This window comes from Mycobacteriales bacterium (assembly GCA_035995165.1).
Lineage (GTDB): Bacteria > Actinomycetota > Actinomycetes > Mycobacteriales > CADCTP01 > CADCTP01.
Map to the genome: position 1 here is coordinate 57,672 of DASYKU010000124.1, position 90,422 is coordinate 148,093.

83 protein-coding genes, 1 tRNA gene and 1 pseudogene (1 of these 85 only partly in view) are annotated in these 90,422 nt (G+C 73.0%); 50 read left to right on the plus strand and 35 right to left on the minus strand.

Features of this window, described 5'->3' with window-relative positions:
- From VGP36_21090 to VGP36_21105, 4 genes and pseudogenes are all read left to right on the plus strand, one after another.
- A protein-coding gene (locus VGP36_21090) for a sugar transferase (protein HEV7657205.1) crosses the window boundary here: on the plus strand, positions 1-1,370 show its 3' portion. The gene continues 94 nt to the left of window position 1, outside the view; the window shows 1,370 of its 1,464 coding nt (coding positions 95-1,464); the start codon falls outside the window, past its left edge; its stop codon occupies positions 1,368-1,370.
- Positions 1,371-1,490: 120 nt separating this feature from the next.
- Positions 1,491-2,237 carry a 3'(2'),5'-bisphosphate nucleotidase CysQ gene (locus VGP36_21095; protein HEV7657206.1) on the plus strand — a complete coding sequence of 249 codons (747 nt, stop codon included), beginning with the start codon at positions 1,491-1,493 and terminating at the stop codon, positions 2,235-2,237.
- Entirely contained in the window at positions 2,234-3,145 is a 912-nt protein-coding gene (cysD, locus tag VGP36_21100) for a sulfate adenylyltransferase subunit CysD (GenBank protein HEV7657207.1), read from the plus strand. The genes VGP36_21095 and cysD overlap by 4 nt, the downstream gene beginning before the upstream one ends.
- A pseudogene (locus tag VGP36_21105) lies at positions 3,146-4,381 on the plus strand (GTP-binding protein). It abuts the gene before it with no gap.
- Positions 4,382-4,466: 85 nt separating this feature from the next.
- Here the strand turns inward: VGP36_21105 and VGP36_21110 are convergent.
- Positions 4,467-5,261 carry a sulfotransferase gene (locus VGP36_21110; protein HEV7657208.1) on the minus strand — a complete coding sequence of 265 codons (795 nt, stop codon included), beginning with the start codon at positions 5,259-5,261 and terminating at the stop codon, positions 4,467-4,469.
- A gap of 563 nt (positions 5,262-5,824) precedes the next feature.
- Here VGP36_21110 and VGP36_21115 point away from each other — a divergent pair.
- Positions 5,825-7,315: a DNRLRE domain-containing protein gene (locus VGP36_21115; GenBank protein ID HEV7657209.1), complete on the plus strand. Its 1,491-nt coding sequence runs from the start codon at positions 5,825-5,827 to the stop codon at positions 7,313-7,315.
- Between the two features lie 57 nt (positions 7,316-7,372).
- On the opposite strand, the gene VGP36_21120 is transcribed toward VGP36_21115, so the two are convergent.
- The 4 genes from VGP36_21120 to VGP36_21135 all read right to left on the minus strand — a co-directional run bounded on the left by VGP36_21120 (position 7,373) and on the right by VGP36_21135 (position 11,477).
- The gene (locus VGP36_21120; protein ID HEV7657210.1) at positions 7,373-8,314 is read right to left on the minus strand and encodes a glycosyltransferase family A protein; all 942 of its coding nucleotides are present in this window, start codon (positions 8,312-8,314) and stop codon (positions 7,373-7,375) included.
- Positions 8,311-9,771 carry a sulfotransferase gene (locus VGP36_21125; protein HEV7657211.1) on the minus strand — a complete coding sequence of 487 codons (1,461 nt, stop codon included), beginning with the start codon at positions 9,769-9,771 and terminating at the stop codon, positions 8,311-8,313. The genes VGP36_21120 and VGP36_21125 overlap by 4 nt, the downstream gene beginning before the upstream one ends.
- The gene (locus VGP36_21130) at positions 9,768-10,211 is read right to left on the minus strand and encodes a UDP-N-acetylglucosamine--LPS N-acetylglucosamine transferase (GenBank protein HEV7657212.1); all 444 of its coding nucleotides are present in this window, start codon (positions 10,209-10,211) and stop codon (positions 9,768-9,770) included. The genes VGP36_21125 and VGP36_21130 overlap by 4 nt, the downstream gene beginning before the upstream one ends.
- A gap of 198 nt (positions 10,212-10,409) precedes the next feature.
- Positions 10,410-11,477, minus strand: coding sequence for a hypothetical protein (locus VGP36_21135; GenBank protein ID HEV7657213.1), 1,068 nt, complete (start codon positions 11,475-11,477; stop codon positions 10,410-10,412).
- A gap of 189 nt (positions 11,478-11,666) precedes the next feature.
- Between VGP36_21135 and VGP36_21140 the strand changes: the two genes are divergently transcribed.
- Complete coding sequence (locus tag VGP36_21140) at positions 11,667-12,617, plus strand: sulfotransferase (protein HEV7657214.1); 951 nt, start codon at positions 11,667-11,669, stop codon at positions 12,615-12,617.
- Positions 12,618-12,683: 66 nt separating this feature from the next.
- On the opposite strand, the gene VGP36_21145 is transcribed toward VGP36_21140, so the two are convergent.
- Positions 12,684-14,573 carry a polysaccharide biosynthesis C-terminal domain-containing protein gene (locus tag VGP36_21145; protein ID HEV7657215.1) on the minus strand — a complete coding sequence of 630 codons (1,890 nt, stop codon included), beginning with the start codon at positions 14,571-14,573 and terminating at the stop codon, positions 12,684-12,686.
- 219 nt (positions 14,574-14,792) lie between these two features.
- Here VGP36_21145 and VGP36_21150 point away from each other — a divergent pair, with 219 nt between their 5' ends.
- Positions 14,793-17,720 (plus strand): PKD domain-containing protein, encoded by a 2,928-nt coding sequence (locus VGP36_21150; GenBank protein HEV7657216.1) that lies wholly within the window; start codon positions 14,793-14,795, stop codon positions 17,718-17,720.
- A gap of 113 nt (positions 17,721-17,833) precedes the next feature.
- Here VGP36_21150 and VGP36_21155 read toward each other — a convergent pair whose 3' ends face one another.
- The 5 genes from VGP36_21155 to VGP36_21175 are packed head-to-tail and all read right to left on the minus strand — an operon-like array spanning position 17,834 to position 24,305.
- Positions 17,834-18,721, minus strand: coding sequence for a sulfotransferase domain-containing protein (locus VGP36_21155; protein HEV7657217.1), 888 nt, complete (start codon positions 18,719-18,721; stop codon positions 17,834-17,836).
- 23 nt (positions 18,722-18,744) lie between these two features.
- On the minus strand, positions 18,745-19,971 hold the full coding sequence (locus VGP36_21160; GenBank protein ID HEV7657218.1) for a hypothetical protein: 1,227 nt from the start codon (positions 19,969-19,971) through the stop codon (positions 18,745-18,747).
- Positions 19,968-21,383, minus strand: a complete 1,416-nt coding sequence (locus tag VGP36_21165) for a hypothetical protein (protein ID HEV7657219.1) — start codon at positions 21,381-21,383, stop codon at positions 19,968-19,970. The genes VGP36_21160 and VGP36_21165 overlap by 4 nt, the downstream gene beginning before the upstream one ends.
- Positions 21,380-22,345 carry a DUF3048 domain-containing protein gene (locus VGP36_21170; protein ID HEV7657220.1) on the minus strand — a complete coding sequence of 322 codons (966 nt, stop codon included), beginning with the start codon at positions 22,343-22,345 and terminating at the stop codon, positions 21,380-21,382. The genes VGP36_21165 and VGP36_21170 overlap by 4 nt, the downstream gene beginning before the upstream one ends.
- Positions 22,346-22,349: 4 nt before the next feature.
- Entirely contained in the window at positions 22,350-24,305 is a 1,956-nt protein-coding gene (locus VGP36_21175) for a Wzz/FepE/Etk N-terminal domain-containing protein (GenBank protein ID HEV7657221.1), read from the minus strand.
- Between the two features lie 259 nt (positions 24,306-24,564).
- Between VGP36_21175 and VGP36_21180 the strand changes: the two genes are divergently transcribed.
- The 3 genes from VGP36_21180 (at position 24,565) to VGP36_21190 (ending at position 30,482) form a co-directional block, all read left to right on the plus strand.
- Positions 24,565-25,491, plus strand: coding sequence for a hypothetical protein (locus VGP36_21180; GenBank protein ID HEV7657222.1), 927 nt, complete (start codon positions 24,565-24,567; stop codon positions 25,489-25,491).
- A gap of 171 nt (positions 25,492-25,662) precedes the next feature.
- On the plus strand, positions 25,663-29,046 hold the full coding sequence (locus tag VGP36_21185) for a PKD domain-containing protein (GenBank protein ID HEV7657223.1): 3,384 nt from the start codon (positions 25,663-25,665) through the stop codon (positions 29,044-29,046).
- Between the two features lie 197 nt (positions 29,047-29,243).
- Complete coding sequence (locus VGP36_21190) at positions 29,244-30,482, plus strand: hypothetical protein (protein HEV7657224.1); 1,239 nt, start codon at positions 29,244-29,246, stop codon at positions 30,480-30,482.
- Between the two features lie 291 nt (positions 30,483-30,773).
- Here the strand turns inward: VGP36_21190 and cysC are convergent, their stop codons facing one another.
- Positions 30,774-32,126 (minus strand): adenylyl-sulfate kinase, encoded by a 1,353-nt coding sequence (gene cysC / locus VGP36_21195; protein HEV7657225.1) that lies wholly within the window; start codon positions 32,124-32,126, stop codon positions 30,774-30,776.
- A gap of 124 nt (positions 32,127-32,250) precedes the next feature.
- Here cysC and VGP36_21200 point away from each other — a divergent pair, with 124 nt between their 5' ends.
- From VGP36_21200 to VGP36_21210, 3 genes are all read left to right on the plus strand, one after another.
- A complete protein-coding gene (locus tag VGP36_21200; GenBank protein HEV7657226.1) occupies positions 32,251-33,201 on the plus strand; it encodes a sulfite exporter TauE/SafE family protein in 951 nt (316 codons plus the stop codon).
- Positions 33,202-33,280: 79 nt separating this feature from the next.
- Positions 33,281-34,057, plus strand: a complete 777-nt coding sequence (locus tag VGP36_21205; protein ID HEV7657227.1) for a hypothetical protein — start codon at positions 33,281-33,283, stop codon at positions 34,055-34,057.
- Positions 34,058-34,290: 233 nt separating this feature from the next.
- A complete protein-coding gene (locus tag VGP36_21210) occupies positions 34,291-34,746 on the plus strand; it encodes an Rrf2 family transcriptional regulator (GenBank protein ID HEV7657228.1) in 456 nt (151 codons plus the stop codon).
- Here the strand turns inward: VGP36_21210 and VGP36_21215 are convergent.
- Positions 34,743-35,411 (minus strand): SIS domain-containing protein, encoded by a 669-nt coding sequence (locus VGP36_21215; GenBank protein ID HEV7657229.1) that lies wholly within the window; start codon positions 35,409-35,411, stop codon positions 34,743-34,745. The two genes, VGP36_21210 and VGP36_21215, sit on opposite strands and share 4 nt — an antisense overlap.
- Positions 35,408-35,956 carry a proprotein convertase P-domain-containing protein gene (locus tag VGP36_21220; protein ID HEV7657230.1) on the minus strand — a complete coding sequence of 183 codons (549 nt, stop codon included), beginning with the start codon at positions 35,954-35,956 and terminating at the stop codon, positions 35,408-35,410. Before VGP36_21220 ends, VGP36_21215 begins: the two co-directional genes overlap by 4 nt.
- 75 nt (positions 35,957-36,031) lie before the next feature.
- Here VGP36_21220 and VGP36_21225 point away from each other — a divergent pair, with 75 nt between their 5' ends.
- The 6 genes from VGP36_21225 to VGP36_21250 all read left to right on the plus strand — a co-directional run bounded on the left by VGP36_21225 (position 36,032) and on the right by VGP36_21250 (position 43,272).
- On the plus strand, positions 36,032-36,226 hold the full coding sequence (locus tag VGP36_21225) for a hypothetical protein (protein ID HEV7657231.1): 195 nt from the start codon (positions 36,032-36,034) through the stop codon (positions 36,224-36,226).
- A 48-nt stretch (positions 36,227-36,274) separates the two neighbouring features.
- Complete coding sequence (locus VGP36_21230; GenBank protein ID HEV7657232.1) at positions 36,275-36,598, plus strand: hypothetical protein; 324 nt, start codon at positions 36,275-36,277, stop codon at positions 36,596-36,598.
- Complete coding sequence (locus VGP36_21235; protein HEV7657233.1) at positions 36,595-37,374, plus strand: class I SAM-dependent methyltransferase; 780 nt, start codon at positions 36,595-36,597, stop codon at positions 37,372-37,374. The genes VGP36_21230 and VGP36_21235 overlap by 4 nt, the downstream gene beginning before the upstream one ends.
- An 84-nt stretch (positions 37,375-37,458) precedes the next feature.
- A complete protein-coding gene (gene mfd / locus VGP36_21240) occupies positions 37,459-41,010 on the plus strand; it encodes a transcription-repair coupling factor (protein HEV7657234.1) in 3,552 nt (1,183 codons plus the stop codon).
- 66 nt (positions 41,011-41,076) lie between these two features.
- Entirely contained in the window at positions 41,077-42,264 is a 1,188-nt protein-coding gene (locus VGP36_21245; GenBank protein HEV7657235.1) for a hypothetical protein, read from the plus strand.
- Between the two features lie 51 nt (positions 42,265-42,315).
- The gene (locus VGP36_21250) at positions 42,316-43,272 is read left to right on the plus strand and encodes a MazG family protein (protein HEV7657236.1); all 957 of its coding nucleotides are present in this window, start codon (positions 42,316-42,318) and stop codon (positions 43,270-43,272) included.
- Positions 43,273-43,283: 11 nt separating this feature from the next.
- Here VGP36_21250 and VGP36_21255 read toward each other — a convergent pair whose 3' ends face one another.
- The gene (locus VGP36_21255) at positions 43,284-44,189 is read right to left on the minus strand and encodes a DUF3592 domain-containing protein (GenBank protein HEV7657237.1); all 906 of its coding nucleotides are present in this window, start codon (positions 44,187-44,189) and stop codon (positions 43,284-43,286) included.
- A 192-nt stretch (positions 44,190-44,381) separates the two neighbouring features.
- Between VGP36_21255 and eno the strand changes: the two genes are divergently transcribed.
- The 5 genes from eno to VGP36_21280 all read left to right on the plus strand — a co-directional run bounded on the left by eno (position 44,382) and on the right by VGP36_21280 (position 48,768).
- Entirely contained in the window at positions 44,382-45,671 is a 1,290-nt protein-coding gene (gene eno / locus VGP36_21260; GenBank protein HEV7657238.1) for a phosphopyruvate hydratase, read from the plus strand.
- A 167-nt stretch (positions 45,672-45,838) separates the two neighbouring features.
- The gene (locus tag VGP36_21265; GenBank protein HEV7657239.1) at positions 45,839-46,234 is read left to right on the plus strand and encodes a septum formation initiator family protein; all 396 of its coding nucleotides are present in this window, start codon (positions 45,839-45,841) and stop codon (positions 46,232-46,234) included.
- The gene (locus tag VGP36_21270; protein HEV7657240.1) at positions 46,231-46,779 is read left to right on the plus strand and encodes a DUF501 domain-containing protein; all 549 of its coding nucleotides are present in this window, start codon (positions 46,231-46,233) and stop codon (positions 46,777-46,779) included. The genes VGP36_21265 and VGP36_21270 overlap by 4 nt, the downstream gene beginning before the upstream one ends.
- Positions 46,776-47,702, plus strand: a complete 927-nt coding sequence (locus VGP36_21275; protein HEV7657241.1) for a Ppx/GppA phosphatase family protein — start codon at positions 46,776-46,778, stop codon at positions 47,700-47,702. The genes VGP36_21270 and VGP36_21275 overlap by 4 nt, the downstream gene beginning before the upstream one ends.
- A gap of 1 nt (position 47,703) precedes the next feature.
- Positions 47,704-48,768 carry a M24 family metallopeptidase gene (locus VGP36_21280; GenBank protein ID HEV7657242.1) on the plus strand — a complete coding sequence of 355 codons (1,065 nt, stop codon included), beginning with the start codon at positions 47,704-47,706 and terminating at the stop codon, positions 48,766-48,768.
- A gap of 79 nt (positions 48,769-48,847) precedes the next feature.
- Here the strand turns inward: VGP36_21280 and VGP36_21285 are convergent, their stop codons facing one another.
- On the minus strand, positions 48,848-49,144 hold the full coding sequence (locus VGP36_21285) for a DUF4235 domain-containing protein (GenBank protein HEV7657243.1): 297 nt from the start codon (positions 49,142-49,144) through the stop codon (positions 48,848-48,850).
- Between the two features lie 248 nt (positions 49,145-49,392).
- On the opposite strand from VGP36_21285, the gene VGP36_21290 reads away from it, so the two are divergent.
- Positions 49,393-49,893 (plus strand): AAA family ATPase, encoded by a 501-nt coding sequence (locus VGP36_21290; GenBank protein HEV7657244.1) that lies wholly within the window; start codon positions 49,393-49,395, stop codon positions 49,891-49,893.
- On the opposite strand, the gene VGP36_21295 is transcribed toward VGP36_21290, so the two are convergent.
- Positions 49,883-50,395: an isochorismatase family protein gene (locus tag VGP36_21295; protein ID HEV7657245.1), complete on the minus strand. Its 513-nt coding sequence runs from the start codon at positions 50,393-50,395 to the stop codon at positions 49,883-49,885. The genes VGP36_21290 and VGP36_21295 overlap by 11 nt on opposite strands.
- A gap of 22 nt (positions 50,396-50,417) precedes the next feature.
- On the opposite strand from VGP36_21295, the gene VGP36_21300 reads away from it, so the two are divergent.
- Complete coding sequence (locus tag VGP36_21300; GenBank protein HEV7657246.1) at positions 50,418-50,987, plus strand: histidine phosphatase family protein; 570 nt, start codon at positions 50,418-50,420, stop codon at positions 50,985-50,987.
- Here the strand turns inward: VGP36_21300 and VGP36_21305 are convergent.
- Complete coding sequence (locus VGP36_21305; GenBank protein HEV7657247.1) at positions 50,938-51,720, minus strand: class I SAM-dependent methyltransferase; 783 nt, start codon at positions 51,718-51,720, stop codon at positions 50,938-50,940. The two genes, VGP36_21300 and VGP36_21305, sit on opposite strands and share 50 nt — an antisense overlap.
- A gap of 119 nt (positions 51,721-51,839) precedes the next feature.
- On the opposite strand from VGP36_21305, the gene VGP36_21310 reads away from it, so the two are divergent.
- A complete protein-coding gene (locus tag VGP36_21310; protein HEV7657248.1) occupies positions 51,840-52,526 on the plus strand; it encodes an alpha/beta fold hydrolase in 687 nt (228 codons plus the stop codon).
- On the opposite strand, the gene VGP36_21315 is transcribed toward VGP36_21310, so the two are convergent.
- Positions 52,523-53,293: a LuxR C-terminal-related transcriptional regulator gene (locus VGP36_21315; GenBank protein HEV7657249.1), complete on the minus strand. Its 771-nt coding sequence runs from the start codon at positions 53,291-53,293 to the stop codon at positions 52,523-52,525. The two genes, VGP36_21310 and VGP36_21315, sit on opposite strands and share 4 nt — an antisense overlap.
- Before the next feature lie 70 nt (positions 53,294-53,363).
- On the opposite strand from VGP36_21315, the gene VGP36_21320 reads away from it, so the two are divergent.
- The 7 genes from VGP36_21320 to VGP36_21350 all read left to right on the plus strand — a co-directional run bounded on the left by VGP36_21320 (position 53,364) and on the right by VGP36_21350 (position 59,697).
- Complete coding sequence (locus VGP36_21320) at positions 53,364-54,176, plus strand: uracil-DNA glycosylase (protein ID HEV7657250.1); 813 nt, start codon at positions 53,364-53,366, stop codon at positions 54,174-54,176.
- A 4-nt stretch (positions 54,177-54,180) separates the two neighbouring features.
- Entirely contained in the window at positions 54,181-54,903 is a 723-nt protein-coding gene (locus VGP36_21325; GenBank protein HEV7657251.1) for a DUF4129 domain-containing protein, read from the plus strand.
- Positions 54,900-55,379 carry a hypothetical protein gene (locus tag VGP36_21330; GenBank protein HEV7657252.1) on the plus strand — a complete coding sequence of 160 codons (480 nt, stop codon included), beginning with the start codon at positions 54,900-54,902 and terminating at the stop codon, positions 55,377-55,379. Before VGP36_21325 ends, VGP36_21330 begins: the two co-directional genes overlap by 4 nt.
- A 5-nt stretch (positions 55,380-55,384) precedes the next feature.
- A complete protein-coding gene (locus tag VGP36_21335) occupies positions 55,385-56,359 on the plus strand; it encodes a MoxR family ATPase (protein ID HEV7657253.1) in 975 nt (324 codons plus the stop codon).
- 234 nt (positions 56,360-56,593) lie between these two features.
- Positions 56,594-57,811, plus strand: coding sequence for a DUF58 domain-containing protein (locus VGP36_21340; protein ID HEV7657254.1), 1,218 nt, complete (start codon positions 56,594-56,596; stop codon positions 57,809-57,811).
- The gene (locus VGP36_21345; GenBank protein ID HEV7657255.1) at positions 57,808-58,347 is read left to right on the plus strand and encodes a hypothetical protein; all 540 of its coding nucleotides are present in this window, start codon (positions 57,808-57,810) and stop codon (positions 58,345-58,347) included. The genes VGP36_21340 and VGP36_21345 overlap by 4 nt, the downstream gene beginning before the upstream one ends.
- 9 nt (positions 58,348-58,356) lie before the next feature.
- A complete protein-coding gene (locus tag VGP36_21350; GenBank protein ID HEV7657256.1) occupies positions 58,357-59,697 on the plus strand; it encodes an NAD(P)/FAD-dependent oxidoreductase in 1,341 nt (446 codons plus the stop codon).
- An 832-nt stretch (positions 59,698-60,529) separates the two neighbouring features.
- Here VGP36_21350 and VGP36_21355 read toward each other — a convergent pair.
- Positions 60,530-61,618 carry a polysaccharide deacetylase gene (locus tag VGP36_21355; protein ID HEV7657257.1) on the minus strand — a complete coding sequence of 363 codons (1,089 nt, stop codon included), beginning with the start codon at positions 61,616-61,618 and terminating at the stop codon, positions 60,530-60,532.
- 122 nt (positions 61,619-61,740) lie between these two features.
- Between VGP36_21355 and VGP36_21360 the strand changes: the two genes are divergently transcribed.
- The 4 genes from VGP36_21360 (at position 61,741) to VGP36_21375 (ending at position 66,337) form a co-directional block, all read left to right on the plus strand.
- A complete protein-coding gene (locus tag VGP36_21360; GenBank protein ID HEV7657258.1) occupies positions 61,741-62,961 on the plus strand; it encodes an aldehyde dehydrogenase family protein in 1,221 nt (406 codons plus the stop codon).
- A gap of 26 nt (positions 62,962-62,987) precedes the next feature.
- Positions 62,988-63,063, plus strand: a tRNA-Leu gene (locus VGP36_21365).
- A 52-nt stretch (positions 63,064-63,115) separates the two neighbouring features.
- The gene (locus tag VGP36_21370) at positions 63,116-63,460 is read left to right on the plus strand and encodes a hypothetical protein (GenBank protein HEV7657259.1); all 345 of its coding nucleotides are present in this window, start codon (positions 63,116-63,118) and stop codon (positions 63,458-63,460) included.
- 1,194 nt (positions 63,461-64,654) lie between these two features.
- Positions 64,655-66,337, plus strand: coding sequence for a hypothetical protein (locus tag VGP36_21375; GenBank protein ID HEV7657260.1), 1,683 nt, complete (start codon positions 64,655-64,657; stop codon positions 66,335-66,337).
- Positions 66,338-66,529: 192 nt separating this feature from the next.
- Here VGP36_21375 and VGP36_21380 read toward each other — a convergent pair whose 3' ends face one another.
- The 5 genes from VGP36_21380 to VGP36_21400 all read right to left on the minus strand — a co-directional run bounded on the left by VGP36_21380 (position 66,530) and on the right by VGP36_21400 (position 69,896).
- Positions 66,530-67,075: a carboxymuconolactone decarboxylase family protein gene (locus VGP36_21380; GenBank protein HEV7657261.1), complete on the minus strand. Its 546-nt coding sequence runs from the start codon at positions 67,073-67,075 to the stop codon at positions 66,530-66,532.
- 34 nt (positions 67,076-67,109) lie between these two features.
- Positions 67,110-67,526, minus strand: a complete 417-nt coding sequence (locus VGP36_21385; GenBank protein HEV7657262.1) for a DUF6187 family protein — start codon at positions 67,524-67,526, stop codon at positions 67,110-67,112.
- Entirely contained in the window at positions 67,519-68,805 is a 1,287-nt protein-coding gene (locus VGP36_21390; GenBank protein HEV7657263.1) for an FAD-dependent oxidoreductase, read from the minus strand. Before VGP36_21390 ends, VGP36_21385 begins: the two co-directional genes overlap by 8 nt.
- Positions 68,802-69,419: a DUF6423 family protein gene (locus tag VGP36_21395; protein HEV7657264.1), complete on the minus strand. Its 618-nt coding sequence runs from the start codon at positions 69,417-69,419 to the stop codon at positions 68,802-68,804. The genes VGP36_21390 and VGP36_21395 overlap by 4 nt, the downstream gene beginning before the upstream one ends.
- Positions 69,420-69,545: 126 nt before the next feature.
- Positions 69,546-69,896, minus strand: a complete 351-nt coding sequence (locus VGP36_21400; protein ID HEV7657265.1) for a DUF6235 family protein — start codon at positions 69,894-69,896, stop codon at positions 69,546-69,548.
- A gap of 176 nt (positions 69,897-70,072) precedes the next feature.
- Here VGP36_21400 and VGP36_21405 point away from each other — a divergent pair, with 176 nt between their 5' ends.
- The 3 genes from VGP36_21405 (at position 70,073) to VGP36_21415 (ending at position 71,617) form a co-directional block, all read left to right on the plus strand.
- The gene (locus VGP36_21405) at positions 70,073-70,309 is read left to right on the plus strand and encodes an NIPSNAP family protein (GenBank protein HEV7657266.1); all 237 of its coding nucleotides are present in this window, start codon (positions 70,073-70,075) and stop codon (positions 70,307-70,309) included.
- Positions 70,310-70,313: 4 nt separating this feature from the next.
- A complete protein-coding gene (locus VGP36_21410; protein ID HEV7657267.1) occupies positions 70,314-70,769 on the plus strand; it encodes an SRPBCC family protein in 456 nt (151 codons plus the stop codon).
- Positions 70,770-71,203: 434 nt separating this feature from the next.
- Entirely contained in the window at positions 71,204-71,617 is a 414-nt protein-coding gene (locus VGP36_21415) for a VOC family protein (GenBank protein HEV7657268.1), read from the plus strand.
- A gap of 26 nt (positions 71,618-71,643) precedes the next feature.
- On the opposite strand, the gene VGP36_21420 is transcribed toward VGP36_21415, so the two are convergent.
- From VGP36_21420 to VGP36_21430, 3 genes are all read right to left on the minus strand, one after another.
- Positions 71,644-72,297, minus strand: coding sequence for a class I SAM-dependent methyltransferase (locus VGP36_21420; protein ID HEV7657269.1), 654 nt, complete (start codon positions 72,295-72,297; stop codon positions 71,644-71,646).
- A gap of 236 nt (positions 72,298-72,533) precedes the next feature.
- Positions 72,534-72,938 (minus strand): nuclear transport factor 2 family protein, encoded by a 405-nt coding sequence (locus VGP36_21425; protein HEV7657270.1) that lies wholly within the window; start codon positions 72,936-72,938, stop codon positions 72,534-72,536.
- 13 nt (positions 72,939-72,951) lie between these two features.
- On the minus strand, positions 72,952-73,302 hold the full coding sequence (locus VGP36_21430; protein ID HEV7657271.1) for a YciI family protein: 351 nt from the start codon (positions 73,300-73,302) through the stop codon (positions 72,952-72,954).
- A 97-nt stretch (positions 73,303-73,399) separates the two neighbouring features.
- Here VGP36_21430 and VGP36_21435 point away from each other — a divergent pair, with 97 nt between their 5' ends.
- From VGP36_21435 to VGP36_21445, 3 genes are read left to right on the plus strand one after another with little or no spacing between them, the layout of a single operon-like run.
- On the plus strand, positions 73,400-74,026 hold the full coding sequence (locus VGP36_21435; GenBank protein ID HEV7657272.1) for a sigma-70 family RNA polymerase sigma factor: 627 nt from the start codon (positions 73,400-73,402) through the stop codon (positions 74,024-74,026).
- Positions 74,027-74,263, plus strand: a complete 237-nt coding sequence (locus VGP36_21440; GenBank protein HEV7657273.1) for a zf-HC2 domain-containing protein — start codon at positions 74,027-74,029, stop codon at positions 74,261-74,263.
- A gap of 30 nt (positions 74,264-74,293) precedes the next feature.
- Complete coding sequence (locus VGP36_21445) at positions 74,294-75,586, plus strand: MFS transporter (protein HEV7657274.1); 1,293 nt, start codon at positions 74,294-74,296, stop codon at positions 75,584-75,586.
- 5 nt (positions 75,587-75,591) lie between these two features.
- Here VGP36_21445 and VGP36_21450 read toward each other — a convergent pair whose 3' ends face one another.
- Positions 75,592-76,377, minus strand: coding sequence for a TIGR03084 family metal-binding protein (locus VGP36_21450; GenBank protein ID HEV7657275.1), 786 nt, complete (start codon positions 76,375-76,377; stop codon positions 75,592-75,594).
- 41 nt (positions 76,378-76,418) lie between these two features.
- Between VGP36_21450 and VGP36_21455 the strand changes: the two genes are divergently transcribed.
- Positions 76,419-77,594 carry an SLC13 family permease gene (locus VGP36_21455; GenBank protein HEV7657276.1) on the plus strand — a complete coding sequence of 392 codons (1,176 nt, stop codon included), beginning with the start codon at positions 76,419-76,421 and terminating at the stop codon, positions 77,592-77,594.
- On the opposite strand, the gene VGP36_21460 is transcribed toward VGP36_21455, so the two are convergent.
- Complete coding sequence (locus VGP36_21460; GenBank protein ID HEV7657277.1) at positions 77,591-78,013, minus strand: cupin domain-containing protein; 423 nt, start codon at positions 78,011-78,013, stop codon at positions 77,591-77,593. The genes VGP36_21455 and VGP36_21460 overlap by 4 nt on opposite strands.
- Before the next feature lie 75 nt (positions 78,014-78,088).
- Between VGP36_21460 and VGP36_21465 the strand changes: the two genes are divergently transcribed.
- From VGP36_21465 to VGP36_21475, 3 genes are read left to right on the plus strand one after another with little or no spacing between them, the layout of a single operon-like run.
- The gene (locus tag VGP36_21465) at positions 78,089-79,234 is read left to right on the plus strand and encodes a hypothetical protein (GenBank protein HEV7657278.1); all 1,146 of its coding nucleotides are present in this window, start codon (positions 78,089-78,091) and stop codon (positions 79,232-79,234) included.
- Between the two features lie 18 nt (positions 79,235-79,252).
- A complete protein-coding gene (locus VGP36_21470) occupies positions 79,253-79,921 on the plus strand; it encodes a DUF1345 domain-containing protein (GenBank protein HEV7657279.1) in 669 nt (222 codons plus the stop codon).
- A gap of 59 nt (positions 79,922-79,980) precedes the next feature.
- The gene (locus VGP36_21475; GenBank protein ID HEV7657280.1) at positions 79,981-80,970 is read left to right on the plus strand and encodes a LacI family DNA-binding transcriptional regulator; all 990 of its coding nucleotides are present in this window, start codon (positions 79,981-79,983) and stop codon (positions 80,968-80,970) included.
- Between the two features lie 59 nt (positions 80,971-81,029).
- Here the strand turns inward: VGP36_21475 and VGP36_21480 are convergent, their stop codons facing one another.
- The 4 genes from VGP36_21480 to VGP36_21495 all read right to left on the minus strand — a co-directional run bounded on the left by VGP36_21480 (position 81,030) and on the right by VGP36_21495 (position 86,126).
- Entirely contained in the window at positions 81,030-82,676 is a 1,647-nt protein-coding gene (locus tag VGP36_21480) for a glycoside hydrolase family 13 protein (GenBank protein ID HEV7657281.1), read from the minus strand.
- A gap of 71 nt (positions 82,677-82,747) precedes the next feature.
- On the minus strand, positions 82,748-83,692 hold the full coding sequence (locus VGP36_21485; GenBank protein HEV7657282.1) for a carbohydrate ABC transporter permease: 945 nt from the start codon (positions 83,690-83,692) through the stop codon (positions 82,748-82,750).
- A gap of 16 nt (positions 83,693-83,708) precedes the next feature.
- Positions 83,709-84,659, minus strand: a complete 951-nt coding sequence (locus VGP36_21490) for a sugar ABC transporter permease (GenBank protein ID HEV7657283.1) — start codon at positions 84,657-84,659, stop codon at positions 83,709-83,711.
- A gap of 93 nt (positions 84,660-84,752) precedes the next feature.
- A complete protein-coding gene (locus tag VGP36_21495; GenBank protein ID HEV7657284.1) occupies positions 84,753-86,126 on the minus strand; it encodes an extracellular solute-binding protein in 1,374 nt (457 codons plus the stop codon).
- Between the two features lie 433 nt (positions 86,127-86,559).
- Here VGP36_21495 and VGP36_21500 point away from each other — a divergent pair, with 433 nt between their 5' ends.
- The gene (locus VGP36_21500; GenBank protein HEV7657285.1) at positions 86,560-89,268 is read left to right on the plus strand and encodes a discoidin domain-containing protein; all 2,709 of its coding nucleotides are present in this window, start codon (positions 86,560-86,562) and stop codon (positions 89,266-89,268) included.
- A 51-nt stretch (positions 89,269-89,319) separates the two neighbouring features.
- On the opposite strand, the gene VGP36_21505 is transcribed toward VGP36_21500, so the two are convergent.
- Positions 89,320-89,898 (minus strand): DsbA family protein, encoded by a 579-nt coding sequence (locus tag VGP36_21505; protein HEV7657286.1) that lies wholly within the window; start codon positions 89,896-89,898, stop codon positions 89,320-89,322.
- 98 nt (positions 89,899-89,996) lie between these two features.
- Here VGP36_21505 and VGP36_21510 point away from each other — a divergent pair, with 98 nt between their 5' ends.
- Complete coding sequence (locus VGP36_21510; GenBank protein ID HEV7657287.1) at positions 89,997-90,215, plus strand: EF-hand domain-containing protein; 219 nt, start codon at positions 89,997-89,999, stop codon at positions 90,213-90,215.
- Positions 90,216-90,422 lie beyond the last annotated feature (207 nt).

Genomic DNA, 90,422 nt, shown 5'->3' on the forward strand with positions numbered 1-90,422 from the left:
TGCTGGTCGGCGTGGATGCGCTGGTCGGGATCGCGGCTGCCGCGGCGGCCTACGAGGTCCGGTTCCAGGACTCGTTCTCCTGGGCGTACGCGTACGCGGCGGCCAGCCTGGCCGCGCCGGTCCTCTGGGTCTGCGCGATCGCCCTGGCCGGCGGGTACGAGGCCCGGATCCTCGGGCTCGGCTCCGAGGAGTTCCAGCGGATCTTCCGCGCGTTCGTCGGTCTGACCGCGACCGTCGGCTTCGTGTCGTACGCGTTGCACGCCGACGTGGCCCGCGGGTACATCGTGCTCGCGCTGCCGATGGCGATGGTGCTGTCCTTCTTCGGGCACTACGCGCTGCGCAAGCGTCTGCACCACGGCCGCTCCAGCGGCCGGTACACGTACCGGGTGATCGCGGTCGGCGGCGAGGAGTCGGTCGCCGACCTCACCGCCCAGCTGCGCCAGGAGCGCTACTGCGGCATGCAGGTCGTCGGGGCCTGCCTGTCCGCCGGCGACGGCGCCCGGCTGGTCGGGCTCGGCGTCCCGCTGCTCGGCGGGCTGGACGACGTCGCCGACGCGGTGCGGGCCTCCGGGGCCGACACCGTCGCGGTGGCCGCCGGCGCCAGCGTCGGCCCGGCCCGGCTGCGCCGGCTGTCCTGGCAGCTGGAGGGCACCGACACCGACCTGGTGGTGGCGCCCGGCCTGATGGAGGTGGCCGGTCCCCGGCTGCACATCCGGCCGATGACCGGTCTGCCGCTGCTGCACGTCGAGGAGCCGGAGTTCGCCGGCGCCCGCCGGGTGGCCAAGGCGATCGTGGACCGCTCGCTGGCCGCGCTCTGCGTGCTGATGTTCCTGCCGCTGATGATCGGCCTCTGGCTGGCGGTGCGGCTGTCCAGCCCCGGCCCGGCGGTGTTCCGCCAGGTCCGGACGGGTCAGGACGGCCGCGAGTTCACCCTGCTCAAGTTCCGCTCCATGTACCTGGACGCGGACAAGCGCAAGGCCGAGCTCGAGCACCGCAACGAGCGGGCCGAGGGGCTGCTGTTCAAGATCCGCGACGACCCCCGGGTCACCCCGGTGGGCCGGTTCCTGCGGCGTTACTCGCTGGACGAGCTGCCCCAGCTGATCAACGTCATGCAGGGCAGGATGTCGCTGGTCGGGCCCCGGCCGCCGCTGCCCGAAGAGGTCGCGCTCTACCAGGACGACGTGCGCCGCCGCCTGCTGGTCAAGCCCGGGCTCACCGGGCTCTGGCAGATCAGCGGGCGCAGCGACCTCGACTGGGACGAGTCGGTCCGCCTCGACCTGCGGTACGTGGAGAACTGGTCGTTCACGCTCGACCTGATGATCCTGTGGAAGACGATGTCGACCGTGGTCCGGGGGCGCGGGGCGTACTGACCCCGTCGTCCCGGCCGGGACGAGGATGTATGTGGTGCGCGAATGCCGGGCGTCCCCGTGGCCGCCCGGCATCGCTGTCGTCGGGGGAAGAAATCCGTACCGGGAGAGGTAGACGTTCACGTGGATGATGCCCAGCTGGCCGAGGAACTGGCCGAGCGGGCCGGTGCCCTGCTGCTGGAACTGCGGGCAGGCGGTGCGGACGGCAAGACCGGGGACAAGGAGTCCGACCGGTTCCTGCTCGCCGAACTGGCCGCCCGCCGGCCCGGTGACGCCGTGCTCTCCGAGGAGAGCCCTGACCCCGCGGCCCGGCACACCGCCGAGCGGGTCTGGATCGTCGACCCGCTGGACGGCACCCGCGAGTTCGGCGAGGCCGGCCGGCCGGACTGGGCCGTGCACGTGGCGCTCTGGGTCTCGGGCGAGCTCGCCTGCGGTGCGGTCGCGCTGCCCGCGATCGGCGCGCTCCGCTCGTCCCGCACCCCGGTCGCCCCGCCCGCGCGCGACGCCGTCCGGCGGATCGCGGTGAGCCGGACCCGCCCGCCGGCCTGGGCGTACCCGGTGGCCGAGGAGCTCGGGGCCGAGCTGGTCGGGATGGGCTCGGCCGGGGCCAAGGTGGACGCCGTGCTGCGCGGCGAGGTCGACGCCTACTTCCACGACGGCGGCCAGTACGAGTGGGACTCGGCCGCGCCGGTCGCGGTCGCGCACGCGGCCGGGCTGCACGCCAGCCACGTCGACGGGTTGCCATTGCGTTATAACCAGCCCGATCCGTGGTCGCCCGATCTGCTCGTCTGCGACGCTGGGGTGGCCGGCCGGGTCATCGGGCTCATCGGGCGGCACCGGGAGACGACCGAGAGAGCAGGAACGCGATGACGGACCCCCAGCGGTATCAGCTGAGCCAGCTGCAGACCCTGGAAGCGGAAGCGATCTTCATCATCCGCGAGGTGGTGGCCGAGTTCGAGCGGCCGGTCCTGCTGTTCTCCGGTGGCAAGGACTCGATCGTCATGCTCCGGCTGGCGGAGAAGGCCTTCTACCCGGCGCGCGTCCCGTTCCCGGTGATGCACGTGGACACCGGGCACAACTTCGACGAGGTGCTGGCGTTCCGGGACCGGCGGGCCGAGGAGCTCGGCGTGCAGCTGCTGGTGGCCAGCGTGCAGGAGGCCATCGACAACGGCTCGGTGACCGAGCCGCCGGACGGCACCCGCAACCGGATCCAGACGCCGGTCCTGCTCGACGCGCTGGAGAAGCACCGCTTCACCGCGATCTTCGGCGGCGCCCGGCGGGACGAGGACAAGGCCCGGGCCAAGGAGCGGATCTTCTCCTTCCGCGACGACTTCGGCCAGTGGGACCCGAAGAACCAGCGCCCCGAGCTGTGGAGCCTCTACAACGGCCGCATCCACGAGGGCGAGAGCATCCGGGTCTTCCCGCTGTCGAACTGGACCGAGCTCGACATCTGGCAGTACGTCCAGCAGGAGAGCATCGAGCTGCCCTCCATCTACTACGCGCACGACCGCGAGGTCTTCGAGCGGCGCGGCATGCTCTTCGGCGTCCACCCGGTCTGCCAGCCCCGGGACGGCGAGGAGGTCGAGGTCCGGCGGGTGCGCTACCGCACCGTCGGCGACGCCAGCCTCACCGCGGCCGTGGAGTCCGACGCGGACACCGTGGAAAAGGTGATCGACGAGGTCGCCACCACCCGGATCACCGAGCGCGGCGCGACCCGGGGCGACGACAAGTTCAGCGAGGCCGCCATGGAAGACCGCAAGCGTGAGGGCTACTTCTAAATGGACATCCTGAGGTTCGCGACGGCGGGGTCCGTCGACGACGGCAAGAGCACGCTCATCGGGCGGCTCCTGTACGACACGAAGACCGTCTTCGCCGACCAGATCGAGGCGGTCGAGCGCGTCTCCAAGGAGCGCGGCGAGGAGCACGTCAACCTGGCGCTGCTCACCGACGGCCTGCGGGCCGAGCGGGAGCAGGGCATCACGATCGACGTCGCGTACCGCTACTTCGCCACGCCCAAGCGCAAGTTCATCATCGCCGACACCCCGGGGCACATCCAGTACACCCGCAACATGGTGACGGGGGCCTCGACCGCGGATCTGGCACTGGTGCTGGTCGACGCCCGCAACGGGATCGTCGAGCAGAGCCGGCGGCACGCGTTCCTGGCCACCCTGCTCGAGGTGCCGCACCTTGTCCTCTGCGTGAACAAGATGGACCTCGTCGGCTATGACCAGGCGGTCTACGACCGGATCCACGACGAGTTCACCGCGTTCGCGACCAAGCTGCACGTGCCGGACCTGACCGTGATCCCGGTGTCCGCCCTCAACGGCGACAACGTGGTCACCCGTTCGGAGAACATGCCCTGGTACGACGGGCCGAGCCTGCTGCACCACCTGGAGAACCTGCACGTCGCCAGCGACCGCAACCTGATCGACGTCCGGTTCCCGGTGCAGTACGTGATCCGGCCGCAGTCCGACGCCTGGCACGACTACCGGGGCTACGCCGGCCAGGTCGCCAGCGGCGTGCTCAAGCCCGGCGACGACGTCATGGTGCTGCCCAGCGGGCTGCGCACCCGGATCGCCGCGATCGACACGATGGACGGCCCGGTCGAGGAGGCGTACGCGCCGATGTCGGTCACGGTGCGGCTGGAGGACAACCTCGACGTCTCCCGCGGCGACCTGATCTGCCGGCCGAACAACGCGCCGATGGTCACCCAGGACATCGAGGCGATGGTCTGCTGGATGACCGACAAGCCGCTGCGGCCGGGCGCCAAGCTGGCGATCAAGCACACCACCCGGTCGGCCCGGGCCGTCGTGCGGGACCTGCGCTACCGGCTGGACGTCAACACGCTGCACCGGGACGAGGACGCGACCGAGCTCGGGCTCAACGACATCGGCCGGGTGCGGCTGCGCACGACCCAGCCGCTGTTCGCCGACGAATATCGCCGGAACCGGACCACGGGCGGGTTCATCCTCGTCGACGAGGCGACCAACGCCACGGCCGGCGCGGGCACCATCCTCGAGGGCTGACCTCCCGGCGCTGCCCGCCCGTCCCGACCCCGTTCCGGCTCACCGCCGGGCGGGGTCGGTGCCGTCCAGGCCCTCAGCGGTGCTCGGGGACCGGGAACGGCTCGGCGAGCGAGAGGTCGCGCATGCTGTAGCCGTAGCGCCGGGCGCGTTCCTCGTAGGCGCGGACGAGCCGGTGGTAGCGCAGGAACGGCAGCGGGGCCCGGGACGAGGCCCACTGGCCCCATTGGGCCGCGTACGAGCTGCTGCGGTGGCCCTGCAGGGTCTCCGGCGGGATCGGGCCGTCCAGGCCCAGGAACCGGCCGATGCCGTCCAGGGTCCGCTCCGGCTGCCCGACCAGGTCCTCGTACTTGACCACGTGCAGGCGCCGGATCGCCGGCGCGTCCGCGGCGAACAGGTCGTGGGCCCGGAACCAGTGCGCGGCCAGCCGCTTCATGGTCATCTTGCGGGCCCACTTGCGGGTGGACAGCGTGACGATCACCGGGTGCCGGACGACCATGACGAAATAGGCGTCCGGAAACAGCTCCTGCAGGAACCGGGTCATGATCAGGTTCGGCGGGCTCTTCTCCACCAGCACCGGCCGGCTCAGGTCCCAGTACGGCTTCCACTGCTCCAGCAGCGTCGCCGCCGACTCCTTGCCGACGTACGGCGAGGTCTCGGTCAGGTGCGCCGCGGGGCTGAAGGCGAAGTGGCCGGCGCCGCCGTAGTCGCGGACCCGGGGGTAGACGGTCTGCAGGTGCTGACCCTCGTCCTCCCGGGCGCCGGTCTCGACGAAGCCACTGACCTGGGGATGTGTCGCCAGGGTCCGCGCCAGCGGGGTCGTCCCGCTGCGGTGCAGCCCGCCCACGAACACGAGGCGGTGATCGTCCACGCCCAGTTCCCCCACCCCGCCGTACGTACTGACGGGCAGACTTTAGTGGACCCGACCGGTGACGGAAGGCGTCCGGGGATTCCCCTCGACCGGCGAGTCGATCACTGCGTGTGCGCCTCCGGTGGGGCCTGTGGTGAGTCCGAACGTTGTGTCTGTGCCGACTGTGCGCCATTAGCCCAGTCGTGTGTACCTGCCGTAACTCGTCCACCACTGAGGCGGGTGCGCCTTGTGACTGCCCGTGTAAGGAGCTATGGTCCCGCAAGCCCTTCGGGAGGAGATCCAACCGGGCGGCTGACCGCGGGTGATGTCCCGGGTTCGGTGCCCTGGCTCACCGGCGGTCCTGGAGCTAGCTGTCGCAAGGATGCGGCCTTGCTCGATCGAGGCTCACACCAGCAGGCGAAGGCACGCCGGGAGAGGACAGAATGGGTCACGGCTCGCGCCACAGACGTTCCGACGCAGGTCGGAACAGGCACGAACGTCGGCCGGGTGGTCAGCAGGTCGCGCTGACCACCGGCCCCCAGCGCAGGAACGGCTCACGGGCCGCGAAGATCATCGGTTCGGGCGTGGCGGTGTCCCTTGCCGTCGGCGTCACCGCTGTGATGGCCGGGGCGGCGGACAAGACCGCGGCCCCGAGCTCGCTCACGGTGGCCGCGAACGCGGACACTTACGTGTACCAGGAGTACCCGAACGAGAACCGGGGTTCGTCCCCGAAGCTCACCGCGAGTAACCAGAAGAACCTGCACACACGGACGTACTTCAAGTTCTCCGTACAGGGAGTGCCCGCTGGCCTGACCCCCAAGGCGCACCTGCTGCTCTCCTCGGATCGCAACCAGCCCGGGACGGTCGAGCTCCACTCGGTCGGCTCGACGAGCTGGAACGCGATGACGATGACGATGCGCAACGCCCCCGCGGTCGGCGCCGTGGTCGCCACGGTCCAGCCCGCCGCCCGGCAGAAGTCGCTCGACTTCGACCTCTCCGGCGTCGTGACCAAGGACGGGACCTACTCCTTCGCCCTCGTCTCCCCGCTCGCCGAATCCGTCTCCGCGGTGTTCGCCAGCGAGCACGGGTCCGACGGCCCCCAGCTCTCCCTCACCTGGAACGGTGACGCGGGCGCCCCGGCTCCGGCGCCCCCCTCGGCCGGTCCGACCTCCCCGGGCGCGGGACTGCCCTCGCTGTCCCCGCTGCCGCCGGTCCCGGCCCCGAGCAAGCCGACCTCCTCGGCCAGCACGTCCTCCTCGGCCCCGGCCCCGCCGAGCAAGCCGATCGGCAGCACCCTGTTCGGCACCAGCCTCTGGACCGGGGACGGTTCCAACGCCTCCTCGGCCCTGGCCCGCGAGACGGCGGCCTTCGGCCGGCCCGACGTGGTCCGGACGTACTACACCGGCATGCCGGCGGCGTGGCCCGGCTCGGCCGGCGTCAGCGGCGGCCCGGTCGTGGTCTCGTTCAAGGCGGCACCGAAGGACGTCGCGGCCGGCCGGCTGGACAGCCAGTTCACGAACTGGTTCGCCACCGCGCCGAAGGACCGCCCGATCTTCTGGTCCTACTTCCACGAGCCCGAGAACGACGTGGAGGCCGGCTCGTTCACGACCGCCGACTACCGGGCGGCCTGGGCGCACCTCGCCGGGCTGGCCGACAAGGCGAACAACCCCCAGCTGCACTCGAACCTGATCCTCATGTGCTGGACGCTCAACCCGGGTTCGCACCGCAACTGGAAGGACTACTTCGCCGGCGCCGGCGTCGTCGACACCATCGGGTGGGACTGCTACAACAAGTCCTTCACCAAGGGTTCGTACGGTGACCCGGCCTCGATGCTCGGCACCGCCGTCGCCACCTCCAAGGCGGCCGGTGTGAACTGGGCCGTCGCCGAGCTCGGCAGCAAGATGGCCTCCGGCGACAGCGGCGCCGGCCGGGCCGCCTGGCTGACGAAGATCGGCAGCTATGCCCGGGCCAACGGGGCCGCCTACATCACGTACTTCGACTCGACCGTCGGCGGCGACTTCCGTCTCCTCGACGCGGCGAGCAAGAACGCGTGGCGTCAGGTGATCGGCGGCTAGGACGCACAGCAGACGAGGCCCCCGGGGATCACCCCGGGGGCCTCGTGCTGCCGTCGGCTAGATCCCGCGGCCGCGGGAGTTCAGCTCGCGGACCACCCGCTCGCCGGTGACCGCCTTGGACGCCACCGCCAGCGCCAGCACCGCCCGCGGCTCGGTCGGCTTGAGCCGGGCCGTCTTCGCCGCCCAGCGCAGCGCCTGCCGCCGGTTGCCCAGCGCGGCCTCCGCGAACGCGATCTGCCCGGTCAGCCGGGCCGCCCCGGCGCGCTCGCCGTAGAAGTCGGGGTACGTGACCAGCAGCCGCTGCAGCGCGGCCGAGACCGTCGCCCAGCGCCCGGTGAAGTACGACTTCTGGTGCCAGAGCACCTCGACGTGCACGCTTGGCAGCGACCGGATCGGCGCGACCCGGGCCGCCCGCAGCAGCAGCTCGTAGTCCTCGGCGTAGCTGCCCGGCAGCTCCTCGTCGACCAGCCCGATCTCGTCCAGCAGCGCGCGCCGGATCAGGAACGTGGACGGGTGCAGCTCGGTCAGCCGGTCCCGCAGCAGGTCGGTGAACGTGACCCGGTCCGCGGACAGGGTGCGCTCGACCAGCCGGTCGCCGTACCGGACCTGGATCCCGCAGCAGACGAACGACGCCTCCGGGTCGGACCGCAGCACCGCGACCTGTGCGGACAGCTTGTCCGGCAGCCAGCGGTCGTCGTCGTCGCAGAAGGCGACCAGCTCGGTCTCGACCAGCGCGATGCCGGAGTTGCGGGCGCCGGCCAGGCCGGGGGAGCGGACGTTGCGGGTGACCGCGACCCGGTCCTCTTCCAGCTCGGTGTCCGGCTCGCTGCTGTCGTGCACGACGATGCAGCGGACCTCGCCCGGGTAGTCCTGGGCCAGCACCGCGGCCACGGCCTTGCGGACCAGCTGCGGCCGGTCCCGGGTCGGGATCACCACGGTCACCGCCGGGTACGTCCCGGCGCCGGTCGTGTCCTGCTCCGCGGCCGGCGAACCGGTCACTTGTCCCCCCGCAGCTGGTAGCCGTAGCCGGTCATCGGCCACGCGGTCAGCGCCGACACGCCGAGCCGGGTCCGCGGCGGCATCTCCCGCCGCCAGGCGTCGTCGGCCCGCAGCGTCAGCCGGCCGGTGGAGAACCGCATCGGGTTGCCGCCGATCGTGTGGCTGCGGCCGAGCTCCGCGCTGTCGGAGTGCAGGAACCGCAGCGACTCCTCGTCGGCCGGCAGCCCCAGGTAGGCCAGCACCTCGCTGAGCACGCCCACCGGCTCGGCCACCAGGTCCTCGTACCGGATCCGGTGGACCGCGGTGCCGAGCCGGCCGAGCAGGTCGAACAGCGCGTTGTTGGCCGTCCAGAGCACGGCCGCGCGGGCCGGCGTGTAGGTCGGCATGTCCTCGGCGTCCCGCTCCGGCCGGCTCACCCGCTTCGACCACGAGTACGCCACGCCGCGGCTGTCGCGGACCATGTGCAGCACCCGCAGGTCCAGGTCGGCGGCCCGGCGCAGCGCGAAGGCCAGCGAGGCGTGCTTGCTCGCGTCGACCAGCACCGCGTCGCCGGTGACCTCGGCGACGCCCCGGTAGAGCCGCCGGTAGAGGTCGCAGTATTCGTCGACCATGCGGGCCTGCTTGGCCGAGGCGGCCGGGGCGGCCAGCAGCGGCACGTACCGGGTCCGGTCGACCGCGGCCTTCAGGGCCAGCACCTGCTCGACGTCGAGCCGGTCCCAGCCGCCGAACGCGGCGGCGCCGACCGCCCGCCAGTGCGGACAGCGGGAGAACGGCTCGCCGCAGCCGCAACGCTCGTCGTCGCGCAGCGCCCGTTCCCACAGGTGCACGGACTCGCCGATCGCGGTCACCCCGGGCACCTCGGCCAGCATCCGCTCCAGCAGCGTCGACCCGGACCGGCCGAAGCCGCCGAGGAACGCGATCCGAGGCCGGTCCACGGCCGCGGGCGGCGGCGTCTCGACCCGCAGCAGCCCGTCGACCAGCCGGCCCAGCCGCCGGGTGGTGCTCACGATCTCCTCCGGCGTCCCGACCGCGGCACCGCGGCCGGCGACGGCCGCCGCGTCCAGCGCGTCGCGCAACGCCGCCTCGTCCTCGGCCACCGTGACCAGGCCGCTGGAGCCGAGCCGGCGGGAGAACAACTGCTGGTGGTCGTCGACGTGCTCGTCGCGCGCCGGGTCGCGCGGCACCACGATCGGGCGGTGGCCGGCCTTGCGGGCCTCGGAGATCGTCGCCGGGCCGCCGTGGCTGACCACCACGTCGACGGCGGCGATCTCGGACTGCACCTTGGCCCAGTCCAGGTAAGGCTGGCCGGCCGCGAACTCCGGCGGGCGGGAGGTGCCGTGCTGGACCAGCACGTCGGCGCCGCGGTCGGCGGCCCACCGGTCCACCCAGGCGACCAGCCGGTCGAAGCGGTGGTGATCCGTCCCGACCAGCACCAGCACCCGCGGAGCCGCGCTCACAGCAGCGGCCCCACGACGACGGAGCCCGGGTAGAACCGGCGCTGCTCCTCCCACTGCACCAGGAACAGTCGGGTGAACGGGCGGCACAGCCGGCCGGTGAGCGTGGGGGAGTCGATGCGGTCGTACACCTCGAGATAGACCGTGGGAATTCCGCGCAGCCAGCCGAGGACGAAGAAAGGAACCGCGACGCCGGCACCGGTGGACACGATCACGGCCGGTTTCACCTTACGCAAGAGCCTGAATGCGAGACCCATGTTGCGGAGGAGGTTCGGAATGTTACGGGTGGTGGGATAATGCGCCCAGGCGACCTTCTCGCCCGGCAGCTGCGATTTGGCGTCCGGGGTCGGAAAGGTGACCCAGGCCCGCGGCCGGTCCCCCCACCAGGACCGCAGCGCGAGCAGTTGGGCGAGGTGCCCGCCGCTGGAACCCACCAGCAGCACCGGTCCTTGTCCCCCGGGCATTCGCGACCTCTCCGCCGCCGCGAAGGCAGCCGTCATCGTCTCCACCCCCAGCGCGGCGACCGGTCCGGCCCGCCGCGCAGTCGACCCGCCGAGAAATGCGGCTCCGTATCGCGAATCTACCGGCGTCGGCGACCGGACGGGGCCGTACGGGCGAACGAATGGTGAACCGCACCCTACTCAGCGCCGGACGGGCAGCCGTCTGGGGTTGAAGTACGGCTCGGCCAGCAACTGTCCGAACTGCTCCACCGCGTCGCCCTGCAGCGCCAGCTGCGCCCGTGGACCCTTGGTCTTGTCGTTCGAGTCGAAGTAGACCAGCGCCTTGATCGACGGGTTGTCCTCGGTGACCTGCTCGGCCTGGTCCAGCCACGCGGTCTGGCCGCCGGGGAACTGGTCCGAGGTGGCCCACTCGCCGATCATGATCGGCTTGGACGGGTGGCCCTTGGCCCAGTCCAGGAACGGTGCGGTCGCGGTGCCGAAGCTGTCCAGCTGCTGGCCGGTGTAGACGTCCGCGCAGACCCAGTCCACGTCGGAGTCGCCGGGGTAGTACGGCGCGGCCCGGTCGGCGGCGAAGCCGGCCGCGAGCGGGCACCAGACCCAGGAGACGTTGGTCGCCTTCTCCTCGGTGAAGATCATCCGGATGTGCCGCCAGGCCGCGATGAAGTCCTGCGGGGTCCAGATGCTCGCCTGCAGGTTGGGCCGGTCCATCTCCCAGCGCCAGCGCAGGAAGATCGGCTTGCCCAGGTCCCGGACCGCGCGGGCCCGCTGCCGGATCATGTCGTCGTACCGGCCGCTCTGGATGACCCGGGTGTCGGTGCCGGCCCAGGACAGCAGCAGCATCCGGTTGTTGTCGGCGGCCCACTTGTCGGCCGCGTCCGGGAACTCGTCGTCCCACGGGTGATAGGTCTGCACGATGTCCATCTGCCGGCCGGTCTTCTGCTCGAAGTCGGTGACGGCGTCGATGCGGCCCTGCGGGGTGTAGTCGCTGTCGGGCTGCACGTACGCGCCGACGTACGCGCCCTTGGCCGGGGGCTTGGGGCCGTCGCTGGGCAGGCTGCTCGGCAGCGGCGGCGGGAGGCTGCTCGCCGGCCCGGCCAGGCCCGGGGTGGCGTTGTCGTCGTGGTTGACCACGGTCAGGACCGCGCCGGCCACGGCCACGATCGCCACCACCACGCCGGCGATCACCACCAGCCGCCAGCGTCGTCTGCCCCGGCCGACATCGTCGTTCAGCCGATGTCCTTCACCCACTGCCCAGACCCCTTAGCTGCATTCCTCCACCCCCGTGCGGCCGTTCGGCCCCGTGCCGCACGCGTGGAGCCTTCCACATGTGCAAGCCGACTGTGCGGGGTCCCGGGCCTGCGCCCCGTTCAGGGGACGCTGCTCGCGTACGGCCACTACAGTTCACCCGGGGTTTGCTCAGCGTGAGGGGGAACGAGGATGACTACGCCGGTGCCGGTCGCGTTCGTGGGGGGTCACGGGCGCAGCGGCAGCACACTGCTGTCGCGGGTGCTCGGCGCGGTGCCGGGGTTCGTCACTGTCGGTGAGCTCTGCTACCTCTGGGACCAGGGCGTCGTCATGGACCGGATGTGCGGCTGCGGGAAGTCGTTCTCCGAGTGCGAGTTCTGGACCGCGGTCGGCAAGGAGGCGTTCGGCGGCTGGGACCAGGTCGACGCCAAGCGGCTGCTGACCCTGCGCAAGGCGGTCGAGCGGGTCCGGTACACGCCGCTGCTGTCCGCGCCCGCGCTCGCCCCCGACTACAACCGCAAGCTGCACGAGTACGCGGCGGCCATGTCGAGTGTGTACGCGTCGGTCCGGACCGTCAGCGGGGCGGAGGTCGTCGTCGACACCTCGAAGTACCCGTCCTCGGCGTACCTGCTGCGGCACGTGCCGGACGTCGAGCTCAAGCTCGTGCACCTGATCCGCTCGGTCTACGGCGTCTGCTACTCCTGGTCGAAGACCGTCGCCCGGCCGGACCGGGACGGCAAGCCGATGCCGACGTACCCGCCGGCCCGGACCGCGGCCGAGTGGGTGGCGTTCAATTTCCTGCTCGACGCGCTGCGGCTGCGGGGCGTGCCGGCCGAGCTGGTGCACTACGAGGACTTCGTGGCCAAGCCGCGGGAGACGCTGGCCGGCATCGTCCGGTTCCTGCTCGGCCGGGACGCCTCCGAGGCCGACCTGGCGTTCGTGGGGGAGTCCAGCGTGGAGTTGCCGCGCGACCACAGCGTGGCCGGCAACCCGATGCGGTTCCGGTCCGGTCCCGAGCAGCTCACGCTCGACGAGGCCTGGCGGACGAAGCTGGACCCGAAGGCCCGCCGGGTGATCAGCTTGGTCAGCGGGCCGGCCATCCTCCGCTACGGGTACGGCTCGGACCTGCGCAAGTCCGCCTGACGCCGGGCCGCGCTCAGGCGCGGGGGCCGCGCGGGGCCGCGCTCAGGCGCAGGGCGCGCTCGGCGCTCAGGCGCGGTGGCGGCCGCGGCCGGTCGGGGCCGGCTTGCGCGGGGTGGTCAGGCGGGGCGGCGCGGCGACCTTGGTCCCGTTCCTTCCTCCGTCGACCGCGGTCCCGTTCCGGGCCGGCGCGGCGCCGTTCGCGCCCGCACCGGCAGGGGCCGGGCCGACCGGAGCCGGACCCGGGCCCGGGCCGCCGGATCCCGGACCGCCGGGCCCGCCGGGACCGCCCCGGGGACCGCGCCGCCGGCCGCCGATGAACGCGTCGAGCACGAGGGCGCGGCGGAACTTCCACAGCGCCCCGGCCCACAGCAGCGCCGCCACCACCGAGGCCGCCAGCGCCGGCACCAGCCGGTCGCCGAAGGCCACCCGGGCGATCACCGCCGGCGGCAGCACCGTGGCCGTGCACAGCACGACCGCCGTGACGCTGGACCGGCCGACCGGGTGCAGCCCGGTCGCGACGAGCAGCTGCGCCAGCGGCACCAGGTTCGCGACCAGGATCGAGACGGCCCAGCCGATGGCCGCGCCGAGGATCCCGATCTGGGGGATGAGGATCAGGTCGACGCCGACCTGGACGACCAGTGCCAGGACGGCCTTGGCCAGGTTCCAGGTGCTCTTGCCGGCCATCATCAGCACGGTGTCGACCTGGCCGCTGGCGGTGGCGACCAGCATCGCGCCGCAGAGCACGACCACGACGTCGGTGGCGCTGGCGTACCGGTGGCCGAAGATGCTGAGCAGGCCGGCCGGGAACGCGCCGACGAGCAGGTAGAGCGGCCAGGTGGTGAGCACCAGCCAGCTGGTCGTGGTGCGGTAGAGCATCCCGGCCTCGTCCAGGTCCTTGCGGGCCAGCGCGGCCGACAGCCGCGGCTGCAGCGCCACCGAGATGGCCTGGTTGCCCAGCTGCCCGACGACCAGGAACCGGGTCGCGGCCGAGTAGAGCGCGGCCGGCACCGGGCCCAGGATCGAGATGATCAGCAGCACGTCGGCCCGCTGCAGGCCGACCTGGGTCAGCGAGATCAGGGCCCGGGGACCGGTGAAGCGCCAGTACTCCCGGCGGTCGAAGCCGGACGGCGCCGCGTCGGAGCGGCGGGCCCGGTTCAGCGCCGCCATCCGCCGGGCCGGCAGCCAGGACAGCAGCGTCGCGGGCAGGTAGGGCACGGTCCAGGCCAGCACGAGCAGCAGCACGCTGTGCGTCGGCACGACCAGCACGACCAGCACGACCAGCACCAGCTGGGCCAGCGGCCGGGCGATCCGCTCGATCAGCACCGTGGTCCGCATCCGGCCGAAGCCGCGGGTGATCGACTGCAGCACGTCGCCCAGCGCGGCGAACGGCAGCGCCAGCCCGCACAGCCGCAGCACCAGCACCACGCCGCTGCTGGTGTTGCCGAGCACATGCTCGGCGATCTGCGGCGCGAGCAGCAGCATCCCCAGGCCCAGGACCGAGGAGACGGCCAGCGTCGAGCGCACCGAGAGCCGCAGGCACTCGGCGACCTCCTGCGGCGAGCCGAGCAGCCGCAGCCGGGGCAGGAAGTAGATCGCGCCGCCGCCGGTGCCGACCCGGCCGATCGTGGACAGCAGCAGGATCAGCGAGGTGATGGAGAAGAAGATGCCGGCGTTGGCCTGGCTCATCGCCCGGGCCACCACGACCGACAGCAGCAGGTTCGCGACCGTCGTGATGCCGGCACCGAAGAGGTTCACGCCGCCGCCGCGGGCCACTGCCTCAACACTGCTACGCCGGTCGGCCCCGTCCGCGTCCGGGGCGGGGGCGACCTCGACCGCCCGTTCCTCCGCGAACTCGATCGCCGCCGGGGCCGTCGGCGGCAGCGCCAGCCGGACCGTCGCCTCGGGGTCCAGCTGCACGGTCGCCTCCGGATCGAAGGCGGGCGGCGGGCTGGTCACGCCCCAGCCTGTCACACGGCCCATGATTGCCGGGCCCGTTCGCCGCATCGGCGGGTGCAGGTCACACCGGCTGCATTCCGTGATTTATTTACTGCGCTGCGTAAGCGGGAGATTTGTCAAGACCCACATATGAACCTAGGTACTCCTCTACGTTGTGAATACCTGCTCGGGTGCCCCTCACCAATCGACGCCCGGGCCTTTCCTGGGGGAACAACAATCGTGTTGCGTAAGCGCGTGCTGGCCGCGGTCGTCGCGGCGGCTCTCTCCGCGACCGGCGCCACCGTGGTGTCGCTGTCGCTGTTCGCCGACCAGGCCGGTGCGGTGAGCACACCGCAGTCGACGCTGGTCAGCGACGTGCCTATGGCGGGCACGCCGAACGTCACCGACGGCTCCGTGCAGACCTTCGTCCAGATGGGCAGCAAGGTCTTCGCCGGCGGCACGTTCACCTCCCTGACCCTGCCGGGCTCGACGACCGCGGTCTCGCGGACGTACCTGCTCGCGGTCGACGCGACCACCGGCGCGCTGGACACCACCTTCGCGCCCGTCCTCGACGGCAATGTGAACGCGCTGCTGCCGGGTCCGACGCCGGGCACCGTCTACATCGGCGGTGCCTTCAACACGGTGAACGGCACGAAGTCGAAAAGCATCGCGCTGCTCGACGCCACCACCGGCGCGCTGATCCCGACCTTCAAGTTCCCGCCGATGAACGGCGTCGTGAACGACCTGGCGATGACCGGGGGCCGGCTGTTGGTGGCCGGCACGTTCACCACGCTCGGTCCGAACCCGCGGCCGGGTCTCGGCTCGCTCAACCCGAGCACCGGCGCGGTCGACACCTACCTGACGATCCCGGTGGCCGGTCACCACAACTACCCGCACTTGGACCGGTTCGGTAACCCCGTCGGCGCCCAGGCCCCGGTCGGCGTCTCCAAGATCGACGTCACGCCGGACGGCACCCGCATGGTGATGATCGGCAACTTCCTCACCGCCGGCGGCCTGGACCGCGACCAGATCGCGATGGTCAACCTGACCAGCACGACCGCGGCGGTCGACCCGAACTGGCGGACCGCCCGGTTCACCGACGACTGCATCTTCAACGCGTACGACAGCTACATCCGGGACGTGGACTTCTCCACCGACGGGGCGTACTTCGTGGTGGTGGCGACCGGCGGCCCGGCCACCGGCTCGCTCTGCGACAGCGCCACCCGCTGGGAGACCAACGGCAGCGGCACCGCCGTCCAGCCGACCTGGATCGACTACACCGGCGGCGACACGCTGCTGTCCGTCGCGATCACCGGCACGGCCGTGTACGTCGGCGGCCACCAGCGTTGGCTGAACAACTCCAACGGCCGTGACTCCGCGGGCGCCGGCTCCGTGCCGCGCCCGGGCGTCGCCGCCCTGGACCCGGTCAACGGCGTGCCGTTCTCCTGGAACCCCGGTCGCAACCCGCGCGGCGCCGGTGCGTACGCGGTGTACGCGACGCCCACCGGCCTCTGGGTCGGCAGCGACACGGACTGGATCGGCAACTTCGCGTTGAAGCGCGGCAAGATGGCGTTCTTCCCGCTGGACGGCGGCACCGCGGTCGGCGCGAACAGCACCGGCCGGCTGCCCGGCAACGTGATCATCGGCTCGCCCACCGCGGCGCCGACCACCGCGGTCTCCCGGGCCTACGACGGGACGACGGTCGCCTCCACCTCGACGCTGCCCAGCAGCGGCCTGGACTGGAGCACCACCCGCGGCGCGGTCATGGTCGACGGCAAGGTCTTCTACGGCTCGGCCACCGACAGCAACTTCTACTGGCGGACGTTCGACGGCAGCGTGTTCGGCCCGGCGAACCTGATCGACCCGTACGGCGACCCGGCGTGGTCCACTGTGGACACCGGCTCCGGGCAGACGTACCTCGGCAGGAAGTCCGGGTTCTACGCGGAGATCCCGAGCGTGACCTCGGAGTTCTACAGCGGCGGGCGGCTCTACTACACGCTGTCCGGGCAGACGCCGATGTTCTACCGGTACTTCACCCCGCAGAGCGGCATCCTCGGCGCCGACCGCTTCCAGGTCGCCGGCACGACGAACTGGAGCGACACCGGCGGCGCGTTCCTGGACGGGACGAACCTCTACCTGACGTCCCGCACCGCCGGGAACCTGCGCCGGATCACCTTCTCCGGCGGGGTCTTCGGGACCACGTCCACCACCGTCAGCGGCCCGGCCGTGGACGGCAAGGACTGGCGGGGCAAGTCGGTGTTCCTGTCCACGATCGGCGCGAACGTGTTGCCGACCGCGGCCTTCACCACCAACTGCGGCGGGCTGAGCTGCACCGTGGACGGCACGTCCTCCTCCGACCCGGACGGCGCGATCGCCTCGTACGCCTGGGACTTCGGGGACGGGACGACCGGGACCGGGGCGACGCTGACCCACGCGTACGCGGCGGCCGGGTCGTACACGATCACGCTGACGGTGACCGACAGCCGGGGCGGGACCAACACGACCACGCGGCCGGTCACGGTCGCGGCACCGACCACGGTGATCGCCTTCCGGGGCGCGGCCAACGCCAACGTCAACGCGGCCACGGTCACCGTCGCCGTGCCGGCGGCGGTGCAGGCCGGGGACGCGCTGGTGGCGACCGCGACGGTCAACGCCGACACCGTGACGGTCGGCGACCCGGCCGGCTGGACCCGGATCGACACGGCGACCACCACCGGCATCCAGACCATCGTCTGGACCAAGGTGGCGACCGCGACGGACGCCGCCGCGGCCGTGACCGTCCCGCTGAGCGGCACGGTGAAGACCAGCCTGACCGTCGCGGCCTGGTCCGGGACCTCGGCGACCAGCCCGGTCGCGGTGTTCGCGCACAAGGTGGACACCGTGGCGACCGCGTCGCACACGACGCCGGCCGTGACCGTGGCGACGCCGGGCAGCTGGGTCGTCTCGTACTGGGCGGACAAGTCCTCGGCCACGACGGCCTGGACGGCCCCGGCCGGTCAGACCGTCCGCAACGTCTCCATCGGCACGGCGAGCGGGCGGGTCACCTCGCTGCTCACCGACGGCGGGACGACGGCGACGCCGGGCGCGGCGGGATCGCTCACCGCGACCACCGACGCGGCCGGGACCAAGGCGACCACCCTCACCCTGGTGCTCGCGCCCGCGAGCTGAGCTGACAAGCCCGGAAGGGCCCGGTGCGCATCGGCACCGGGGCCCTTCTGTCTGTCCGGAACAGGCGAAGGCCCGGTACGCGGGAGGCGTACCGGGCCTTCGAGCGGGTGGGATCAGGCGCGCCAGCTGGGGGGCGCGCCGAGCCAGGACTCGAGCTCCGCGTCGGAGTCGGCGAGCCGGCCCTCCAGCGAGGTCCGCAGGGAGTCCGGCATCGGCGCGCGCGGCCGGGCGTTGTGCTTGTCGAACACGACGCCGCCGGCACGGCCGATGCCGAGGAAGTCGACGACCTCGTCGAAGACCGGCTCCGGGTCGGTGAAGAACCGCTGGCTGTCCACGACGTGCATCCGGTCCCGGCCGAACAGCCCCGCCAGCCGTGCCAGCTGCGCCGCGTACCGCCCGCGGGTCACGTACGCGTGGTGCTGGTGCGAGTGGGACTGGTACGTCGGGTCGGCGATCAGCTTGGCCTCCTCGCCCGCCAGCCGGACCGGCTCCAGCTCCAGCGCCTTGGAGAACGGCTCGGTCTCGAAGCCCCGGGCCGTCTCGTGGGTGTGGGCCGAGTACGCCCGCTCGACCGGGTCGCGCAGCAGCACCAGCAGCTTCACGCCCGGCAGGTCGTTCTCGATCCGCTTCCCGGCCAGCGGGTGGAACAGGTAGTACGGGCTGGACTCGCCGGTGATCGGCAGCCGGTCCGGCGCCGGCGCGGCCCGGCGGGCGCTGGCCAGGAGCGGGAAGTGACCGCGGTACCAGGCGGGCCCGTGCCCGTAGCCGGTGTCGAAGTAGTGCGCGCCCTTGTGCAGCACGGCCGGCAGCACCATCGGGTGCTGGGACAGCGTCTTGTACATCGACGTCGTCCCGCAGCGCTGCGCCCCGACGATGAGGAACGACGGCGTCATCCGGGCCGAGGCGGTGAACCGCCCGGTCGTCCGCGCCGTCGCCCGGGCCAGCTCCTGCAGCCGCGGCTGCTCCTTGAGCGTGGACTTGAGCGTGCCTACCCCCACCACGAACCGAACCCCTCCCCTTGATCTCAGCGCGCGACGACCGGTGCGGCCGCCCGAGCGGCGGCCAGCACCCCCTCGGTCATGCTGCGCCAGCTCCCCCACCTTGTCTGACCGTCGCCGACGTACCGGGTCAGGATCTCGACCAGGTAGAGCGCGGCGACGACCGCCGCGGACTCGGCCGGTACCCCCACCGGCGCGAGCAGCCCGGGCGCCCGCCGGACCGAGTCGGCCGCGGCCCGGCCGGCCTGCTCGACGTGCGCGAGCGCCCGCGGCTGCAGGTCGTAGTGCAGCGCGTCGAAGCCGACCGGCACGCCGCCGCCGAACCGCTCCCAGTCCCAGGCCAGCACCGTGTCCGCGACGACCGCCGTGTTCCACGGGGTCCAGTCGCCGTGCCAGGAGCCGATCCGCAGGTCGGTGGTCGCGCCGGCGAGCGAGTCCAGGGCGGCGATGAGCCCGTCGCGGGCCTCGCCCGGCGGCAGGTCCGCGACCCGCTTGCGCAGCCCCCGCACGTACGGGCCGTCGACCGGCTCGGTCGAGATGCCGCCCACGGCCGCGACCTCGGCGGTGGCGGCGGCGAGCCGCTCGTCGGAGGGGCGGCGGGGGCGGCGGACCGGCAGCGGGGACTGGACCAGGATCTCCAGCCCGCGCCAGGACCCGCCGGACAGCGCCTTTGGCGGGGTCACCTGCCGCAACCCGGCCTTGGCCAGCATCCGCAGCGTCGCGGTCTCGGCCGCGACCAGCCGGCCGGTGAGCACGGTGGTGGCGACCTTCGCGTACCCGACCGTACGGCCGTCGCCGTCGAGCAGCTGCAGGACGGGCTTGCGGTTCGCCCGGGCCGGCCCGAGGTGCAGGCTCATCAGCACCGGCCGGCCGAGCTCGCGGGAGAGGTGGTCCTCGATCGTGTCGCCGGCCCCGATCTCCAGCCGGTCCGGGACCAGCCGGTCGCCGGCCCCGGTCCGCAGCGCGGCGGCGGCCAGCCGGACCGCGAGCCGGCGGGCGGTCGAGGACTGCTCGCCGTAGCCGCGGACCGCGCCGCCGGCGGCCCGCGTCGTCCGCCGCGGCACCAGCAGCCGCGGGTGGGCCAGGCTGGGCAGGATCAGGTACGAGCGCCGGGCGCCCGCGTGCCGGGCCCGGCCCAGCGTCGCGGTGGCCGGCGCCGGCCAGAGCAGCGGGACCAGCTCGCGCAGGTACGCGACCCGGTCGTCGATCCCCTCGGCCGCGCGGGCCGGCGTCCCCCCGTGGTCCCCGGTCACGCCGCCTCCGCCTCCTCGTCCTTCAGGCGCCAGAGGATTCCGACGGCGATCATCTGGATGGCCAGCGGCCAGCCGACGGCGGAGTAGACGAACATGAACCACATCGACATCAGGATCGTCATCTGCGCCCCGATGCCGACGGCTGATCGCACTCCTCGGTAGTGCCAGAGGATCGCGAGGAAGAACGCCAGGTAGAGCCCCATCCCGACGAAGCCCTGGGCGAAGATCGTCAGCCAGAAGTGGCCGGTGCTGCCGATGTCGGCGTTGCCGCAGCGGGCACAGTTCGAGGACGTGCCGACCGCGATCGACTGGTAGCTGCCGCGGACCTCACGGGTCGTGCCCCAGCCGACGACCGGTGACTCGACCGCGCCCTGGAACGCCGCGTGCGCCAGGTTGGACCGGATGTCGTTGCTGTGCCCGTGGTCGAGCCGTTCCTGGACGACCGTGGCCAGCGGCGAGGCGGCGAAGACCACCGCCAGCGTGCCGACCGCCGCGGCCAGCCCGATGACCGTGGCCAGCCGGCCGCTCATCACCATCCGGGCGGCGAGCAGCAGCACCCCGAGCCCGAGACCGATCCAGAGCCCGCGGTTGAGCGAGTTGACGATCGGGATGAGCGCGACCAGCAGCACGCCGACCGCGAACAGCCGGAGCCGGGCCCGGGCCATCAGGCCCCAGACGATGAACCAGACGACCAGCAGCCCGGTGACGTTGCCCCAGGTGTTGGTGTACTCGAACGGCGCCTTCGGCCGGGGCGCGGTGAAGCCCAGCACGTCCTGGTTCTGCGCGGCCGACGGGTGCACCAGCACCTTGACGTACCCGTTGGAGGTCAGCGCGTGCGGCAGCACGAGCTCCACCGGCGAGGAGAAGTTGAAGCCGGGCGCGGCCAGGCCGAGCAGGCCGCCGGCGATCGCGACCACGAACAGCGTGGCCAGACAGTTGAGGATCGTCCGGACGGTCAGCCCGCGGGTCCGCATGTTGCCGACGTAGAGCATGACGATCGCGGAGGCGACGTAGTTGAACAGCCGCAACGAGTACGCGATGAGCTGGCTCGGCGCCCCGTGCGGCAGCGTGTCCGGCGCGGTCTTGCCCAGCATCAGCACGCTGACCAGCACGGCCAGCAGGAAACAGAGCCAGAGCGCGAACCCGCGCGGCACCCGCAGCGGCTTGATCCGGCGCAGCTGCCGGGCCATCGGGATGCTGAAGATGATGATCGAGAAGCTGCCGAGGCCGAGCGCCCACCAGAGCGGGAAGAACCCGACCAGCGCGACGAAGGGCCAGTACTGCGGCAGGCGCAGCCCGTGCGAGCGCAGCGCCCGGGTCAGCCACGGTCCGGTGCGGTGCGCGCTGTGCGCGGCGGTGTCGCCCGGGCCGCGGTCGCTGGGCCGGAACGGCCGGTCGACGGTGCTCGTCACGTGGCCACCTGCTGGGAACCGGGGGGCATGAGCACGACCCAGGTCGAGCCGGCCGCGAACCGCAGCGGCACCGACGCGTGGTCGACATAGCTGGTCACGCCCGGGACGGACCGCTTGATCCAGGTGCAGGGCGTGTACGTCGTCCCGGAGAACGCGTAGCAGCTGCCGGTACCGAGCACGCGGGCACTCTGCGCGTCCCGGTCCGGGTCGCGCAACCGCACCGCCTTGTACTCGACGGTCTGCACGATGAGGTTGCTCACCGCGACCCCCGGCGTCCCGGCCCGGGTCCACCGTTTCGCCGCGGCCGAGTACGTCCAGGTCTCGGCCGCCCCGCCCGGCGCGGTCAGGGTCACCGCGGAGGCGCTGCGCTTCAGGCTGGTGGTGAACGCGTCCCCGGTCGAGGCGTACGACAGCACCTGGGTCGGCGGCAGGGAGCCGGCCGGAGCGGCGGCCAGCACGGTGCTGGTCGAGGTCGTCGAGCCCGAGCTGACCTGGGCGATCCTGGCCTTGGCCAGCAGCTCCTCGACGCCGCTGGCGCCGCCGGTGTTGGCGTAGACCGGGCGCAGCATCGGCAGCAGCTGCGGGTCCAGCGGCCGGACGCTGCCGACCGGGCCGATGTCGGTGGCGTCCCGGGACTGGAAGACCGCGACCACGCGCGGCCCCCTCGGCGTCTCGTACTCCTGGTAGACGAGGTCGGCCTTGTCCAGGCCGACGGCACCGGACAGCGGCAGCGACACCACGACCGCCGGCCGCTTCGCCACCGCGGCCGAGACCGGGGTCGCGGTCAGCGGGGCGAGCGGCGTGTCCGCGGCGGTGCTGGGCGCCGCGGCCGTGGTCGCCGCGGCGGTCGTCGGGACCGGCGAGGCCGGCGAGGCCGGTTGCAGGCTGACCGTCGGGCTGCCCCCGCAGGCCGCCACCAGCAGGACCGCGCCGAGCGGCAGGAGGGTCTTCGCTCGGGACACCGGCTCAGTCCGCCGCCGGGCGGGTGATCCGCCGGGTCGGCTCGTCGATGGCCGCCTCGACCGCCGGGTCGTCCGCGCCGGCCGGCAGGTGGCCGTTGCCGGTCACGCTCCCGTTGGCCTTGCCGCCGGCCTTGGTGCCGTTGGTCTTCGCGGCGGTGCCGTTGGCGGGCGTATGCCCGTTGGTGGCGATCCCGTTGGTACGGGCGGTCCGGCCGTTCGTGGTCCCGTTGGCCCGGCTCTCCAGCTGCTGGGTCAGGTCGTCGGCGGCCGCGCCGTAGCGGTCCTCGGCGCCGTACCGGTCCTCGGCGCCGTACCGGTCCTCCGCGCCGTACCGGTCCTCCGCGCCGTACCGGTCCGAAGTGGACGGTGCGGGCGGGGTGAAGCGGTCGGGCGCGTAGCCCCGGTCGGCGGCCGCGGCCGGAGTGGCGGCGGCGGTGGCGGCGGGCTGGGCCCGCTTCTCCCGGCGCACCGGCACCCGCGGCATCGCGACCATCCCGATCGAGCGGGTGCCGACCAGGTCGATCAGCCGGGCCGCACGCAGCACCTCGTCGTGCGTGGTGGCGCCGAGCTCGACCACCAGCACGGTCACGTGGGCGAGCCGGGCCAGCGTCTGGGCCTGCGAGCCCGAGGACATCGGCGGCGCGTCGATGACGACGAACCGGGCCGAGTGCCGGAACTGGCGGATGGCCTGCTCGGTGAGGAAGACCTGGGTCGCCTCGCTGGTGAGCTCGGCCTCGGCGCCGGGCGGGATGACCCGCAGGCCGTGCGCGGTGGCCGGGCGCTGCTCCAGGTCGGAGACGCTGTAGCCGCCGTGCAGAAGCTCGGACAGGCCGGGCGCGGTCGGGTCGAGGTCGAGGATCTGCCGGCCGCTGGAGGAGGGGTCGGCGCAGACCAGCACGGTGTCCAGGTTCATCCGGGCCAGCGAGACGGCCAGGTTGGCGGCGACGATGCTGCCGGCCGGCCCGTCGGAGGCGCCGGCGACCAGGATGATCTGCTCCCGGTCGGACACCAGTGAGACCAGCACGTTCCGCAGCTCGCTGAACGCGTTGCCCTGCCGGCTGTGCGTGCTCTGCACCAGGCTGAAGTCGGTCCGGGTGCCGGAGGGCACCTCGACCAGCACCGGCACGTCGAACTGACGCTCCAGGTCGACCGAGCGGCGGACCCGTTTGTCGGCCCGCTCGATCGCGAACGCGAGCATCAGCCCGAACAGCAGCCCCAGCAGCAGGCCGCTGGCGATGGCGAGGATGCCGAGCGGACCGGAGGCCGTGCTCGGCAGCTGCGCGTCGGTGGTGATCAGCCCGGGATCGATCTGGGTGGTCTGCAGCGGGATCAGCCGGCCCTGCAGGATGTTCAGCTGGTCGGTGATGGTGTTGACCTGCGCCTGCGCGGCGGCGTGGTCGGCCGAGGTCGGCGACAGCGCCGCGAGCTGGCTCGAGTACTTCCTCAGCGCGACCCCGAGCGTGTTGACCTGGGTCTGCAGCGCCTTGATCTGAGCGCTGGTGCTGGCCTTGGCCGTGTCCCCGCGCACGGCGAGGTACGCCTCGGCGAACGCGTGCGCGCCCTGCTGGGCGGCCAGCGGGTTGTCGGTGGTGAAGGCGATGTTGAGGAACGAGGTGTTCGCCGGCACGGTGATCGAGACCGCCTTGCCGAGCTCCTCCGGCGTGACCGAGGTGCGCAGCAGGTCCCGGGCCTTGGTCTCCACCAGCGTCGACTTGACCAGCTGGGCCTCGGTGTCGAGGTTGACCTCGCCGGACGTGCGGCCGTTGGCCACCGCGCTGTCCGACCCCGTCGCGTTGACCTGCACGCTGGCGGTCGAGGTGTACTGCTGGGTGCGGGTGGCCGTGAAGGCGTAACCGGCGCTGACGCCGACCAGCAGGCCCAGAGCGATGGCCCACCAGCGCCGCTTCGCGAGACGCAGGTAGTCGCCCAGCTGGAGCGTGCTCCCACCGGACGAGCGCATCTGGCTCACTACGTACCCCCTTCACCCTGGACGCGAGAAGTCTCTCGCATGCGCAGGTGTGGTCCACCGCCGGCCGCGGGACGCCGACGTTCGAATCGGTCTCAACGTTAGCCCGTACGGCGGTCGACCCACGGGTGAACCCGGAGATTTGAGATCTCTCACCCAGCCAGGGTTCAGCGTATGCTCCGAGCCCTTACCGACCCGGGTCGGCTCGGTCCGAGCCCCGGTTCCTCGCCCGCGCCGGATCCTGGGGGAACGAGTGCGCGTCTGCTACCACATCCAGTCCCACACGCTGCCCGCCCAGCTGGTGCGGTTGATCCGGACGATCCGTACGTCCAGCCCCACCGGCCTGGTCGTCGTGAGCCACTCGGTGACCGGCCCGGAGCTGGAGCTCGGCGAGCTGGCGGACGACCCCGCGGTGATCGTCCGCCGGGTCCCCAACGGCTACGGTGACTTCTCCCACATCGACCGCTGGCTCGAGGTGGTCGACCTGCTCGTCGAGCGGGGCGAGGACTTCGACTGGCTGTGCAACCTCAGCGGCCAGGACTACCCGCTGGTGCCGCTGGCGCAGGCCGAGCGGGAGCTGCTCGAGGGCGGCGCGGACGGCTACCTCCAGCTCTACCCGGTCTTCACCGCCGGCGGGAAGTGGCCGCGCAGCAAGGGCCTGACCCGGTACGCCTTCCGCTACGCGCGGCTGCCGCTGCCGCCGAAGGCCCTGCGGTTGCTGCGCCCGCTCGCCGCGGTGAACAAGGTGCAGCCGCTGATCCGCGTCAACGCCGCGTACGGGGCGTTCGGGGTGCGGCGGCCGGTGCCGATCCCGCTGCCGCAGTTCTGGGGCGGTTCCTTCTTCTGCTCGCTCTCCCGCGAGTGCGTGCTCTACGTCCGGGACTGGGTCCGGCAGAACCCTCGGCTGGTCCGCTACTTCCGCGGGGTGCTCGCGCCGGAGGAGGTGTTCTTCCAGACCGTGCTGCGCGGCGCCGGCCGGTTCGAGCTGACCGCGGACAGCAAGCGCTACTTCGACTTCCGGGAGAGCAAGGGCAATCACCCGAAGGTGCTGCGGGTGGCCGACCTGCCCCGGATGGAGTCCCGCGGCGCGCACTTCGCCCGCAAGATCGACGAGCGCGTCGACCCGGAGCTGATCGACCTGCTCGACGAGCGGGTGCTCGGAGTTACGCACTCTCAGTAGTCATTTCATTGCGCAGAACGCACGAACGAGTGTGATCACGGTGCGTGTTCGCTGTGAGTTGCCGATTCGGGTTCCGAGAGCCCGTCATTGCCCGTACGGTCCGCACGTCTGCCGGACGGGGGCGTCGCCTCCCGCCGATGTTCCTTTGGGGGGAATGTGACGAGACGATGGGTGGCTGCCGTCCTGGCGGCCTTGGTGGGGACCCTGCTGGCGGTACAGCCGGCCTGGGCGGTCAACGCCCAGCAGAGCACGGCCGTGAACGCGGTCCCGTCGGCGGCCACGCCGAACGCCGTGGGCGGAGCCGTCTTCTCGATGGCTCAGGTCGGCACGACGATCGTGATGGGCGGCGCGTTCACCTCGATGCAGTCGCCGAACCGGGCGACCACGTACAACAACATGCCGTACATCGCCGCCTTCGACCAGAACACCGGTCAGGTCGTCACGACGTTCGCGCCCGGCCTGGACGGGGCGGTCAACGCCGTGCTGCCCGGCCCGACCGCCGGCACCGTGTACGTCGGCGGCAACTTCAACAACGTCGGCGGGGTCAAGGCCAAGGGCCTGGTGCTGCTGAACGTGACCACCGGTGCCCGGGTCGCCGGCTTCGCCGCGATCAGCATGAACGGCATCGTCAACAGCGTGCAGCGGCTGGGTGCCCGGCTGTTCGTCGGCGGCACGTTCACCTCGATCGGCGGCCAGACCCGCGGCGGCATCGCCTCGATGAGCGCCACCACCGGCGCCGTCGACTCGTTCGTCACCAGCACGGTCACGGTCAACCACAACTGGACCTCGACCAACGGCGGGGCCAAGGCGGCGGTCGGTGTCTCGAAGATCGACATCACCCCGGACGGCTCCCGGATGGTCGCGATCGGCAACTTCAAGCTCGTCGACGGGCTGTCCCGCGACCAGGTCGCGATGTGGAACCTGTCCGCCACCGGCGCCACCCTCCGCGCCGACTGGCAGACCCACCGCTACGAGGCGGCCTGCTTCTCCTGGGCGTACGACTCCTACATCCGGGACGTCGACTTCTCCCCGGACGGCTCGTACTTCGTGATCGCCGCGACCGGCGGTGGCAACGGCACGCTCTGTGACACCGCGGCCCGGTTCGAGACCGACGCGACCGGCACCGACATCCAGCCGACCTGGGTCGACTACGCCGGTGGTGACACCGTGCTGTCGATCGCGATCACCGGCACCGTGGTCTACGCCGGCGGTCACATGCGCTGGATGAACAACCCCAACGCGAGCGACTTCGCCGGTGGCGGCTCCGTGCCGCGGCCGGGCCTGGTCGCCCTCGACCCGGCCAACGGCATCCCGCTGACCTGGAACCCGGGGCGCAACCCGCGCGGCGCCGGCGCGTACTCGCTGCTGGCCACTCCGCAGGGGCTCTACGTCGGCAGCGACACCGACTACATCGGCAACCGGAAGTACTTCCACGGCAAGATCGCCTTCTTCCCGCTGGCGGGCGGCGTCGCGCCGGCCTCCACCGCGGTGCAGGCGCTGCCGGGCGGCGTCTACCTGGGCGCGTCCCAGCAGGCCGCCGCGTCCAACGTGCTCTACCGGGTCAACGCCGGCGGCAGCGCCGTGCAGGCCGTCGACGCCGGTCCGGACTGGTCCGACGGCTCCGGCAACGTCAGCGGCGGCAACAACGCCGGCTACAGCCCGGTGCCCAACGTCGACGCGAGCGTGCCGGCGACCACCCCGCGCTCGATCTTCGACAGCGAGCACTGGGGCGCGCAGAGCTGGACCTTCCCGATCCCGTCCGGGTCCACGGTCAAGGTGCGGCTCTACTACGCCAACCGGTGCGGCTGCACCTCCGGCGTCGGGCAGCGGGTCTTCAACGTCGCCATCAACGGCACCGCGGTGCAGTCCTCGTACGACATCGTGGCCAACGTCGGCGACCAGACCGGCACCATGAAGGAGTTCCCGGACATCACCGCCGCCGCGGACGGTGCGGTCCACATCGACTTCAGCAACCAGGTCGAGAACCCGCTCATCAACGGCATCGAGATCGTCCGTACCGACATCGCGGCCCCGCCGGCCGGCGCCGCGGGCGCGCTGACCGAGCGCAACTTCGACGGCAGCACCGCGGGTGCCGCGACGGCCGTGACCTCGCCGCTGGACTTCAGCACCGTGCGGGGCGCGACCCTGGTCGGCAACCAGCTCTACTACGGCAAGACCGACGGGCTGTTCTACCGGCGGACCTTCAACGGCGCCACGTTCGGGGCCGAGGAGCTCGTCGACCCGTACAACGACCCGGCCTGGGTGAACGTCGACACCGGCTCCGGCCAGACGTTCAAGGGCCAGCGGCCGTCGTTCTACAACGAGATCACCAACATCACCGCGATGTTCACCGACGGCTCGGGCCAGCTGTACTACAAGCTGCTCGGCGACTCGAACCTCTACAAGCGCTCGTTCAGCGCGGACAGCGGGATCATCCACGACAACCGGATCGCGACCGGGACCCAGCTGCCCGACATCACCGGGGCGTTCTACTCCGGCGGGAACCTCTACTACGCGACCCGCGCGGACGGGAACCTGTCCAAGGTCGGCTTCTCGGCCGGCACGCTGACCGGCGCCGCGACCGTGGTGAGCGGCCCGGCCTCGGACGGCGTGGACTGGCGCTCCCGGGCGCTGTTCCTCGGCCCGCGCATCGCGGCCAACACCCCGCCGACCGCGGTCGCCGCGGTGACCTGCTCGGGGCTGGACTGCTCGGCCACCGCGGCCGGCTCGGCCGACAGCGACGGCACGATCGCCTCGTACTCGTGGGCGTGGGGGGACGGCACCACCACGACCGGCTCGACCTCGACCCACTCGTACACGACGGCCGGGCCGTACACGGTCACGCTGACCGTGACCGACAACGACGGCGGGACCGCGACGGCGACGAAGCCGGTCACCGTCACGGCGCCGCCGCCGGTGACCAACCCGATCACCTTCCGGGCCACGGCCGGCAACCAGGCCAACGCGACCTCGGCGAAGATCACCGTGCCGGCGACCGTGCAGGCCGGCGACGGCCTGGTGCTGGTGATGACCAGCAACAGCAACACGGTCACCTACGGCGACCCGGCCGGCTGGGCCGTCGCGAACACGGTCAGCACGACCGGCATCACGACGAAGGTCTACTCGAAGGTCGCGACCGCGACCGACGCCGGCTCGGTCGTCACGGTCACCGCGAGCGCCGTGAACAAGATGGACCTGCGGCTGGCCGCGTACGGCAACACGAGCACCACGGCGCCCGTCGCCACGGTGACCACCGCGGTCGACACCGCCGCGGTGGCGGCCCACACGACGCCGGCGGCCTCCGTCACCGGCAGCGGCAAGTGGGTCGTCTCGTACTGGGGTGACAAGTCGGCGGCAACGGCGGCCTGGACGGCTCCGGCCGGCCAGACGGTGCGCGGGGTCACGATCGGCACCGGCGCCGGGCGGGTCACCTCGCTGCTCACCGACGCGGGGGCCGCGGCCGCCGCGGGCCCGGCCGGCGGGCTGACCGCCACGACCGACGCCCCCGGCACCAAGGCGACGATGCTGACGATCGTGCTCAACCCGGCCTCCTAGGCCGTGCAGTACGACGAGGGTCCGGTTTCCGCCGGGCCCTCGTCGTATTCAATTCATCACCGAAAGTAGTGCTTTCCCGAAGTATCTGAGCGGCCCTCCGAATGCTCCTAGGATTCGTCAGGGGGCCGTCGTGGGGCGGCTGCGGACTTCCGGGGGGAAGAATGCGGGGAAGGCTTTTCGCAGTCAGTGCTGCGACGGTGTTCTGTACGGCGCTCGTCGCCGCCACCGGCGCGGTAGGTGCCGACGCGTCCATCGGGCTCGGCACGGTGGTGAGCACCAACCCGGTGAACTACACGCCGAACGTCACCAACGGTGCGGTCTACAAGACCGCCGAGATCAACGGCATGCTCTACGCGGGCGGCTCGTTCACCTCGGTCGCCGCCGCGGCCGGGACGTCGCCGCAGGGCACGTTCGGCCGGGCGCACATCGTGGCCTTCAACGCCGCGACCGGGTCGGTCTCGACGGCTTTCGCGCCCAACGTGAACGGCGCGGTCTGGGCGATCGTCGCCGGCGGCAGTTCGCTGTACGTCGGCGGGTCCTTTTCCAGCGTCAATGGCGTCGCCCGGCGCGGAATCGTGAAACTCGATCCCGTCACCGGCGCCGTCGACAGCGCGTTCAACGCGAAGCTGAGCGGGAACGTGTCCGAGGCCGCGGTCGTGAACGGGCGGCTGATCGTCAGCGGCACGTTCGCCAAGAAGATCGCCGCGCTGAACCTGACCACCGGCGCCGACACCGGCTACATCACCGTCCCGATCACCGGGTCGGTCGCGCCCAACGCCGGCGCGGTCGAGGTCTACCGGTTCGCGGTCAACCCGGCCGGGACCCGACTGGTCGGCATCGGCAACTTCACGGCGGTCGGCGGGCAGACCCACTACCGCGCGCTCATGCTCACCCTTGGCGCGACGTCGGCCACCGTGAACGCCTGGCGGTACAAGCCGCTCGAGGTCGCCTGCTCGGCGCCGAAGCTCCCGGACCAGACCCGGGACGTCGACTTCTCCCCGGACGGGTCGTACTTCGTGATCGTCGCCACCGGCGGCACGCCGTCGCGAGGCCAGGGCGCGGTCGGCATCTGCGACGCCGCGGCCCGCTTCGAGACCGACGTCGTCGCGCCGGCCAAGCCGACCTGGATCAACTACACCGGCGGCGACACGCTGCACTCGGTCGCCGTCAGCGACAAGGCCGTGTACGTCCAGGGTCATCAGCGCTGGCTGGACAACCCGCAGGGCCACGACAACCCCGGTCCGGGCGCGGTCGCCCGGCAGGGGATCGGTGCCATCGACCCGGTCTCGGGCAAGGCGCTGCCCTGGAACCCCGGCAAGGACCGCGGCGTCGGCGGGCGGGACCTGCTGATCACGCCGCGCGGGCTGTGGGTCTCCAGCGACACCGCGCACATCGGCGGCGAGACCCGGATGCGGGTCGCCCTGCTGCCGGTCTGAGCCCTGGCCGGGCGGCCGTCGCCCCGACCGCCCAGCCATCTCCCCACCGTCTCGCCGGGGTCCACCCCGGCGGCTCGGGCGCGGCCGGCCCGCGCCCAGCGGGCGTCGTCGACGTGCCGACCGGTGCCGCGCGGACGGACCGGCCTGGCGCCCGGGCGCTTTCGCGCCCGGCGGGCGTCGTCGCCGTGCCGGCCGGTGCGCCGTGCCGGCCGGTGCCGGATGGGCCGGTCCCGCCCCGCTGGCGCTGTTCTCGTCCGGCGCGGCCTGGGCAGCGGGCGCCAGGTTCTCCCGCTAAGACGTGAGCCAGCCGCCGGTTCGCAGCGCGGTGAGGAGACGGGCGAGGGACGCGTCGAGCGGCTCGGTCGAGGTGTCGACGACGAACTCCGCATCGTCCGGCTCCTCGTACGGATCGCTGATCCCGGTGAACTGCGGGATCAGACCGGCCCGCGCCTTGGCGTACAGCCCCTTGCGGTCGCGCTGCTCGCAGACCTCCAGCGGCGTCGCGACGTGCACGAGGAAGAAGTCGCCGACCGCCTCGGTCTCGGCCCGGACCGCGGCCCGCGTCGCCGCGTACGGTGCGATCGGGGCGCAGACGGCGATCCCGCCGTGCCGGGCGACCTCGGCCGCGACCCAGCCGATCCGCCGTACGTTCAGATCGCGGTCAGCCTGCGAGAAACCGAGCCCGCGTGACAGTTCTCGACGCACCACGTCGCCATCGAGGACGGTCAGACTGCGCCGGCCGTCTTCGAGCAGCGCGTCGATGAGCGCGCGGGCGACCGTCGACTTCCCCGAGCCGGACAGTCCGGTGAAGAACACCACCAGGCCCCGGCGGGACCGCGGCGCCCGCCAGCGGCGCAGCTCGGTCCGGACCTCGGCCGGGGCCAGGTCCTCGGGCAGGTCCTGCTCGGTGTCGAGCGCGGCCAGCGCCGCCGCCCAGGGCCCGCCGTCGAGCATGAGCACGTCGCTCGCCCCGTACGCCCGGGCGACGGCGACCGCTGCGGCCTCGTCGGCGGCCGGGTCGGCCAGCCGGCGCAGCGGCACGGTGACCACCCTGGTGTCGCCGCCGAGCGCCCGGCCGGCCGCGAGCACGGACCGCACCAGCGCCTCCGGCGGGAGCCCTCCGGTCTGCCGGCCCGCGGTCCGGGCCAGCAGCAGCACCGACTTCTGGCCCGCGGCGGTGACCCGCTCCAGGTCGGTGGCCAGCGGCGGCCGGTCGCAGACGACCGCGAGCACCGGCCCGTCCTGCTCGGCCCGGACCTGCTCCGGCGGTCGCTGCAGCCCGCGGAACGGCCCGTAGGCCGGCGGCCGGAGCGCCTCCAGCACCCCGACCCAGCCCCCATCGCCGATCCCGGTCACGGCGGCCCTGCCCCCGCCGGTCCCGGTCGTGCCGGTCCCGGTCGCGTCCACGACGAGGACGGCGAGCGGCGTGCCTTCCGGGTCGGCGAGCACCAGCCGTCCGGTGCCGGCGACCTGCTCATCCACGTCCGGGACCCGGCGCAGCGCCACCCGGCCGTCGCCCAGCGGCCGCAACTCACCGCCGAGGTCCACGTCCACGCCCGCGAGCAGCAGCTCCAGGTCGGCGAGCAGCTCAGGCCCGGCGGCGTGCACCGGCCACGAATCCAGTCCGGCCGGCAGCAGGTCCATCCCCGTACCCTCTCCTCGCGGTCGCGGGCACGATCTCATCACACGGGAGCCATCCGGGATTTCACCTCCTGGCCATCGGCTGGTCGTTACGCTCGGAACCAGGCCGTACGTCCAGGGGGGCTGGGTGGATCCGACCATCGTCATTGCCGGGCTGATCGTGGGTGTCCTGGTGGGCCTCACCGGCATGGGCGGCGGGGCGCTGATGACGCCCGTGCTCGTCCTGCTGTTCGGCGTCCAGCCGCTCGCCGCGGTCTCCAGTGACCTCGTCGTGTCGCTGTTCATGAAGCCGGTGGGCGGCTTCGTCCACCTCAGGCACGGGACCGTGCACTTCTCGCTGGTGAAGTGGCTGTGCGTCGGCTCGGTGCCGGCCGCGTTCGGCGGCGTGCTGCTGCTGCGGGCGCTGGGCGACGGCGAGCGCGTGCAGAACGTCGTCAAGTACGCGCTCGGGGTCGCGCTGCTGCTGGCCGTGGTGACGATGTGCGCCCGCGGCCTGCTCGACCTGCGCCGGCACGGGAAGTCCTGGCGCGCCGGCAGGCAGGGGGGCGTCGCGGGCAGCCCGCATCCCTTGGTCGTCCGCGTTGTTCCTACTGTTCTGATCGGGGTCATCGGCGGGGTGGTGGTCGGGATGACCTCCGTCGGGTCCGGCTCGCTGATCATCGTGCTGCTCCTGGTGCTCTACCCGCGGCTGCGGGCGGGGGAGCTGGTCGGGACCGACCTGGTGCAGGCCGTCCCGCTGGTCGGTGCGGCCGCGCTCGGGCACGCCCTGTTCGGACAGGTCCAGATCGGGCTCACGTTGGGGCTGCTCGTCGGCGCGATCCCGGGCGTGTGGCTCGGGGCCCGGCTGTCCAGTCGCGCGCCGCAGATGGTGGTACGCCGGGCGCTCGCGCTCGTGCTCATCGCGTCCGGGCTGAAGCTGCTCAACGCGTCCAACGGCCAACTGCTGGCCGCGCTCGTGATCGTCGGGATCGCCGGCCCGTTGCTGTGGATGGCGGCGCGGCGGCGGGTAGGGCTGCCGGCGTCCTGGCGGACGGAACGGCGCATGGTCACCGCCGAACGCGAGACCGTCGCAAGCTGAGCGCGCACTCTGTCAGGCCGACGTTCGGATTTCGGTAAAACGGCCTCTGGTCGGTCATATCCGTGGCTACGCTGCGCGCGTGACGTCCAGGGGGAAAGTCTTCGCGGCGCTGTACTACGGCGGCCTCGCGCTGGTGCTGGCGCTGGTGCTGCTCCAGCTGCTCGACGATGTGCTGGGCAAGCAGTTGGCCGCCCACGTCGGCCACAACAGCGAGGCGTACCTGGCCGCGCTCGTGGTGACCGCCTGGATCCAGTTCGTCCGCCCGCGGCTGGCCGGCACCAAGGCCGAGTGGACCGTCGCGCTCGTCGTCGGCGTGGCCCTGGTCGTCGTCGGGATCGTGCTGGTCCAGACGCACCTGCCGAGCCGGTTCCGGACGCTCAACGAGGCGTTCATCGGGATGGGCATCCTCATCCCGTACGTACAGGCGCGCCGGCCGCTGAACAAGATCATCTCCTACGGGCTGCCCGGCCTCGCGCTGCTGGCGGTACTGATCCTCGGCAACACCGGCGTGGTCAAGGACCAGGCCGAGAGCGTGATGATGCTGATCCTGCTGCCGATCGGGCTGGACCTGATCGACCGCGGCATCCTGCAGTCCGACGCGGTCACCTCGGTCCGCAACCGCTTCTCCTGGTACGCGGCGCTGATCCTGATCCCGGTCATCTTCGTCGCGCTGCGCAAGGGCGCGCACGTCGGCGGCTGGGCCGGCAACCGGATGCTGTACTCCCAGCGTGGGCTCGAGGGCTACATCTTCGGGTTTTTCCTCGAGGTCTACCTGGCCGTCTTCCTGGGCTGGGTCGGCCGCCGCGTCATCCCCGCCCACCGCCGCAGCACCACCCCCGCCGTCGCCCGCCAGTAGCCCCTCCCGCCGCACGGGTTCGGCTTGGTTCTGTCTCCGCGCGGGCCTCGGCTTGGTCCTGTCCGGTCGGGCCTCGGCTTGGTGCTGTCCGCGCGGGCTCGGCTCCCGCAGTTGCCGCCCGGGACTTCCTGGTCAGGCCGTCTCGGCTGCCGCAGTGCTCGGGTCCGTCCCGCCCGCCGCGCCGGGTGGGGGTGGGCTCAGCTGCGCCCGGCCGGATGAGCCACACTCGGAACGTGCACATCTCCGCCCGGACCGACTATGCGGTGCGGGCAATGCTGATTCTGGCCGCCGCGGGCCAGGACACCGTGACCGGTCAGGCGCTGGCCGCCGGTCAACAGCTGCCGCAGAAGTTCCTGGAAGCGATCCTCGCCGACCTGCGCCGGGCCGGCCTCGTCCGCAGCCGGCGCGGCCCCGTCGGCGGCTACGCGCTCACCCGGCCGCCGTCCGAGATCGCGATCGGCGAGATCGTCCGGGCCGTCGACGGGCCGCTCGCGGTCGTGCGGGGTGAGCGCCCCGAGCAGGCGGTGTATGCGGGCGCGGCCGAGCACCTGGGCACGCTCTGGGTGGCGCTGCGGGCCGCCGTCCGAAGCGTGCTCGACGACGTCACGCTGGCCGAGGTGCTCGCCGGGGAGCTGCCGCAGCAGGTCCAGGACCTGATCGACTCACCCGGCGCCTGGCACTCCCGCTAGCCCGCGCCACCCGGCTCGGAGTCGGCCAGCTCCTGCTCGACGAGCTCGCAGAGGGTGTGGCCGAGCAGCATGCAGAGTTCCTGGACGCGCGGCGTGTCCTCGCTCGGCACCCGGACGCAGATGTCGACCACGCCCGCCACCTTGCCGCCACCCGCGCCGGTCAGCGCGATCGTGACCATCCCGAGCTCGCGCGCGGTCTCCAGCGCCCGGACGACGTTGGCCGAGCTCCCGCTGGTGGACAGCCCGATCGCGACGTCCCCCGGTCGCCCCAGCCCGGCGACCTGGCGGGCGAACACGTCGTCGTACCCGTAGTCGTTGCCGATCGCGGTCATCGCCGCGGTGTGGTCGGACAGGCAGGCCGCGGCGAGCGACCGCCGCTCCAGCGCGAACCGCCCGAGCAGCTCAGCGGCGAGATGCCCGGCATCGGAGGCCGAACCGCCGTTGCCGAAGAACAGCACCTTCCCGCCGCCCCGCAAGCTCTCCGCCACCCGCTCCGCCGCCACCGCCGTGGCGCCGATCGCATCCGTTCCCACCCGACTCCCGCTGCTCCGGGTGCCGGCCTCGGGCGGCCCGGTGGCGGGGCCGGAGTGAGCGGCCAGCAGACGCTGGGCGGCCGCGATGCTGTCCGCCACCCGCGCGCGCAGCACGCTCTCCCGGTCGATCACGGAGTCGGCCCTACCCCCTGCAATCGGAAACAGTCCGGCCCGGACCGCGGAGTCGCGGGCTCGCGCCGGACCGTACCGCGCCGGGTGCGGCGCGAGCCGATGACTAGAGGACGAGCCCCAGCGGTCGAGGAGCCCGGTGTCCCCGGCGAACACGTCGCTGACCCGCAGCGTCCAGGTTCCGCCAGCGGCGAGGCGGCGGCGTTCACCGTCGCCACCACATCGAAGTTGGCCGCCCGGTCGTACGGCGCGAGCACCTTGATCCGATAGACCCGCCCGTCCGGCGCGACCAGGCCGGCGCCGAGATCACCCCGGTGCGAGTGCACGATCCGGACGGTGACCCGCAGCGCGCCCGGCGCCTTGCCGGTGCGCCCGGTGACCACGATCGAGGATTCGATGGTGCCCTGGTCCGGGATCGGCACGTCGGTCTCGTCGAACGTCCCGCCGGTCGGCGGCACCGAGGTCGGCCCGCTGGTCGTGGGCGGCGCAGGGATCGTCGGCGGCGGCGGGTTCGAGTCGTGGACGGCCCCGGGTTCGGCGACGCACACGGCGGCTGCGGGATGCCCGGCGGCAGCGGGATGATCCGGCACCCAATCGGCGGCTGAGTGGTCGTCGGTGCCGGGGTGGGCGTGGTCGGAGCCGGCGTGGTCGGAGCGGGCGTGCTCGGCGCCGGCGGCCCGGGCGTCGTCAGGTCGCCGGTGAACAACAGTCTGTTCGGGGTGCCGACCGGGACGTCACCGAGCGCGCCCGTCGTCGCCGAGCCGATCAATGCCGCCTTGACCGTCGCCGCACTCGCGCCGGGATGCGTGCTCAGGTAGCGCGCGGCCGCTCCTGCGACGTGCGGGGCGGCCATCGAGGTGCCGCTGATGGTCTGGGTGTCGGTGTCGTTGCGGTCGTTGTCGGACGTGATCCCGTCACCGGGCGCGGTCAGCGCGACGCACCTGCCGAAGTTGGAGGAGTCCGTGAACTGGTCGTCCTGGGTGCTGGCACCGACCGCGATCCCGGTCGGGACCCGGGACGGCGAGGACCGACAGGCGTTCGCCGTGGCGTTGCGGGCCGCGATCGCGTACGTCACACCGCTGGAGATCGAGGTCTGGATCGCCTGGTCCAGCGCGGTCGACTCACCGGCGCCGGCCAGGCGCCGAACTGAGTTGACCGCCGTCCGGCCGGCCGGTGGAATCCTGGCGTGACAGAGTCCGCGGAGCTCCCCGAGCACGCCCAGCGCAACCGTCAGTACTGGGACGACATGGCCGACTCCTGGGTCGAGCCCGGCCGGCGGAACTGGGCGGCGACCGACCCGACCTGGGGCTCCTGGTCGATCCCCGAGTCCGAGCTGCGGCTGCTGCCCGAGGACCTGACCGGGCAGGACACCATCGAGCTCGGCTGCGGCACTGCGTACTTCTCGGCCTGGTTGGCCCGCCGGGGCGCCAACGCGGTCGGCATCGACAACTCGGCCGCCCAGCTCGCCACCGCCCGCGCCTTCCAGCAGGAGTTCGGGCTCGAGTTCCCCCTCGTCCATGGCAACGCCGAGCACGTCCCGTACCCGGACGCCTCCTTCGACCTCGCCCTCTCCGAGTACGGCGCGGCGATCTGGTGCGACCCGTACGAGTGGGTCCCGGAAGCCGCCCGGCTGCTGCGGCCCGGCGGCCGCCTGATCTTCCTCGGCAACCACACGCTGCTGCAGCTCTGCTCGCCGGACACAGCGGTGCCGGAGCCGGCGGCGGATCGGCTGGTCCGCGACTACTTCGGGCTGCACAGGATGGAGTGGATCTCCGACGACAGCGTCGAGTTCGCCCTGCCGTACGGCGAGTGGTTCCGGCTGCTGCGCGCCTGCGGGTTCGAGATCGAGGACTTCCTGGAGCTGCAGGCGCCCGTCGACGGCACCCGCGACTTCGACTACGTCACCGCGGCGTGGGCGAGGCGCTGGCCGTCCGAGCACGTCTTCAAGGCCGTCAAGCGGGGCTGAGTTCGGCGTACTCTTGGTGCTGACACCCCCGGTCCCTGTGGATCGGGGGATTACCGTGCTGCCCCCGGAAGGCTCGCCGCCGCCATGACGCTGTCCGGACTGCTCGACGCGGTCCTGCCCGATCCCGCCCTCACCCGTGCCGTCTCCGCTGCGGGTGCCGCCTCGCTGGAGCTGACCGCTCCGGCCGCGCTGCGCCCGTTCGTCACCGCGGCGCTGGCCGCCGACCCCGCCGAGGGCGGTGCCGGCCGGCCGGTGTTCGCCGTCACGGCGACCGGCCGCGACGCCGAGGACCTGGTCGAAGCTCTGCGCTGCGTGCTGCCGGCCGACGAGGTCGTCGCCTACCCGTCCTGGGAGACCCTGCCGCACGAGCGGCTCTCGCCGCGGGCGGACACCGTCGGCCGCCGGCTGGCCGTGCTGCGCCGGCTGGCCCACCCGCGTACCGACGACCCGGCGACGGGACCGATCCGGGTGGTGGTCGCCTCGGTGCGTGCGCTGCTGCAGCCGCAGGTGCCGGGTCTTGGCGACCTGGAGCCGGTCAGCGCCCGCACGGGCGACGTCGTCGACCTGGAGGACCTGGTCGAGCGGCTGGTCGGCGTCGGCTACACCCGCGTCGAGCTGGTCGAGAAGCGCGGCGAGTTCGCCGTCCGCGGCGGCATCCTGGACGTCTTCCCGCCGACCGAGGAGCACCCGGTCCGGGTCGAGTTCTGGGGCGACGACGTCGAGGAGGTCCGCTTCTTCAGCGTCGCGGACCAGCGGTCGTCCGGTCCGGCCGAGCACGGTCTGTGGGCCTCGCCCTGCCGCGAGCTGCTGCTCACCCCGTCGGTCCGCGATCGCGCCAAGCAGCTGGCGACCGAGCACCCGGAGCTGGCCGAGATGCTGGACCGCATCGCCGACGGCAACGCCGTCGAGGGCATGGAGGCGCTCGCCCCGGTCCTCGTCGACGACCTGCGGCTGGTCCTGCACGATCTGCCGGCCGGAAGCCACGTCCTGGTCTTCGACCCCGAGCGGGTCCGCACCCGGGCCTCCGAGCTGGTCCGGACCTCCGCCGAGTTCCTCAACGCGTCCTGGGCCGCGGCCGCCGGCGGCGGCACCGCGCCCGTCGACCTCGGCGCGGCGGCGCTGCGCTCGGTCGAGCAGGCGCACGAGGACGCCATCGCGCTCGGCATCCCGTGGTGGACGCTGAGCCCGTTCGCGGCCGACGCCTCGCTCGGCTCGACCGACGCGCTGGCCGTCGACGCTGCGCCGGCGGAGGAGTACCGCGGGGACACCGAGCGCGCCATCGCCGACGTCCGGCAGTGGGCCCGCGACGGCTGGCGGGTCGCGATGGTCTTCGACGGGCCGGGACCGGCCCAGCGGGCGGTCGAGCAGCTCGGCGCGGCCGAGGTCCCGGTGCGCGGAGTGCCGGCGCTGACCGACGTACCCGAGGCGGGCTTCGTCACCGTCTCCACCGGCCGGTTGTCCGGCGGCTTCGTCGCGCCGGGGCTGCGGCTGGCGGTGCTCGGCCAGGCCGACATCACCGGCCAGCGCGGCCAGTCCACCAAGGACATGCAGCGGATGCCGTCGCGGCGCAAGCGCAACGCCGTCGATCCGCTCGCGCTGCGGGCCGGTGACCTCGTCGTGCACGAGCAGCACGGCGTCGGCCGGTACGTCGAGATGGTCCGCCGGACCGTCAACGGGGGCGAGCGCGAGTACCTCATCCTCGAGTACGCCCCCGCCCGCAAGGGCCAGCCCGGCGACCGGCTGTTCGTGCCGACCGACTCGCTCGACCTGCTCACCCGGTACGTCGGCGGCGAGGCGCCGACCGTCAACCGGCTCGGCGGCGCCGACTGGGCCAAGACCAAGGGCCGTGCCCGCAAGGCGGTCAAGGAGATCGCCGGCGAGCTGATCCGCCTCTACAGCGTGCGGATGGCGACCAAGGGCCACGCGTTCGGCGCGGACTCGCCCTGGCAGCGTGAGCTGGAGGACGCCTTCCCGTACGTGGAGACGCCCGACCAGCTGGGGGCGATCAACGAGGTCAAGCACGACATGGAGCAGACGGTCCCGATGGACCGGGTGGTCTGCGGCGATGTCGGCTACGGCAAGACCGAGATCGCGGTCCGGGCGGCGTTCAAGGCGGCCCAGGAGGGCAAGCAGGTGGCGGTGCTGGTGCCGACCACGCTGCTGGCCCAGCAGCACTTCTCCACGTTCTCCGAGCGGATGGCGCAGTTCCCGGTCACTGTGCGGTCGCTGTCCCGGTTCGACAGCGCGAAGGAGACGCAGGCGACGCTGACCGGGCTGATCGAGGGCAGCGTCGACATCGTGATCGGCACCCACCGGCTGCTGCAGCCGACCACCCGGTTCAAGGACCTCGGGCTGGTGATCGTCGACGAGGAGCAGCGGTTCGGCGTCGAACACAAGGAGTACCTCAAGACGCTGCGGGCCTCGGTCGATGTGCTCTCGATGTCCGCCACGCCGATCCCGCGGACGCTGGAGATGTCGCTGACCGGAATCCGGGAGATGTCCACGATCCTCACCCCGCCGGAGGAGCGGCACCCGGTCCTCACGTTCGTCGGCGCGTACGACGAGAAGCAGGTCGCCGCCGCGATCCGGCGCGAGCTGCTGCGCGAGGGCCAGGTGTTCTACGTGCACAACCGCGTCGACTCGATCGAGCGGGCCGCGGCTCGGCTGCGCGAGCTGGTCCCGGAGGCGCGGGTCTCCGTCGGGCACGGGCAGATGAGCGAGGACAACCTCGAGCGCGTCATGGTCGGCTTCTGGGAGAAGGACTTCGACGTCCTGGTCTGCACCACGATCGTCGAGTCCGGGCTGGACATCCCCAACGCGAACACGCTGATCGTCGAGCGGGCCGACCACTTCGGCCTCTCCCAGCTGCACCAGCTGCGGGGCCGGGTCGGGCGGGGGCGCGAGCGCGCGTACGCCTACTTCCTCTTCCCGCCGGAGAAGCCGCTGACGGAGACCGCGCTGGACCGGCTGCAGACGATCGCGGCCAACACCGAGCTCGGCGCGGGCATGCAGGTCGCGATGAAGGACCTGGAGATCCGCGGCGCGGGCAACCTGCTCGGCGGCGAGCAGTCCGGGCACATCGCCGGTGTCGGCTTCGACCTCTACGTGCGACTGGTCGGTGAGGCCGTCGCGGACTTCCGCGGCGACGCGCCAGCGGAGGAGGCGGCCGACGTCAAGGTTGACCTGCCGGTCGACGCGCACCTGCCGCACGACTACATCCCGGGCGAGCGGTTGCGGCTGGAGGCGTACCGCGCGCTGGCGGCGGCGGAGTCCGACGAGGCCGTGGACGCGGTCCGGGACGAGCTCGCCGACCGCTACGGCCCGCTGCCGGAGCCGGTGGCGAGCCTGCTGCAGGTGGCGCGGTTCCGCGCGTTCGCCCGCCGGTACGGCGTGACCGAGGTGTCGTTGCAGGGCTCGGTGGTGCGCTTCTCCCCGCTGTCGGTGCGGGAGTCGCAGGAGATGCGGATGCACCGGCTCTACCCGCGCTCGGTCTGGAAGGCCTCGGTGGGCACCATCTCCGTGCCACGCCCGGGCAAGCCGGGGCAGCCGGTGCGGGACGTGCCGCTGCTGGAGTGGGCCCGGACGGTGCTGGTGGACGTGCTCGGCGAGCCGGCGGCGGTGCCTGCTCGGGCGTGACCGCCCGAGTGTCCGCTCGCCGTACCCGTCGGTGGGTTCCACAGGCCCGCGTGAGAGCCTGTGGGCGTGACCGACGCCGCCGTCTCGCGCCCGTCCGCGCGCGTCTCCGCCGCCCGACCGTTCGCCACGACCTCGCCGGGTCACCGGCGCCGGCGCCGGCTGGCCGCCGCGGCAGCGCTCTCCGCGGCCGCGGCGCTGCTGCTGTCCGCGTGCGGCGACTCGCGACCGGGCACGGCCGCGGTGGTCGGTGCCCAGCGGATCACCGATGGTGATCTCCAGAACCTCGTCACCGAGTCCCTGGACGCGCCCGGCGTGCGGGCCGCGCTGCCGGCCAGCGACTACAAGGGCGACATCGGCGCCTACCGCCGCGCGGTGCTCAACGTCGAGGTCGAGCGGCTGCTCGCGGAGAGCGGCGCCCAGAAGCTGGGCATCGCGGTCGACGAGAACGCGGTCGACTCGCGCTACAAGTTCTTCGAGGACCAGTCCGGCGGCTCGAGCTCCTTCGCCTCCCAGCTCGCGACCCGGCTCGCGGTCTCGCCGTCGCTCTACCGGCAGCTGGTCCGGACCGAGGTCATCGAGTCGGAGATCGGTTACACCCAGGGCGGCGTCGCCCGCCCCACCGCCGCGCAGCTGCAGGCGCTCTACGCGCAGTACCTGCCGACCGCGGTCAGCGCGACCCTGAGCCTCATCCAGGTTCCGGACCAGGCGACGGCGAATGCGGCCGCGACCGCGATCCGCCGCGCGCCGGACACCTTCGCGGCCGTGGCCGCCCAGTTCGCCGGCTCGGGTTCGCAGACCGCGCCGGACGCGCAGAAGTACGTGCTGAGCCGGCTGCCGGCGGACCTCGCGGCCCGGCTGGAGAAGACCCCGAAGAACACGATCTTCCCGTACGCGCTGGCCAACGGGGACGCCAAGGCGTACTTCGTGATCCGCTTCGGGAGTATCGACACCCCGTCGCTGGAGGACGCCCGCCCGCAGCTGGAGGCGCAGACGCTCCAGCAGGCGGCGGCCGCGGGCCAGAAGTACCTGCAGCAGGTGGCCAAGGACCAGGGCGTCACCGTGAACCCGCGTTACGGCAGCTGGCAGGCCGGTCAGCTCGCGATCACCGACTTCGTCAACCCGGTGATCAAGCCGACCCCGTCGCCCGCCGCATCGTCCGCCCCGGTGCTGCCCGACGGCGGCACGGGTGACGGCACGACCGGCGGCTCGGGTGCCACCGACGGCAGCCAGCCCGCCCCGACTCCGACGCCCTGACCTCGGGACGCCCGGCGGCCGTCCGCCGGGCCGGCCCGTACCGTGGGGGCCGTGGACCGGCTGCTCATCGTCACGTCGTCGCCGCGGCTGCCCGCCGGGGTCCTGTCCTGGCCGGCCTGGGAGGCGCTGCGGTCCGGACCGGTCCGCGCGCTCGACCCGGAGACGGCCCAGGCGCGCGCCGTCCGGGCGGCCGGGATCGACGTGCTCGCGGCGCCCGGCGCGGCCGCCGTCCGGGAGTTGGCCCGGGGCGGCCGGACCGCGGTCTGGCTCGCCGGGCCGGGCGGTGACCCGGACGTCGTCGCGGCGCTGAGCGAGCTTGCGGCCACCGACGACGGCGTCGAGGTCGAGGTCGTCACCGGTTCCTGGGACCCACCGGGCGCCCGGCTGCTCGACGTGGTCGCGGTGATGGACCGGCTGCGCTCGCCGGGCGGCTGTCCCTGGGACGCCGAGCAGACCCACCAGACGCTCGCGCCGTACCTGCTGGAGGAGTCGTACGAACTGCTCGAGGCGATCGAGGAGGACGACGTCACGCACCTGCGCGAGGAACTGGGCGACGTCCTGCTGCAGGTCGCCTTCCACGCCCGGCTGGCCGAGGAGCGGCCGGACGGGGAGCGCTGGTCGATCGACGAGGTGGCCGCGGACCTGGTGGCCAAGCTGATCCGCCGACACCCGCACGTCTTCGCCGACCGGGTCGTCGGCGGCGTGGCCGAGGTGGCGGCGAACTGGGACGAGATCAAGGCGGCGGAGAAGCGGCGCGAGTCGGTCACCGACGGCGTGCCGCTCGGGCAGCCGGCCCTGGCGCTGGCGGCGAAGCTGCAGCGGCGGGCGGCCAAGGCCGGTCTGGACGTGGCCGCGCCCGGCGACGGCCTCGGCGCCCGGCTCTTCGCGATAGTCGGCGAGGCGGTCGACGCGGACGTGGACCCGGAGGCGGCACTGCGCGCCACCGCTCGCACGTACCGTTCCGCGTTGCGCGCGGCCGAGGGCGCTTCGGCCGACGGCACCGACTAGGCCGCCGGGTCTCACGTCGGATCCGATCCCCGGACGGTCGGAACCCAGAACAGCGCCGCCCCGGCCAGCACGGTGGCCAGGACGAAGCTGACCCGCCCGCCGTCGTCCACGTATGCCCAGAGGATGCCCAGGATCGGCGCGGCCACGAGCAGGCCGGCGTCGGCCCGGAACTGCCGGCTGAGCGGGACATCGGTGCCGACCACCCGGTCGGTGCTCTCCGGGTCGATCCCCTCGCGGTCGATCTCGCCCCGGGGCGCCGCCGGCCGCCGGCGACCGGCCTGCCAGACGTGCGTGCCGTCGATGTCGAAGGTCAGCATCCGGTCCCGGGCGGGGCGGCCGTGCACCAGTGCGGTCTCGCCGGACTCGAGCGTCTCCAGCACCGGGTCCCAGTGCACCGAGACCCACCAGGTCCGCCCGCCCTCCTCCACCTGCAGCCAGGCCCTGCGGGTGATCCCGAAGCGCGACCGGGCGTAGGTCACCGGCATCATCGTGGCCGGTCGCCGCTCGGCCGCCCGCCGGCGGACGACGTGCACCACGCTGGCGAGGATCACCCCGGCGGTGAGCAGCGCGGACAGCAGGATGCCGAAGGTGAGATCGGCCAGTTGCGCCGTGGTCTCGTCGCCGTTGACGAACACCCGGGCGGTGTCGGCGGGGTCGTATCGCACGGTCACCTGGGTGCCGACGGCCGCCGCGGACGGCCGCTCGGCGCGCACGGTCGACGTGTGCCGCGCGCCGGTGCCGTCGGTCCAGGTCACCTCCAGCTGCTTGCGGTCGTCGCCGAGGCCGGTGGCCGCGATGGACCCGGCCGTCTGCGCCGTGGCGGCGCGGACCGGCGCCGAGTCGTGGGCGAGGCGCACCGCCAGCACGACGATCACGACCGGTCCGACCACCAGCAGGGGCAGCAGACCGAAGATCACATGCCTGACGGGCCGGCGATGCCAGAGGGCGTTCACGGGCCGGACTATGCAGGCGTTCATGACCTTGCCGCAAACAGTTGTCCACAAGCGGCACGCTCGTCCACAGATTGTCCGCGTCCCGGGATCCGCCGTTGACGGCGACTACTCTCTGACCCGTTCTTCCCTCAGACATTGCAGCGAAGGAGTGCTCCCGTGGCCACCATCGAGGCCGTCGGCGCCCGCGAGATCCTCGACTCGCGCGGCAACCCCACCGTGGAGGTCGAGGTCGCCCTCGACGACGGCACGATCGGCCGCGCGGCCGTTCCGAGCGGGGCGTCCACCGGCCAGTTCGAGGCGGTCGAGCTGCGCGACGGCGGCGAGCGCTACGGCGGCAAGGGAGTGCAGAAGGCCGTCACGGCCGTCCTCGATGACATCGCCCCGGCCCTGGTGGGCTTCGAGGCGACCGAGCAGCGCCTGGTCGACCAGGAGCTGACCGACCTCGACGGCACCGCGGACAAGTCCCGCTTCGGGGCCAACGCGATCCTCGGCGTCTCCCTCGCGGTGGCGCGGGCGGCGAGCGAGTCCGTCGGGCTGCCGCTGTTCCGCTACGTCGGCGGCCCGACCGCGCACGTGCTGCCGGTGCCGATGATGAACATCCTCAACGGCGGTGCCCACGCGGACAGCAACGTCGACGTCCAGGAGTTCATGATCGCGCCGATCGGCGCGCCGAGCTTCAGCGACGCGCTGCGCTGGGGCGCGGAGACCTACCACGCGTTGAAGTCCGTGCTGAAGGGCCGCGGCCTGTCGACCGGCCTCGGCGACGAGGGCGGCTTCGCGCCCGACCTGCCGGCCAACCGCGAGGCCCTCGACCTCATCATCGAGGGGATCGAGAAGGCCGGCTTCACCGTCGGACGGGACGTCGCGCTGGCCCTGGACGTCGCGGCGACCGAGTTCCACGGCTCCGACGGCTACACGTTCGAGGGCAAGACCCGCACCGCCGACGAGATGATCGCCTACTACGAGGACCTCGTCGGCTCCTACCCGATCGTCTCGATCGAGGATCCGCTGGACGAAGAGGACTGGGCGGGCTGGGCCCGGATGACGGCGTTGCTCGGCGGCCGGATCCAGATCGTCGGCGACGACCTGTTCGTCACCAACCCGGAGCGGCTGGCCCGCGGCATCGGCGAGCAGGCCGCGAACGCGCTGCTGGTGAAGGTCAACCAGATCGGCACGCTGTCCGAGACGCTCGACGCGGTCTCGCTCGCGCACCGATCGGGCTACCGCTGCATGATGAGTCACCGTTCCGGCGAGACCGAGGACACCACGATCGCCGACCTCGCGGTCGCGACCGACTGCGGTCAGATCAAGACGGGGGCGCCGGCCCGGTCCGACCGCGTCGCGAAGTACAACCAGCTCCTGCGGATCGAGGAGGAGCTGGACGACGCGGCGCGGTACGCAGGGGCCGGCGCCTTCCCCCGGTTCGCTGCGGGGGGCGCGGTCTGATGTCTCGTCGAGCGGCCGGCCGGCCCGGAGGCCCGGCGCGGAGCGGGCCCGGCGCGAGCCGTGGTTCGCGCCCGGCGCCGGCCGCCCGGCGCGGCTCGACGAGACCGGCCCGGCGCCGGTCGCCGTCGTCCACTTCGGACAGTGCCGGGGTTGAGCTGCCGGCGCCGGTGCGGCGGGCGCCGGGTGGGCTCACCGGACGGGCCGCCGTGCTCGGCCTCGTGGTCTGCGCGCTCGTGCTCAGCCTCGCGTACCCGGCCAAGGAATTCCTCGCGCAGCGCGGAGAGATCGGCCGGTTGCAGGACCAGCAGCGCCAGGCCCAGGTCCGGGTGACCGCGCTGGAGGAACGCAAGCGGCAGCTCGCGGACCCGGCGTACGTGCGGGCGCAGGCTCGGGCCCGGCTGCACTACGTGCTGCCCGGCGAGACGGTCTACGTCGTGGTGCCGCCGTCCGGATCCGGCGCCGCCGGCAGCGCCAAGCCCGATGTGCCCGAGGTTGCTCAGGACGGGTCCTGGTACGGGCGGCTGTGGGGGACCGTCCGCACCGCGGACGGGTCCGCACCATGACCGCCGACCCGTCCGGCGCGACCACCGCAGACGGGTCGGCGCCGGCACAGAGCGCCGTGAGCGAGCGGGATCGGGCGGTGGTGGCGGCGCAGCTGGGCCGTCCGCCGCGGGCGATGCGGGCCATCGCCCACCGGTGCCCGTGCGGACTGCCGGACGTGGTGGAGACCTCGCCGCGGCTGCCGGACGGCACACCATTTCCGACGCTCTACTACCTCACCTGTCCCAAGGCCAGCGCGGCCGTCGGCCGGTTGGAGGCGGCGGGGGTCATGCGGGAGATGGCCGACCGGGTGCGGACCGATCCGGGGCTGGCGGAGGGATACCGGGCCGCGCACGAGGCGTACGTGGCGCGGCGAGGCGAGCTCGGCGACGTGCCGGAGATCGCCGGGGTCAGCGCCGGTGGCATGCCGACCCGGGTGAAGTGCCTGCACGCGTTGCTGGGCCACGCACTCGCCGCCGGGCCGGGCGTCAACCCGCTCGGGGACGAGGTCCGGGCGGCGGTCGGGGAGTGGTGGTCGGCCGGGCCGTGCGTCGAGGAGCCGGCATGACCCGCGTCGCCGCCATCGACTGCGGCACCAACTCGATCCGGTTGCTCATCGCCGACCACGACGAGGCCGCCGGGACGATGACCGACGTGCTCCGGCGGACCGAGCTGGTCCGGCTCGGGCAGGGCGTCGACCGCACCGGCCGGCTCGCCCCGGAGGCGATCGAGCGGACCCGGGTCGCGCTGGCCGGGTACGCCGCCGACTGCGAGCGGGAGCAGGTCGAGCGGATCCGGATGGTCGCCACGAGCGCGACCCGGGACGCGGCCAACCGGGACGAGTTCCGGGCCATGGTGCTGGCGACCCTCGGCGCCGAGCCGGAGGTCGTGTCCGGGCACGAGGAGGCCGAGCTGGCCTTCGTCGGCGCGGTCCGGGAGCTGACCGACAGCACCTCGCCCAGACTCGTGGCTGACATCGGCGGCGGGTCGACCGAGCTCGTGCTCGGGGAGCGGCACGTCGAGGCCGCGTACAGCATGGACATCGGCTCGGTACGGCTGACCGAGCGGCACCTGCACGACGACCCGCCCACGCCCGGGCAGATCGCCGCGGCCGAGGCCGACCTGCGGGTGGCGCTGGCCGACGCCCGCCGGGACGTCCCGATCGAGCGGGCCCGCAGCTTCGTCGGGGTGTCCGGGACGGTGACGACGGTCGCGGCGCTCGCGCTCGGCCTGGACCGGTACGACCCCGCCCGCACCCACCACAGCCGGATCGCCGCCGCCGACGTATCCGCCGTCGCCGACTGGCTGCTGCGGGCGTCGAAGGCGGAGCGGGCCGCGAAGGCCGTGATCCAGCCCGGCCGGGTCGACGTGATCGCGGCCGGCGCGATGATCCTGCGCGTCCTGACCGAAGAGCTGGACGCCGCCGAGGTCATCGTCAGCGAGCAGGACATCCTCGACGGCATCGCCTGGTCGATCGCGGAGAAGGGCTGAGATGTACGCGGAACGCCACCGGCGGCTGAGCCGGTTCCTCGACGAGCACGAGCTGGACGCCCTGGTGCTACGCCGGCCGGCCAACGTCGCCTGGGCCGGTGAGGGAGCGCGGACCCACATCGACATGAGCGGTGAGCTCGGCGTGGCGTCGCTGGTCGTCACCAGGGAAGGCACCCGGGTCGTCACCTCCCGGATCGAGGCCGAGCGGCTCGCGGCCGAGGAACTGACCGACCCGGCCTACGAGTGGACCGTCCTGGACTGGATCGAGGACGCGACCGATCACCTGCCGGCCGGTGAGCGGGTCGGGGTCGACGGGCTGCTGCCGGGACGGCGGGACGTCACCGCCGAACTGGAGGTCGCGCGGCGCTCGCTGCTGCCCCAGGAGGTCGCGCTCTACCGCGCGCTGGGCCGGGACTCGGCCGAAGCGCTGACCGCGGCCGTGACCGGCTGCGGTCCGGGCGACAGCGAGTTCGAGTGGGCGGCGCGGGCGGCAGCGGAGGTCACCGCCCGTGGCGCCGATCCGCTGGTGCTGCTCGTCGCCGGCGCCGACCGGATCGCCCGGTACCGGCACCCGCTGCCCACCGCGGCGCCGGCCGGCGATCTCGTGATGGTCGTCGTCTGCGCCCGCCGGCACGGGTTGTGGGCGAACCTCACCCGGTTCGTCGCGCACCGCCCACTCACCGCGGACGAGACCGACGCCCAGGAGCGATTGCTCCGGGTCGAGGCCACGTTCCTCGACGCCACCCGGCCGGGCCAGCTGGTGCGGGACACGTTCGCCGCCGGGACCGCGGCGTACGGGGAGCACGGGTTCGACGCCGAGGAATGGCGCAAGCATCATCAGGGCGGGCCGACCGGCTACCTCAGCCGGGACCACCTGGCCACGCCGGCCTGCACGGAGGCGGTCGATGACGCGCAGGCGTTCGCCTGGAACCCGAGCGTGCCGGGGCTCAAGGTCGAGGACACGGTCCTGGCCACCGCGGCCGGGCCGGAGGTGCTCACGCTCGACCCGGCCTGGCCGCTGCAGGAGGTGGACGGCCGACCACGCCCCCTCGTCCTCATCCGCTGATCAAGGCGGACCGGAGGCCGGGGACGGCGCCGCCCGCAGGTCCCGGGAGAGGGGCGGCGGGCGGCGACGGGTGTGCGGATCAGGTGGCGTCGGCGTCCTCGACGCCCGGCGGCAGCTTGCCGGTCAGCGACTTCCAGGTCGCCGCCGCGCCGCGGGCCGCGACGAGTCGGGCCGCCGCGACGGCGACGCCGGACACGGCCGCCCACATCAGCGCCTCGGACCACTCGGTCCCGGGCGCGGCCGGATTCTTGGGTGGCTCGTCGTGCTTCGCCTTCTTCCAGCCCGCTTCCAGCGCCTTGCGTACGGCGATGCCGGTCGGCACCGCGAACGCCAACGCGACGATCTTCCAGCCGATCTTGCCGGCCGCTCCAGCCACAGGTCGTCCTCCTCCAACGCGGTGTTCTCCGGCGACTACCCGGCCTGACCTCGGGCGACACCTGCCCCGCGGCCAGAGAAGTACACCAGTAAGCGCCGGGGCCAGCAGCGGTAGGCGTCGAGGACGTAGCTGGTGAGCAGTTCGAGCGCAAGAAGGGCTGATCCGCCGGATCGATCACGCCGCAGGCCGACTCGGCCGGGCCGGCGGAGGACACGGCGCCCGGCTCGCGGGGAGGGCAGGCTGGTGGGATGGGCGTGATCGTGATGACCGGACTGCCCGGCACGGGGAAATCGACGCTGGCCGAGGGCGTCGCCCGGGCGATCGGCGCGCCCGCGTTCGCCGGCGACTGGCTGCTCGGCGCGCTCGCGCCGCTCGGCGTGCTCGACCACGCCGACCGGCCGACCCAGCTCGCCGTCTACTTCGGACTGCTCGACAGCCTGGTCACCCGCCAGGTCCTGCTCGGCCAGGACGCTGTCGTCGACGCGGTGCTGGACGACGACGTCGCAGCACGGTGGCGGCGGAAGGCGCAGCTCGTCGTGGTCCAGTGCGTCTGCAGCGACGTAGCCGTCCACCGCAGCCGGATCGAGGGGCGGGTCCGCGGCATCCCGGGCTGGCACGAGGTCGGCTGGGACCACGTCGAACGGATGCGGCGGGAGTTCCGTCCGGTCACCGACCCGGAGCTCACACTCGACGCGGTCGACCCGGCCGAGGACAACCTGCGCCGGGTCCTCGACCTGGTCAGAAGCTGACGTCGGCGGTCGACGGGACCAGGGAGGGCTCGTCGCCGAGGGCGTGCTCGGCGACCCGGGCGACGACGGCGGCGGGGATGTCCTCCAGGTCGTACGTGCCGTGCCCGTCGTGCGGGAGCACGACCTCGTAGCCGCGGGCGAGCGCCGCCCGGGTCGTCGCGCTCACGCACATCTCCGAGAGCACGCCGCAGACCATGACCCGGCGGACCTGCCGTTCGGCCAGCAGCGCGGCCAGCGGGGTGCCGTCGAAGCCGTCGTCGGTCCGCTTGCGCACCACCACTCCGCCGGGCACGGCCAGTTCCCAACCGGCGGTGAAGGGTTCGTCGACCGCCCCGGGCGGCCCGTCGTTCTGCAGCTGCACGACCAGCGCGCCGGCCTCGGTGGCCCTCGAGACCAGCGACGCCACCCGCGCGGCCAGCGCGGCGCCGCCGACGACCGCGTCCGGACCGGAGACGAACGCCCGCTGCAGGTCGACGACGATCACGGCCTGGGTCGGAACCACCCGATCAGAGTAGGTTCCGCCCGTGCTCTACGTGGTACGTCACGCCGAACAGGCCGGTGAGGCCGAGGAGAGCGATCCCGGTCTCAGCACGGCCGGGCGGGAGCAGGCGCGCCGGCTCGCACTGCGGCTGCGCGCGACCACGCTGGAGACGATCCACCACTCGCCGGCCCGCCGGGCCGTCGAGACCGCCCGGCTGCTCGGCGAGCTGACCGGCGTACGGACCGAGGAGTCCGAGCTGGTCCGGGACCGCACCCCGCTGCCGGGTCCGGACGACGACAGCTACCCGCAGTGGTTCGCGGGCTGGTCGAGCGGGATCCCGGCCGCCGAGGGCGATCCCGGCGGCCGCGCCCTCGAGGCCACGGTCCGCTGCTTCGCGAACCGGCCCGGCGATCGGCTGATCGTGACGCACGCGTTCGTGGTGGGCTGGTTCGTCCGGCACGCGCTCGACGCCCCGTCCTCGGCCTGGCTGCGACTCGCGCCGGCGCACACCGGCCTGACCGTGATCGACTACCCGCCGGGCCGGCCGCCGCGGCTGGTCGCGGTCAACGACGTGGGCCATCTCCTCGGCCCGCCACCAGGATCGACACCCTGACGTCCTCCGCGAACGGACCCGGCCCGAGCGCGGCCCGCAGCCCGTCCTCGAAGGAGGACGACGACGAGGGCAGCTGCGCGGGCGAGAGCGCCGAGCAGACGTTGCCGGCGATCCGCCCGAGCGAGTGGCTCTCGGTGTAGTCGTAGGAGACCTCGACCGCGGCCGGGAAGCCCGCGGCGGCGAGCTCGGCGCGGAAGCCGGCCCGGCTGGCGGCGTCCGTACCGCAGGACGAGCTCACCGGCGCTCCCAGCCACTCCTCCAGGTACGCCCGCAGCGCCCGCGACCAGTCCAGCTCCCGCAGCCAGAGCGGGCTTCCGTTCGCGATGATCGCGATCCGGCCACGCGGGCTCATCGAGGTCGCGAGCGAGCGGAACAGCAGCGGCCGGTCGAGCAGATGGATCGCCTGCGCGATCGTGACCGCGTCCAGTCCGGCCAGCAGCGGCAGCCGGGCCACGTCGGCGTCGCCCGCGAGCAGCCAGGCGGCGGGAGCGTCAGGGGAACCGGACCGGGCCAGCGCCAGCATGTCCGCCGACGGATCGGCGCCGACGACCCGGGAGAAGTGCCGGGCCAGCGGGACGGTCAGCTGTCCGGTGCCGCACCCGAGGTCGAGCACGGAGGCGGACCGGGGCAGGCCGAGCGTCTTGACCAGCAGGTCGACGACGGGCTCCGGATACCCGCGCCGATGGGCCGCGTACGCCGTCGCCACCGCCCCGGAGAACGTCACGTCACGCACGCTGCCAGCCGGTGAAGGACCGGGACAGGGCTTCCGCTCAGAGCACACACCCGTGGTTTGACCGATGCGCGCGCGTCCGTGGAAGCAGGACGGTGGGGGTTCCCGCCGAAGGAGCCCTCATGCGCCGAGTCCTCGCCGGCCTGCTGGCCACCGCCGCTGCGACGCTCGCCCTCGCGGCCGCCCCGGCCGCCCCGGCCCAGGCCGCGACCGCCCACCCCCCGGTGATCTTCGTCCACGGCTTCGCCGGCGACGCCAGCAACTGGGTCGCCGCGATCGCCGCGTTCAGGCTGGCCGGCTACACCAGCTCCGAGCTCTACACGTACGACTACAACTGGGCCGGCGACAACAAGGTCAGCGCCCGCGGCCTGGGCACGATGGTCGACCAGGTCCGGGCCCGCACCGGCGCGGCCCAGGTCGACATCGTCAACCACTCGATGGGCGGCCTGGTCACCGGCTGGTACGTCAACGAGCTCGGCGGCCAGCCCAAGGTCCGGCACGTCGCCTCGATCGCCGGGGCCAACCACGGCACCACGTCCGCGTTCGCCTGCATCGCGCTGGTCAGCTGCCAGGAGATGGCGCCGGGCTCGTCGTTCATCACGCAGTACACGGCCGGCGACGAGACGCCCGGCAACACCCGCTACGCGACCTGGTACTCGCCCTGCGACGGCGTGATCATCCCGTACACGAGCACGCCGCTGGCCGGGGCGAGCAACCACTTCGTGCTCTGCCAGAACCACCTCGGGTTCCTGGTCGACCCGTTCGTGCTCACCGCGGTGATCCAGTTTCTTGGTCGTTCCGCCGGTTAGCCGGCACCGGCAGTTCCTGCAGAACTGACCAGCGGTCCGGCCGAGCCCACCAGCAGCCCGGTCAGCTCGACCCGGGAGCGGACGCCGAGCCGGGCGAAGATGTGCCGCAGGTGGTGCTCGACCGTACGGGGGCTGAGCACCAGCTGCGCGGCGACCTCCCGGTTGGTGGCGCCGGCGACGACCAGCCGGGCGACCTGCCACTGCTGCGGGGTCAGCCGCGGCACGGCGACCGGCGGCCCGGCCAGCGGGACTGCCGGGATCCCGTCCCAGGGGCCGAGCGACGAGGCGACCAGCAGCGCGACCCGGCTGCCGGCCAGGCGCCGGCCGGCGAAGCCGAGCGCATCCACCGAGAGCGGGTCCAGCAGCTCGGCCGCCTCGACCCGGCAGAGCACCGGCCGGTCCCGGGCCGCGGCGGCGAGCAGGTCGAGTACGGCGGTCCCGAGCACCAGCTCGTCGACCCGCCCGGCCCGGTGGCCGAGCACCCGCAGCAACGCCGCCGCCTGCGGCCCGGGCAGCCCGCCGACCAGCGGCGTGAGCGGGCGCAGCAGCCGGTGCAGGGCGGCGCCGCGCAGCCGGGACTCGGCCCGCACGCCGGTGGTGTGCAGGTCCAGCACGCCGGCCGGGCGGGCCCGGCGCAACAACGCGGCCCGGGCCGCGGCGGACCCGCCGTACACGACCAGCGCCCCGCCCCCGCCCGCCAGCAACGCCCCGACCGCAGCCCCGGCGTGAGCCGAACCGGTGCCGGGAGCCGAGCCGACCGCGGTCATGTCGTCATGGTGAGTGAGAGTTACCGACGGGTAAAGTCCCCGGACCGGCGACGTGGGCCAGGATGGTCCGGTGCAGAACCCAGCCTCCGTCCCGCCCGGTACGGGCTGGCCCGGCGACCTCGCCACCCCGGACACCCCGGTCGCCCGGAGCCCGGCCGACGTCGCCCGGCTGACCCGGGTGTCCACAGTGGACGAGCTGGACGCGCGGGTGTCGGTCTGCCGGGCCTGCCCGCGGCTGGTCGCCTGGCGGGAGGAGGTCGCGGTCACCCGCCGGGCCGCCTTCGCCGCCGAGCCGTACTGGGGCCGGCCGGCGCCCGGTTTCGGGCCGGCGACCGCTCGCATCGGCGTACTGGGCCTGGCGCCGGCCGCGCACGGCGCCAACCGCACCGGCCGTGTCTTCACCGGCGACCGCAGCGGCGACTGGCTCTACGCCGGGCTCCACCGGGCCGGGCTGGCCAACCAGCCGACCTCGGTGCACGCCGGGGACGGCCTGGAACTGACCGACACCCGGATCTTCGCCGCGGTCCGGTGTGCGCCGCCGGCGAACAAGCCGACCCCGGCCGAGCGGGACGCCTGCCGGCCCTGGCTGGCCCGGGAGCTGCAACTGCTGACCGCGCTGCAGGTGATCGTGGTGCTCGGCGCGTTCGGCTGGCAGTCGCTGTGGCCTGCGCTCAAGCAGGCCGGGCTGGCCGACGTCCCATCACCGCGCCCGGCCTTCGCGCACGGGGCCGAGGTCGTCGTCGGCGGGATCACCGTGCTGGGCTGCTACCACGTCTCCCAGCAGAACACGTTCACCGGCAAGCTGACCGAGCCGATGCTCGACGCCGTCCTCGACCGCGCCCGAATCGTGACGGAACCCCGTGGGGCGGCTGTGGGACGCTGAGGCGATGCGGGGAACCCAGCAGACGGCTCGGCTGGTCGCGGTCGCGATCGTCGTGCTGGGCGCGCTGGGCCTGGTCACGCTGGCCGCCCGCAGCGACCGGACGCCGGCGCTGGCCAAGCGCCCGGCTGTCGAGGCGACGACGGTGCTGCTGCCACCGGTCGCGACCCGGACCCAGGTCGAGGACGGCGGATCCCCCAACCCCGGTGGGGCGGCGAGCGAGCCGACCCACGTGCCCAGCTGGCAGGTCTGGCTCGCGGCCGCGCTGTTCGTCGCGCCGCTGGTGATGGGGCTGATCTGGGGGCCGGCGATGCTCTGGATCCCGGGCGGCCTGTTGCCCTGGCTGCGGCGCGAGCGGGCCGAGGACGAGCCGCCCGAGGTCGACGACGAGGTCGAGGCGACCGCGCTGACGGCGGCGGTCGAGCGCGGTCTCGTCGAGCTGGACCAGGGTGGGCCGGGGGAGGGCGTGATCGCCAGCTGGGTGCTGCTGGAGCGGGCCGCGGCCGACGCCGGCACCCACCGCGCCGCCCCGGACACCCCCTCGGAGCTGGCCGGCCGGCTGATCGACCGGCACGGCGTCTCGTCCGGGCCGCTGCTGCGGCTGGCCGAGCTCTACCGCGAGGCCCGCTTCTCCCGGCACCAGCTGCCCGAGTCGGCCCGGACCGAGGCCCGGGAGGCGCTGGAGCGGCTGCGCGGCGAGCTGGAGGCCAACCCGGTGGGCCGCCGGTGAAGCTCAAGGAACCGCTCCTGGTGCTGGCCGCCGCGGCCGCGGCCGGCGTCCTGCTGGCCCTGATCGCGTACACGCTCGGCTACAAGGCCGAGCCCGACATCTGCATCGTGGTCGGGCTCGCGGTCGGGCTGACCTGGCGGCTGGCCCGCCTGGTCGTGCCGCCGCAGGAGCCGCCCCCGGAGCTGCGGCCGGACGGTCCGCCGGACGACGGACTGCTGCTGTTGACCTCGCTGGAGAGCCGGCTGTCCTGGGGCGCGGCCGACGCCGACCGGTTCCGGGAGCGGGTCCGGCCCGAGCTGGTGGCGTTGGCCACGGACCTGTTGCGTACCCGGCGCGGGGTGGACCCGCGCACCCACCCCGACCGAGCCCGTTCCATCCTGGGAGAACCGCTGTGGCAGTTGATGACAGGCCCGCCGGCGCGCAGTCCGAGCCGGGCCCAGCTCTCGCGAATGGTGGAGGCCCTCGAACGGATCTGACCCCGCTGCCGCTGTCGGACGTCTGGGCCGCGGGGGAGGCGGTGCTGGACTCCGTCGAGCAGGTCGTGGTCGGCAAGCGCCGGGCGCTGACGATCGTGCTGGCCGGGATCCTGGCCGGCGGCCACGTGCTGCTGGAGGACTACCCCGGCCTGGGCAAGACGCTGGCCGCCCGGTCGCTGGCCCAGACCCTCGGGCTGGACTTCCGCCGGCTGCAGTTCACCCCGGACCTGCTGCCCAGCGACGTGACCGGCTCCTTCGTCTACGACCAGCGCTCGTCGGAGTTCGCGTTCCGGGCCGGGCCGCTGTTCTGCGGGCTGCTGCTGGCCGACGAGATCAACCGGACGCCGCCGAAGACGCAGTCGGCGCTGCTGGAGGCCATGCAGGAGCGGCAGGTCACGGTCGAGGGCCGGACGTTCGGGCTGCCCGAGCCGTTCCACGTGATCGCCACCGCGAACCCGATCGAGTACGAGGGGACGTACCCGCTGCCGGAGGCGCAGCTGGACCGGTTCCTGCTCCGGGTCGCCTTCGGCTACCCGGAGCGGGCGGAGGAGCTGGACGTGCTGCGCCGCCGGATGGCCCGGCAGCGGGAGGCGACGGTGCTGGAGCCGGTGCTGGACACGACCGGGCTGCTGCGGGCGCAGCGGGCGATCGAGCGGGTCGAGGTCGAGGACACCGTGGCCGGCTACTGCGTGGACCTGGCCGTGGCGACCCGGACCCGGCAGCAGGTGCTGGTCGGCGCCTCGCCCCGGGGCGCGCTGGCGTTGCTGCTGGTGTCCCGGGCGCTGGCGGTGCTGCGCCGGCGTGACTACGTCACCCCGGAGGACGTCAAGGCGGTCGCGGTCGCGGTGCTCGGCCACCGGCTCACGCTGAAGCCCGAGATGTGGCTGCGCCGGGTGTCGCCCGAGGACGTCGTCCGCGAGGTGCTCGGCGAGGTGCCCACGCCGCCGACCGCGGTGCGGATGCCGGTCGCGGCCCGCTGAGCCGTGCCCAGCACCCCAGGCCGGAACGGGCCCGAAGGCCGGAACGGGGCCCAAGCCCGCAACGGAGCCCAGGGCCGGAACGGAGCCCGAGGCCGGAACGGGGCCCGAGGCCCGAACGGGGCCCGAGGCCGGAACGGAGCACAAGCCCGGAACGGGGCCCGGGTCCGGAACGGCGTCCGGATCGCGATCGGCCCGCCGCGCTGGCGGCCGACCGCGGCGCTGGCCCGCGCGGTCGTGCTCGGTGCCGCGCTGCTGCTGGTCGCGGTGCTGCTGCGACGGGCCGACCTGGTCGTGCTGGCCGCGCCGTTGCTGCTCGGCGCCGGCCTCGGGCTGGCCGGGCGGCCGGTCGCGGCACCGTCGCTGACCCTGACCGGGCCGGTCGATGCGCTGCTGGAGGGCGGCCGGGCGACCGCGACGGTGGTCGTCGACGTACCCGACGGAGTGGACGTGGCGGCGGTCGAGGTGGCCCTGCCCGCCGGGCTGCAGCCGCTGACCGGCGCGGTCGCGGTCGTCGCCGACGGGCCGACCGAGGTGACGCTCTCGTTCCGGGCCACCCGCTGGGGCCGCCGCCAGGCCGGGCCGGCCTACCTCAGGGCGACCGCCGGGTACGGGATGCTCAGCTGGCCGCGGGTAGCGACCGACTCCGTGCCGGTGACGACCTGGCCGCTGCGGGACGACTTCGACGCCGAGGACACGGTGCCGCGGGCCGAGGGCCTGGTCGGCGGCCACCGCTCCCGGCGGCCGGGGGAGGGCGGCGACGTCGCCGGCGTACGGCCGTTCCAGGCCGGCGACCGGCTGCGGCGGATCAACTGGCGGGTGACCGGGCGGACCGGCGAGCTGCACGTGACCGCGATGTACTCCGACCGCGACACCGAGGTGCTGCTCGTGCTGGACAGCGGGCAGGACCTCGGCCGCGCCCCGGAGACCTCGCTGGACGTCGGCGTACGGGCCGCGGCCGCGGTGGCCGAGCACTACCTGCGGGTGGGGGACCGGGTCGGGCTCATCGACCTGGGCCGGCCGCAGCGGACGGTGCCGGCCCGCAACGGCCGCAACCATCTGGTCCGGCTGCTGGACGTGCTGCTGGACGCGAAGGCCGGCCAGAGCCGGGCGGCCCCGTCGGCGGCCGAGGTCAGCCTGCTCGGCTCGGCCGGCGCGCTCTTGGTGCTGCTCAGCCCGCTGGCGACGTCGGACTCGCTGGCCGCGGTGGCCACGCTGGCCCGCTCCGGCCGGTCGGTGGTCGCGGTGGACACGCTGCCGGCGGAGCTGCGCCCGGAGGAGCGCGGCCCCTGGACGGGGCTGGCGTTCCGGATCTGGCGGTTGCGCCGGGACGCCGACCTGGACCGGCTGGCCGAGCTCGGGGTGCCGGTGGTGGCCTGGCAGGGCAGCGGCAGCCTGGACGCGGTGCTGCGGGACGCGGGCCGGGCCGCCCGGGCCGCGAAGGCGGGCCGATGATCATCCCCGACCCGCACGAGATCCTGCGCTGGTCCCGGCCCGTCCAGATCATCCGCGGGCTGGAGGTCCTGGCCGGCGCGGGCGCGCTGGTCGCGGGCGGCTGGGGCGGCGGCATCCCGCTGGTGGTGACGATCCTCGGCGCGTTCGGGCTGCTGTCGGCGGCGGCGAACCCGGCCGGTCTCGGCCCGGGCGTGGTCATCGCGGGCGCCGGGCTCGGCTGGGTGCTGCACTACGGCGTCGACACCGCCCCGGTCCTCGGCACCGTGCTCCTCACGCTGGCGCTGGCCGCGCACCACCAGACCGCCGCGCTGGCCGCCGCGCTGCCCAACCGCGCGCGCGTGCACCGGGACGTGCTGGTCCGCTTCGGCCGGCACGGGGGGATCGTGCTGATCCTGACCGCAGGCGTGGCCACGTTGGCGCTGGCGCTGGGGAAGCCGGGCGGGTCGGTGCCGCTGGAGCTGATCGGGGTGGTCGCCGTGGTGGCCGCGATCGCGGTGCCCGTCGTGCTCAGTCGCGCGGGCGCCAGATCTGGGTAGTCTCGGCGCATGCCGGACAGGCCGCACATCCTCATTGTCGGCGGTGGGTACGTGGGCATGTACACCGCCCTGCGCCTGCAGAAGAAGCTGCGCCGCAACGAGGCCCGGATCACGGTCGTCGACCCGCAGAACTACATGACGTACCAGCCGTTCCTGCCGGAGACGGCGGCCGGCTCGCTGGAGCCGCGGCACGTGGTGGTGCCGCTGCGCAAGGTCCTCAAGCACTGCCGGGTGGTCACCGGAATGGTCACCGGCGTCGACCACGGCCGCCGGGTCGCGACCCTGCTGCCGGTCGAGGGCCCCGAGGAGGAGGTCCCGTACGACCAGATCGTGGTCGCCCCGGGCTCGATCGTGCGAACCCTGCCGATCCCCGGGCTGGCCGAGGTCGGGATCGGGTTCAAGACCGTCGGCGAGGCGATCTACCTGCGCAACCACGTGCTGTCCCGGCTGGACTACGCGGCCTCGGTGTCGGACGAGGAGCACCGGCGGCGCGCGCTGACGTTCGTGTTCATCGGTGGTGGCTACGCCGGGATCGAGGCGTTCGCCGAGCTGGAGGACATGGCGCGGTACGCGACCCGCTACTACGAGGACGTCACCCCGGACGACATGCGCTGGGTGCTCATCGAGGCGACCGGGCGGATCCTGCCCGAGGTCAGCGTGCCGATGTCGGAGTACACGGTGCAGCAGCTGATCAAGCGGAAGATGGACATCCGGCTCAACACCCGGGTCGAGTCGCTCACCGACGGGCACGTCGTGCTCTCCGACGGCGAGGAGTTCGACGCCGAGACGGTCGTCTGGACCGCCGGGGTCAAGGCCAACCCGGTGCTGACCCGTACGGACCTGCCGCTGGACGAGAAGGGCCGGCTGACCTGCACGGCCGACCTGCGGGTACAGGGCGTCGAGGACGCCTGGAGCGCCGGCGACTGCGCCGCGGTGCCGGACCTGACCAACCCGGGCTCGTTCACCGGCCCGTCCGCGCAGCACGCGGTCCGCCAGACCAAGACGCTGGCGGCGAACATCGTGGCCGCGCTACGCCGCCGCAAGCTGGTGGACTACCGGCACAAGTACGTCGGCTCGGTCGCCAGCCTCGGCCTCTACCGCGGCGTCGCCGAGGTGTACGGGATCAAGCTGCGGGGCTGGCCGGCCTGGTTCATGCACCGTACGTACCACCTCTCCCGGGTGCCGACGCTCAACCGGAAGGTGCGGGTGCTGGCGGACTGGACGTTGGCGATCTTCTTCCCGCGGGAGGTCGTCTCCCTCGGGCAGCTGCAGCAGCCGCGGCGCGAGTTCGAGCTGGCCGCGCTGCCCAACCCGGCAACCCTCCCCGGCGCCGCCCGCGAGGCCGGCTGACTCTTCAGGTGCGGGTTTGCGTCCAGTTTTGCGCTGCCCTCGCAGCTGTGGTGATCCGCAAACCACGCGAAACTCCGGCCGCCGGTGACCGCCGGTGTCCGGGCGGCCATCGATGCGGTCCTGGCGGGTGCGACGGCGAGCAGTGTCAAGAGCGAGGTCCTCGATCTCACGACGCAGGGCAGGTCGTTGCCCGATACGCTCAAGGATCTCGCCCATGCGGCGGCGTGCTTCGCCAACGTCCAGGGCGGACGCTTGATCGTCGGCGTCGCCGATGACAGGAGCGGTGCCGAGGCTCTCGTGGGCTGCACCCTCGATCCGCAACTCACGCAGCGTCGGATCTACGAGATCAGACCCTGCTCTGATAGTCGGTGTCGCCCGATTCAGGGTGGGCGAGGTCGATCTGCTCATCGTGGACGTGCCCTCGAGCCCGGAGGTCCATGCCGTGGCAGGGCGCTCGACCGAGCGCATCGGAACCACCTGTCAGCCGATGTCGACCGTTCGGATCGCGACCCTGGTGGCCGAGCGGCCGGCTCCGGGAGGATGCCGTTGCCGCGCTCGGCCCAGCGCTCACCTACCGCCGCAGGACCCCGGACGAGTACGACCGCAAGATCATCGGTCTCGTCGAGGAGGCCGGCGAGGTCAACGCGCGAATGGTCAAGCTGATGCTGGATCTCGATGCCTCTCCGGCCTCGCGGTTGCTGGGGGACCTGGTGAACCGCGGAATACTCACGAAGACGTCCGAGGCGGAGCGAGGTCCCAGCGTCGCCTATGGACCAGGTCCTCTCTTTCCGGGCCGTGTCAGCCGCCGCGCGAGGCCGTGACGCAGCCAGCGTCAGCCGACGGTGTAGACGGGCGGGCGTGCCTGCAGGGCCTTCAGCGTGGCCGGCGTCTGCGCCTGCATCCAGGCGATCACGTCCCGGTACGGCACGCAGCGCGTCTCCGGCTTCCGGCAGGTCTCCTCGACGAAGTGCGCGAGCGCCTGGGTGTAGGCGTTGCCGTTCCAGGAGTTGAAGTGGTTGCCGAGCACCAGCGGCGCCCGGTTCCCGCTGTAGGCGGCCTTGTACATGGCCCGGTACGTCTGCAGCACCTGCCGCGAGCTGGCCGCGGTGTCGTGTGTGGACGGTGGGTTGCCGGTCTGCTTGACCCAGAAGTTGTAGTCCATCGAGATGACGCCGGAGCCGGTCCCGGCCAGCGGCACGTACGCCAGCGGGAACTCCCACAGCCCCCACCGGTCCCGCTCCGGCCAGGAGATCCCGTTCGCGGTCCGGCTGGTGTCGTAGCTGAAGCCCTTGGCCTTCAGCGCCGGGCCGAGCTGGTCGGGCTGGTCCTCCAGGCACGGCGTCCGTCCACCTCGGACGGTCGAGGCGGGGATGGTCAGGTCGTGGTGCGCCGTCCAGAACCGGAAGAACTGGCTGAGCTCGCTGGACCAGGCCGCGGTGGACCAGTCGCCGCCGGACGGTGCGGAGCCGGCGCAGAAGTGGCCGTTGTAGTGGGTCCCGATCTCCATCCCGGCCCCGTACGCCGAGTTGAGGTCGCGGACGAGCGTCCGGACCTCGGCCGGGGTGTTCCAGCTGCCGAGCGAGCTGGCGCCGGCGGCGTGGCCGGGGCCGGTGTAGTCGGTGCGGTGGTCGCGGTCGAGCAGGTAGACGCCGGACAGGAAGCCGGTGAAGCGCATCCCGGACTTCGCCGCGACGCCGCGCCAGAACGTCCACTTGTCGTGGTCGCCGGCGCCGTCGAAGGACACGATGACGAACTGTGGCGGGCGCTGACCGGGCTCCAGCGCGATCGCCGGTACGGCGGCGGCGGCGGCGAGGGCCGCGGGGGCTTTCGCCGGGGCCGGGGTCGTCCCGGACCTCCCGGTCGCGAGCACGACGCCCAGCGTGACGACGAGTGCTCCGGCCAGGACAACGTTGCTCCGCATCGCACCTCCCGGCCCGCTACGGTCCGCAACATAACGCCACGACCGCTCTGACCGTCGGCACCGCGCCGAAGCCCGCCTGTCCGATACCCCGCCCGCGCGGCGCCCGTCGTAGGGTCTGCGGCATGACGCAGGTCGCCGACGCCGTCCGGGGATGCGCCGAGTCCGCGCACGCCGCCGCCGGCAGCATCGCCGCCGCGGGCCCGGAGACGATCGACGCGGCCCTGCTCGCGATCGCCGGCCGGCTGCTCGACTCCGCCGACGCCGTACTCGCCGCGAACGCCGCCGACGTCGCCGCCGGCGGGCTGCCGCCGGCGATGACCGACCGGCTGCGGCTGGATCCGGCCCGGCTGGAGGCGATGGCGCACCAGCTGCGCGTGCTGGCCGACGTCCCGCATCCCCAGTGGTCCCGGGTCGTCCGGGAGCTGCCCGGCGCGCTGGTCGAGGAGCGCCGCAAGCCGGTCGGCGTGATCGGCGCCAACTTCGAGGCCCGCCCGAACGTCGTCGTCGACGTCGCCTCCCAGCTGCTGAAGTCCCGCAACGCCGGCGTGCTGCGGACCGGCTCGGCCGCGATCGGCTCGGCCGTCGCGCTGCTGGACGAGGTGATCGCGCCGGCCCTGGACGCCTCCGGGCTCGACCCGGCCGCGATCCAGCTGGTCCGGGTGCCGGGCCGGGAGACCGCCCGGTCGCTGGTGGCCCAGCCCGACCTGGTCCCGCTGGTGATCCTGCGCGGCAGCGGGGCCAGCACCCGGGAGCTGACCGCCGAGGCGGCGCGGCACGGCGTCCGGACCCTGGCCCACGCCGACGGCGGCGGCGTCCTCTACCTCGACGCCGGCGCCGACCGCGGCAAGGCGCTGGCCCTGGTGGAGGAGAGCCTGGACCGGCTCGGCGTCTGCAACCGGCTCAACCTGCTGCTGGTCGTACGGGACCGCTGGGACGAGCTGGTCCCGGCTGTCCGTACGGTGCTGGACCGGCTCGGGATCGCCGCCGACCTCCCGCCGCACGACCACGAGCTCGGCCTGGAGTGGGCGCTGCAGGACGGCCGCGAGGCGACGGTGACGATCGCGCCGGTGGGCGGTCCGGCCGAGGCGGCCCGGCTGGCGGACGCCTCGACGTCGGGGCTCGCGGCCGGAATCGCGACCGAGGACGCGGCCGCGGCCGACGAGTTCCTGTCCGCCTACAACGGGACCGGCGCGTTCTGGAACGTGACGACCCGGCTGCTGGACGGCTTCAAGCTGCTCGGCGTCCCGGAGACGGGCATCAACGTCGACCACCTTCCCGGCCCGCGCGGTCCGGTCACCTTCCTCGACCTGCACCTGCGACAGTTCGTCGTCACCCCGCGCTGACCCCCGCTACCCTCACAGGGAGTTGCGCCCCCGTAGCCCAACGGCAGAGGCGGGCCCCTTAAAAGGGTCTCAGTGTGGGTTCGACTCCCACCGGGGGCACCACGCAGAAGGTAACGGGATCCAGCCGGGTGTCCGCGCTGACCGTGACCTGACAGTGGGCGACGTTGGCCGTCCGGTCGTAGCGGACTTCCAGCCGGAACGCATCGAACAGCGCCCGGGCTTGGGCGTCGGGCAGCCGGGCCAGGTCGACGTCGGCGACCGGCAGCGAGTCGAGCAGCGCTACGTCCGGGACGGCGCCTTCCAGTCCCGCGGCCTCGTTGGCGAGCCGTTCAGAGTCGGCGCGCAGCTCGGCGAGGCGAACGTTGACGTCGCGGACCAGGTCGCCGTCCGGGTCATCGGTCAGCTCAAGCGATCGAACGAGCCGCTTGCGCCGGGCGGCGATGTCGTCCTGCTTTCTCCGGATGCTCGCGATGTCCTGCTCCCGCCGCCTGTCGTCTGAGCCGTCGTACTGCTGGGCTGGCAACTGCCGCCGGTCCGCTCCGAAGACGTGCTTGGCGAAGAACGCGTACACGCCGGCCACCAGCCTGGGCTCTGAGACCCAGAGCGACTTCGGGTGCCCCTCCAGCGCACCGCCCGCTGGCTGGCAGCCGTAGTAGAGGTCGTCCGCGTGCCGGGACTTCCCGCACATCCGTCGGCCGCATAGCGCGCAGAACACGTAGCTGCGCAGTCGGTAGGTACGTCGGGTTTGCGGATGCTGGTTGCGCCCGGCGTCACTCCGGACTCGGGCGCGCCGGTCGGTGATCTTCTGGGCTGCGAGGAAGGTCTCCCGGCTCACCAGCGCGGGATGCGTGACCTCGGGCGACCAGACCCACTCGGAGACTGGGTTGACCTTGCCGTGGCCTGGGCACGTTGGCCTCTGGCGTCGCGTACAAGGTCTACCGGATCACGATGCCGTTCACGCACACCGCGGACCAGGCCGAGTTCACCATCTCCGCCACCAACGTCACCGGCCTCGGGAACCAGGCGTTCGGGGTGGACGACGTCGACCTGCAGGCCACCCTCGTCCCTGCACGGCGTCGGGCAGGCTGTCGCGCAACGCGTTGGCGTAGCCGCGGAACGGGTCGAGTGCGGCCTCGGCGATCTGCGCCCGGAACTGGTCGAAGGCGGTGCCGTTGCTCTCGACGGCGCCGTCGGCGTAGAGGACCGACTGCTATACGGGCTCAGCCCGATCCGTTGCCGGCGCGCCGGTCGACCCTCTTCCGCCCGGGCGGGAGCAGCAGGTGGGACCGCCTCCGGCCGACGAGCCACGTACGCAGCCGCGCCGTGCAGTCGCCGGCCCGGAGGGTCGGAAACCGAACAGACGCACCGTTCTACGGCGAACAGACGGCGCGGGTCGGCACTGACAGTCTCCGGGAGTCAGCAGCGCCACGGCCGCGCTGGAGCATCCGAGATGACGAACTGCCCGCACCGGCCGCTTGTCCGCCGGCCGATCGGCCCGACCGCGACGCAGCCAAGGTCGTCTCGGCCCACCCCGAACAGGGATGGAGCCGGCTCTGCAACGGCGTGGTCGTCTTCGACGACCTCGGCGGGCTGCTACCCGACGCCAAACCGTCATTCCGCAGCGCCCGCCGCGGCCTACCTGTTCGCCCTCCCTGCGCGAACCCGTCGCGCCTCATCCGGAAGGAATCCCACTATGCAACGACCCAACTCCGACACCACCGACCGCGGCCGCATCTCCCGCATCGCGGCAACCGCCGTCGCCACCGCGGTCGTCGGCGGCGCGCTGGCCCTCGCCGCCCCGTCCGCCGGCGCCACGCCGGCCTCCGCCACGATCACCGCCTGGGGCAAGAACGCCGCCAGGCAGACGGACGTCCCGACCGCCGCCCAGTCCGGCGTGGTCGCCATCGCCGCCTCGACGCAAACCGGGCTGGCCCTCAAGACCGACGGTTCGGTGGTCGGCTGGGGCACCGACAGCATGAACCTGTCCACCATCCCGGCGGCCGCCCAGTCCGGCGTGGTGGCCATCGACGCCGAAGGCAGCGCGGCGCTGGCGCTGAAGTCCGACGGCTCGCTCGTGGGCTGGGGCGAAGGGCGCTCCCAGACCCCTACCGCCCCGCTCACCGGCGTCACTGAGATCGCCTCGTCGAGCGACGCCGGTATGGCCCTGAAGTCCGACCACACCATCCAGACCTGGGGGGGCTCGAGCCTGACCGGCGAGAGCAACGTCCCGGCCGCAGTCCAGGGTCATGCGGTGAGCATCGACGGTGGTAACGCGCTCAGTGTCGCCCTGACCGACACCGGTGCCGTCGCCGCCTGGGGTTGGGACGGCGGCGGTGGGACAGCGGTCCCGGACGCCGCCAAGTCCGGCGTCGTCAAGGTCGTCGCCTCCGGCAACGATGTCGCGGCGCTCAAGAGCGACGGTTCGGTCGTGACCTGGGGCGCTTCCACGACCGCCATCGGTCCGACGCCGGCCGCCGCGAGGTCCGGGGTGGTCGACGTGGCCGTCGGCTTCGACTTCGCGGTCGCGCTGAAATCCGACGGCAGCCTCGTCTCCTGGGGCTCGGGCAACGCCTACGGCCAACAGAACATCCCGGCCGCAGCCGGCTACCACGCGACGGCCCTGGCCGCCAACGGGTTCTTCGCCATGACGCTCCACGCGCCGCTCGCCTCGGTCCCGCCCGTGATCAACGGCACGCCGCCGGCGGCGGTGCTGGGCCAGCCCTACGACTTCACCGTGACCGCGGCCACGGATGGCGGCGTGGCGCAGGTCACCGAGGGGACGCTGCCGGCCGGGCTGCGCATGGACTCCAGCGGCCGCATCACCGGCACCCCGACCAAGGCCGGCCGGGCCACGGTCACCGTGACCGCGACAACGGGCCTCGGGTCAGCGAGCTGGCCGATGACGGTCACCGTGCAGCCGCAGCACAGCACGAACGTGCAGTTCTCCAGCGTCCCGCCGGCCTCGGTGGACGTCGGGGCGCTGGAGAGTGACCAGTACGTCCGCAGCTTCGCCGAGCGGTACAACCAGACCCTGACCAGCAACCTGACCGTCGGCGGCACCACCGTCCCGGCCGGCACCAAGGTGAACGTCTACTACGTGCACGACGACCACGTGGGCTCCGACAACGCGGCCCACACCCTCACCGGCTCCGAAGGGTTCGGCACCAAGGTGCTCGCCACGGCGACCAGCACCGCGGACCTGCAGGCCACCACCGCTCTGTTCAAGGCCCCCGGCACGACCTACCCGACCAGCACCGACCAGGGCCTGGAGTTCGACGACTCGGTCACCAAGTACGTCGACCAGACCGGCATCAACTTCACCCTCAACTCCTACAACGCCAGCGACGCCGCCCGCGTCATCACCCTCGCGCCGTAACACCCACCACCCACAACACGGAACCAGTGGACGCCAGGGGGCACACCGCCCCCTGGCGTCCACAGTCGTAGGCCCGATACGTAGGCAGAGCCTGGGCTACAAGGCGATGGCCGCCATGACGGTGACGGAGCCGGTGACGCGGTTGCCTTCTGGGTTGTCTCCGGCCGGGGGCACGAGGCAGGCCCTGGCGGGTCAGTGGGGCAGCAGGTCGGACAGGCCGGTGTAGCCGCGGTCGTGCAGCCGCTGGCCGGAGACCGGGTAGTAGTCGGCGTCCGCGCGGATGCCGTGGCCGTCCACCATGCGGTTCATGAGGTTGAACAGGGCGCTGACCATGATCGCGTCGTGCAGCGCCTGCTCGGTCCAGCCGGCGGCGAAGACGGGCTCGGCGTCGGCCGGGGTGATCCGGGCCGGGCTCTGGGTGAGCTTGCCGACGTAGCGCAGCACCGGCTTGAGACGCTCGTCCACCGGCGAGCCGTCGAGGTCGGAGAGCGCGGCCTCGAGCAGGCCGGCCGGGAGGCCGAACGCCTCCGCGGTCGCGGTGTGCACGCCGTGACAGTACGAGCAGTCGTTGAGCCCGGACACGTACGCGGCGATGAGCTCGCGCTCGGCCACCGAGAACGGCGACGGTCCGCGCAGCAACGCCTCGTGCAGCTCGAGCAGCGGCTGGACGCCCGCCGGGTACGCGGAGAACACGTCCATGAGCACGGCTCCGTCCGGCAACGACGGCAGGGTGGGCATCGGTGGTCCTCTCGGTCGACGGGATCGGGTCGGCTCAGCTCGCGGACGCGTCGTCGACGGCCCGGCGGCGCATCCGGCAGGCGGCCAGGAAGGCCAACTCGGCCGGGCCGGCGTCGGCCGGACCGCAGGCCGCCAGCGACCGCAGCGTGCGGTCCCAGCCGGCCCGGGGCGAGGCGTCGGCCACCGGGTCGCGGGGCAGGGTGTCCCGGACGGCCTGCCACCGCCGGGCGCCGGCGGCCAGCAGGACGGCGAACTCGACCGGTCCGGCCCCGTGCCGGGCCCGGTCCACGGCGAGGGCGACCAGGGCGGGATCGTCACCGCCGGTCAGGACGGTCAGGCCGAGGCCCGCCAGCAACCGGCCGGGGTCGAGGCCGAGCAGGATCACCCCGGTCTCCGTGGCCGCCGGGTCGTCGACACCGGGGAGCAGGAACTCGGGCGCCGGTCTAGACATGGCCGACGCCCACCGGGGTCCGCACCCGGGCGGCGATCGCCCCCGCGACCCGGGCGGTGGCGACGCGGTGCCCGTCGATGTTCCGCGCGGCCGGGCCCAGCACCATGGCGGCCGCGGCCCCCACGGCGAACACCGCCGGCGCCCGGCGGTAGCTCAGCGTCGGCTCGTCCAGGTCGGGCCAGCCGTCCCGGGCACCGACCGCGCCGTCCGGGAGCAGGCCCGTCCCGATCGAGGGCACCGTGCCCAGGGCCAGCACCACGGAGTCGGCCGCGACCCGGTCACCACCGGCCAGCAGGACCGCCGGACCGTCCGCCAGGCCGTCGACCGTACGGCCGCGATGGACCCGCAGCTGGCCGGACGCCTCGGCCGCGGTCAGCAGAGGCCGGAACTCGAACATGATCGACGCGCGTCGATGCCGCCGCATCAGGGCGCCCCGGTCCGCCCAGGACACCTCCGCCCCGAAGCGGGCCCGGCCCTCGGCCCGGAAGAACGCCGCGTTGACGTCCGAGCACTGGTAGCGCTCCGCGTCCTCGCGCAGCACCCAGTGCGCCTCCCGGCCCGCGTCCAGCGCGGCGGCCAGCAGGTGGGCCGCGGTGAGCCCGGCACCGACGACCGCGACCGACCCGGTGGCCGGCGCCGGCTCGTCCCAGCGGTACACCCCGGGCAGCGTCCGGGCGCCCCAGCCGGCCGGGGCCGGGCGGGTCCGTTCGCCCAGGGCCAGCACGACGCACCGGGCCTCGACCGGCCCGGCCGCGGTCCGGACCACGACCGAGCCGTCCGCGGGCTCGACCGCCAGCGCGGTCGTCCGCCAGGTCCGTTCGGTGACGTGGTGGACGTCCGCGACGTGCCGGCAGAAGGCCTCGAACACATCGACGGGTACGACGGAGCGGTGCCCGGCCTGGGCCATCCGGATCTCGCGGCGCTCCACCGCGGTGAGCCGGGACCAGTGCAGCCGGGCGAAGTCGAGCAGCTCGCAGTCGCGGTACCCCTCGACCCCCGGGTGGTGCTGGTACGGCGACCGCAGCACCCGCTGGTCCAGCCCGTCGACCCGGTCCAGGAACTGCCCGCACGGACGGTCGGCCGGGTCGAGCAGCACGACGTCCCGGACGTCCCGGTGCCAGAGCGCCGAGGCGACCGAGAGACCCGCCGGCCCGGAGCCGACGACCACGACGTCCGCGGTGGCCGGCGGCGGGCCGGTCCGGGGCCGGGGGTCCGGGCCGGGGAACGGGCGTCTCCGGGGGGAGCTGAGCAGTACCGGGTCGGGGACGAACAGCGTCACCCGACGACCGTGACTGGGACGATCAACTCCACGACCGGCCGCTGCGGCAGCCCGTCGGCGACCAGGCGGTCCAGCCGCTCGGCCATGCTCTCGGGATCGCCGGTGGACACCGGGGTGTAGCGGGCGTGCGCGTACACCGGGCGGACTCCGCCGAACTCCATGCTGAACATGGTCAGCACCGCCTCGCCCGGTCGGACCTCGCCGCCGAAGAAGCTGAGCCGGCGCAGGTCCGGGGTCATGAAGCTCTTCGCGAACTGGCGGGAGAGCACGGCCGTGTCCGGGTCGTCGACGAAGGAGCTCTCCTCGTCGCAGGTGACCTGCATGGCCATCCAGGTCTGGTCGGTCAGGTTGGTCTCCGACTTGATCACCATCCACCGGCCGGGCTCGGGCAGGGCCATCGACACCGAGACGTCGTGCTCGGAGGTGTCGATGGCACCGGTGACCATGAGGACGCGACGGCGGACGTCGGCCACCGCGGCCATCTGGATGTCGCGGGCCCGCACCCGCGAGGAGACGTCGAGCCCGGGCATCTCGGCTTCTCCTGGTGCCGTGATGAGCTCAGGCGCCGCCATCGGGGCCGGCTCTCCGGCCTCGGGCATCTCGATCGAGGACATCTTTCCTCCTGACGGCCGGCGGACCAGACGTAGGCCCAGATCTATCACCCGCGCTGGTTCGGTGGCAATGGACGCTGCAAGCACTGATCATGCCGAGATGTACGGTCAAGGCGACAGTCCCGCTGGTCAGTCCGGTGGATCCGCGGGACGGCCGATGTCGGGCGCCTTCTGCGGGTCGCCGATGTAGACGATGTCGTAGGCGTCCTCGTCGGCGAGCTGCACCGTGACAACGGTGTCGTCGCGCACCTCCACCTGCACCTCGCCCGAGGACGCCCGCCGGATGGTCCGGTACGCCCGGAACACCGAGCCGTCGCCGATGGCGAACAGGGCTCGGTAGACCGCGTTGCGGACGGCCTGACCCGAGGGCGCGGACCAGCGGTCGAGCTGACCGAGCCCGAACCGCAACTTCCTTCGGGGCCTCCTTACGCCGACCACGCGATCACCCTGACCCGCGGGGCGTGACCGCGTCGTCGTCACCGCGCCGCTGGCTCTGCACTGGCCCGTGCCGGCACATGGCGCTCCTCCCGGGCGTCGCCGCGAGAACGCCGGCCGGCGTGGTGCGCGACTCCCGGACTCCAACGTAGGAGCCCGACCGTCACCGTGACCCCTCCTGAAATGCGTTCACCCCGCCGGTCCCCGGGCAGAATCACGCGATGATCACCTGCGTCGTGCACTACACCGTCGACCCGAGCGAACTGGACGCCTTCGAGCGCTTCGCCCGCCGGTGGATGGAGCTGGTGAGCCAGCACGGCGGCACCCACCACGGCTACTTCCTGCCGGCCGAAGGTGCCAGCGACGCCGCCCTGGCGTGGTCGACGTCCGTCGCGCAGAAGGTGAGGTCGACGAGGCCACCGACCTGGGTCCCCGTGCCGCCGGGAGTGATTCGATGAGCGCATGACGGATGGGACGGTGTCGCGGGTTGTCAGTGCCAGCCGGGAGATCTCGGCCGGGGCAGGGGCGATCTTCGAGTTGATCGCCGATCCGGTGCAGCAGCCTCGGTGGGACGGCAACGACAACCTCGCGAAGGCACTCACCGACGAGCGGATCCGCCGGGCCGGCGACATGTTCTCGATGGCGCTGACCAACGGCGGCGTCCGGGAGAACCACGTCGTCGAGTTCGAGGAGGGCCGGCGGCTCGCCTGGACCCCCGCCGATCCCGCCCGGGCACCGGCCGGGCACCTGTGGCGCTGGGAACTGGAGCCGGTCGGCGACGCGCTCACCCGGGTCACCCACACCTACGACTGGACCCGGCTGACCGACGAGAAACGGTTCCAGCGAGCCCGGGAGACCACGAGCGGCAAGCTGCGCGCCTCCCTGGACCGCCTCGCCGCCCTGGCCGAACGCCACTGAGCCGGCCCGCGGCGTTCCGCGGCGCCGCCTCGAGGATGTCCGCCCGTCGTGCAGTTCGGTCGGACTGATCAGCGGGGGCGCGATCCGCGGCACCGCTGCAGCAGGTTCACGGGCAGACCGCGATGGAGGCAGTCACCAGGGGGCGGGCTCGATGAAGGCCGCCGCGGGCCGGCCGAGCCACTGGGTGACCCGCATCGCGAGATCCATGTCCGCGAGGCCCGAAGGGCCAGGTCCCAGCGCAGCCGGCGGTCGGCGCCCGCCTCCGGCAGCCGGACGTCGCCCACGTCGACGACCGGCCCGGTCAGGAACTCCTCCGGCCCGCGGCGGAGCCAGCGCACCATGGACAGCGCGTACTGGCAGGAGATCGTCCCTCGGCCCGGCAGTCTCGGGATGGCTCCCATCGGCGGCGAATGTCGCTGGCTAAAATGCGCCGGATGAAGACCCTGCACACGTCCTACCGCGTCACCGACCTCGCTGCTTCGCTGGTCTTCTACCGTGCGCTCGGATATCAGGACATCGGCCGCCTCGACGCCGACAACGGCGCCAGCCTGACGTTGCTCAAGTTCCCCGAAGAGGACGTCGCCACCCTCGAGATCGTCCACCGCCCGGCGGACCCGTCCGTGGACCTCGGCACGGGTTTCACCGCCCTGGTGGTCCAGGTCGACGATCTCGCGGCCACGGTCGACACCCTGTCCCGGTCCGGACTGAAGCCGGAAGCCCCGCAACAGCCCGGCGGCGCCGACGGCCCCCAGACGTCCTGGCTGACCGACCCCGACGGCTACCGGATCGAACTCGTCCAGTGGCCCGCCGGCCACCCCTCCGGCCTCACCGCAGAAGACTTCGCCTGACCCGGATCGGAAGCCGAAGGCCGACGCTAGGCGGTGCGGCGGGCGAGCAGGGTGGAGTCGTGTACGTCGGCCGTCGTGCCGTCGCGGGTCATCGTCCGCGGCCGTTGCTCGGCCACGAGGACCTCGAAGCCCTCGGGCAGGCCGGGCAGCAGGTCCGCGGCCAGGAACATCGCCCGGCGCTGGCTCGCCGCCAGCTGCGCGAACACCTCCGACGGCGCGTGTCCGACCACCAGGAGGTGCCCACCGGGCGCGACCGCCTCGGCCAGCCGACCGGCCACCTCGACCATCCCGCCATCCGGCGGGTGCAGGAAGTGCGTGGTGACCAGGTCGTAGGAACGGCCGCCGGCCGCGAAGGTCCGGGCGTCGACCTGCCACCAGTCCGTCCGGTCGGCCACCCCGGCCTCCTCGGCGTGCCGGGCGGCCCGGGCCAGACCGTTGGCGGAGAAGTCCGCGCCGGTGACCGTCCAGCCCTGGCGGGCGAGCCAGATCACGTCGCCGCCCTCCCCGCAGCCGACGTCCAGCGCGGTGCCGGGAGTCAGCCGGGACACCTCGGCGACCAGCTGCGGGTTGGGGTTGCCACTCCAGACCTTCTCCGCACCGGAGTACCGCTCCTCCCAGCTCGGCGGCTCGAACATGGCCGCCGCTTCCTCCTCGGTCAGCTGGTGCCCGTGCCCACCCATCAGGCGACCCCCTCGATGTCCATGCCCACGACCCTGCCGAACCCTGCCCGACGCAAGCAAGACTTGTTGCTGCTCCGGCAACCGAGCACGGTCACTCGAACGCTGGACCGAGGCGCTCACCGCCCGCTTCGCCATCGTCCCGGGCCGGATGAACCGCTCATCCGCCGAACCAGGACCGTACAGCCCGCAGCCGCGACCAGGTCCGCCGCACGAGCCGCCGCCGGGAAGGCGCGGGGTCAGGCCGTGGCGATGGTCCGGCCCGGCATCGGCTCGGCGAGGGCCGCCCGCGAGGCCGGTGCCGGGAACGGGTCGGCGAAGAACTGCGTCTCGTGCACCACGTGTTCGCCGGCGAACTCGGTGATGCTCACCGAATAGGTCGGCACGCCGTCGTACGTGATCACGCACTCGCTGACCCACAGCGACCCGTCGCCGGTGATCCGGAGCACGGTGAAGTGCCGGTCGGCGGGATGGCCGCCGCGTTGCGCCGAGATCGCCGACCGGCCGCGGAATCGCTCGCCCGACTGGGGATAGTCGAGGACCGCGTCCGTCGCGTAGATGGCGTGCTCGGCCTCGATGTCTCCCCGTTCGGACGCCCGCCAGTGTTCTTCGAGTGCGGTCCTGATCGGACTGCCGGGCTCCATTGCATCGGTCCCTTCAGACGGTGATCTCCAGCGTCGGGCGCACCTCGACCGTGTACTCCCGGGGCAGCAGCGCGGCGATCTCGACCGCCGTCTCCAGGTCCGGCAGGTCGACGAGGTAGAAGCCGCCGATCTGCTCGACGGTCTCCGCGTACGGCCCGCGGGTCACCGACCGCTCCGGACCGGGGCCGAGCCGCCGGGCGGAAGCGGGCGGCTGGAGCGCGTCGCCGACGACGAGCGTGCCCCGCGCGCGGACCGCGTCGCCGAACGCGTTGAAGTCGTCGATCGTCCGCTTGCGCAGGTCGTCCCCGGCCTCGTCCCACTTCGTGAAGTGGTCCTCCTCCGTCAGCAGTACGAGAAACCTCATGGCCCGCCCTCCCGGCTCAGTCTGTCACCGCATGACGATCGACCCGGGCCCGAATCGACACTGACCACCGAACGCGGTCCTGTCCTACGCTCCGGCCGTGGACCTGCCGCCGGACGAGGAGTTGGTGGCGCGGTTGCGGGGGCGGGACGAGGACGCGTTCGCGCTGGTGCTGGACGCGTGGTCGCCGGGGATGCTGCGGCTGGCGCGGTCGTTCGTGTCCACTCCGGACTCGGCCGCGGAGTGCGTCCAGGACGCCTGGCTGGCGGTGATCGAGGGGATCGGCCGGTTCGAGGGGCGCTCGGCGCTGCGGACGTGGGTCTACCGGATCCTGGTGAACACGGCCAAGCGCCGGGGGACGCGGGAGGGCCGGTCCGTGCCCTGGAGCAGCCTCGACCCGGACGCCGGGCCGACCGTGGACCCGGCCCGCTTCCAGGGTCGGGGCGAGGAGTACCCGGGGCACTGGCGGGAGTTGCCGCTGCCCTGGCCGACGCCGGAGGACGCGACCCTCGCGGCCGAGGTCCGGGCCGAGGTCGCGGCGGCGATGGCCGAGCTGCCGGAGCGGCAGCGGGTCGTACTGACCCTGCGCGACGTGCAGGGGTACGACACCGAGGAGATCTGTTCGATACTGGAGATCACCCCGGGGCACCAGCGGGTGCTGCTGCACCGCGCCCGTGCGTACGTCCGGGGCCGGCTGGAGAGCTACTACGCGAAGGCGGTGACCTGAGTGACCGAGCTGGACTGCGACGAATTCGTCGAGCTGGTCACCGCGTACCTGGACGGGGCGCTGAGCGCCGAGGACCAGCAGCGGGTGCTCGACCACCTGGGCCTGTGCGACGGCTGCTCCACCTACCTGGACCAGGTCCGGGTGACGATCGAGGCGGTCGGCGAGCAGACCGAGCCGGAGGCGCTGCCGGACACCGGCCGGGCCCGGCTGCTGGAGGCCTTCCGCAAGGCGGTGTAACGCCGGGCCGGGTCGCGACACTGACCGGGCATGATGCCCGACCCTCGCGCCGCGTCCCTGCGCCGCCGCCTGCGCCCCCTGCACGCCGCGGTGTTCCTGCAAGGGTTCCTGCTCTGGTTGCCGGTGGAGAAGCTGTTCATCACCACGATCGGCTTCGACGCGGCCGCGGTCGGGCTGCTGGCGGCCGTGTACGCGGCCGTGGTGCCGGTGCTGCAGCTGCCGGCCGGCATCCTGGCCGACCGGTGGAGCCGGCGCGGCGTGCTGATCGTGTCCAGCCTGGCGCTGGCGGCCAGCTCGCTGCTCGGCGGCCTGAGCCACAGCATCGGGATGTACCTCGTCGCGGCGCTCGCGCTGGGCGTCTTCTTCGCCTTCAGCGCCAGCACGTTGGAGTCGGTCGTGTACGACACGGTGCTGGAGGAGACCGGCACCGGCGAGGGGTTCGAGCGCCGGATCGGCCGGGTCCGGACGGTCGAGGCGGTCGCGCTGGTCTCGAGCTCGCTGCTCGGCGGCTGGGTCGCGGACCTGCTCGACCCGCGGATCACGTACTTCCTGACGATCCCGTTCGCCGCCGCCTCGATCGCCGGGTACGCGTGGTTCCGCGAGCCGCGGCTGCACCGGGCCGCCGCGCCGGTGTCGCTGCGCCGGCACCTCGCGATCACGGTGACCGCGATCACCCGGCGCGGCCGGCTGGTGCCGGTCGTCACGCTGGCCGTGCTGGTCGCCGTGCTCGCCCAGCTGCTGTTCGAGTTCGGGCCGCTCTGGCTGGTCGCGCTCGCGGTGCCGGCCGCCGTGTACGGGCCGTACTGGGCCGCGCTGGTGTCGACCGTCGGACTCAGCGGGCTGCTGGCCGGGCGGGTGCGGCTGGACCGGCCGGCGACCGCCTGGGGGATCGGCGCGGCGATGACGGTGGCGGCGCTGACCCTGACCACCGGGGCCGGGTTCCTCGTCATCACCGCGGCCCAGATCACGCTGGCGCTGCTGGTCGGGCTGGCCGAGATCCACGTCAGCGCGGTGCTGCACGACGCGGTCCCGTCCGCGATCCGGTCCGGGGTCGCGTCCGGCGTCAGCTCGCTGTCCTGGCTGGTGTTCCTGCCGGTCGCGCTCGGGTTCGGTGCGCTCAGCAACGCGCACGGGGTGAGCGTCGCGGGCTGGATGTTCGTCGTCATCACCGTCGCCGCGGCCGGTCTCGTCGTCGCCACCGCGTACGGGCCGGCGCCGGTCCCGGCCGCGTGGCCGGATTCGGTGCCGGCCCCGGCCCCGGCCCCGGTCACGACGTCGGTCGCGGTCCCGGGCGAGGCGATGGAGTGCGTCGGCTGTGGTTGATCCGTCTACTGTGGACGGCGCCCGGGACCCGGCGCCCCCGCGTACGCCTGGGCGAGCTCCAACCAGGCCGTCGCGACGTCGCCTTCCGCGACCAGCGCGGTGTCGGCCCGGTGCCGCCGCTGGGTGACCAGCAGGCAGAAGTCCAGCGCCGGCCCGGACACCCGCTGACCGTCCGATGTGGACCCCCATGTCCACAGTGCACCGTCCGGACCGGACAGTTCCACCGCGACGTCCGCGGCCGGCGCCGGCAGCCCGCGCAGCCGGAAGCTGTGGTCCCGGGTGGCCACCCCGAGGTGACAGACATGCCGCAGCCGGGCGGTCGGCACCCGTTGGACGCCGAGCGCGTCGGCGACGTCCTGGCCGTGGGCCCAGGTCTCCATCAGCCGGGCGGTGACGGCGGAGGTCATGCTCATCTCCACGCCGTACCAGGGCAGCCGGGTGGCGCCGTCGGTCGCCGCGGCCAGCTCCAGGTAGGCGGCCCGGGCGCTGCGGAACCAGCCGTGGCTGGCGGTGTGGGCCATCCCGCGCTGCCGGGTGACCAGCACGTCCGGGAAGTCGGCGGCCTCGCCGGCCAGCGCCAGCGCCCCGGCCCGGAACTCGTCCGGATCGGTCACCGCCAGCGCCGCGGCCTCGTCGAACCAGGCCAGGTGGTTGACCTGGTCCTGGATCGACCAGCCCGCGGCCGGGGTCGGCCGCCCCCAGCCGGTCGCGTCCAGCGGCGCCAGCAGATCCAGCAGTTCGGCGCTCTCGTCCCGCAGATCCGCCACGACCTCGTCGTGTCGTCCCGCCATGGACCCCTCCGATCGACGGCTCGCAGGAGATCGTAGGTCCCGTGCCGCGCCCCGACCGACTCCGCCGCCCGGCCGCGCTCGACGTCCTTGCCGTCGTCCTGCTCGGGGCCGGCCTGGTGCTGGTCGCGACCGGCGGCCTGCCGGCGTCCGCGGCCCGGGCCACGCTGGACCGGGCGCTGCCGCTGCTGGTCTTCCTGGCCGCGGTCGTGGTGCTGGCCGAGCTGCTGGCCGCGGCCCAGGTCTTCGACGTGGTCGCGACCCGGATGACGATCGCGGCCGGCGGGTCGTACCCGCGCCTGTTCGGGCTCTGCGTCCTGTTCGCCTCGGCCACGACGAGCTTCCTCAACCTGGACACCACGGCCGTGCTGCTGACCCCGGTGATGCTCGCGGTGGCCGGGCGGGCCGGCGCGCAGCGGCTGGCGCTGGCGATGACGACCGTCTGGTTCGCCAACATCGCCAGCCTGCTGCTGCCGGTCTCGAACCTGACCAACCTGCTCGCGGCCGACCGCGTCGGGCTGCCGGCCCGGTCCTTCGCGGCCCGGATGTGGCTGCCCCAGCTGGCCGCGATCGCGGTCGGCGCGGCCTGCCTCTGGGTCTTCTACTGGCGCCGCCGCGACGAGGACCGGTACGTGCCGCCCGAGCCGCTGCGTCCGGCCGACCGGGTGCTGTTCCGGGTGGCCGCGGCCGACGCGGCCGCGTTCGCGGTCGCGGTGCTGGCCGGCGTCCCGCTGCCGCCGGCGGCGGTCGGGGCCGCGGTGGTCATCGTGGCCGCGTACGCGGTGCGCCGCCGGGACCGGCTGACCGTCACGCTGTTCCCGCTGCGGCTGCTGGTGCTCGTGGTCGGGCTGTTCCTGGTGCTCGGCGCGGCCGACCGGACGGGCTTCGGCACGTTCCTGCGGTCGCTGGTCGGCGACGGGGTGTGGCGGACCGCGGGCACCGGTGCGGTGCTGGCCAACGCGGTCAACAACCTGCCCGCGTACGTCGCGGTGGAGGCGGCGGTCCCGACCGGGCACGCGGACCAGCTGCTCGCGCTGCTGATCGGCACCAACGTCGGCCCGCTGGTGCTGCCCTGGGGCTCGCTGGCGACGGTGATCTGGTTCGAGCGGGTCCGGTCGGCCGGGGTCACGGTCGAGCTGCGCCGGTTCGTGCTGACCGGGCTGGTGACGGCGGTGCTGACGCTGGCGGCCGCGGTCGGCGTGCTCGTGCTGACCGGTTAGACGGGACGGTGCCAGTCGTCGCCGTCGCCCGCCCGCAGGCTCGGCAGATTCACGACGATCGCCTGCTGCGTGGTCCGGGCGATCACGACGACCGCGTCCCGGACCGGGTCCGGGTTCTCCTCCCGGTGCGGCGCGAACGGCGGCACGTACACGTAGTCGCCGGGGCTCGTCCGGACCCGCCGCTCGGCGTCCCCGTCCAGGAACACGAACTCCGGGTGCCCGGACACGACGTAGATCGCGGTCTCGGACTCGCCGTGGTGGTGATCGGCCGAGCTCGCCGCCGGGCGGACCGTGGTCCGGCCCATCCAGAGCTTGTCGGAGCCGACCGTGGTGCCGGAGATCGCCTCCTCCCGCACCATCCCGGAGCTCTGCGCGGTGTCCGAGGACAGCTCGGTGCCTCTGATGTGCCGGACGGTCATGCCTCCAGCGTCGCATCGTCACGTCACCGGCACAGGTGACAGCACGGTGTGGTCATCTGCTGCGACACTGATCGGGTGCGGACCCGGTCGTCGGTGGTGCGGGCCCAGCAACTGCTGTCCGACGGGCAGGCGGCGATCGACGCGGGCGACCACGCCGGCAGCATCCCGGGGCTGGAGCAGGCCGCGGAGTTGGGCCGCGCGGTGCTGGCCGAGGAACCCGACCAGCCGCGGCACCGGCTCGCCCTCGGCGCGGTCTGCGCGGCGCTCGGCGAGGCCCTCGCCTCCACCACCCGGTACGGCGAGGCCGTGACCGTCCTGACCGAGGCCCTGGACGCGTACGGGGAGGCCGGGCCGCTGGTCACCGGGCGGGTCGCGGACGTCCGGCTGCGGCGGGCCTGGTCCTACGCCCGGCTCGGGGCCGGTGCCTCGGCCGTGGTCGACGCGCAGGCCGCGGTCTTCGGCCAGCTGCGGCGCGGGGTGCACCCGGACCGGGTCGACGGCGCGTACGTGGACCTGGCCCGGACGATGATGCTGGTATCGGACCTGTTCGGGGCCTGGGCCGACCCGGCCGTCGCGCTGGCCGCGGCCCGCGAGGGGTTGTCCTGGTACACCCGGGCGGTCCGGTCCGGTGCGGCCGAGATGGACCTGGCGCTCTGGGTGGCGATGGTGCGGGCGCTGTCGGTGGAGAGCGCGGTGCTGCGCCGGACCGGGGCGGGGGAGGCGGCCGGGCCGGCCGAGGCGACGCTGCAGTGGCTCGGGTCGGCGCCCGTGGACACGCTCACCGCCCGCCGGACCCTCGCCCCGAACGTCACCACCCCCACCGTCGCGGATGCTGTCGCCGAACTCGCCCGCCCCGCCGAGGCCGGCCTCCCCGCCGAGGCCGGACCCGCCGGCGCCGTCGGAGCCGCCGGGGACCTGGCCGGGTTGTTGCTGGCCGAGCCGCTCGGGCCACCGTGTACGCCGGCGCTGCGGACCTCGGTCACGCTCCTGCCGGCCGCGGCCGGACTGTCCGCGGCCGGCGCGCTGCGCCTGCTGACCGGCGGCCGGGCCGAGACCGGACTGCGGCTCGGCCTGGAGGCGCACTACCTCTACGCCGCCACCGCCGAGGAGGGCCTGCTGGTCCCGGCCGCCGCCGCCCGGTGGGCGTACCTGCGGGCCGAGCTCGGCACCCAGGCCGCGGCCTGCGGCGACGAGGAACTCGCCGCCGACCTGAGAACCTGAGGCTGGTTCACTGCGCGGATGGACAGAGCCGCGCCTGCCTCGATGCGGGTCTCCGCCGCCGCCGTGATCGGGGTCGTCGCCGGGGTCGCGACGGGGCTGCTGGGTGCCTGGACGTACGCGCCCGCAGTCGGGTTCGACGCCGCCGGTGCCCTCTTCCTGGTCGGGACCTGGCTGGCCGTCGCCCGGATGGACGCCCCGGCGACCGCCGCGCACGCCACCCGGGAGGACCCGACCCGCCGGATGACCAGGCTGATCGTGCTGGCCGCGGCCGTGGCCAGCCTGGCCGGCGTGGGCACACTGCTGATCGACACCACCAGCGGCCACGGCGTGGGCCGGGCCGGCGCGGCCGCCCTCGGTCTCGGCAGCGTCGCGATCGCGTGGCTGGTCGTGCACAGCCTCTTCATGCTGCACTACGCCGAGCTCTACTACGGCCCGGGCGGCGGCGACCCGCACCAGCCCGGCACCGGCCCGGCCGGCGGCATCGACTTCGGCCTCACGTCGCCGCCGCGGTACGGCGACTTCGCGTACCTCGCCTTCACCATCGGCATGACGTACCAGCTCTCGGACACCCCGCTGACGACGCGGGCGTTACGCGCGTCCGTACTGCGGCACGCGTTGCTGTCGTACCTGTTCGGCTCGCTGATCCTCGGGGCGAGCGTCAACCTGATCGTCTCGCTGGCGAGCTGACGCAAGCATTTGCGCAAACCTGGCGTAGGCTTTCGCCCGTGGGACGGCGGCTTGCGGAAGTGGCGCAGAAAGTCGGGGTCAGCGAGGCAACGGTGAGCCGGGTGCTCAACAACCGGCCCGGGGTCTCGGACGCCACCCGCGCGGCCGTGCTGACCGCGCTGGACGTGCTCGGCTACGAGCGCCCGACCCAGCTGCGGGGGGAGCGGGCCCGGCTGGTCGGGCTGGTCCTGCCCGAGCTGCAGAACCCCATCTTCCCGGCGCTGGCCGACGTCATCGGCGACGCGCTGGCCCAGCACGGGCTGACGCCGCTGCTGTGCACCCGCACCGCCGGCGGCGTCTCCGAGGCCGAGTACGTCGACCTGCTCCTGCAGCACCGTGTCTCCGGCGTCGTCTTCGCCGGCGGGTCGTACGCGATGGCCGATGCCTCGCACGAGCACTACAAGCGGCTGTCCGAGCGGCGGCTGCCGGTGGTGCTGCTCAACGCCGGCATCGAGCACCTGGCGTTCCCGCGGGTGTCCTGCGACGACACGGTCGCGGTGGAACAGGGCGTCGGGCACCTGCGCTCGCTCGGGCACGAGCGGATCGGGATGGTGCTGGGCACGTCGGACCACATGCCGTCGCGGCGCAAGCTGGAGTCGTTCCGGGCGGTGCTGGCGGCGGGGGGCGAGCGGCTGGCCGACGACGTGATCGAGCACTCGCTGTTCTCCATCGAGGGCGGCCAGGTCGCCGCGGGCAAGCTGATCGACCGCGGCATCACCGGCATCCTCTGCGCCAGCGACCTGATGGCGCTGGGCTCGGTCCGGGCCGCGCGCCGGCGGGAGAAGTCGGTGCCGGGCCAGATCTCCATCGTCGGGTACGACGACTCCCAGCTGATGACCTGCGCCGCCCCGCCGCTGACCACGATCCGGCAGCCGATCGAGGCGATGGGCCGCTCGGCGGTGGAGATGCTGGTGTCCCAGATCGAGGGCGCCTCGGTCTCCGCCGACGAGCTGCTGTTCGAGCCGGAGCTCGTGGTCCGCGGCTCGACCGCCCCCGTCCACCGCGGCTGAGCCCGCCCGCCGCGCCCGTGGCCGGGACGACCAGGTACCCCGCCACGGGACGCCGACGATCAGGAGGCCGGCAGGGTGAACCAGGCCGTGGTGTCGGGCCCGAGCAGCCCGCCGGTCAGCTCCTGGCTGGCCAGCAGCACCTGCGCGCCCGGCGGCAGCGGCACCGGCTCGGCGCCGGGGTTGGCCCAGCAGGAGATCGGCCGGCGATGCCCGCGGACGAACCCGAGCACTCCGTCCGGTACCGCCGGGAAGTCGATGTCCGTGCTCGCGAACGCCGGCTCGGCCCGCCGGATCCGCAGCGCCGTACGGTAGAAGCACAGCATCGAGCCGGGATCCCGCTCCTGACCGTCCACAGTGTACGGTTCCCAGCCGGCCGGCTGCGGCAGCCAGGTCTGCGTTCCCGCGGGGGAGAAGCCGTACGGCGCAGCGGATCCGGACCAGGGCAGCGGCACCCGGCAGCCGTCCCGGCCCGGGTTGGTCCGCCCGGACCGGGTCCACATCGGATCCTGCCGGGCGTCGTCGGGGATGTCCTCGACCTCCGGCAGGCCGAGCTCGTCGCCCTGGTAGACGTACACCGACCCGGGCAGCGCGAACGTCAGCAGGGCCGCCGCCCGGGCCCGGCGCAGCCCGAGCTCCGGGTCGTACGGCTCGCCGTGGTGCTCGGCCCGGAACGCGGGGGAGTGCTCGTAGCCGGTGTGGTCGCGGCCGAACCGGGTGACGTGCCGGGTGACGTCGTGGTTGGACAGCACCCAGGTCGGGGGCGCGTCGATCTGCCGGTGGATGTCCAGCGTCCGGTGGATCGCGTCGGTGAGCGAGCCGAGATCCCAGGCGGCGGTGAGGAAGTCGAAGTTGAACGCGGTGTGCAGCTCGTCCGGGCGCAGGTAGCGGGCGAAGCGCTCCTGGTCGGCCAGCCAGATCTCGCCGATCAGCGCCTTCGGCGGCGTGTACGAGTCGGCCACCTTGCGCCAGCGGCGGTAGACGTCGTGCACCTCGTCCCGGTCCTCGTACGGGTGCTGCGGGGGCACCTGGTCCGGCTCCATGTCGGCCAGGTCGGGCGCCTTGAGCAGCATCGCCGCGGAGTCGATCCGGACGCCGTCGGCCCCGCGGTCGAACCAGAACCGCAGGATGTCCTCGTGCTCGGTCCGGACCAGCGCGCTGTCCCAGTTGTAGTCGGGCTGCTCGGGCGCGAACAGGTGCAGGTACCACTGGCCGTCCGGCAACCGGGTCCAGGCCCCGCCGCCGAAGATGGACTCCCAGTTGTTCGGCGGCAACGCCCCGTCCGGCCCGCGGCCGTCCCGGAAGTGGAACAGCTCCCGGGCCGGGTCGCCGGCCGCGGCCGCCACCGCGTGGCCGAACCAGGCGTGCTCGGTGGACGCGTGGTTGGGCACCACGTCGACCACGATCCGCAGGCCGAGCTCGTGCGCCCGGGCGATCAGCGCGTCCGCGTCGGCCAGCGTGCCGAAGCTGGGATCGATGTCGCGCGGGTCGGCGATGTCGTAGCCGGCGTCGGCCATCGGCGAGGTGTACCAGGGGCTGAACCAGATCGCGTCCACCCCGAGGTCCCGCACGTACGGCAGGTGCGCCGTGATGCCGGGCAGGTCGCCGATCCCGTCGCCGTCGCTGTCGGCGAAGCTGCGGGGATAGATCTGGTAGATCACGGCCGTCGTCCACCACTCGTGGTCGGACGGCGCGGAGAGTTCGGTCATCAGAACCCGTTGTTCCCTTCGCCTCGGAGCAGGGTTGAGCCCGGTGGTGCGGTGAGCGGCGGGCGCGGTGGTCAGCCCTTGACGGCGCCGGCGGACAGACCGCCGAGCAGGTTGCGCTGGAACAGCAGGAACAGCGCGATCACCGGCAGGCAGCTGATGGTCAGACCGGCGAGCAGCAGCGGCTCGGTGATTCCGCTGGCGGTGGTGAACGACAGCCGGCTGAAGGCCACGTTGACCGTCTGCACGGTGGGGTCCTGCAACACCAGCAGCGGCCAGAGGAAGTCCTTCCAGGACGTGACCACGATGAAGATGGAGACCACGGCCAGCACCGGCCGGGCGAGCGGGAGCACGACGCTCCACAGCAGCCGGATGCTCCCGGCGCCGTCGATCGCTGCCGCCTCCAGCAGCTCGACCGGCAGCCGGTCGAAGAAGCGCTTGAGGATGTAGATGTTGAAGGCGTTCGCCGCGCCCGGCAGCCACAGTGCCCACGGGGTGTTGAGCAGGTTCAGGTGCAGCAGCGGCAGGTTCACCACGGTCAGGTACGTCGGCACCAGCACGGCCGCGGCCGGCACCATCAGCGTGGCCAGCATCAGCCCGAGCACGACGTTGCCGAGCATCGGGCGCAGCATCGACAGCGCGTACGCGGCGGTGACGGCGACGGCGAGCTGCAGGGCCCAGGCCCCGATCGCGTAGTAGCCGGTGTAGAGCAGGAAGCGGCCGATGTCCAGGCGCGTCCAGGCCTCGGAGAACGTCCCCCACTGCCAGTGCGCCGGGAACAGGGACTGGGTCGCCTGGGCCAGCTCCGAGGGCGTCTTCAGCGCCGAGAACACCATCCAGACCAGCGGCCCGAGGAAGACCAGCGCGAACAGCAGCGTGACGAGCCCGACCGCGCCCCAGTAGACGAACCGGGCGCCGGGGCGGCGGAGGTCGTTGGCGGAGAACAAGGTCCGGGTCGCCGGGTCGCCGGTACCCGCGCGGTCGACCGGGACGTCGACCGTCGAGATCGGTGCAGTCACAGCAAGAACCTCCCGCTCAGTCCGCGGACCGGGTCAGCCGCAGGTAGACCGCCGAGAACGCGGCCAGCACGACGAACAGCAACATGCTCATCGCCGCCGCGAGCCCGAAGTCCTGGTTCACGGCGAAGGCGTACCGGTAGATCAGCACGATGATCGTGATGGTGTGCGGGTCGGTCGTACCGGTGAGCTGGAACGGCTCGATGAAGACCTGCATGGTCGCGATGATCTGCAGCAGCAGCAGGACCACCAGCAGGAAGCGCATCTGCGGCAGGGTGACGTGCCAGATCCGCCGCCAGACCCCGGCGCCGTCCAGCTCCGCCGCCTCGTAGAGGTCGCCCGGGATCGCGGCCAGGCCGGCCAGGTACATGATCGTGGCGCCGCCCATGTTGGCCCAGGTGGACACCAGCACCAGCGAGAGCATCACCATCCGCGGGCTCTGCAGCCACTGTGACGTCGGCAGGCCGACGCTGCTGAGGATCTGGTTGAACAGGCCGCTGCCCGGGTCGTAGAAGAACTGCCAGAGCAGCACGGTCACGATGGGCGGCAGGATCACCGGCAGGTAGACCGCGATCCGGAAGAAGCCGCGGAGGTGCCGCAGCTCGTTGAGGACCAGCGACACCACGAACGGCACGGCGTACCCGAGGACGAGGGCGAGACCGGTGAACTCGACCGTGTTCTTCCAGGCGGTGAAGAACAGCGGGTCCTGGAAGAGGTGCGCGAAGTTGTCGAGACCGACCCAGTAGGGCGGGATGACGAAGTTGTTCTGCTGGAAGGCCAGCAGGATCCCCCGGACGAGGGGGAACCAGGAGAAGAACCCGAAGCACAGCAGGGCGGCCAGCAGGAAGCCGTAGCCCCGGCCGGTGTCGGCCCACCGGCGGCGGCCGGGGCGGCCCCGCCGGACGGTGGGGGCGGCCGTGCGGCCGGGCCGCGGGTCGAGCACCTGCTCGGCGCGAACGTCGACGGTCACGGGGTTCCTCCGCTTGCCGGTCCGACCGGTGGGTCACGGTTCCGACCGGGGTCGCGCCGGCCGTACGGGGCCGGCGGGACCCGGGTCTCGGACTTACTTCGCCGTGGCGAGGATGCTGTTCACCTGGGTCGTGGCCGAGGCGAGCAGCGCGTTGATGTCGGCGTTCGGATCGGTCAGCACCGTCGCCATCGCGGTGTCGAGGACGGCGTAGATCTGTTGTGCGTTCGGCGGTTCCAGCAGCAGCGGGATGCTGGCGGTCCGGGCGTCGAACGGCGCGAAGTTCTGCTGCGGCACGTTGGCGTACTTGGTGTTGGCGGCCTTCAGCTTCTGCTCCGCGGCGCCGGTCCAGATGTTCGGCTCCGGCATGCCGACCGGCTGCTTGCCCGCGGCGGCCTTGGCCTTGTCGGCGTCGATCCGGTCCGGGTCCGCGCCGGCGTTGCGGAACTGCAGCCACTGCAGCCCGGCCTTGATCTTCGCCGCGCTCAGGCCGGCCTTGAACATGTAGCCGTCACCGCCGCCGAGGGTGCCCGCACCGTCCGGGATCCCGCCCAGGCCGAGGTTCTGGTACTTGCCGCCGTACTGGTTGACGATCGTCGGGATGTTGTCGGCGGACCCGACGTACATGCCGAGCTTGCCGGCGACCATCTGCTTGAGCAGGTCGGCGTACTCGAGCTTCTGCTTGACGCCCATCGAGTTGTCCACGAAGCGCATGTCGTGCAGCTGCTGCAGGACCTGCTTGCCCTTGTCGGTGTCGAAGCTGGCCTTCCAGGTCGAGTCCTGCTTGGTGGCCACCTGGCCGCCGAGGGAGTTGAGCTCGGCGGTGAAGTGCCAGCCGCCGGTGTTGGACTTGCTGTAGTCGCCGTAGCCGGCGATCCCGTTGCCCAGAGCGGCGATCTTCTTCGCGTCGGTCCGGACCTCGGCCCAGCTCGTGGGCGGCGCGTTCGGGTCGAGCCCGGCCTGCGTGAACAGGTCGCGGTTGTAGATCAGGCCGAGCGAGTAGTTCGCGAACGGCAGCCCGTAGACCTTGCCGGAGCCGTCCGAGAACACCTTCATGAGGCTCGGCTTGATCTCCTTCGCCGCCGGCACGACGTTGTTCAGGTACGGCGTGATCTCCGAGACCTGGTGCTTGGCGATGAGGCTCGCGGGGTCGGTCATGTAGACGTAGAAGACATCCTCGAGCTGACCGCCGGCGAGGCGGGCCGCGAAGGTGGCGGGGTCCATGAACCCCTCCTTCGGATTCAGCTTGATGTTCGGGTATTTCTTGGTGAAGGCGGCCACGTCGTCCATGTAGTTCTTCCGGTTCACCGTGTCGGTGGCCGGAGGGAGGCCGTTGACGGTGATGGTCACCGGTCCGGCCGCGTCGGCGGATTCGTCGGAGCCGCTGCCGCACGCGGCCACGCCTCCCAGCACGGCGAACACGGTCAGGGCGACGGCGCACGCCCGACCGGTGCGCACTCGAACGGACATGGCATCTCTCCTTCGAGGGGCTCACGTCGGCCGCTCATCGAGGGGTGGGTGTTGCCGGCAGGTGACGGTCTCGTGCCCGTCGTGTGTAGCTGCGCTGAGAGTAGGGGCGGACTCTGCAAGAAGTAAATAGAAGTCTGCAACACGCCGAGTGTGTGATGGAACTTCGCCGTCAGTAGACAGCAGGTCCGTCTTGAGCATGTTCGGCCGATATGGGTAGTCAAACTATTGCATGATGCCGTTCGACTCTTGCGCAGCACAGTTGGGCGATCGTACGGTGTCGCCCAGGTCACACCGGCGCCGCCGACGGGCGGTCCGCCGATCCGTCCGCACGAGCTGACCCGCTGCCGCTCACCGTCAGAAAGGCGGCTCCGTCATGTCCTCTGTCGTGCTCACCCGAGGTCCGGCAGCGCGAAGGCGAACACTCACCGGTGGCGTGCTCGCACTGGCGCTGGCCGGCTCGGTGGTCGTGGTGCTGGCCTCGAACCAGGGCACCGCCCACGCGGTCGGACCGGTGGGGACCGTCGCGGCGTTGCCGGCGTCCGAGACCGCCGGGCGCGGCGCCACGCTGCCGTTCGTCGAGCACGAGGCCGAGAACGTCGCCACCACCGGCACGATCATCGGCTCCAACCGGGCCGAGGGCACGCTGGCCGGGGAGGCGTCCGGCCGCAAGGCGGTCACCCTCGGGGCCGGGCAGTTCGTGCAGTTCACGCTGACCGCGCCGGCCAACTCGATCGTGGCCCGGGTCAGCATCCCGGACTCCTCCACCGGCACCGGGCTGGACGGCGCGCTGAACCTCTCGATCAACGGGGCCGCGGCCGGCACCCTGCCGGTCACCTCCCGGTACGGCTGGTACTACGGCAGCTACCCGTTCACCAACGCCCCCGGCGCCGGGCACGCCCACCACTTCTACGACGAGAGCCGCAAGCTGCTCGGCCAGACGTTCCCGGCCGGCACGACGGTCCGGCTGTCGTACGGGGCGTCGAACATCCCGGCGTACACGGTGGACCTGGCCGACTTCGAGAACGTCGCGGCGCCGGCGGCCCAGCCGGTGAACTCGATCTCGATCACCGCGAACGGCGCCGACCCGACCGGCGCGGGCGACTCGGCTCCGGCCATCGACACGACCGTGGCCCAGGCCAGGGCGCAGGCGAAGACGGTCTGGATCCCGGCCGGCACGTTCACCGTCAACCGGCACATCATCCTCGACGGCGTCACCGTCGCCGGGGCCGGTCAGTGGTACTCGGTGCTGCACGGCGACGGGGTCGGCGTCTACGGAAAGTTCGTCGCCGACGGCGGCCCGAGCCAGAACGTGCACGTGTCGAACTTCGCCGTCATCGGCGAGATCAAGGAACGCAACGACGCCGCGCAGGTCAACGGCATCGGCGGGGCGCTGTCGAACTCCTCGGTCACCGGCCTGTGGATCCAGCACACCAAGGTCGGGGCCTGGATGGACGGGCCGTTCACCAACTTCACCTTCAGCGGCAACCGGGTCCTCGACCAGACCGCGGACGGGCTGAACCTGCACGACGGCATCACGAACTCCATCGTGAGCAACAACTTCATCCGCAACAGCGGCGACGACGGGCTGGCGCTGTGGGCGGAGCACAACCAGGAGAGCGGTGACTCCTTCACCCACAACACGGTGATCGCCCCGATCCTGGCCAACAACATCGCCATCTACGGCGGCAGCGGCATCACCGTCTCCAACAACGTCGTCGCCGACACCCAGACCCAGGGCGGCGGGCTGCACTTCGCCAACCGGTTCACCGCGGTGCCGGTGGCCGGGATCTTCACCGTGGCCGACAACACCGCGGTGCGGGCGGGCGTGCTCGATCCCAACTGGCAGTTCGGCGTCGGGTCGATCTGGTTCGACGGCCGGGACGGCCCGATGACCAACACGATCAACGTGTCCGGGCTGCGGCTGATCGACAACTCGTACGAGGGGATCCAGTTCATCGACTCCAGCGTCACCGGCGTGCACTTCGACGGGGTGAGCATCGAGGGCGCGGGCACGTTCGCCCTGCAACTGCAGGGGGTCGGGGCGGCCTCGTTCCGCAATGTGGTCGCGTCCGGGCTGGGCAAGACCGGGACGTACAACTGCATGGGGCCGAACGCGTTCGCGATCACCGACCTGGGCGGTAACGCGGGCTGGTCGGATGTCTACTGTGGACCGTGGCCGGACCCGGTGTACGGGACCCCGACGGTGCCGCCGACGACGCCGCCGACCGGGCCCACGCCGCCGCCCTCCACGCCGCCGCCCTCGACCCCGCCGCCGCCACCGGCGAACGGGAACCTGGCCCAGGGCAAGCCGATCACCGCGACCGGGTTCGTGGACGTGGACCGGCCGCAGAGCGCGAACGACGGCAGCACCACGACATACTGGGAGAGCACGAACAACGCGTTCCCGCAGTCGATCACGGTCGACCTGGGCGCGGCGACGTCGATCAACCACGTGACGCTGCGGCTCCCGCCGACCTGGGAGGCGCGGACCCAGACGCTGTCGGTCAGCGGCAGCACCGACGGGACCGCGTTCACCGGCATCGTCGGCTCCGGGGCGGTCCGGTTCGACCCGGCCACCGGGGACAACGCGACGCTGAGCTTCGCCGCGGTCTCGACCCGGTTCGTCCGGGTGACGATCACGGCCAACACCGGGTGGCCGGCCGGCCAGCTGGCCGAGCTCGAGGTGTACGCGGGCGGGACGGCGACGACTCCGCCTCCGCCCACCGGTGACCTGGCCCGGGGGAGGGCCGCCACGTCGAGCTCGTTCACCGACGTCGACGTGCCGGCGCGGCTGACCGACGGCGACGCGAACACCTACTGGGAGAGCGCCAACAACGTCTTCCCGCAGTTCGCGCAGGTCGACCTGGGCTCGGCGCAGTCGGTGAGCCGGCTGGTGCTCAGGCTGCCGCCGGCGGCGGCCTGGGCCGCCCGGTCCGAGACGCTCTCCGTGCTGGGCAGCCCGGACGGCACGACGTTCAGCACGGTCGCGGGGTCGGCGGCGTACCGGTTCGACCCGGCGACGGGGAACACCGTGACGATCACCTTCCCGGCGGCGTCGCGGCGGTTCGTGCGGGTGAGCATCACCGCGAACACGGGCTGGCCGGCCGGTCAGCTCTCGTCCCTGGAGGTGTACGCCTCCTGAGCGACTCCCGTCCCGGCCGGCGCCCCTCGCCGGCCGGGACGGATCGCCGTCTCAGCGCGCCCGCTTGAGCTCCGCGAACTGGGGGACGGCGGAGATCAGCTTCATCGCCTCGTACAGCTTCTCGGAGTCGGCGCCGGTGGGTTGCTCGGTCACGATCGGCCCGAAGTAGCCGGGGCCGTCGCCGAAGGCGATCACCGGGCTGCCGGACTCCTGCCCGGCCCGGCGCTGGCTCTGCTCGTGGCTGGCCTCGACGTCGGAGTCCCGGCCGGAGTCCTCGTACGCGTCGAGCAGGTCGGTCGGCAGGCCCGCGTCCGCGACGGCGCCGGCGACCAGCTCCTTGGTGAGCGTCCCGCCGTCCTCGTGCAGCCGCCGGCCGAGCGCGGTGTAGAGCGCGTCCACGGCCTCGTTGCCCTGCCGCAGCCCGGCCTCGGCCAGCACCCGGGACGCGAGCCTCGACTGTCGCATGCCCTCCTGGTACTGCTCCGGGACGTCCTTGTCCGCGTTGAGCACGGCCAGGCTCATCAGCCGCCATTCGACCTCGTCGCCGTGCTCGGCGGCGGCGTCCCGCAGCCAGCGACCGGTGTTCCAGGTGTACGGGCAGGTCGGGTCGAACCAGAAGGTCACGGTCATGACCCGGTCCTGCCCAGAATTCGGCCGGCAGATTCCCATCGGTCCGGACATCGGGGGTGGGCGTTCGCGGGGTGATCGGATCGGGTAGGCAGTCGCCCGTGACCGACACCAACCGCTACGCCGACAGCTTCCGCATCCTCGACGCCGACGGCGACGGCAAGATCTCCGCCGCCGAGCTGGTCCAGCTCATGCGCGGCCTCGGCGACGACGTGACCGACGAGGCCGCGGCCAAGGCCGTCGACCTGATGGACACCGACGGCGACGGCCTCGTCAGCCTCGAGGAGTTCGCCGGCTACCAGGCCACCCACGGCGTCTGACGTCGGAGAGCCCCCGTACGGCGATCGCTCCGTGCCGCTCCGCGGTCCGCCGGCCGGTGCCGGCCGCACGGTCCCCCGGGGCGGCCCGGCGCCGGCGCGCGCCGGCCCGCTCCGGTCCGCTTCACGCCGAGCAGTCGGCCGGGCGCCGGCGCGCGCCGGGTTCGCTCCGCGCCGAGCAGTCGGCCGGGCGCCGGCGCGCGGCGGGTT

Excerpts from the sequence above, each read along its gene's own strand:
- cysD (HEV7657207.1), top strand. The coding sequence starts at position 2,234 with ATGACGGACCCCCAGCGGTATCAGCTGAGCCAGCTGCAGACCCTGGAA.
- VGP36_21140 (HEV7657214.1), top strand. The coding sequence starts at position 11,667 with ATGACTACGCCGGTGCCGGTCGCGTTCGTGGGGGGTCACGGGCGCAGC.
- VGP36_21175 (HEV7657221.1), bottom strand. The coding sequence starts at position 24,305 with ATGCGCTCGTCCGGTGGGAGCACGCTCCAGCTGGGCGACTACCTGCGT.
- cysC (HEV7657225.1), bottom strand. The coding sequence starts at position 32,126 with ATGGACCTGCTGCCGGCCGGACTGGATTCGTGGCCGGTGCACGCCGCC.
- VGP36_21230 (HEV7657232.1), top strand. The coding sequence starts at position 36,275 with ATGGTCTGGGTGTCGGTGTCGTTGCGGTCGTTGTCGGACGTGATCCCG.
- mfd (HEV7657234.1), top strand. The coding sequence starts at position 37,459 with ATGACGCTGTCCGGACTGCTCGACGCGGTCCTGCCCGATCCCGCCCTC.
- VGP36_21270 (HEV7657240.1), top strand. The coding sequence starts at position 46,231 with ATGACCGCCGACCCGTCCGGCGCGACCACCGCAGACGGGTCGGCGCCG.
- VGP36_21275 (HEV7657241.1), top strand. The coding sequence starts at position 46,776 with ATGACCCGCGTCGCCGCCATCGACTGCGGCACCAACTCGATCCGGTTG.
- VGP36_21280 (HEV7657242.1), top strand. The coding sequence starts at position 47,704 with ATGTACGCGGAACGCCACCGGCGGCTGAGCCGGTTCCTCGACGAGCAC.
- VGP36_21290 (HEV7657244.1), top strand. The coding sequence starts at position 49,393 with ATGGGCGTGATCGTGATGACCGGACTGCCCGGCACGGGGAAATCGACG.
- VGP36_21310 (HEV7657248.1), top strand. The coding sequence starts at position 51,840 with ATGCGCCGAGTCCTCGCCGGCCTGCTGGCCACCGCCGCTGCGACGCTC.
- VGP36_21315 (HEV7657249.1), bottom strand. The coding sequence starts at position 53,293 with ATGACCGCGGTCGGCTCGGCTCCCGGCACCGGTTCGGCTCACGCCGGG.
- VGP36_21325 (HEV7657251.1), top strand. The coding sequence starts at position 54,181 with ATGCGGGGAACCCAGCAGACGGCTCGGCTGGTCGCGGTCGCGATCGTC.
- VGP36_21345 (HEV7657255.1), top strand. The coding sequence starts at position 57,808 with ATGATCATCCCCGACCCGCACGAGATCCTGCGCTGGTCCCGGCCCGTC.
- VGP36_21350 (HEV7657256.1), top strand. The coding sequence starts at position 58,357 with ATGCCGGACAGGCCGCACATCCTCATTGTCGGCGGTGGGTACGTGGGC.
- VGP36_21355 (HEV7657257.1), bottom strand. The coding sequence starts at position 61,618 with ATGCGGAGCAACGTTGTCCTGGCCGGAGCACTCGTCGTCACGCTGGGC.
- VGP36_21360 (HEV7657258.1), top strand. The coding sequence starts at position 61,741 with ATGACGCAGGTCGCCGACGCCGTCCGGGGATGCGCCGAGTCCGCGCAC.
- VGP36_21375 (HEV7657260.1), top strand. The coding sequence starts at position 64,655 with ATGCAACGACCCAACTCCGACACCACCGACCGCGGCCGCATCTCCCGC.
- VGP36_21380 (HEV7657261.1), bottom strand. The coding sequence starts at position 67,075 with ATGCCCACCCTGCCGTCGTTGCCGGACGGAGCCGTGCTCATGGACGTG.
- VGP36_21385 (HEV7657262.1), bottom strand. The coding sequence starts at position 67,526 with ATGTCTAGACCGGCGCCCGAGTTCCTGCTCCCCGGTGTCGACGACCCG.
- VGP36_21395 (HEV7657264.1), bottom strand. The coding sequence starts at position 69,419 with ATGTCCTCGATCGAGATGCCCGAGGCCGGAGAGCCGGCCCCGATGGCG.
- VGP36_21405 (HEV7657266.1), top strand. The coding sequence starts at position 70,073 with ATGATCACCTGCGTCGTGCACTACACCGTCGACCCGAGCGAACTGGAC.
- VGP36_21410 (HEV7657267.1), top strand. The coding sequence starts at position 70,314 with ATGACGGATGGGACGGTGTCGCGGGTTGTCAGTGCCAGCCGGGAGATC.
- VGP36_21415 (HEV7657268.1), top strand. The coding sequence starts at position 71,204 with ATGAAGACCCTGCACACGTCCTACCGCGTCACCGACCTCGCTGCTTCG.
- VGP36_21420 (HEV7657269.1), bottom strand. The coding sequence starts at position 72,297 with ATGGGTGGGCACGGGCACCAGCTGACCGAGGAGGAAGCGGCGGCCATG.
- VGP36_21425 (HEV7657270.1), bottom strand. The coding sequence starts at position 72,938 with ATGGAGCCCGGCAGTCCGATCAGGACCGCACTCGAAGAACACTGGCGG.
- VGP36_21430 (HEV7657271.1), bottom strand. The coding sequence starts at position 73,302 with ATGAGGTTTCTCGTACTGCTGACGGAGGAGGACCACTTCACGAAGTGG.
- VGP36_21445 (HEV7657274.1), top strand. The coding sequence starts at position 74,294 with ATGATGCCCGACCCTCGCGCCGCGTCCCTGCGCCGCCGCCTGCGCCCC.
- VGP36_21450 (HEV7657275.1), bottom strand. The coding sequence starts at position 76,377 with ATGGCGGGACGACACGACGAGGTCGTGGCGGATCTGCGGGACGAGAGC.
- VGP36_21460 (HEV7657277.1), bottom strand. The coding sequence starts at position 78,013 with ATGACCGTCCGGCACATCAGAGGCACCGAGCTGTCCTCGGACACCGCG.
- VGP36_21470 (HEV7657279.1), top strand. The coding sequence starts at position 79,253 with ATGGACAGAGCCGCGCCTGCCTCGATGCGGGTCTCCGCCGCCGCCGTG.
- VGP36_21480 (HEV7657281.1), bottom strand. The coding sequence starts at position 82,676 with ATGACCGAACTCTCCGCGCCGTCCGACCACGAGTGGTGGACGACGGCC.
- VGP36_21495 (HEV7657284.1), bottom strand. The coding sequence starts at position 86,126 with ATGTCCGTTCGAGTGCGCACCGGTCGGGCGTGCGCCGTCGCCCTGACC.
- VGP36_21505 (HEV7657286.1), bottom strand. The coding sequence starts at position 89,898 with ATGACCGTGACCTTCTGGTTCGACCCGACCTGCCCGTACACCTGGAAC.